This window comes from Halopseudomonas maritima (assembly GCF_021545785.1).
Classification (GTDB): domain Bacteria; phylum Pseudomonadota; class Gammaproteobacteria; order Pseudomonadales; family Pseudomonadaceae; genus Halopseudomonas; species Halopseudomonas maritima.
Window position 1 is genome coordinate 632208 of the sequence record NZ_CP079801.1, and the last position, 115343, is coordinate 747550.

The window sequence follows — 115343 nt, forward strand, 5'->3', positions numbered from 1 at the left end:
GCCGCCGCACGATCACGCTCCAGCAAGTGCAAGGCCATGCGCTGGGCCGTCTTGGGGCCGACGCCCGGCAGGCCGCGCAGAGCGTCGACCATTTGCCGGATAAGCGGACTGAAGGCCATGGATCAGAACGGCATCTTGAAGCCGTCGGGCAGGTTCATGCCCCCGGTGAAGCCGGCCATCTTTTCCTGGTTGGTCTGCTCAAGCTTGCGCACCGCATCGTTGATAGCGGCTGCGATCAGGTCTTCGAGCACTTCTTTGTCTTCCTGCATCAGGCTGTCGTCAATGCTGACACGACGCACATCGTGGCGGCCGGTCATCAGCACGGAGACCAGGCCCGCGCCAGACTGGCCGGTGATTTCCATGTTGGCCAGCTCTTCCTGCATCTTGGCCATCTTTTCCTGCATTTGCTGGGCCTGCTTCATCAGGCCTGCCATGCCACCTTTCATCATGACGCTATCCTCGTAGTTCAGTTGGCGGGTGCATCCAATGGACGGATGCTTCCTTCACAGATATGGGCAGCAAAGTCGCTTTGCAAGCGTTGCACCAGGGTATCGGTGGCAATGCTCTGCTCGGCAGCGCGCTGTCGGGCCGCCTTGCGCCGGGCGGCGGCTACGGCCGGCGTTTCCTGGGTGGGCGCAGCCACCTCAACCAGCAGTTGCACCGGTTGCTCCTGCACCGTGCTAATAGCCTGTTCCAGGCGCTTGCGGTGATTCTCGTTGTACAGCGCACTATGCCCCGGGTCCAGATGCAAGGTCCAATTGCCCTGCTCACGGCCGACCAGCTGACAATGCGCGGCAATGCTCTGGGTCAGACCGCTCAGCCCCAGGCGCTCGAACAGGGCCAGCCAGTCGGCGGCGAGTCCGGTGGCCGGCGGCAAATCACTGATGGCGTCCTGTGCTTCTTCCGCAGCGGCCTGCTGTTCGGTATCCGGCAGCTGCCAGTCATCCATATATTGGGCGACGTCCAGGTCGTCATCATCGCCCTCAGCCATCCCACTGTCATCCGGCGGCGGGCCGTCCATCCAGTCAGCGGGCGGCTCATCCTGCGGCGGTTTGACCGGCGTGGTCGAACTGATCGGGTGGCTGACCGGGTCAGGCTTGGCTTGTACCGCTTCGGGCGCGGGCTCCGGCTCGGGCATGGCTGGCTTAGCCTGAGCAACATCGGGCTCAGCAACGGCGGCTGGCGGCTCGGCGGCAGGGACAGCTTCCGGTGCAGGTGCAGGTGCAGGTGCAGGTGCAGGTGCAGGTGCAGGTGCAGGTGCAGGTGCAGGTGCAGGTGCAGGTGCAGGTGCAGGTGCAGGTGCAGCAGGATTAGATGCGGCAGAGGCAACAGGCGCAACAGCCGACGCTGTTGCTGCCTGGGCTGTCTCGGGTTCAGTCTTGGCCGGACTGGACCCCGCCGGCTTTTCCGGCACATCACCCGGCGGCACCACCTGGCCAGTCGGCCGCACATCCGCCAGCGTACCAGGCCGGAAGGCCAGCATCCGCAGCAGCGCCATCTCCAGGCCGCCACGCGGCTCCGGCGCCAGCGGCAAGTCACGACGCCCATGCAGTGCCAGTTGATAGAACAGCTGCACGTCCTCGGCGCTGACCTGTCCGGCCAGCGCCAGCACACGCTGCTGGTCACCCAGGCTGTTGTCGGTTGCCTCAGGCACTACCTGGGCCATGGCGACGCGCTGCAAGGTTGAAATCAGCTCGGCCAACACACCGGAAAAGTCGGCGCCCTGCTCTGCCAGCTCAGCCACCGCCGCCATCAGCGCACGTGCGTCACCAGCAATCAGCGCTTCCAGTACGGAAAACACCTGGCCATGGTCAATGGTGCCCAGCATGTTGCGCACTTCGGCCACCTGCAACTGGCCATTACCAAAGGCAATGGCCTGGTCAGTCAGGCTCAGCGCATCACGCATCGAGCCATCGGCGGCACGCCCCAGCAGCCACAGCGACTCCTGGTCAAAGCCGATCTGCTCCTCGCCAAGCACGTGCTGAAGGTGCTCAACCACCTTTTCCGGCGGCATGTTCTTCAGGGAAAACTGCAAGCAACGCGACAGGATAGTGACCGGCAACTTTTGCGGGTCCGTGGTGGCCAACAGGAACTTGACGTGCTCGGGCGGCTCTTCCAGCGTTTTCAGCAGTGCGTTGAAACTGTGGCTGGAGAGCATGTGCACTTCGTCGATCAGATAGACCTTGAAGCGCCCCCGCGTTGGCGCGTACTGCACGTTTTCCAGCAGTTCACGTGTGTCCTCTACCTTGGTGCGGCTGGCTGCGTCGACCTCAATCAGGTCAACAAAGCGGCCCTGATCAATCTCCAGACAAGATGAACACGTACCGCAGGGTTCCGAGCTGACACCGGCCTCGCAGTTAAGACATTTGGCGAGAATACGCGCAATAGTGGTCTTGCCGACACCGCGTGTACCAGTAAACAGATAGGCATGGTGCAGACGGTTGTTGTCGAGCGCGTTGATCAGCGCCTGCAACACATGGGTCTGGCCGACCATTTCACGGAACAGGCGCGGACGCCATTTGCGGGCAAGTACCTGATAACTCATTGGCTCTGTTCGTTTCCGTTCGGTCGAATGCAAGCGGCTAATGTACCCAAGCCGGCGCTACATTGCGAGCGACAACAGCGTCAGGCTGAGGTAACAGGAAAGGGAATCGGGGGAGATAAAATGGAGGCGGCCCCGCAGCCACACCCCGGCACACGATATGACCGCTGCGGCTGCTCCCTTCCGGGCCTGACCGGGTTCACGGCTGATCATTGCGAGGGGACCGACGGGGCCACCATAGCGACCCGAGCATGCTCGGGCCGCGCTATTGTAACGGCTTGCGGATAACTTACAACCCTCAGGTTTGAAAGCGCCCAACCTGTTGCTGCAGGCCAGAGGCCAGCCGTGCGAGCGCGTTGCTCGCATCACGGCTCTCCTGTGAAGACTGGGCAGCCTGGTTGGAGAGGTCGCGGATGCCGCTGATGTTGCGGGCGATATCTTCGGTCGTCTGGCTCTGCTCTTCACAGGCCGCGGCAATCTGCGCGGCCATATCGTTGATACGCATCACCGAGGCCGACGTCTCATTCAGTGACGACTCGGTCGCACCTGCCTTTTCAACGCTCTGCGCTGCCAGCTCGGCGCCGCGCTGCATGACGGCTACCGCCTGGCCGGTGCCCGACTGCAGCTTCTGGATCATCTGCTGAATATCGCGGGTCGAGTCCTGGGTGCGCGCTGCCAGGGCCCGGACTTCATCGGCCACCACCGCAAAGCCGCGGCCCTGCTCACCGGCCCGTGCCGCCTCAATGGCGGCGTTCAGCGCCAGCAGGTTGGTCTGCTCGGCGATGCCTTCGATCACACTGAGCACGCCACCGATCTTGTCGGTATCCTGCTCCAGATTGTTGATCACCCCGGCAGCCTCTTCGACGTCGGCGGCCAGACGGCGCAGGTCATTCATGGTGGCTGACACCACGTCCGAAGCTTCGTGCCCTTGGCGATCGGCCTCGCGGGCCGCGTCGGCGGTGCTGTGCGCATTGTCGGCGACTTCGTGAATGGCCGCGCTCATTTCGGTGGCAGCAGTACTGACCTGATCAACCGCCATGTACTGATCGTTGACCAGTTTTTCCTGGCCGGTCGAGATGGCGCTCATCTGCTCGGCCGCCGAGGCGACCTGCAAGGTTGAATCGGCCACCTGACGAATCAGCGTCTGCAGTTGTTCGAGAAAGGCATTGAAGGCCCGGCTCAGGGCGCCCAGCTCGTCGTTGGAATGCACGACTACGCGCTGGGTGAGATCGCCTTCACCATCGGCAATGTCACGGATGCGCTGCAACAGCTCGCGCAACGGGCTGGTAATCAGCCCCGGGAAAAACACAATCATCAGCAGACAGACAATGCCGCCCACTACCAGCACCGTCGCAACACGCGCGTGACTGGCGCTGACATCGGCCGCAGCCTCCCTCTCTTCGGCATCAGCCTGACGGTTGACCAGGCCGGTCATCTGATCAATCAGGTCGCGTGCGCGAGAGAACTCTTCATAGCCACGCCCGTAGCTGATATCGGAGGCCTGGGCGGCAGCGCCGCTGCGCGCGAGCCTGGCGTTCTCCATGACGGTCGCCTTCCAGGTAGCAAACGCCCGGGTGAACTCGGCGGCCAACGCCTTGCCCTCGACAGAGTCGGTAGCCTCGCTGTAGCGAGCAATGCGATCGTTGGCCTGCTGCAGATTGTCGCTCAGCTCGGCGTCCAGCCCGGCGCTGCGTACGCCAGCGATAATGGCCCGCTCTGCGCTCAACGCCTGATACAGATCACGATCAGCCTCAAGCACCAGACTGCTTTGGGGCAGCAGCTCGGCGGCTACTCGAGTCAACCTCGCCTCCACCGTCGCCAATGCCCAAAACGCGAACACTCCGGACAAGGCCAGCAACGCCGCAAGGATCAGCAGGGGGATGGTTAACTTCCAACGAAAACTCATATCTCGAATCAGGCTAAGCATAGTGGTTATCACTCTTGTCGCAGACGCAGGCAGAAAAAGGCCGCCAAAGGCCGGTTGTTCCCTGAAACAGGCTCGGTCAGCTTCCGCCACACCGACAGCAACCAGGTGCGTAGCCCTGCACCCTCCGGAAGCGCTAACATCCTCCTTGCGCCCTGTATTACCAGTGCGCAGCACCTGTACCGGTGCGCTTCCGTTGTGTTTCCTTACCTCGGTTATCGACCGAACCGGCAGCAGCATTAACCGTTTTCTGTCACTTTTCCGGCTGTTTTCGGGTTGACCACGAAATACCGTCACCGCGACATCAAAACAGCCAGGCAATCATCAGCGGGATGTACAGCAGCGCCACCAGAGTGCTCAGCAAGGCGGTACCAGCCACCTGCCTGGGATGGGTATCGAGCAAGGTCGCAATGACCACCGTGTTGGCGGCGATGGGGGTGATGGAGATCAGCAGTATGGCCTGATAGACGGCCTGCCCATACAGCTGGGTCACATGACTGTCGAACCAGCAGAATGCCAGCGCCATCAAAGGCCAGCTGACAAACTTGCCAAGCAGCGCCAGCCCGGTAAATCGCAGGTCCCCAGCCAGCCCCTGGAAACTGAGAATACTCATACCGATGATCATCATGCCGAACACACTGTAAGCACCACGCAGGTTATCAAACAGCGGAACAAAGGCATCGGGGATCGACAGGCCCGCGCTGTTGAGCAGCACGGCCAGAAAAAACGCGTACAACGACGGCAGGCGTGCGACCTTCAGCAGGCAGTCGCGAATACCGAAGCGTCCGCGGGCCGCCAGGTAAAAACCCACCGAGGTTTCAAACAGAGTAGTGCCCAGCATGCACACGATGTAGATCGACAGCCCCTGCTCGCCGAACAGCAGCAACGCCACCGGAATACCAAAATACCCCGTGTTGCCAGTACCCACGGCCAACGGAATCATATTGGCGCCAGCGTTGGGGAACCAGCGCCGCGCCACCAGCAGATGCAGCCAGCCAAGCAGGCTGCACAAGGCAAAGGTCAGAAACGGCAACGCAATGACTTCAGGCGACAGCGGCGCCCGCATAACGCCGGCAAAGACGACCGACGGCGTGACGATATACATCATGATGCCGGCTATGTGGCGACCACTGGCCTCTAGATAGCGACCAGCCAGCCACCCAAGGCCAACCGTCACATACAGCGGCAGCAGTTTGTACAGCAGGGCAAACGCGGCGAGCATCGAGGCCTCAGGCAGAAATGAGATAGACCCGTTCAACCAGTGACTGCATACCCTGGCTGGCGAAAACCGCGTGGTCAGCCAGTACGTCCTGCTCATCCAGCACGTCGATACGGCAGCCGTGATACAGCGCCCGTACCTCCGCATCCGGTACGCTGAAAGGCGGACCGGGGCGCTGCTCCTGAGGATAGTCCAGGGTCACCAGCAGCATTTTCCAGCCCTCCGGCAACAGGTTGCGCAACTGGGCGACATAACGCTCTCGCATGGCCGGTGGCAACGCGATCAGGGCCGCGCGATCATACACCGCCGCCACACCGGCAAGGTGCTCCGCCTGCAAGGCAAAGTAATCACCGCACAACAGCTCAAAGCCGGTACCCCGCGCTACGGCAAAGTCGCCCTCATGGCTCCACGCCAGCGCCAGCCCGTGTTCAGCATCAAAGGCCTCTAGGGCGCTGCGCGCCAGCTCAACACCCAGCACCGAGTGCCCCTGCGCACGCAGCCACAACAGGTCAAGCGACTTGCCGCACAGCGGCACCAACACAGACTCTGCGCCAGTCAGCGCCAGACGCGGCCACCACTGCTGCAACAGCGGATTGGTTGCCGCCTTGTGAAAGCCGATTTCTCCCAGTTGCCAGCGCTGCTGCCAGAATGCTGCGTCCATAATCACCTCACTGCTTACAATGCATTGACTATACAGTATTTTTTTTACTGCTCCGGGGCATAGACGATATAGTGCAAAGGTTCGGGTAACCCGCCGTCGAGTCACCTCCATGGACTATATCAACACCCTATTTCTGATCGGTGCCGTGCTGCTCTGTTTCAGCGTGCTGGCCAGCTCGCTGTCATCGCGGCTGGGCATTCCGCTGCTGTTGATCTTTCTGATCATCGGCATGCTTGCCGGGGTCGACGGTATTGGCCGCATCCAATTCGAAGACGCCAACACCGCGTTTGTCATCGGCAGCTTGGCGCTGGCCATAATTTTGCTCGATGGCGGCATGCGCACCCGGGTCGAGAATTTCCGCGTGGGTCTATGGCCAGCCATGTCGCTGGCCAGCGTCGGAGTGCTGATCAGCGCGGCGTTAACCGGTGCCCTTACTGCCTGGATTCTGGAGCTGCACTGGCTTCAGGGCCTGCTACTGGGCGCGATTGTCGGCTCAACTGACGCGGCGGCGGTGTTCTCTCTACTACAGGGCAAAGGGCTGAATCTCAAGCAACGCGTGGGTGCCACTCTGGAGATCGAATCGGGGTCAAACGACCCGATGGCCATTTTCCTGACCATCACCCTGGTCGAGATGCTCGCCAACGGGCAAACCAGCTTCAGCTGGTCTTTCGCCCTGCTGCTGATCGAGCAGTTCGGTATTGGCGCCCTGTGCGGTCTGGCCGGCGGCTTCGGACTGGTCTGGCTGGTCAATCGTGTCACCCTGCCAGCTGGCCTTTATCCCCTGCTGATTACCAGTGGCGCCATCATGGTCTTTGCCGCCACCAACAAGATCGGCGGCAGCGGCTTTCTGGCTATCTATCTGACCGGCCTGATATTGGGCAACAACCGTGTGCGCAACCTGCAGAATATCCTGCAGGTGCAGGACGGCATGGCCTGGCTCAGCCAGATTGGCATGTTCCTGATGCTCGGCCTGCTGGTGACGCCGAGCGAAATGGTCATCATCGCCCTGCCGGCCGTGCTGATCGCGCTGTTCCTGATTTTTGTCGCCCGCCCCATCGCGGTGCTCATCTGTCTGGCGCCCTTCGTTTTCTCCTGGCGCGAGCGGCTGTTTATCGCCTGGGTAGGCCTGCGTGGTGCGGTGCCAATCATTCTCGCCATCTTCCCGCTGCTGGCGGGCCTGGAACAGGCGCAGCTGCTGTTTAACCTGGCCTTCGTGGTGGTGCTGGTGTCACTGCTGTTGCAAGGCTCCTCGCTGCCACTCGCCGCGCGCCTGTGCAAGGTAGAGATTCCGCCCCAGCCAGAGCCGCTGCAACGAACCAGCCTGGACACCGCTATTGACGGCGACTTTGAACTACTGGTGTACCAGTTAGACAACGCCAACTGGTGTGTCGGCGTGGCCCTGCGCGACCTGAAAATGCCCCACGACACCCGCATTGCCGCGCTATTTCGCGGTGACCACCTGCTGCATCCGACCGGAAGTACCCAACTCGCCCTGGGCGATGTGCTCTGCGTGGTGGGCCGCCCGCGCGACCTGCCGGCCCTGTCCAAGCTGTTCAGCAAGGCGCAGCCGCCGCGGCGACTTGAGAGCCGCAGCTTCTTCGGGGACTTTATCCTTGAAGGCGAGGCGCAGCTTGGCGAAGTGGGCAAGTTCTACGGTATTGCCGTGCCCGAGGGCATGCGCGAGCTCACCCTGGCGGCCTTCTTCAGCCGACAGTTCGGCGGACATCCGGTGGTAGGCGACCAGATCGAATGGGAGGGCCACACCTGGGTAGTGGCGGCAATGGACAACGACTGGATCCTCAAGGTGGGCCTCAAACTCGGCAACGGCGGAGGGCCGGTCCTGGGGTTCTAGGAGACGCTTTGACGCAGGCACAAGCTCCCGCTTGACCTTCACATGATGTCAGGGTTCATGCTGCAATGAAGTCAACAGCACGGGAGCAGACCATGTCGGAGATAACACTGCAGCTCAGCGGTATGAATTGTGCCGGCTGCGTTAGCCGAGTCGAGCGCGCGCTTGAAAGCGTCGATGGCATCGAACGTGTCGCGGTCAACCTGGCCGCGCAAACCACCCGCGTGGATGTGCAGGACAACAACCAGCTCACGGCTGTTGAGCAGGCACTGCGTCAGGCAGGCTACCCCGCCGAGCTGCAGAGCCGCCAGCTGCAGCTGAGCAACCTCACCTGCGCCAGCTGCGTAGGCCGTGCCGAGGCGGCCTTGGGCAAGGTGCCGGGCGTACTCGAAGCCCAGGTCAACCTGGCCAGCCAGCAGGCCCGTGTGCGGATGCTAAAAGGCACAGATCAGGACGCACTGCTACGCGCGCTGCGCCAGGCCGGCTATCCCGGACAATGGCTGGATGACGACGCCCCTGCCGCCGACGCAGGCCCTGACCTGGCCAAACAACGGCAACATGTGATCATCGCCGCGCTGCTCAGCGCGCCCATGTTGCTTGCCATGCTCCCTGCCCTGCTGGGGGCCGGACACTGGATGCTGCCGGGCTGGCTGCAACTGATTCTGGCCAGCATTGTGCAGTTTGTGTTTGGGGCGACCTTTTACCGTGGCGCGTGGCATGCCCTGCGCAACCGCACAGCCAACATGGACCTGCTGGTGGTGCTGGGCACCAGCGCCGGCTGGGCGCTGAGCACCTGGAACCTGCTCACCCAGCCGCCGGGCACCGAGCTGCACCTGTACTACGAGGCCTCGGCGGTCATCGTCACCTTTATTCTGCTGGGTAAATACCTGGAAAACCGCGCCAAGGGGCAGACTCTGGAGGCCATCCGCGCCCTCACCGCCCTGCGCCCGGATACCGCCCGACTGCGTGACGCCGAGGGCGAACGGGAGGTGCCGCTCAGTCAGGTGCTGCCGGGTGATCAGTTGGTGGTACGCGCCGGCGAACGCATACCGGTCGACGCCGAGGTTGTTGAGGGCAGCAGCCATATCGATGAGTCCATGCTGACCGGCGAGAGCCTGCCGGTCAGCCGCAGCGCAGGCGAGGCCGTGCGCGCCGGCAGCCTGAATCAGGACGGTGTGTTGCTGATCAACACCACCGGCGTCGGCCAGGCTACCCTGCTGGCGCAGATAGTCCGCATGGTCGAAAACGCACAAAGCTCCAAGGCACCTATTCAGCGTCTGGTTGATCGCGTCGCGGCGGTGTTCGTGCCGGTGGTGATTGCCATCGCGCTGACAACCTGGGCGATCGGCAGCTTTTTCATTGGCCCGCAGGCGGCGCTGCTCAACGCCATCGCCGTGCTGGTGATTGCCTGCCCCTGTGCCCTTGGACTGGCCACGCCGACCGCCATCATGGTCGGCACCGGCGTGGCCGCACGCTACGGTATCCTGATTCGCGACGCCGAAGCCCTTGAACGCGCTCGCCTGGTCAACGCGGTGATCTTTGACAAGACCGGCACCCTGACCCGCGGCAAACCCGCACTGACCCACGTTGAGGCCCTGAACGGCCATAGCACCAAAGCAGTACTGCGCGTTGCCCTGGCCCTGCAGCAACAGGCCGAACACCCGCTGGCCCGTGCACTGTGCAACTACGCCGCCGAGCAAGGTATCGAGGCAGCCCCTGCGGACACCCTGCAGGTACTCGCCGGACGCGGCGCGCAGGGCGTGGTCGACGGCCAGAACGCCTGGCTGGGCAGCGCCCGCCTGCTGGAGGAGCAGCAGTTTGACCTGACGCCCTGGCAGCAACAGGCGGCCGAACTGCAGGCCGACGGGGCAAGCCTGTCCTGGCTGGCCCAGGGCAATCAGGTACTGGCGCTGCTGAGCTTTGCCGATAGTTTGAAAGACAACGCCCGCGCCACCATAGACCAGTTGCAAGAGCAACACATTGAGTCCTTGCTGATCAGCGGCGACAGCCAGCGCGCCGCCGAGCACATCGGCCGCCAGCTGGGGCTCGATCAGATCCGGGGCAGCGTGCTACCCGCCGACAAGGTCAGCGAGGTGCAGCGCCTGCAGCAACAGGGCAAGGTCGTCGCCATGATCGGCGACGGCATCAACGACGCCCCTGCGCTGAGCAGTGCCGATGTGGGCATGGCCATGTCCACCGGCACCGATATCGCCATGCACAGCGCCGGCATTACCCTGATGCGCGGCGACCCGGCCCTGGTGCCGATGGCACTGGCGCTGTCACGCCGTACCGGCGACAAGATTCGTCAGAACCTGTTTTGGGCGTTCGTGTACAACTGCCTGGGCATTCCGCTGGCCGCCTTTGGCCTGCTCAACCCGATGATCGCCGGCGCCATGATGGCGGCCAGCAGCGTCTGCGTGGTCAGCAATGCGCTGCTGCTCAAGCGTTGGCAACCGGAGAACAAATGAACATAAGCCAGGCCGCCACGGCCAGCGGCCTCAGCCCGCGCATGATTCGGCACTACGAGAAAATCGGCCTGCTGCCGGCACCGTCGCGCAGCGAGGGCGGTTATCGCCAGTACGGCGATAGGGAGCTGCACACACTGGGGTTTATCCAGCGTGCACGGCGGCTGGGTTTTAGCATGGAGCAGATCGCGCGTCTTTTGCAGCTATGGCAGGACCGTTCGCGCTCCAGCGCCGAGGTCAAAGCGTTGGCCGCTGAGCACCTGGAAGAGCTGGAGGCGCGTATCGCAGACCTGCAGGCCATGCACGCCAGTCTGGCGCAATTGGCCGATTGCTGTCAGGGTGATCACCGTCCAGACTGTCCGATTATCAACTCACTGGCCAGCCCCCGCTGAGACACCCCATGGATCTGAAATCCCTACGCCATTTCGTCGCCCTGGTCGAACACCAGGGCTTTGCCCGCGCTGGCGAGGCCATCGGCCTGAGCCAACCGGCGCTCAGTCGCAGCATTCAGACACTGGAGCAGCGTCTTGGCTGCGAGCTGATCAACCGGAGTGGCAAGGGAGTCGAGCTGACCCCCCAGGGGCGTCTGGTGCTGGAGCACGCGCAGCGGCTGCTGGCCGGTAGCACCGCCATGCGCAATGCGCTGCGACAGTTCAACGATCTGCAAGCCGGCGAGCTGCTGCTGGGCGCTGGCCCCTTTCCGGCAGCCGGCCTGCTGCCCCGCGTGCTGGGCCAATTCAACCGCCGCCATCCCGGCGTCAGGGTGCATATGGAGGTTCAGCACTGGGTGGCGCTGCGCCAGCAGTTGCTGGCCGAGCAACTGGAGCTGTTCGTCGCCGACATTCGCGAGCTGGAGCACGATCCGCAGCTGGAGGTCACGCCGTTGCAACAGCAGGCCAGTCAACTTTTCTGCCGCGCAGGGCATCCACTGGCCGGGCGCACTGACCTGACGCCGGAGCTGCTGGCAGAGTATCCATTGGCGAGCTTTCGCGTGCCCGACAGAATCTTGCAAGACTTGCGCCGCACTCTGCCCCGGCCGGAGCCCCTGATCAGCCTGGAGTGCGATAACCTGGATGTGCTCAAACGTCTGGTACAACATTGCGATGCACTCAGCATCGGCAGCCTGGATACCCTGAGCGATGAGCTGGCCGCTGGCAGCCTGGCGCTGCTCGACTGGCCAGCGCTGATGCCTGGCACCAGCTTTGGCCTGGTGACGCGGCGTCAGCGGCCGCTATCACCTGCCGCGACCGCGTTTATCGAGATGCTGCGCACCCAGGGCCAGGTGCCGGACCCGACCGTTACAACAGATTGAACAGACTCAGGCCGCTGACTTTGACAAAGCTCTGTTGCGACGCTTCCAGCACCACACTCTGCAGACTCAGGCGGCTAAGCGCCTCGGCATAGTCCAGATCCTGCAGCTCGGAGGTGACGGCGGTATTGATCAGCGACACTTCCTCGTTCTCGGTCAGGGTCGACTCGATCACGTTCATACGCGCGCCTATGGTGGTCTGCACGCTCAACACCTGATTCATCGCGTTGTCGAGATTGTCCAGGGTGATCGCAATCACATCACGGCGCTGCAACTTGTCCTCAGTGCTACTGCCGCCGGTTTCCAGCGTGCTGCGCAGCATCGAGACGGTCTCCAGAATGCTGCGCGTTTCGCGGTTGGTACTGCCGGGTGTGCTATTTCCGGTACTGATAGAAAAACTGTCGCCGGCGGCCAACTCGCCATCCAGCGTCACTGCAACGCCGGCATAGCGAATGGTGTAGCCACCGTCGTCGTTCTCTTCCAGCTGGCCGGTCACCGGGGGGGCCATAGGGTTACCCGCACTGTCGACAACTTCGTAGCTATCGCCAGTGGCGCCAATCACGATGCTGACACTGCCCTGCGGATAGAAGGTGTTGTCGTACGCGTTCTTGTCCTCAACAACACCCAGCGAAATGCGCCCGGTACCCGTGTTGGCCGGATCGGCTTCCGTGTTCACCCGATTGACGTTGGCGACACTGACGAACAAGTCCTTGCCGTTGTCATTGATCGCCACGTACTTGGAGCCGGCAATCTGGATTGAGCGCTGGCCCTCGTCGCCCTGATAGCTGTAGGTGCCATCCGGGTTTTTGACAAAAGGCTGCTGGCTGCTCTGGTAACCGCCAAACAAATACTCCCCACGGGCGTTCTGGCTGTTGAACAGGTTGTACAGTTCCTCTTCACGCTGCTCCAGTTCGGTCGCCAGCGCCTGACGGTCAGCGTCGCTCTTGGAGCCGTCACCCGCCTCGATGGCGATTTCGCGAACACGCTGCAAAACGTTGTTGACCGAATTGAGGATGGCCTCCTCCTGGGTAAGGCTGTTGTTGGCCGCCGTCATATTGGTGCTGTACTGCTCCAGGCGGTTGGCCTCCTGGCTCAGTTGCAGCAGACGCACGGTTGCCACCGGGTCATCCGCCGGCGTGAGAATGCGTTTACCCGAGCTGATCTGCTCCTGGGTGCGGGTGACATTGCCGTAGTTGTCCTGAATGCCGCGCACACCGCTGTTGAACTGCTGGATGGTTGAGATACGCATGGGACGCTACCCGTTATCTGACGCTGTTGATCAGCGTATCAAAAATGGTTCTGGCGACCTGAATCACCTGAGCCGACGCATTATAGTACTGCTCAAACTTGATCAGATTCGCGGCCTCTTCATCCAGACTCACCGCAGAGACCGAATCACGATTATTGGTTGCCTGGGTCAGCACTGCCGCGCTGGATTCGGAGTTGGTGCGCGCCTGAGCGGTATAAGTCGCCACGCGCTGTACCAAGTCGCCATAGCCATCGACAAAGGAGAAGCCTTCGGCACCGTTGGCCTGGCCCAGAACCTTCGCGGTCTGCAGCCCGGACATCACCAGCGCATTGCGGTTATCTGCTACCCCGGCGTTAAAGGCCAGGTTAAAACTGTCGCCATCCTTCGGCGTCCCCGTCATCGACATGCTGAAGGTATACCCGCCCACAGTCACTTCAACGCTGTTGGTCTGGCCCGGAGTGATGACCAGCGGTGACGGGTTGAGTGTGGCGGTGCCGCCTGTCACCTGCAGCTCGCCACTGGCCTCGTCATAGCTCAATTCGACAGGCAACAGCCCCTGCAGCGCGGCCGAGTCGATGGGCGATGGCCCGGCGGTCAGGCTCGGTTGACTCAGACTGCCGGTACCGCGGTTATCCAGGCTGGCCTCAACCGAGCCGGGCGCGGCAAACGCCAGTTCCTGTGGCTGCTGCATCACCACCGTCATCTCGGCGGCGGCATGACGGGTGGGCGTCAGCAGGAAGCGGTCACCGGCAGCGATACCGCCACCGCCCAACTCGATAGTAAAGCCGTCAAGCTCCGGTGGCGGCACACTGTTCAGGTCATAGGGGCCGCTGACGCTGTCATCGGAGGTGCGCCGCACCGTGAACTCGGTGGCACTGGTAAACACCACTTCGTAGTCCGAGGTGCTCAGCTGTGAGGTGTCGCTGATCAGCACATCGAGCTTGGCGTTGGGGTCACTATTGGTGGCGCGCGCAAGGCTACGGCCGTCCACCAGCTCAGCACTGTTGATGTCGTTGAACAGCGAGGCGCCCGCGTTGCCATTGAGGTCCAGCCCCTGGCCTTGCTGCTCGTTGAACTCACTGGCAATCGACAGTGCCAGGCGGCCAATAGCGTTAAGCGCTGGATCCAGCACATCATTACGGTACTTGATCAAACCGCCCAGCTCGCCACCACTGATCAGCCCGGTGACATCCTGCACCGCATTGCCCGCCTTGAGCACCACATCCACCCGCGACGGATCGCCAGCACCCGGCTGCACGGCCAGTGTCGATGCCTGGTTACCCACTACCAATGGCTGACCGGAGCCGATAAAGATGTTCAGCATGTTGTCGTCCTGCTGTACTACGGTCACGCCGATCAATTCACTCAGTTCGCGGACCGCCTCATCACGGGCGTCGAGCAGGTCATTGGGTTGCGCGCCATTGGCGGCAGCCACCGCGATGCTGTCGTTGTAGCTGGCGATCGAGCTGGCCAGACGACTGGCCTGATCGGCCAGCGTGCCCATCTGCTGGCCGATAAACTGATTCTGACTGCTCAGGCTGGTCTGCACCGTGTTGAAGCGTGCCGCCAGGCCCTCGGCCTCGGACAAAAAGAGCTGGCGTGCCGGCAGGTTGGCCGGGTCTTCAATTGCCGTCTGCAGGGCATCAAAATAGCTTTGCAGGCCAGGCGTGATACCGGTAGCGCTGCTGGACACCAAGGTGTTGAGCTGCTCCAGTTGAGACTTAAAGGCCTGCACCTCGGCGTTGGTGGAGGTCGCGGTACGCACCTGGTTGGTCAGAAACTGGTTATAAATGCGGTCTACATCCACCACCTTGGTGCCGTTACCCATATAACCAGCCCCAGTGAAACTGGGTACCTGCGCGGTCTGCACCGCCGTCTGCCGGGTGTAACCTGGGGTGTTGACGTTGGTGATGTTCTGGCCCGTGACCGACAGCTGGGTCTGGGCCGACTTCAGGCCGCTAAGGCCGATACCGAATAAATTTGCCATACTCAAGCCCTGCCGGCGTTGTCAGTAGAGGTGTCGGCGCTGGCTACCCGGCTGTCGCTGCTGCCGATCAGCTGGCGCGCAATCTGCGACACCTTGCGCGCATACTGCGGGTCGGTGGCGTAGCCGGCACGCTGCAACTCGCGGAAGAAGGTATCCGGGTTTTCGGTGCTGCTCAGCGCCTTGCTGTAGCGACCGTTGGTTTCCAGAAAGCTCACGTAATCTTCAAAACTCTGCTCCCAGGAGGCGTAACTGCGAAAGTCCGCTCGCTCGCGGGTGCTCACACCATTGCGGTACTCGGTGGTGGCCACGTTGGCGCTTTCGCCCTGCCAGCCACCATGGGCCTTGATACCGAACAAGTTGTAGCTGGAGCTACCATCAGACTGACGAATGACCGACTTGCCCCAGCCCGTTTCCAATGCCGCCTGAGCAACCAGGTAGTGCGGATCTACACCCAGGCGTGCGGCGGCTTTCTCAGCCATCGGCAGCATGGTTTCGACAAACTCCTCACTGCTGGCAAAGCGCGTACGCCCGGCCGCCTCACCGCTCAGTGCAGCAACACTGGCGCCAGCGCGGCGCATGGCCTCGATGCCGCGCAGCGGCTGCCACTCACTGCTGGCGCTGCTGGCGACGCTGTTATCAGCCCGCTCCAACCGCTCGGCCCAGGCGCTGTAATCCGAGGCAATCTGCAACCGACGCCGCGCCAGCAGCGCCGACTGATCCACCGCCGGCGTGGCGGCATTATCAGCACTGGCGCCGCTTTCTGCCTTCGGCGACAGCTGGCGCATCAAGGCATCACTCAAGCCCAGGCCGCGGCCTTCGGACAGGTGTACAGCCATCTGGCTGTCGTACATCTCCTGATAAAACTTGGTCTGCGGCGTGTTCAGCGGGTTGCCTTCAGCAAAGGCGGCATTGGCCTCACGCATGCTCTTGATCATCATATTGACGAACAGCGATTCGAACTGCTGTGCGACCTTGCGCACGTTCTCCGGGCTGTTGGCATCGCTGCCGACCTTGAGCTGGCTGACGCTGTTGATGTCGGTGTAGCTGACGCTGTTGCTGGTGTTCATGCTGGGCTCCCGGTCAGATAATGACCAGATCGGCATTCAAGGCGCCGGCCTGCTTGAGCGCTTCAAGAATGGCCATCAGGTCGCCCGGCGCGGCGCCAACCTGATTGACGGCGCGCACGATCTCATCGAGCGAAACGCCCGGATTGAACACGAACATGCGGCTATCGCCTTCCTCGATATTGATCTGCGAACTCGGTGAAATCACGGTCTGGCCACCGGACAGCACACCACCGGGCTGACTGACCTGCGGGTTCTCGCTGATAGTCACCGTCAGACCGCCGTGGGTCACGGCAGCCGGCTGCACGCGCACGTCCTGACCGATCACGATGGTGCCGGTGCGCGAATTGATGATGACCTTGGCCGCGGCACTGCCCTGCTCGACCGTCAGGTTTTCGACCATAGCCAGGTAGTCAACCCGCTGGTTGGGGTCGATCGGCGCACGTACGCGCACCGAGCCGCCGTCCAGCGCCTGGGCGACGCCTGGGCCAAAAGTCTCGTTGATGCGATCGACAATACGCTTGGCAGTGGTGAAGTCCGGACGATTGAGATTGAAGACCAGATGGTCCCCGGACGTGAAGGGACTGGATACCGCGCGCTCGACGGTAGCACCGTTGGGGATGCGCCCGGCGCTGGGAATATTGACCGTGATGCGCGAGCCATCGGCGCCCTCGGCACCAAAGCCGCCGACCACCAGGTTGCCCTGGGCAATGGCGTACACCTGGCCGTCGATCCCCTTGAGGGGGGTCATCAGCAGAGAGCCGCCACGCAGGCTCTTGGAGTTACCAATGGACGACACCGTGACGTCGATGGTCTGGCCAGGGCGCGAGAACGGCGGCAGGTCAGCGTGAATCGCCACGGCAGCCACGTTCTTCATCTGAATGCGCGTACCTTCCGGCACAGTAATCCCAAACTGGGTCAGCATGTTCTGGAAGGTCTGCACGGTGAACGGAGTTTGGCTGGTCTGGTCGCCAGAGCCATCCAGACCGACCACCAGGCCGTAACCGATCAACTGGTTGCTGCGCACCCCGGCGATGCTGGCGATGTCCTTGAGACGATCGGCCAGCGCCAGCGGACTGGCGAGCAGCAGACATAAGCAGATAATCAGGCTGCGCATGGCAATACTCCTGTCAGAACGGCCACATGGGGCTGAGGAAGAACTGACTCAGCCAGCCGGGCTGGTTGGCATCGGCAAAGGCACCCTTGCCGGAATAGGTGATACGCGCATCGGCCACACGGGTCGACAGCACGGTGTTGTCCGGGCCAATGTCCTCGGCGCGCACCAGACCGCTGATACGGATCAACTCGTCACCCTGATTAAGGGTGATCCACTTCTCGCCGCGAATCGCCAGAATGCCGTTGGGCAGCACCTCGGCGACGGTCACCGTGATAGAGCCCGACAGGCTGTTGCTCTGATTGGCGTCGGAGCTGCCTTCAAAGGCCCGCTGCCCCGACATGCTGACGCCCAGGTCCAGCCCCTTGAAACCCACGGCATTGCCGAGAATGGTGGGGTTGGCGATGGTGGTCGAACTGTCCTTGTCGATTTCGTTCTCGGCCTTCTTCTGCGCCGCTGTGCGCTCGGTCAGGGTGATGGTAATGATGTCACCGACCCGGTGTGCCTTGCGGTCGTTGTAGAGGCTCATCTCGAAGCCGGGCTGATAGATCGCGCCGTTGTTCAGCTCCTGCGGCAGCGGCGTGCGCGGCAACACCGGCGCGTAGGCCGGGTCATCGCGCATGGGCGGCGCCTGCATGCAGCCGATCAGGCTGACCGGCACCAGCAGCATCAATACCTTAGCCAAACGGATCATGATCAGCTCCCGTCAGAGATTCTGACTGATGTACTGCAGCATCTGATCTGCGGTGGAAATGACCTTGGAGTTCATCTCGTAGGCGCGCTGGGTAGTGATCATGTTGACCAGCTCCTCTACTACGTTGACGTTGGAATTCTCCAGGGTGTTCTGCAACACAGTGCCCAACCCGTTCTGACCAGGGTTACCGGTCTGCGGTGCGCCGCTGGACGCGGTCTCCAGGAACAGGTTGTTGCCAATGGCCTGCAGGCCAGCCGGATTAATGAAATCAGCGGTCTGAATGTTGCCAATCTGCTGCGCGGCCGGGTTGCCAAAGGTGGTGATGCTGACCGTGCCGTCCTCACCTACGGTGAAGGTCTGCACGTCATCCGGCAGCACGATACCCGGTTCCAGCGGAAAGCCGTTGGAGGTCACCACCTGTCCATCAGCATCCAGATGGAAGCTGCCATCACGGGTATAACCAATGCTGCCGTCGGGCATCAGAATTTGAAAGAAGCCACGCCCATTGACCGCCATATCGAGCGGTTGCTCGGTGGTCTGCAGCGTGCCCTCGGTAAAGATTTTCTGGGTGCCAACCACGCGCACACCGGTACCCAGCTGCAAACCGGAGGGCAACTGAGTGTCCTGAGTGCTTTGGCCACCGGGCTGGCGCTTGATCTGATAGAGCAGATCTTCAAACTCGGCGCGGTCGCGCTTGAAGCCAGTGGTCGAGACGTTGGCCAGGTTGTTGGAAATGGTCGACAACATGGTGTCCTGGGCGGACAGGCCGGTCTTGCTGACCCAAAGAGCTGAAAGCATCACCTTTCTCCTCGCGCGCCGACTAATTGACGCGCCGTAGCATTAACTCATCTGCAGAATGCGATCGGTTACCTGCGCATTCTCGTCGGCGGTACGCATCATCTTGATATGCAGTTCAAACTGGCGGGCCAGCGACAACATGGCGGTCATTTCTTCCACCGCATTGACGTTGCTGCCTTCCAGAAAACCGGTTGCTACTTGCACCGCACCGTCGGCCAGCTCTTCCCCGCCCTGGGTATGCATCAGGCCATCCTCGCCCTTTTCCAGCGCGGACTGCGGCGGATTGACCAGCTTGATGCGGTCCACCTCAGCCATCACCGCCGGGCCCTCGCCCAGCGCACGGATACTGATGGTGCCGTCGGAGCCGATCTCGATCTTCTCCGCTGGCGGAATAGCAATCGGCCCGCCGTTGCCCAGCACCGGCAAGCCGCCGCTGGTACGCAAGATGCCAAAGGCGTCAATATTCAGACTGCCAGCCCGGGTGTAGGCCTCGGTGCCGTCCGGTGCCTGCACCGCGATCCAGCCTTCACCCTGTACGGCCACGTCGAGCTCCCGACCGGTCTCGATCATGGTGCCAGCCGACAAATCAGTGCCTGGGCGCTCAGTCATGGCGTAGGCGCGGGTGGCGTAACCGTCACCGAACACCGGCATGGAACGCGCCTGTTCGAAATCACGACGAAAGCCAGTGGTGGTCAGGTTGGCCAGGTTGTTGGCGTGCGCGCGTTGCGCCATCGCGTTTTGACTGGCCCCCGTCATGGAAATGTACAAGGATTTGTCCATGCCCTGCTCCGCTTCGTTTGCGCGACAAGGATTTGCCGCTTTTGCTTACTCAGGGAGTATCAAGCAGAGATCATGCCAACCCTTAAAGATAAGATTTACCCCTTTAAATTCAATAGCTTAAAAAAACAAAAGCGGCAATACCGGCAAACGCCTTTGCCGGTATTGCCGCCTTGCTGGCGTTACCACCCAAGCGCTTAACGTAGGTTGATAATCGCCTGGGTCACTGCATCTTCGGTCTGGATGGTCTTGGCGTTAGCCTGGTAGTTACGCTGCGCCACAATCAGGTTGATCAACTGCTCGGAGATATCCACGTTGGACTCCTCCAGCGCACCGGACTGAATCCCCCCCAGCGTGCCGGTGGTCGGCGCGCCAATGACGGGCTCCCCCGAGGCAGAAGACTGCGCCCAGGCAGTATTGCCCAGCGGTGTCAGCCCCTGCTGATTGGCGAAAGTCGCCAATACCACCTGCCCTTGTACCCGTGTCTGACCGTTGGTGTAACGGGCCACCAGCATGCCGGCGTCGTCAATTTCCAGACCCGCCAGCTCGCCCGTGGTGAAGCCATCCTGACTCACTGCGGTAACAGCAAAGCTGGAGGCGTACTGCGATGAACCGGTGAGGTTGATCGTCAGGTTATTGACCGGCGAATCAGCGCCCGTGGGCTGACCCGTGCTGTCCAGCGGCACCCAGCCACTCAGCGTGTAAGGCTGGTTGGTGGTCAATTCGCCCACGCTGTTGAAGTCCACATCAAAGCGGGTGGTGGTGGTCGGATCAAAAGCCGGATCCGTTGCCTCCACACCGCTCTGTACGTCGCGACCATCGATCAGCACGTACATATCCCAGCTGTTGGCATCGTTCTTCACAAAGTACTTGGTCATGACATGGGAGTTGCCCAGGCTGTCATAAATGGTGACCGACGTAGAGCTGTTGTAGGTTGCCGAGTTGGTCGGATCGAAGGTCGTTGCCGCAGCCGCCTGACCTGCCGCCTCGGCAGCCGCAATCTCGGCCGCCGTCGGGTTGGCAGGGTCAGCCGCGGTCGCAATAGAGGCGGCATAGGCCGCGTCATATTGCTGCGTCCAGACCGCCGGACGAGTCTGCGTGGAATTCAGGTTCAGCGTGGACTCCACCGTCGAGGTGGCATTCGGATCTGCCGAGCGGGTATCCACCCGCAGATCGGTCTGCACGCCCTGGTTGATCTGCCCGGTCACCGCGTTGACCGCAAAGCCCTGCAGCCGCTCACCGGCGTTGTTGACGATATAGCCACTGCTGTCGGTACCGAAGTAGCCGGCACGGGTATAGCTGATCGCCCCGTTGTTGCTGGTAACGAAAAAGCCGTTACCGTTGATGGCCAGATCAAGGCTGTTCTCGGTAAAACTGATGTTGCCCTGATTGAACAGCTGCGCCGCGTTGGACAGGGCCACCCCGCTACCAGTGGCATTGCTGCCGGAGCCCAGCACCGACGCAGCGTACACATCGGCAAACTCGGCGCGCGAACTCTTGAAACCGACCGTGCCAGCGTTGGCAATGTTGTTACCGGTGATATTCAGATCGGAAGCTGCCGCCCGGATACCACTCAAGCCAATATTGAAAGCCATGGTTTATCTCCTCACCTACTGTATGTCGGACGACAGTTATTTGATTGCGTAGACATTGGACAGACTGATGCTGCCCAGGCCCGCCACGTTCAACAGCATTTCACCGCTGTTGCCGGCACCAATGGACACGCTGTCCACGTTGGCAGGCAACAAAGTGGCCATCTGGGTATTCTTGCCACCAATAGATGCCATAGCCTCGACCGTGTAGATGCCCGGTTCAGCCAGATTGCCGCTGCTATCAGTGCCATCCCAGGTGAAGTCGAGCATGCCGGCTTCCTGACTGCCCATATTGATGGTTTTGACCAGGCTGCCCGCCTCGTCGTAGATGTTGACGAACACGTTGCTGCTGCTCTGCTGCAGCGCCAGTTGCCCCTCAAGGCCGGCAGTGGTATCCACCACGGCCTGATCTGTCGGCACAATGACCGTGCGCCCAACCATGGACGAGGCCTGCAGCGCCTGCGACGACTGATAGCCACTGAGCAGCGCCTCCATCGAGGTGTTCAGGTTGCCGATGCCCTCGACCGTACTGAACTGCGCCAGCTGGGCGATAAACTCGCCGTTCTCCTGTGGCGAGAGCGGATCCTGATTGTTCATTTGCGCTACCAACAGCTCAAGAAACTGATCCTTACCCAGCTCGTCTCCGGTGGCAAAGCGGTCCGAGTCGATCTGGTACTGGTCCAGCGCACTGGCGCCGGTTGAAACACTGCTGATGCTCATGGTCTATCTCTCTCCGCTCACTGACCCAGCGTCAGAACGCGCTGCAGCATGGTTTTGGCCGTATTCATGACTTCCACGTTGGTCTGGTAAGACCGTGACGCAGCCATCATGTTGGCCATCTCCTCAACCACATTCACATTCGGGTAATACACATAGCCTTCTTCATTGGCCATCGGATGATCCGGCTCGTAACGCGGCTCCAAACTGGCATCGGACTCGACAATACCGAGTACCGAGACACCGTCACCGGCCTGCTGATCAGGGCTGAACAGCGAACCGCCCGCGGCCTGCTGGCTATTGAAAATCGTGGCAAACACCGGGTTACGTGCGCGATAGGTTTCATCCACGCTACTGGAAACGGTATCGGCATTGGCGATGTTGCTGGCCACGGTGTTCAGGCGCAGCGATTGCGCACTCATGCCAGATCCGGCGATATCGAATACCTTGTCGAGGGACATGCTTACTCTCCCTTGATGGCTGTCATCAGCCCTTTGAATTTGCTGTTGAGGAAGGTAAAGCTGGCCTGGAAGTCGATGGCATTCTGCGTGTAGGCGGCCTTCTCGACCTCCGAGTCCACGGTGTTGCCGTCTACCGCCGGCTGCAACGCATTGCGATAGCGCAACCCGGCCACCTGATCAATCAGACCGTCAATGGCGATATGCTGCTGATCGGTACGGGAGACCGCCAAAGCCGCGGACTCGGCATCTGCGCCCTGCTGGGCTGCCAGCACCGCGTTGAAGTCCAGATCCCGCGCCTTGTAGTTGGGGGTTTCGGCGTTGGCAATGTTGTTGGCCAGCACCTCGGCACGCTGCGAGCGGAAACGCAGAGCCTCCTCGTGCAGCCCCAACGCATTGTCAAAACTGATGCTCATCTCACCCTTCCTCATTCCGGCCATCTGACCAAAAGACGTCACTGGGCAAGACAAAGCAATCAGCGTGCCAAATAAATAATTACTTAATTTTCAAAAGGATACGCAACATAGCGTCAGAAAAGCGGCAAGCCATTACCGCTGAACGGCAAGGCTGCAGCGCCACCGGCAAGGTGGCGGCAAGCAAGAGACGGTAGCAAAAGCAAGGAGGGAGCGACGCGCTGACCCGGCCCAGCCACCCTGCGGGCCTGTCAGCTGGATTAGCGCTGCCTATAACTCAGCGCGCCTTGTACACAATGCCCGGGCTGCATTGCACCATCTGGTACAACTCAGGCAGGCCGTTGAGGGCTTCAGAGGCGCCCAGCATCAGGTAACCGCCGGGCTTCAGGGTGGCGTGAATACGACGCAGAATGTCTTTCTTCACCTCGGCCGAGAAATAGATAAGCACGTTGCGGCAGAACACGAAATCGAACTTGCCGAGCATCGCGTAACTGTCGAGTAAATTCATGGCGCGAAACTCAACCCGGTTGCAAATCGGCGTCTTGACCGTCCAGCGCCCAGGGCCATGCTGATCAAAGTAGCGATTCAAACGCTCGGGAGACAGGCCACGGGCCACCGATAGACTGTCGTACTCTGCGCTCTTGGCCGCATTCAGAATGCCACCAGACAAGTCGGTTGCGACGATCTGGGCACCAGCGCGTAACTGCCCCAGGTTAGCCCGCTCAAACTCGTCTATCGCCATGCTGAGCGAGTACGGCTCCTGTCCGGACGAGCAGGCAGCAGACCAGATACGCAACCGTTGGCCCGGAGACTGCTTGATGAACTCGGGGATCAGCCGCGTCTTGAGCACCTCAAAGGGATACACATCACGAAACCATAGGGTTTCGTTGGTCGTCATGGCGTCGATGACCGACTCCCGCAAGCCACCACGCGGCTGCGCCTGGATACGCTTGACCAGATCGCCGAGACTGCCGATCCCCTCCTGCTCCAGCAGGCGATTCAAGCGACTGGACACCAGATACTGCTTGTTGTCCCCCAGCACGATGCCGCAGGCTTTTTCCAAAAAGTCTCGGAACTGCTGAAAATCCTGATTCGCCAAAGTCACGACGTCTGCCTTGTATCAATTGAAATCAAGCACTCACCCCTCACCCACGCCGTCATCGCGCAGCAAATGCAGGCGAGCCATCACGCGCTGAGCCAGGTCGTCCGGCTTGAACTTGGCGAGAAAGTCATCGGCACCCACCTTCTTGACCATCGCCTGGTTGAATACCCCGGACAGCGAGGTATGCAGCATGATATGCAAGCGATTCAGACGCGGATCATTGCGCACTTCGGCGGTCAGGGTGTAACCATCCATTTCCGGCATCTCGATGTCCGAAATCATCATCAGCAACGTCTGACTGACATCCTCGCCTGCCTCGGCCCTCGCCTTGAGCCACTCCAACGCCTGCTTGCCGTCATTGAGTGCCACAATCTCGACGCCCACCTCCTGCAGACAACGCATCACCTGCTTGCGGGCAATGGCAGAGTCATCGACGATCAGCACCTTGCGCGCAACAGCTTCGGCCTGGGTGTCGGCATCTACCACGCCAGCCGAGACTTGCTCATTGGTGGGCACCACCTCTGCCAGCACCTTCTCGACATCGATGATTTCCACCATCTGATTATCAACCCGCGTCACCGCCGTAAGGTAGTGCTCGCGACCCGTGCCCTTTGGCGGCGGATGGATTTCAGACCAGTTCATATTGACGATGCGCTCGACCGAGCGCACCAGAAAACCCTGCACCTTGTAGTTGTACTCGGTGATGATCACGAAGGCGGTGTCGATATTGTCCAGCCCAGGACCGCCGGTCGCGCGATTGAGGTCGAGAATCGGCAGCGTGCCGCCACGGATGTGTGCCACGCCACGCACCACCGGATGCAGCTTGGGCATGGCGGTCAGGCGAGGGCACTGCAGCACCTCCTTGACCTTGAACACATTGATGCCATAGAGCTGATTGCCTGCCAGGCGAAACAACAGCAATTCGAGTCGGTTTTGCCCAACCAGCTGCGTCCGCTGATTGACTGAATCCATCACACCAGCCATCGGCTGCTCCTCGTCATCATAACGGCGATGCGGCATGTTTCCTGCAGGACCTGTCAATATGTGACAACAATCCGACAGAACAAGACCCCATCAGGAATGTAGGTAATTGTATGCGTTTTATCATCGGGTGCGCGGCGATGGCGATTTTTTTTTCCGCCAGACTGCACGCAAACCCGCTCATTGATCAGCTTATCGGCGCTACCACGGACTTTCTTGAGCAGGAAGTGCAGCAGCATATTGCCAGCAGCGGGCTGGAGGCGCGCCATGAGATCCGCCTCAGCCGGCTGGACCAGAGACTGCGCCTGCCGCTTTGCGCCGACGACGCCATCAGCGCCGAACTGGAGAGCCCTGCGACTCCGGTAGGCCGGGTGACAGTACGCATCAGCTGCAGTGCACCCTCACCCTGGCGGCTGTTCGTGCCTGCGCAAGTGAGCCTGTTTCAGCCCGTGGTGGTCAGCACCAGGCCGCTCAGCCGACGCGCAGTGGTCAGCGCCCAGGATGTGCGCCTGGCCGAACGCGACACTGGCCTGCTAGGCGACAATTACCTGCTGGACCCGGCGCAGGCCATCGGCATGCAACTCAAGCGCAATATCTCAGCCGACAGCGTGCTCAGCTACACCCAGCTTGAACGCAACCGGATCGTGCAGCGCGGCGACAAGGTGGTGATCAGCTCCGGCAACAGCAACGTCTCGGTCAAGATGCCGGGCGAAGCCATGGAGGACGGCACCCAGGGCCAGCAGATTCGCGTGCGCAACACGCGCTCGGGGCGGGTCATACGCGCACGGGTCACAGGCCCGGGGCAGGTAGAGGCAGGCATGTGACGCAGCGGCAAAAGCGATATACTCGATCCGGGCAAAAATGTGACCGGCGTCACGCAAATTTTCCCTAAAGTTTTCTGGCGCGCTGCCGTTACAGCGGTTAGAGAAGATTTAACAGCTTGAGGAATTCATCATGGTCATCGACTTCAACTCGCCTAACGGAGCCAATGGCGTCGGCCGTAACAGCCAAGCCAACAGTGCCGCCGCCAAGCGCGAAGCCGGCGCCGTAAACGATCAAAACGCCCAAACCGCAGCGCAACCGGCAGAACAGGATGACGCCCCCTCTTCAGTCAACCTGAGCGCCCAGGCGCAGCAGCTGCAGGCCATTGAAGAAAAGCTGCGCGAGCTGCCGGAAGTCGACAGCGAGCGCGTCAGCCAACTCCGCCAGGCCATCGCCGATGGCAGCTACAAGCCGGACAGCAGCCGTATCGCCGACAAGTTGCTGAACCTGGAAGGCTGACAAGCAGTAGTCACAATACCCTCCCTGCCTGTACTCTTGGCTGCAGCTTTCAATTAACTACGCGCAGCCAGGAGGCAGTCCATGCACCCCTTGCAACAGCACTTTCAGCAAGCAGAACAAGACTGCCAAGCCTACCTGGCCCTGCTCGACCAGGAGCGCGACGCGCTGACCAGTCAGGATGTCGGCCAGCTGGAGCAGTTACTTGAACAAAAACGCCCCTATACCGACAAGCTGATCACTCACGACCAGCAGCTCAAACACTATTGTCAGCAGAATAACCTGCAACTGGGCCAACTGGCGGAGCACATCAGCCTCCAGCAAGACGCTGAGCTGCAGGCGCATTATCAGGCGTTTCTGCAAGCACTGACCCGCTGCCAGCAAGCCAACGACCGCAATGCCCGCCTGGTACACCACAGCCAGCACGCCACTCGCTCATTGCTGGATTTGCTCCGCAATCAGGGCGAACCGGGTAGCGGCATCTATGACCAGCTTGGCAATCGCAGCCGCACAGGTCAAACCCGAGATCTGAGCAAAGCCTGAGCGCGGGATGCCATTTAGCCACTACGCTGTGTATAGTCATCAATTTCCTACTGAAACCGAGTAGCAGAAGTGCCCAACCTATTCTCACAAGAAGCAGGCCCACAGCCGCCCCGCGAAATCCGCGCCCAAGTGGAAATCATGGCACTGCTCAAGACCTTAATGCAGCACCGCGACCCCTTGACCGTCACGTTCACTGATCGCAGCCAGAAATTCCAAAGCTTCATCGTCAAGCTCGACACCGATCAGGGCGAGCTATGGATCGACGAACTCATCCCCCGAGAAGGCGACAAGTACGCCAGCCAAGGCGAGCCGTTCCGCATCGACGTCTGGCATGAGGGCATACACATGCGCTGGGACTGCCCCGGCGCGACCCAGGTTGAGCTGGACGACGCCCCGGCATACTCGGCTGGCGTGCCGGATGAACTTTTCTACCATCAGAAACGCGGCGCCTTCCGCGCCAGCGTACGCCGCACAGCAGATATCGCCGTAGAACTGGCTCATCCTGAGCGCAAGCGTCGCTTCACCGCCTATTTGATGGATCTGTCAGCTACCGGCTGCAAGATTCGGCTGGAGGGCGACATGAGCCGCTCACTTAGCCCTGGCGAGCTATACACCCCTGCCACGCTCCACCTACCGGACGCCGGGCGTGTTGAGGTGAGCATGGAGGTGCGCCATGTCGAGTACCGTGAAGAGGCCAATGAAACCCACGCTGGCATGATGTTCAAGCAGCCCACTCCCCTGGCTCAGCGCAGCATCGATCGTTTCGTCAACTTTCTGCAACGCGAAGCTCGCCGCCTGGAAAAAGAAGACCTGTTCTAGCGCTGCCCTCAATCTCGCACCTCACGCAGAGCGCTCGGCCTGCCGCGCTCCCTGCGACGGCGATGATACTCCAAAGGCCCCTTCAGGCCGGGCGATGGTCATCCTGATCGGCGTCTTCTTCTGCCTCAGCGACAGTCTCTTCCTGCATTTGCTCGGCAACCGCCTGCTCATCCACCCGCGGATCAAAGGCAGCCGCCAGCGGCGAACTGGCCAGGTTACCGGCTGCGGGCATGTACTGCAGCGGGGCCGCCTCAACCAGGTTCTCACCGGTTACCGCATCGGCCCGCACACGTACAACAAGAATGGCACTACAGGCAGCCATGAAGATGTACAACATCTGCGGCCCCCACAGCTTCATCATCGCAGAGCTCAGCAGCGGCCCGATACTCGCCCCCAGGCCGAAGGTCACCAGCAACATGGCAGACAGCGGCACCCGGTCATCCGGCTCCACGTGGTCATTGGCCAGCGCAACCGCCATCGGATAAAGGGTGAAGACCATCAGCCCGAACAGCGCCGTCAACACGATCAGCGCTCCACTCGGGATGAAACCAATCGCCATCAACACCGACACGGCAGTCAGCACCATCGCGTTTAGCTGAATCAGATGACTGCGGTCCACACGATCCGACAGCCAGCCGGCCGGCCACTGGGCCGCCAGACCCGCACAAATGGTGACCGCCATATACATACCAATCTCGGAGTTGTTCAGCCCGACCGCACCAGCAAATACTGGTGCCATGCCGTAAAAAGCGCCCAGCATCAAACCGGCCACCGCGATAGTGGTCAATGCCTGAGGAATACGCTGTACGAACAACTTCACCTTGAGCGGCGCCGGATGTAGCGGCGCAGGGTGAATCTGGCGAGTGGTTGCCACCGGCACCAGACAAAGCGAAAAGCACATTGCCACATACAGCAGATGATCGACCGCCAGGTCGGGCTTGAGCGCAAAGACCACTTGCCCCAGCACCAACCCAAGGAAGGTCACCACCATGTAACTGGCGAACACCATACCGCGTTGATGCGACTCAGCCTGCTCATTCAGCCAGCTTTCCAGCACCATGTACTGACACATCATCGCCATGCCGACCAGCACACGCAGCGCCAGCCATATTTGCACCGACTCTGTCAGCGCATGTCCCAGCACCGACGCCGTCACCAGACCGGCGCTGGCCACAAAGGCGCGGATATGACCGACCCGGGCGATCAGTCGGTGCCCAATTGACGCGCCCGCCACCAGGCCACCGTAATACCCGGTCATCAGCACACCAATCCACAGCTCACTGACCCCCTCAGCCGCCAAACGCAAGCCGAGATAGGTACTCAACAAACCGCTGCCAAGCAGCATCAACAGCGTGGCGAAATACAGGGAAGAAAAGGCAGCAAGTGCGCGAGACATCCAAACTCCATAGCGATTGCAATACAAATGTTGCCGAAAGGCACTGCGCCATCAATCCGGCGCCCGGGCCGGAGAGACACAAAAGCGGATCAGTGCCTGCCAATAGTAGCCGAAACTGCATGAAACAAAGCCTACAAATAGCAGATTCAGCCGCTCTGCAGCTGTGGACCGGTGAGAACGCGCCCTGTTCCGCAAAGACCATTGCATCCCGGCCAGAATTAAACGCATCTACAGACACAAAGCTTGAAAAATAAACCCAGCAGACGCAACATAAGATAAACCCTCAACATAACAGGCACCGCCATGACCACCGCACCTGCAGCCGTAAAGAAAGACATGGCCCTGGTCGGCTTGCGTACCGCGCTGACTATTCTGGGTAAATGGCAAACCAGCACTGAACAGGCCGGCAACATCCTGCGCATTTCGCGCAGCACCATCAGCCGCGCCCGCACAGACAAGGCCGTATCGCTGGACGAAGACCAGCTCAAACGCGTATCACTGGTTCTCAACATCCACAGCGCGCTGCGCATGCTGTTTGATAATCCGGCCAACGTCTACGGCTTCATGCGAATGGAAAACCATAACGAATTCTTCAATGGCAGAAGCCCGCTGGATGTCGTGCAAGGCGGTGACATGATCGCTCTTTACGAAACCTTCCGCCGCATCGACAGCCTGCGCGGGGCCCAATGGTAAACGCTGCGGGCTCGCTGCAGATCCTAACGGGCTACCGCCTGATCAACAGCAAATATCCGCCCACCTCGCTATTCGATGATGTCGCTGACGCCGACGACTTCGACGCACTGTTTCTGCTACAGGAACTGACCAACCCGCGCCTGCAAAATGAACTGGGCAACCTGCAACTGATCAACACCACCGACATCCCCTTCGGCATCACCGGCTGCAACATGGCGACCGCACCTTTCACCCACGTTAACCCGGCTGGCTCCCGATTCAGCAGCGGCGACTACGGCGTGCTCTATGTCGCGGATACCATCGAAACCGCCGTGCTTGAGGTCAGGCACCACCAGCAGCTGTACTGGCACAAGGTACCGGCACTCGAATACGAGCGCATGCTATTCCGCGGTCTGCGTTGCACCTTCGTAGACGAAAATTTGTTTGATTTGACCGACCGCCCAATAAACGACCCGGTTTACGCACCAGCAGACTACAGCGCCAGCCAAGCCCTCGGCGCCAAGATCCGCAAGGACGGCGCCAACGGCGTGAAGTACTGGTCAGTCCGCAACCAGGCCCAGCACGCGCTCTGCTGGGGCCTGTTTACCCCGAAAATCGTACAAAGCTGCATCCAGACCGCCGCCTATGAAATGATCTGGTCTGACGGCATCACCAGTGTGGGAAAGTTGTCGGTGTTTTGAAAGGGCATACATAAACGCGACCTGACGCTGCGACAAGAGCGCTCACCAAACGCTGAAAACACAAAAGGCTTGCCGATTAAAAACCGTGCAAGCCTTTATTTTTACTGGCGCGCGAGCCCGGATTCGAACCGGGGACCTACCGCTTAGGAGGCGGTTGCTCTATCCAGCTGAGCTACAAGCGCGTATCCCTGTGACGAGCCGTCTGCTGGCTGTCAGACGCTGCGCATCTTAACCAAAGCAGGGTACCATTTCCACCGATGCAAGGACCGGGAATGGCGATAGCAAAAGGCCATTCGTCGTAAACCCGTCACATTTTACAGACATTTTATTGTCGCACTCTGGCGCTCCCAAAAAAAACAAGGTCTACTAGTGGCACCATATAAGCAAAACTTGTCTAACCTTAAGACAAGAAGCGCCGGCCGACGGGTTCCCAACCGCACTGAGGCAACTGGCCAGCATCGATTTTTTCAGCCAAGCGATTATTATTGCCCCATGAAAACAGCGACCCAACACTACACCAGCCGCACTGCCGACAAGTTCGTCGTTCGCCTGCCCCAAGGCATGCGTGACCGCATAGCCGATGTAGCCAAACAACACCACCGCAGCATGAATTCGGAGATCATCGCCCGGCTGGAACACAGCCTGCTTGATTTACCGACGCTGCCGGAAACTAGCCAGCCGTCGCGCAAGATGCTCAACGAGCAGGATATCGACGGCCTCAGCAGCCCCGAGCGCGAGCTGTTGCTGCGCTTCCGGGAAATGAGCCGCCGCCAGCAAAATGCCCTGCTGGCCCTGCTAGCCAACGAACAGCAGTAAGGCCGTCTGGCAGCCGAGCCGCTAGCGCAAGCAATGCCCCTGCCTTCGCGGCACAAAAAAACCCGCTCAATTGAGCGGGTTTTTTATTGCCTGCCAATCTCAGCCAACAAAGTTCAGCAGGATACCTGCTGCCACTGCCGAGCCGATAACACCAGCCAGGTTCGGGCCCATGGCGTGCATCAACAGGAAGTTCTGCGGGTTAGCCTCAAGACCGACACGGTTGGATACGCGTGCCGCCATCGGTACCGCCGACACACCAGCCGAGCCAATCAAGGGGTTGATCGGGTTCTTGCTTAGCAAATTGAGCAACTTGGCCATCAGGACACCAGCCGCAGTACCGGCGCAGAACGCCAGCATACCCAGCACCAGGATACCCAGGGTCTTGAGCTGCAGGAAGGAGTCAGCAGACAGCTTGGAGCCGACCGCCAGGCCCAGACCAATGGTGACAATGTTGATCAGCGCATTGCGGGTGGTGTCCGCCAGGCGCTCAACCACACCGCACTCACGCATCAGGTTGCCGAAGCAAAGCATACCTACCAGAGGCGCCGCATCAGGCAGCAGCAAGGCAACCAGCATGAGCAGCAACAGCGGGAAGATGATCTTCTCGGCCTTGCTGACCACACGCAGCTGAGTCATGACGATGCCACGCTCTTTCTGGTTGGTCAGTGCGCGCATGATCGGCGGCTGCAGCAGCGGCACCAGCGCCATGTAGGAGTAGGCCGCTACGGCAATCGGGCCCAGCAGATCTGGCGCCAGCTTAGAGGTCACAAAGATGGAGGTCGGACCGTCAGCACCACCAATAATGGCAATGGAGGCCGCTTCCTTCATGGTGAACTCAAAGCCCGGGATGCCGGCCGAGGTCAGCGCCAGCGCACCCAGCAGCGTGCCGAAAATACCAAACTGGGCCGCAGCGCCCAGCAGCAGCGTACGCGGGTTGGCCAACATGGGACCGAAATCGGTCATCGCGCCCACGCCCATGAAGATCAGCAGCGGGAACACGCTGGTCGGCAGACCCACTTCATAGATCAGATGCAGAATGCCCGCACCTTCTGCCATGTTTGCCACCGGCAGGTTGGCCAGCACACCGCCAAAGCCGATAGGAATCAGCAGCAGCGGCTCAAAGCCCTTGCGGATGGCCAGGTAGATCAGACCAAAGCACACCAGGATCATCACGGCCTGACCTGCGGTCATGTGATAGATGCCCGTGGTGTGCCATAGCTGGAGGAGCTTATCCATTACTCTCCCCCTTAACCGATGGTCAGCAGAGTGTCGCCGACCGCTACCGCGTCGCCAACCTTGACACCAACCGACACCACAGTGCCTGCACGTACGGCGCGCACTTCGGTTTCCATCTTCATGGCCTCGAGGATCATCACCACATCACCCTCTTCCACCTCATCGCCGGCGCTGACCAGCACCTTGAAGATGTTGCCCGACAGCGGCGCGCCCTGAGCCTCGCCCTCACCTACCGGCGCTGCAGCAGCAGCCGGTGCGGCGGCGCTGTCGCCAATTGGCTTGATACCGGCGATGTCGCCACCTTCGGTCACCTGAACGACATACTCCTTGCCATTAACAGCAACGGTGTAGGCCTGCGGCGCTTCTGACTTACCCGATGCAGCCGGTACCTCGTTACCTGTCGGCACGGGTTCGAAGGCGTCAGGGTTGCCACGGTTTTCCAGGAACTTGAGACCAATCTGCGGGAACAGCGCGTAAGTCAGAACGTCGTCAATCTCATTCTCGGCCAGCTTGATGCCCTTTTCGCTGGCCAGGCCCTTGAGCTCGGCAGTCAGCTTGTCCATCTCGGCTTCCAGCAGGTCAGCCGGACGGCAGGTGATGGCATCTGCACCATCGAGTACACGGGCTTGCAGGTCACTGTTGAACGGGGCCGGCGCAGCGCCGTACTCGCCCTTCAGAACGCCTGCGGTTTCCTTGGTGATCGACTTGTAACGCTCGCCGGTCAGTACGTTGATGACAGCCTGAGTACCGACGATCTGCGAGGTGGGGGTAACCAGCGGAATAAAGCCCAGATCCTCGCGCACACGCGGAATTTCGGCCAGTACGTCGTCGAACTTGTCGCTGGCGCCCTGCTCTTTCAGCTGATTTTCCATATTGGTCAGCATGCCACCGGGCACCTGAGCGACCAGAATGCGCGAATCGACACCACGCAGGTTGCCTTCAAACTTGGCGTATTTCTTCCGCACTTCACGGAAGTAGGCAGCCACTTCTTCCAACAGCTCCAGGTTCAGGCCAGTGTCGCGCAGGGAATTCTGGAAGATGGCAACGACCGATTCGGTCGGCGAGTGACCGTAGGTCATGGACATGGAGGAAATAGCAGTATCAACGTTGTCGATACCCGCTTCGGCCGCCTTGAGGATAGCGGCAGTGGACAGGCCAGCGGTCGCATGGCACTGCATGTGAACCGGAATGCTCAGCGTAGACTTCAGCTGACTGACCAGATCGAACGCAACGTAGGGGTTCAGAATGCCGGCCATATCCTTGATGGCGATGGAGTCGGCCCCCATGTCTTCAATCTGCTTGGCCAGATCCACCCACATCTGCAGGGTGTGCACTGGGCTGGTAGTGTAGGAAATGGTGCCTTGGGCGTGCTTGCCCTGCGCCTTGACGGCCTTCAGAGCGGTTTCCAGGTTGCGCGGGTCGTTCATCGCGTCAAACACGCGGAATACGTCCACACCGTTGACCGCAGCACGCTCGACGAACTTCTCAACCACGTCGTCGGCGTAATGGCGGTAACCCAGCAGGTTCTGGCCACGCAGCAGCATCTGCTGACGGGTGTTGGGCATGGCCTTTTTCAGAGCGCGAATACGCTCCCACGGATCTTCCCCAAGGTAACGAATGCAGGCATCAAAGGTCGCGCCGCCCCAGGATTCAACAGACCAGAAGCCAACCTGATCCAGCTTGCCAGCGATCGGCAGCATGTCGTCCAGACGCATGCGCGTCGCCAGGATGGATTGGTGAGCATCACGCAGGATGACATCGGTAATGCCCAGAGGCTGTTTGTTGTCGGTCATAGTGTCATGGCCTTTGTTTGATTTTTGATGGTGAAAACCGCGAAACGGAATCAGGAACGCTGACGCGCACGGTGCTGTTTAATGGCAGCGCCAATGGCGGCAACGACATCGGGGTCCACACTGGCAGAAGCAGCGCTGGGCTTTTTGCGCACGGGCTTGGGTGCCGGCTGCGCCTCGGGAAAATACCGTGACAGGATGACAGACATCAGGCTGGTACAGCAGACCAGCAAAACCAGGAAGGAGAACACCGCCCCCATCCCTAGGAGCATCAGCTCGACCCCCTCAAGAACCAGATTGCTCGATTCCATTTTCTCTCCCCGCAGCTCTGGGCATGGTTGTATCCATGCAGCTTTATTAGTAGTTGACGCTCAGTGGGGGGTTCACACAGTGCCCGTATGCGGACGGACCTCCCACACGAAAAAACGGCCTAATGTATCCTGATGTGACATTTTAGGCAATCAAGGCGACACCCAACCGCTGAGCAAAAGGGCGTATCAAAGCAGGAATAGCGTCGCGAGCCCAAGGAAGATAAAAAAGCCGCCACTGTCTGTAATAGCGGTGATCAGTACGCTGGCACCCAGGGCCGGGTCGCCACCCAGCCGCAGACGGATCAAGGGTATGAATACCCCCATACAGGCCGCTAGCAGCATATTGAGCGTCATGGCCGACAGCAACACGATAGCCAGCGGGATGCTGTCATACAGCAGGTAGGCGATGGCCGCCAACACCAGCCCCCAAAACAGACCATTGATGAGCGCCACGCCCACCTCTTTGCGTAGCAGGCGTTTGCCATGAGCCACCTGGACCTGCCCCGTCGCAATACCGCGCACAATCATGGTGATGGTCTGGTTACCGGAGTTGCCACCAATGCCGGCGACGATAGGCATCAGCGCTGCCAGGGCGACCAACTGCTCGATGGCTGTTTCAAACAGACCAATGACCCGCGAGGCTACCAGCGCGGTGCACAGATTGACCGCCAACCAGGCCCAACGGTTACGCACCGACTTCCATACCGAGGCAAAGATGTCCTCTTCCTCGCGCAGACCGGCGGCGTTAAGCACCTCCGCCTCGCTCTCCTCGCGAATGTAGTCAACCATCGCATCAATCGTCAGGCGGCCGCACAAACGACCAAGATTGTCGACCACCGGCGCCGACACCAAATCGTAGCGCTCAAAGGCCTGGGCGGCGTCGCCGGCGTCATCGGCCGGATCGAACACCACAGGGTCATCCGCCATGACGTCGCCAACCAGCGCGTCCGGCGCACTGACCAACAGCTTCTTGACTGACAATACGCCTTTCAGCAGGCCACCGGTGTCCACCACAAAGAGCTTGTCGGTATGGTCCGGCAGGGCATCAAAGCGTCGCAGGTAGCGACTGACCACTTCCATGCTGACGTCATCACGGATGGTCAGCATGTCAAAATCCATCAAGGCGCCAACTTGGTCATCGTCGTAGGACAGCGCGGATTTCAGCCGATCACGCTGCTGCGCATCCAGGCTATCCATCAGCTCGCGCACCACGTCACGCGGCAGGTCGGGCGCCAGATCCGCCAACTCATCGGCATCCAGCGTATTGGCAGCCGCGATGATCTCGTGGCTATCCATGTCGGCGATCAGGGTTTCACGGACCGCATCCGACACTTCCAGCAGAATCTCGCCGTCACGCTCGGTCTTGACCAACTGCCAGACCGCCAAGCGCTCTTCCAGCGGCAAGGACTCCAGGACGTAGGCAACGTCAGCCGGATGCAGCTCATCAAGCTTGCGCTGCAGCTCGACCAGATTTTGCTGGTGCACCAGGTGCTCCACCAATGCCTGATGCTGCCCTTCCTGCTTGTGCACCAGATCTTCCACCAGACGGTGTCGACCCAGCAGCTCCTGCACCTGCTCCAGGCGATCCTGCAGGCTTTCTGGCGACTTTCTGTTGAGTTCCGACATGGCGACACTTCCCGACCGCCCAAGGTGGGCTTTGACCAATCGACACCCGCCAGCGCGGGCAGACCACAGCGACATGCCAATCAGCCTATCAGGCTTTATCCGGCAACTCAGCCGCACTTTCGTGAAGACGAAAAAAAACCCACTGAGTTCAGTGGGTTCTTTATATGGCGCACTCGGGAGGATTCGAACCTCCGACCGCTCGGTTCGTAGCCGAGTACTCTATCCAGCTGAGCTACGAGTGCGTTGTGGGGGCGAATTATACGCACTTTTTTAGCCTTGTCATCAGGCTTTGTATCGTAAAGACGAAAAAAAACCCACTGAAATCAGTGGGTTCTTTATATGGCGCACTCGGGAGGATTCGAACCTCCGACCGCTCGGTTCGTAGCCGAGTACTCTATCCAGCTGAGCTACGAGTGCGTGTGGGGGCGAATTATAGGCTTTTTTACCGCCTCGTCAAATGTTTTTTCTTTTAAATTCAAAAGCTAACATCTAACAAAACCTACAACTCTAAAAATGGCGGAGAGGGCGGGATTCGAACCCGCGATACCCTTTTGAGGTATACTCCCTTAGCAGGGGAGCGCCTTCGGCCTCTCGGCCACCTCTCCGAACACGCGGGGAATATTACCCGCGCGATTTTATTATTGCAACGAAAAACTCAATAAAATTAGCTATTTGGTTCTTCGTCTTTCTCTTTCTGGATGCGCTGGTAGATTTCTTCGCGGTGAACCGCGACTTCTTTCGGCGCGTTCACACCGATACGCACCTGGTTACCTTTGACGCCCAGGACAGTCACGGTTACTTCATCACCTACCATCAGGGTTTCACCAACCCGTCGAGTGAGTATCAGCATTCCATTTCTCCTTGCTAATGATCAGGACACAGCTCTGCAAAAAACCGGCTAATAGCCTGACGCGACCCTAGTCGACGCAGGCGGACACGGCAGCCAGAAACCGCGCCCTTGTAACTGACCAGCCGAGGCTGGTCAGCCGGGACCGACAACGCCGTTAAGCGTCCTCGGCAGCCGGAGCATCCAGCCCGAAGGCGGTATGCAGCGCACGCACTGCCAGCTCCAGATACTTCTCATCGATGACCACCGACACCTTGATTTCAGAGGTGGAGATCATCTGAATATTGATACCTTCATCGGCCAGCGCCTCGAACATGCTGCTGGCCACGCCCGCATGCGAGCGCATGCCTACACCTACGATAGACACCTTGGCGATTTTGTCATCAGCCGCCACTTCACGTGCGCCAATATCGCTGGCTATCTGCTTGAGAATAGACTCTGCCTTGCGAAATTCGTTGCGATGCACGGTAAAGGTGAAGTCGGTCGTATTATCCATCGACACGTTCTGTACGATCATGTCGACTTCGATGTTTGCAGCACTGACCGGCCCCAGAATCTTGAAGGCCACACCGGGGGTGTCCGGCACGCCACGGATAGTCAGTTTGGCTTCATCACGGTTGAACGCGATACCGGAGATGACGGGTTGTTCCATTGATACGTTGTCCTCGAGGGTAATAAGGGTGCCCGGGCCTTCTTTGAAGCTGTGCAGCACGCGCAGCGGTACGGCATATTTGCCAGCAAACTCCACCGAACGAATCTGCAGCACCTTGGAACCCAGGCTGGCCATCTCCAGCATCTCTTCAAAGGTGATGCGGTCGAGCCGGCGAGCCCGCTCAACCACGCGCGGGTCGGTGGTATAGACGCCATCGACATCAGTATAAATCTGGCACTCGTCAGCTTTCAGCGCCGCGGCCAACGCTACGCCGGTGGTGTCTGAACCACCACGACCAAGCGTTGTAATAGCGCCATTCTCGTCGGCGCCCTGGAACCCCGCGACAATGACAACCCGACCAGCTGCCAGCTCGCCGCGCATGCGCTCGTCATCAATCTGTTGAATGCGCGCCTTGCCGTGAGCACTGTCGGTCAGAATACGCACCTGCGGCCCCGTCATGGAGACAGCCTCTACGCCAATTGCCTTCAGCGCCATAGCCAGCAGACCGATGGTGACCTGCTCGCCAGTGGAGACAATCACATCCATCTCACGCGGGTCGGGGTCGGCCTGAATCTGTTTGGCCAGATCAATCAGTCGGTTGGTTTCCCCGCTCATGGCGGAGACCACCACGACCAGGTCATCACCCCGCTCCCTGAAGCCCTTGATTTTCTCGGCGACTTGCTGGATTCGTTCCACGCTGCCAACCGAGGTACCACCAAACTTCTGGACAATAAGCGCCATTTTGCTACGTCAATCCTCACCCAGCGGTCGGCCTTCCGACCCGTCTAAAAGCACTCGTTCGAGCGCCTCCCCTACTGCTGCGCAACCCACTCGGTCGCTGCGCTCAACGCCTGGTCCAGCGCCGCGACATCGGTGCCGCCGCCCTGTGCCATATCGGGACGCCCGCCGCCCTTGCCGCCAACGGCCTGGGCGGTGGTGCGAATCCAGTCACCAGCCTTGAGCGGCCCGGCCAGGTCCTTGGTGACACCAGCCACCAGCACCACTTTACCTTCGTGCTCGCCACCCAGCAGGATAGCGGCTGATCCCAATTTGTTCTTCAGCTGGTCAACCAGCGCCATCAAACCCTTGCCGTCCTGACCATCAACACGCTGCACCAGTACCGTACGCCCACCCAGCTGCTGCGCAGCCGCGGCCAGGTCAGAGCCGGCAGCACTCGCGGCCTTGGCCTTGAGCTGTTCGACTTCTTTTTCCAGCTGGCGACTACGCTCAACCAGCGCGGTCAGCTTGTCCAGCACGGTGTCGCGACTGCCTTTGACTACCTGCGCCGCGTCACGCAGACGCTCTTCTGTCTCGGCCACCCAGGCCAGCGCACCCGCGCCGGTGACCGCCTCAATACGACGTACACCCGAGGCGATGCCGCTCTCGGCGGTAATTTTGAACAGGCCAATGTCGCCGGTACGCGATACATGGGTACCGCCACACAATTCAACGGAGAAGCCGTCACCCATGGTCAGTACGCGCACTTCATCGCCGTACTTCTCACCAAACAGGGCCATGGCGCCCTTGGCCTTGGCTGTCTCGATGTCGGTAAGCTCAACGCCAACAGCGGAGTTTTGGCGCACCTGCTCGTTGACCATATCTTCCAGCAGACGCAGCTGCTCGGGCTTGATGGCCTCGTAATGACTGAAGTCAAAGCGTAGACGCTGGCTGTCAACCAGTGAGCCTTTCTGCTGCACGTGATCGCCCAGCACCTCGCGCAAGGCGGCGTGTAACAGGTGCGTGGCAGAGTGGTTCAGCGCGGTAGCCTGACGCACCCCGGCATCGACCTCAGCCTGCACCTGCTCACCCACACGCAGGCTGCCCTGCTGAACAGCAACGTGGTGCAGATGCGCGTTGCCGGCCTTGGTGGTGTCGGACACCTCAGCCTGTACGCCATCAGCACGCAGGAAACCGGTATCACCAGCCTGACCACCGGATTCGGCATAAAACGCCGTCTGATCCAGCACAGCCACGCCCTTCTCGCCTTCGTTCAACGCCTGGACCGGCTCACCATCGCGGAACAGCGCAACAACGCTGCCCTGCCCTTCGGTGCCATCGTAGCCCTGGAAGCGGGTCTCGATGTCGACCTTGACCAGCGCGTTGTAATCCAGACCAAACTGACTGGCAGAACGGGCGCGCTCGCGCTGGGCTTCCATCGCCGCCTCAAAGCCGGCCTCATCAATGGTCAGCTCACGCTCACGGGCAATGTCACCGGTCAGATCCACCGGGAAGCCATAGGTGTCATAGAGCTTGAACACAACATCGCCGGGAATCTCACTACCCTTCAGCTCGGCCAGATCCTGCTCCAGAATGCGCAGGCCCTGATCCAGCGTCTTGGCAAACTGCTCTTCCTCGGTCTTCAGCACGCGCTCGATATGCGCCTGCTGGGTTTTCAGCTCGGGGAAGGCGTCGCCCATCTCGGCCGCCAGCGCTGCGACGATCTTGTGGAAGAACACGCCCTTGGCGCCCAGCTTGTTGCCGTGACGGCAAGCGCGGCGAATGATGCGGCGCAGCACGTAGCCCCGACCTTCATTGGACGGCAGCACACCGTCAGCAATCAGGAAGCTGCAGGAACGAATGTGGTCAGCGACCACTTTCAGCGACGCTGCATTGTCCTGCGCGCAGCCGATGGCTTCGGCGGCAGCGGACAGCAGGTTCTGGAACAGGTCGATCTCGTAGTTGGCATGCACGTGCTGCATAACCGCGCTGATGCGCTCCAGCCCCATGCCGGTGTCGACACTCGGCGCCGGCAGCGGGTGCATTTCACCGTCAGCGGTGCGGTTGAACTGCATGAAGACGTTGTTCCAGATTTCGATATAGCGGTCACCGTCCTCTTCGGGCGAGCCCGGCGGGCCACCCCAGATATCGGCGCCGTGGTCGAAGAAAATCTCGGTACAAGGACCACACGGGCCGGTGTCCCCCATGGCCCAGAAGTTGTCAGACGCGTATGGCGCGCCCTTGTTGTCGCCGATACGCACCATGCGCTCAGCCGGTACACCCACTTCCTTGATCCAGATGTCGTAGGCCTCGTCATCGCTGGCGTAGACGGTGACCCAGAGTTTCTCCTGCGGCAGGTTCAACCACTTGTCCGAGGTCAGAAACTCCCACGCGTAATGAATGGCATCGCGTTTGAAGTAATCACCAAAGCTGAAGTTGCCCAGCATCTCGAAGAAGGTGTGATGGCGCGCCGTGTACCCGACGTTCTCCAGATCATTGTGCTTGCCGCCGGCGCGCACGCACTTCTGGCTGCTGGTGGCGCGGGTATAAGCGCGCTTTTCCAGGCCCAGGAAGCAGTCCTTGAACTGGTTCATGCCGGCGTTGGTGAACAGCAATGTCGGGTCGTTGGCCGGAATCAGCGAGCTGGAGGCAACGCGGGTGTGCCCCTTTTCTTCAAAGAAACGGAGGAAAGATTCACGGATGTCTGCGCTTTTCATAATTCCCTTACCAGAGACGGGTCGGCCAGCTGAACGTCGGGAGCATGTCGCGGTCTGCGCCGCGTGGAGAGGCTGCTCCAGATGGAGCATCCAGACTGGCAAAGAGCCGCATTATATAAGCATCAGAGCGGCAGATGCATTAGGGTCTGTTAACGTTTCGTTCGCCCGCCTGCCGGAGGCCATTTTTCGGCCAGGCAAGGCGAAGGGAGTGCAGTGTGGTTATTCCACACAAGCGACCGACAACGAAGCATGGCCGAAAAATGGCCCCGGCCCTCTGGGTTGCGCCTGTAAAGCCGCCACTCAGCGTCGCTCGTCGTTTATTTGGAATAACCACAAAAACGTCTGGAACGTCTTTGCGCGCCAGCCCCGAAGGGGTGAAGCACAGGGATGTGCTGAACAAACTACTCTCCTCGCTCCTTGATTGGCGGCTTTGCAGGCGCAACAGGCGGGCGAACGAAACGTTAACAGACCCTACCTCCACGGTTGATATTCACTATGCCTTCTATAGATTCCGACCACTGAAGAGTCCGCGAGGTTCACTGCGCCATCGCCAGGGCTGGCAAGACCAACGCGTCCGACCAGCAGAGCAAACCGACCGAGCAAGCCCGGCGACCCTCAGGCGTTCAGCGCGACCGCCCTAACCAGAGTGCCAGCGCGCAGCTTGAGGCGCTCTGCGGACTCGGCACCCACCACCAGGGTGCCGGCAGCCACGCGCGCCGGGGCGGCAATCATGCGGCAGTTATCACGCCCGCGATTGGAAATGAGATAAGGCTCGGCTTCATCGCCCGGCGTACCGATGGCCAGCAGCAGGGTGCGGCTGTCGCGGATAGCGCGAATCTGTCCACGCTGGGCCTCCAGGGTGGCGCCGCCGTCAAAGATGTCGATGTAGCCCTGATAGCGCATGCCCTCTTCTTCAAGCACCAGGCGGCCCGCTTCAGAGTCCGGGTGCACCTGCCCGATGGCATCACGCGCTGCCTGGCTGAGAAAGCAGGCGTACAGCGGAAACTTGGGCATCATCTCGGCAATAAACGCCTTGTTACCCAAGCCTGTCAGGTAGTCAGCGTAGGCAAAGTCCATGCGGAAGAAATGCTGCCCCAGGCTGTCCCAGAAAGGTGAGCGATCATTCTCGCCAGCGCGGCCGCGCATCTCCACAACCACCCGCTCGGAGAAGTCCTGCGGCGCGTCTGCCATAAACATGAACCGCGCCTTCGATAGCAGTCGCGGCGAGTCGCCCGAGCGAAATTCAGGTGCGAGGAAGTAGGAACACAACGCCGTAGCGCCGGTTAGGTCATTGACCAGAAACAACGTCGGATGCTGCCGGTACACGCCCAGCTCATCACTGGCCGCCACAGTCAGCCCCATCCGGTAGCTGTACCAGGGCTCGCGCAAGCCGGCTGCTCCCAGCATCCCACTGGAGCCGACAATACGACCGTCCATTGCCTCCAGCACCAGCAGGTAGTCGGCGTCCGCCTGGGGCACCTGCCCGGCGAAGCTCTGTTCGATCAGTTGCAAGCGCTCACGCAGACGCTCCTCGCTGGCCGGCAGTGTGGTCAGCCCGGCACCGGCACTTTGCGCCAGCGCCAGCAACGCTTCAAGATCCCCCAGATTGGCGGCCCGTACCAGCATCTCAGTCTCCCCTAATCAGGCGCAGGCTATCACCCTCGGCGACACGCAAGGCCTGGGCGGTGGCCACATCCAGCTGCAGCGGCTGCCCCGGCTGCCAGTCGAAGCGCAAGGCACAGGCACGAAAATCACACACCTTGGTGTTGGCGACCAGCCACAGGCTGTCGCCGGCCTGCGGCTGACCTACCACCACCTGCGCCAGCTGACTGTGGCGCACACTGGTCAGCATGGCGGTACGTGCATTGACCACTGGCCCGCCGTCAAAGATATCGACGTAGTTGTCGGTCTCAAACCCTTCATCCATCAGGATGTCGAACACATCCTGCACACTGGGATTGACCTGCCCGACCACTTCCTGAGCTTCGTCAGACAACATGGGCACGTAGATCGGATAACCCGGCATCAGCTCAGCCAGAAAGCCGCGCCCGCGCTCGCTGCCGATGCGCTCGGCCTCGGCGTAGCTGACAGCGAAGAAGTGACGACCAACCGCATCCCAGAAGGGCGCATTACCCTGGTCGTCACTGATACCGACCACCTCCACCGAGGTGGACTCGGCAAAGCGCTGGGGGTGACTGGCCATAAACAGCAGACGACCGCGGGCATTGAGCTGCAGCAGTTCAGGGCAGTGATAACCCTCACTCAGGTGATAACCCACCAGCAAACTATGACCGGTCAGGTCGTGGCAGAGCGAGAGCACATGGATACGGTTGTGCAGCCCCAGCTCACGCGAGGCATGCACAAACATTTCGTTGCGAAAGGTATAGAACGGAGAGCGAAAACCGGAGGCGGCGATAATTCCGCTACAGCCAACCAGCGTGCCTGTAGCGGTGTCTTCCAGAACAAAAAAATAACGCTCCTCACCACTGAAGGTCACTTCCTCAGCCATGGAGGCTTCCGATGCCGCCAGGATGTCGGCCAGCCGCTCACGACTGGCCGGCAGCGCGGTAACCCCAACCGGGCTCGCCGCCGCCAGGCGCTCAATCTGTGGCAGGTCCGCCGTCCTGCCCAAACGCAGCATCAGCATCCAGTTCTCTCCCAGGGCCTAGGCGGCCAGTCGCTGCAACGCAGCGCGCAGGCGCGCCAGGCCTTCGGCCATATCGGCTTCATCAATGATCAGGCTCGGCGCCAAACGCACCACATCCGGCCCCGCCTGCAGCACCAGAACACCCTCTTCCTGCGCGAGCATCTGCACGTCTTTGGCCTTACCGCGCCAGGCGTCACTCATCACCGCCCCCAGCAACAGGCCGCTGCCGCGTACGCCGGAGAAGACGCCAAACTCCGCGCCCATGGCTTCCAGCTCAGCACGCAAGCGCTCATGCCGTTGCTGCACGCCGTCCAGCACGGCCGGCGTATTGACGATATCCAGCACCCGCTCGGCAACCGCGCAGGCCAGCGGGTTACCGCCGTAGGTGCTGCCGTGGGTGCCCACGGCAAAATGCTCGGCAATCGCCGTGGTCGTCAGCATCGCGGAAACCGGGAAGCCGCCACCCAGGCTCTTGGCGCTGGTCAGGATGTCGGGCACCACACCGCTATGCATATAAGCAAACAGCTTGCCAGTGCGCCCCATACCACTTTGCACCTCATCAAACACCAGCAGAGCCTGATGCTTGTCGCAGAGTGCGCGCACGGCCTGCAGGTAGTCGTTGCTGGCCGGAATCACCCCGCCCTCCCCCTGCACCGGCTCCAGTACCACCGCGCAGGTTGCATCGGACATGGCCGCTTCCAGCGCGGCCAGGTCCTGATAGGGCACATGGCTGATGCCGCCCATGGCTGGGCCGAAACCCTCGGAATACTTGGGCTGACCGCCGACACTGACGGTAAACAGCGAGCGACCGTGGAAGCTGTTGGTGCACGCGATAATCTGGTGCTTGGCCGCACCACCGGTGTTATGCCCCCAGCGACGCGCCAGTTTAAAGGCGGCCTCGTTGGCCTCGGCACCGGAGTTAGCGAAAAACACCCGCTCGGCGAAGGTGGCCTGCACCAGCTTGTCGGCCAAGCGCAGCGCCGGCTCGTTAGTCATGATATTGGAGACGTGCCACAGCTTGCCGGCCTGCTCGGTCAGCGCCTCAACCAGCGCCGGGTGCGCATGCCCCAGCGCATTCACCGCGATGCCGCCGGCCAGGTCAACGTATTCTCGGCCTTTCTGATCCCACAGACGCGAGCCCGCGCCGCGAACCGGAACCATATTCACCGGTGCGTAGTTGGGGACCATTACCCGATCAAAATCGGACCGACCGACCATTGCTGACACTGTCATCTCCTTACTTTCAATAGGCACACCAACACGATGTGCGTTCATGGCTGTCCGCGCTGGCGAACAACCCCAATTCAGGTACTGCTCTCAGCCACCTGCTGCGCCCGCCGCTGATTGCGGTCTTCACGCGGCGTGACGCCAAAACAATTGCGATAGGCACTGGAAAAGTGCGGACCGGATGAAAAACCGCAGGACAGGCCTATCTGAATAATCGACTTACTGGTCTGCAGTAGCATCTGGCGCGCCCGATTGAGTCGTAACTCCAGGTAATACTGCGACGGCACGCTGTTGAGGTACTGCTTGAAAATGCGCTCCAGCTGCCGCCGTGACACGCAGACATGCCGAGCAATTTCATCCGTGGTCAGCGGCTCCTCAATATTGGACTCCATCAGGATGACCGCCTGGGTCAACTTGGGATGGCTACTGCCAAGGCGGTTACGCAGCGGCATGCGCTGACGCTCACTGCCATCGCGGGTGCGCTCGATTACCAGGTCTTCGGCCACCAGCGCCGCCAGGTCCTGCCCTTGCTCCTGCGCCAACACGCTGAGTAGCAAGTCAGTACTGGCCAGACCGCCACTGCTGCTGGCCAGGTTGGCGCTCTGTACAAATAGCTGAGTGACGGCTTCCACGTCCGGGAAGCGCTCGCGAAACTCGTCGAGCATGCGCCAGTGCACGGCACAACGCGCACCGTCGAGTACACCGCAGGCCGCCAGCACCGCGACGCCCGCCTCCAGGCCACCGACCAGCACGCCAGCTGCCACCCACTCGGCAAGCTGCGGTGCCAGCCAATCAGGCAACGAGTCAACCGCATGCAGATGCTCGGCCACCAACCAGAGCTGATTAAACCCGGCAGCGCAGCCCTGCAGCGGCGCTGGCTGTAATAGCAGGCCATCCGCCGCGCGCACCGACTGCTCTTCGAGCGTGCAGCATTCGATCTGGTAAAGGGGCTCCTCGGCCATGCGATTGGCCGACAGTAGGACTGACAGGGCCGGCATCAGGCTGCCGGGGTGGGCACCGGGCAGCAGCACAAAAACGACTCGCCGCAGCTCAGTCGCCATCTCTGTCCGCCCCGCAATGGTGATTGCCCACGCGCCTGTTCCTATCCGAGTCAGCAAAACCGCATTGTGCCATAAGGCAGGCAGCCTAGCACCGGAGAAAAGGCCGCTTTATGCAACAAAAAAGGGCGTCTCCCGCTGCGGGAGACGCCCTTCTATACACAGCCGCAAATGCGGCCGCGCGGATCAGCCGCGATAGGCTTCGAACAGGCCGGTTGCGCCCATGCCACCGCCAACACACATGGTGACGATGCCATAACGCTTGCCGCGACGCTGCAGCTCACGCACCAGGTGACCCACCTGACGAGAACCGGTCATGCCGAACGGGTGGCCGATGGAGATGGAGCCGCCGTTGACGTTGTACTTCTCGTTGTCGATCTTCAGGAAGTCACGAGCGTACAGGCACTGGGAAGCAAAGGCTTCGTTCAGCTCCCACAGGTCGATGTCGTCGACGGTCAGGCCACGGGACTTCAGCAGCTTCGGCACGGAGTAAACCGGACCAATGCCCATTTCATCAGGCTCGCAACCAGCAACAGTGAAGCCACGGAAGTAGGCCAGCGGCTTCAGGCCCAGCTCCAGCGCCTTGTCCAGGCTCATGACCAGGGTCATGGACGCGCCATCAGACAGCTGAGAGGCGTTACCGGCAGTCACGGAACCGTCTTCGGCAAACACCGGCTTCAGGCTGTTCAGGCCTTCGATGGTAGTGTCAGGGCGGTTGCAGTCATCGCCTGCAACAACGCCATCAACGATGGTGATTTCGCCAGTGGCCTTGTCCTGCACCTGATACTTGACGTTCATCGGTACGATTTCGTCGTCGAACAGGCCTTCGGCCTGAGCACGGGCAGTACGCTGCTGGCTCTGCAGTGCGTAGTTGTCCTGCTGCTCACGAGTAACGTTGTAGCGGCGCGCGACGATCTCGGCAGTCTGGCCCATCGGGTAGTAGATGCCCGGGAAGTCTTTTTCCAGGATCGGGTTGACGAAGTTGTCAGTGTTGCGGCTCTTGGCAGTCATGGTGATGGATTCAACACCACCGGCAACGATAGCGTCGGAGCAGCCGGAAGCAACCTGGTTGGCAGCGATCGCGATGGCCTGCAGACCGGAGGAGCAGTAACGGTTCAGGGTCATACCGGCTACGTCGATGCCCATTTTGGACAGCACGGCAACGTTACGACCGATGTTGTGACCCTGTGCGCCTTCGTTGGAGCCGGCACCGACGATGCAGTCGTCGATCATCTTGGGGTCAATGCCAGTGCGCTCAATCAGCGCGTTGACACAGTGGGCCGCCATGTCATCCGGACGGGTCATGTTGAACTTGCCGCGGAAGGACTTGGCCAGACCGGTGCGGACGCTGTCGACGATTACGACTTCACGCATTGCGATAACCTCATTGCTTGCCTAGGGGTTCAGACGGGCAACCCGTCATTAAAGGAAGCGCCGATCAATTCCACAAGCCCTCTGCACGCTTGAGCGCTCGCCCTACGGGGCGCTCAGGCTGGGCCGCACTCTGCGTTGTGATTTCTCGACAGGTCTAGACATGCCTTCGAAATCACGCCTTGATTGCAGCCCCGCCGAATGCGGCCCAGCCTGAACGCCAGAGGGCATGTGGAATTAATCAGTGCTTCCTTAAGGGTCGCCAAGCATACTGCCCCAAGGCCACAACAGGAAACACAATAGACACAACTGATAAAACGCCATAGTCGGCCGACAGACGGCTGCCGACGGACCGTCCTTCAGTTGACGGGCACGCGCTTGGCCGCCAGACGGAACATTTCGTCGTAGATAACCTGCGGATCAGCGCGTTTTTGCTCCAGCGCCAGCCGCCCGCGCTCATGCGGCAGAATCATGAACTGATCCGCCTCGCTCTCGCGATAGGTGATATCCGCCACATCGGCAGCGCTGATGGGGGAGTTCTCCAGCAATTTGGCCATATCGTCGCGTGCCTGAGTATCCGGCCCGTGGTACGAGGCCAGCAGGTTGGTCTGGAAAAATGACGGACACAGCACGCTGACCTTGATACCCAGTGGATGCAGCTCTGCCAAGAGACTCTCCGAGAGCGCCACCACACCGGCCTTGGCCACGTTGTAATTACTCATGCCCGGCGTCTGGATGTGGGCAGCCATGGATGCCACGTTGATGATGCGACCACTGCCCTGACGCATAAACAGCGGCATGAAGGCCTTGCAGCCCTTGACCACGCCCATCAGATTGATACATATCTGCGAATCCCAATCTTCCAGCGACAGGTCCCAGAACAGACCGCCAGAGGCGATGCCCGCGTTGTTGATCAGCACATCAACCCCGTTCAAACGCTCATCACAGCTCTGAGCCAGGGCCGCCAACTGGCTGAAGTCGCGTACATCACAGCGCTGGGTGAAGGCCCACCCGCCGGCGGCGGTTGCCATGCGGCGCGTTTCTTCCAGCCCCTGATCGTTGATATCTGCCAGCGCCAGCCTTGCGCCCTCGCGCGCATAGCGCAGCGCCAGCTCACGACCTAGGCCGCTACCAGCACCGGTAATCACCACCCGCTGTCCTGTTGCTTGCATGCTATCCCCTTACCTGTTGTTCTTGTTGTGGCACAGGCGATGACCTGTTCTGGGCAGTCTAGCGAGCCGTCGCACTGGCACCAGCGCTAAACGAGGATAATAAAATTTGTGAATGCGCGACCCTATTTGGCAGCGCTGTCGGTGTCCGACAGGTAGTTCTGTTGATAACGCGCTCGGCCCATAGCGCGAATCTGTCCTTCGATCAACGCTTCAAAGGGCGCCAGCAACGCATGCTTGTCAAAGCCCTCGTGCAATATCGAGAGCGCTTCGGCGCCCGCCTCGATGGTGGACAACGCGCCCGGCTGCGGCACCTTGCGCAGACGATAGCGACTAACCAGGCCAGCCGGCAGGCGCACCTGCGGCAGCGATTGCAAAATGGGATTGAGATAAACCAGCTTACGCGCCTTGCGCCAGGTGCCATCAAGCAGCACCAGCCGCCTGGGACGCAGGTCTGCAGGCTCCGGCGCTAAGACCTGCGCCTGCTCGCCAGGAAACAGCAACTCGTTACGCCAGCGTGGGTCCTGCAGCCGACGCAACCAGGCCGGGTGCTGCTGCAACGACTCGGTTACCAGCAAGTGGGCATTGACCAGCCCCGGCACCAACAGCCGAGCCGTATTGAGCGCATGGGAGGCTTCATCAGGGTGCTGGATCACCAGCAGTTGGGTTGCCGGCCACAAACGAGGAATCAATGAACACAGACACTGAGCCTGTGGCCGAGCGCACACCCGGCAGCGAACGCGGCCGGCTGAAGAGTTGACAGACATAATGGATAACCAACAGCGGTGGTCACCCATTATGCCGCTTGCAGCGCGCGCAGGTCAGGCCCCAAGCCTGACACGCATACCAGACTTGCCCTTACTTGGTCTTTTTCTTGTGCGCGTCGCGCCAGATGAACAGGCCCACACCGCCCAAAAAGGCCACCATCAAACCCACTGTAAGCACACCGGCAATAACGGCTTCATCAACGTACATAACCCACCTCCTGCATTGGCAATGACTGCAGGTTATGCCTAGCGGGCCGGAAGGTTATTGACGAGGATCAATAGAGCGGGGCTACCGCTTCTTTTTGTTGCCGCGGCTCTTTTTGCCGGTCTTGCTGCCGGCGGGCAGCGGCAACGCACGGGCGAATGCATCGCGCATGGCTTCAAGCCGGGCATCGTGAATATCGTGAATGCGTTGACGACGGGCTTCACCCAAATCGATCACATCACCACTGCGATTTTCGTCGGTCATGACTCCACTCATCGGTTCAGGGAGGCACCGACTATCGGCGCCCAGGCCCAGACTATCAAACTTCAATATCGACCAGCAGCCCCTTGTCCGGCAGGTCCAGCCCCTCGCCATCCTGCCCCTGCGCCTGTTGTGGGGGAGGCTCCCGCCGGGTGCCTGCCTTGCGCTTGCCACGCCTACGGTCCGGCCAGCGCCCACGATCGCTGTGGCGCCGTTCCACCTGAGGGGTTGCCGTATCCCGCAGCGGCTCACTGGCCGCCGAGGGCTTCACCTCGCGACTGGTTTTAACCGCATCATTCTGGGCACCAGCTGGCGGTAATCCGGGTATCAGCATGATCCACCCCCTAAGTGGCTTCCGTAAAAAACGACCGACTACACTGTTGTATCGACTGCCAAATCCTTGGCTTTAAGCATACGAAAGTGACGCAACACACAAATTGGATATTTTTTAACCAACCTAACTGTCCCATCAGCGTCGACCAAAGGCAAGTCGCCGGTTCCGGGATGGCAGGTGATCGGGTACGATATGCGCCCTTTTTCGGCACCATCAGGAGAGTGGCATGACGGTTTTTATCCCGGGACAGCGCTGGGTCAGTGACAGCGAAGCAGAACTGGGGCTGGGCACCGTCCTGTCACAGGATGACCGCGTGGTGATTGTGCTGTATCCGGCCAGCGGTGAAACCCGCCACTACGCCCTGCGCAACGCCCCACTGACTCGCGTGCGCTTCAGCCCGGGCGACGCCATCAGCCACCATGAGGGCTGGCAACTGGTGGTCAGCGACGTCAGCGAGGCCGACGGCCTGCTGGTTTACCAAGGGCTACGTGAAGATGGCGAGAGCGCCAGCTTCCCGGAAACCATGTTGGACAACTTCATTCAGTTTCGTCTTGCCAGTGACCGCCTGTTTGCCAGCCAGATTGACCCGCTGCCCTGGTTCAGCCTGCGTTTTGAAAGTCTGCGCCACTATTGCCGTATCCAGCGCTCGCCGCTGCTGGGTCTGGCCGGGGTACGTACCCAGCCAATCGGCCACCAGCTGCACATTGCCCGCGACGTAGCCGATCGCATGGCGCCCCGCGTGCTGCTGGCCGACGAGGTTGGCCTGGGCAAGACCATTGAAGCCGGCCTGATCCTGCATCGCCAGTTGCAGACCGGCCGCGTGCGTCGGGTATTGATCGTGGTGCCGGAAAACCTGCAGCACCAATGGCTGGTCGAAATGCGCCGCCGCTTCAACCTGCAGTTCGCTCTGTTCAATGCCGACCGCTGCGACGGCGCCGACAGCAATCCCTTTGAAGAAGAGCAGCTGGCGCTGGTAGCGCTGGAGTTTCTGCTGGAAAACCCCAGCGCGCAGGACCACCTGCTGCAGGCCGACTGGGACCTGCTGGTGGTAGACGAAGCCCACCACTTGGTCTGGCATGAGGACAACCCCAGCCCCGAGTACGCGCTGGTCGACACCCTGGCCCGCCAGACCCCGGCCGTGCTGCTGCTCACCGCCACACCGGAGCAGCTGGGCCAGGCCAGCCACTTCGCGCGCCTGCGGCTGCTCGACCCAGACCGCTTCCACAGCCTGGAGGACTTTGTCCAGGAAGCTGAACGCTATCAGCCAGTGGCCGAGGCGGTGCAGCACCTGCTGGAACAGGATCAGCTCAGCAGCGAAGACCGCAGCGCCATCGCCGGCTGGCTCGGCGATAGCGCCACCGCGCTGTTCGCCACACTGGATAAGGGCGGCGATGACGCCCCGGCCGCGCGCGACAGCCTGGTGCGTCAGCTGCTCGACCGGCACGGCACCGGCCGCGTGCTCTACCGCAACACCCGTGCCGCGATTGCCGGCTTTCCCGAGCGCGACCTGCACGCCTACCCACTGCCCTGCCCCGCGCAATACCACGACCTTGAGGGTCAGGTGGCGCTCTATCCCGAGCAACCACTGCAAGCCGACTTTGATGGTCAGGGACAGCCCTGGTGGCAAGCCGATCCGCGCGTCGAGTGGCTGATCGACACCCTCAAGCTGCTCAAGCGCAACAAGGTGCTGGTGATCTGCGCCCACGCAGAGACTGCTCTGGACCTGGAGGACGCCCTGCGCATCCGCAGTGGCATCCCCGCGACCGTGTTCCACGAGGGCATGAGCATCGTTGAGCGCGATCGCGCAGCGGCCTTCTTCGCCGATGAAGAATTTGGCGCCCAGGTGCTGATCTGCTCCGAAATCGGCAGCGAGGGCCGCAACTTCCAGTTCGCCCACCATCTGGTGATGTTTGACCTGCCTACCCACCCGGATTTGCTGGAGCAGCGCATCGGCCGACTGGACCGTATCGGTCAGCAGCACCGTATCCAGCTGCACATCCCGTATCTGGAGGGCACCGCCCAGGCGCACCTGTTCCAGTGGTACGACCAGGCGCTGAACGCCTTCCGCGCGACCTGCCCCACCGGCAACGCGCTGCAGCACAGTTATGGTCGCGAGCTGCTGCAACACCTGGACCACCCCGCTCAGGACGGCTGGGACACGCTCATTGAGCGCGCCCGCAACGAGCGCCAAGCCCTGGAGCAGGAGCTGCACAACGGCCGCGACCGCCTGCTGGAGCTGCACTCGCGCGGCCTGGCCGACGCCGAGCAAATGATTGACGCCATCGCCAAACAGGACAGTGACTTCCAGCTGCCCATTTATATGGAGCGCCTGTTCGATGTCTTCGGGGTAGACAGCGAAGACCACTCCGACAACGCGCTGATTCTGCGCCCCGGTGAGCGCATGCTTGATGCCGGCTTCCCGCTGGGGAACGACGAGGGTGTCACCGTCACCTACGACCGCGACACCGCCCTGTCACGCGAAGACATGCAGTTTCTGACCTGGGAGCACCCCATGCTGCAAGGCGGTATGGACCTGGTGCTGTCCGGCAGCATGGGCAACAGCGCTGTTGGCCTGCTGAAAAACAAGGCCCTGAAGCCCGGCACCATGCTGCTTGAATGCATCTATGTCTGCGAAGCCGTTGCCCCGCGGGCCCTGCAGCTGCAGCGCGTGCTGCCGCCCACGCCAATTCGCTGCCTGTTGGACATCAACGGCAACAACCTGGCGGGCAAAGTCAGCTTTGACACCCTGGACGGGCAGATCGAATCGCTGCCGCGACAGCTGGCGGTGAAAGTCGCCAAGACCCAGCGCGAGCAGGTCGAGGGCCTGCTGAACAAGGCCGAAAAGGCGGCTGACGCGCAGCACCGCCAATTGGTCGACGACGCTCGCGCCCAGTTGCGCACCGAGCTGGAGGAAGAAATTGATCGACTCAAGGCGCTGCAGCAGGTCAACCCGCTGGTACGCGACGATGAGATCAAGGCACTGCAATTGCGGCTGGGCGAAGGCGACCTGGTGCTGCAGCAGGCCAAGCTGCGCCTGGACGCTATTCGAGTGTTGGTGGCAGGCTGAGGAAGCGCTGCAACTGATCACGCTTGGCCAACGCATCACGGCGGCCAAGCGCGATCAGCTCGCGGGTGTAATCGGCTTCAAACAGCAGGTAGCTGACCACGCTGCCGCCTGATGCCCGGGTTACACCACTGCCCCGCAGGAATGCGCGCAAGCTGCGCGGCAGCAGCTTGCGATGACGCGCAGCAATGATGTCCAGCGGCTCACTGGGTGAAATGATCTCCACGTCCACCTTCCGCAAGCCCTTACCGTTCATCCGCGCCCCCACCGGCAGATAGTCGGCAAGCTTGTTCATGCGCTCGAGCAGCTCGATATCCGCTTCCAGATTATCGACAAAGGTGCTGCTGAGCAGATGTCCGCCAATCTGCGCCAAGGTCGGCGGCAAGGCGGTGCGCAAACGCGGGCCACGCCGACCACCGGCCGGCTGATTAGCCAGGTTATCTGACACTCCGATTACCAACACCCGGTTGGCGCCGAGGTGCAATGCCGGGCTGATGGGCGCCTGCTGGCGTACCGCGCCATCCCCAAACCATTCTCGATTGAGCTGCACCGGCGGAAAGACCAGAGGAATCGCCGAGGAGGCCATCAGGTGCTCCAGCCCCAGCCGGGTCTGCACGCCAACGCGGCGATGCCGAGACCAGGGCTGAATACGCTCGCGCCCCTGATAAAAGCTGACCGACTCCGCCGACTGATAACCAAAGGCGTTGACCGACACCGCCCGCAACAGACCTGCCTGCAACGCCTCATCAACCTGCCCGAAATGCAGGGTGCGTTGCAGCAGACGGCGCAATGGCGCGTTGTCGAGCAGCGCCGTCGGCTGCTTGCTCGGCGCTCCCAGCAAATTGGCCCTGACCCAGCGCCAGGCCTGCGCCGAGACACCTGGCCAGTCACTGCGATAAACCTGATCACAGGAAAACGCCGACCAGACCTGCTGCAAACGCGCCACCCCGGCGCCAAAGTTGTGCGCATTGGTCGCCAGTGCCAGCGCGTTGATCGCCCCCGCCGAGGTACCACAGATCACCGGAAAGGGGTTGCTGGCGCCGTCCGGCAGCAACTCCGCCAGCACCGACAGTACGCCCACCTGATAGGCTGCACGCGCGCCACCACCTGACAGGATCAGCCCGGTACAGGCGCCACTGGTCTGCTCCAGCATCAGCTGCGCCGCGCCCTGCGCTTGCGCCGACGGCGCTTGGCGTAGGGCCTGGGCTCACCCTCCGGGCGGGTCTTGAAGCGTCTGTGCACCCACATGTACTGATCCGGCTGTGCGCTGATTGCCTGCTCGACCCACTGATTGATGCGCTGCGCATCGGCCGTTTCGTTTTCGCCCGGAAAACCCTCAAGCGCGGGGTGCACTGTCAGGCGATAGCCGCTGCCATCGGCCAGGCGGGTTTGGGTAAAGGGCACCACCTGCGCCTTGCCCAGCCGCGCAAAGGTACTGGTCGCGGTGACCGTCGCCGCCGTCACACCGAACAACGGAACAAAGACACTGGCCTTGCGACCATAGTCCTGGTCCGGCGCGTACCAGATCGCCCGGCCCGAACGCAGCGAGCGCAGCATGCTGCGTACGTCTTCGCGCTCGACCGCCTTGGCATCCAGGTTATGCCGCTCACGACCACGGCGCTGGACAAAATCAAAGGCCGCATTGCGGTGCTCGCGATACATACCGTCAATGGTCACCGCCTGACTCAGCAGCGCTGCGCCAATCTCCAGGGTGGTGAAGTGCAGCGACATCAGAACCACGCCCTGGCCCTGGGCCGCCGCGTCGTTCAGATGTTCCAGCCCTTCGATATGGGCCAGGCGCGCCAGCCGCTGTCGCGGCCACCACCAGGCCATGGCCATCTCGAACAGCGCAATACCATTTGACGCGAAATTCTCTCGCAGCAGGCGCTCACGGGCGATCTCGGACATTTCGGGAAAACACAGCGCCAGGTTGATTCGCGCCACTTCACGGCGGTCACTCATCAGATGAAACATGCCCGAGCCGAGCAGGCGACCCAACCCCAGCAGCCAACGATAAGGTAGCTGCACCACCAGCCAGAGCAGACCCAGCCCCAACCAGAGCAGCCAGTAGCGCGGATGCAGCAATGCGGTGGAAAAACCAGGACGATCCATCAGCCAGCCCATTCAGCGAAAACCCACATTCTAACCAAGGCGCACGCAGCTTGCGATCTGTGGGGTCAATCTATATAAGGAAGCGCTGATTCTTTGTGAACTGGATGGACCATGACTGCTGATACTACCCTCGACCTGCTCGACAACGACCCGGTATTTCACCTCAAGGGCGGCATGCTGACGATGACGCTGGTCGAGCTGATTCGCCTGGCGCCGGAGCAGTTCGCCAGACAACTGGCCGAGAAGGTAGAACAAGCGCCCAATTTCTTCGTCGATACCCCGGTGGTAATTGCGCTGGACAAACTGAGCGAGCCGCTGAGCGATATGACCCTGCGGCACCTGCTCAGCATCTGCCGAGACCACGGCCTGCAGCCGGTCGCCCTGCGCGGCGGAGAGGATTTTCGCGCGCTGGCGGGCAACGCCGACATGGTACTGCTGCCACCAGGCCGGCAGCGTGAAAAGCCGATTGACGTAGCCGCAGAGCCTGCGCCCAAGCCGGCTGCCAAGCCCGCACCGGCGCCTGCTCCCAGCCCCGCCGCCCCTGCACCTGTCTCAGCTGGCGCCGGCAAGATCATCACCGAGCCGGTGCGCGGCGGCCAGCAGATCTACGCGCGCGGCGGAGATCTGATTGTGATGGCGCCGGTCAGCGCCGGCGCCGAGCTACTGGCCGACGGCCACATCCACGTCTACGGCCCGCTGCGCGGCCGCGCACTGGCCGGCGTGCAAGGCAACCAGCAGGCACGCATCTTCTGCCAGAGCCTGGAAGCCGAGCTGGTTTCCATCGCCGGCCAGTACAAGGTTGCCGAGGATCTGCGCAAGCAACAGTGGAAAGCGCCCGTACAGATCAGTCTGGAGGGTGACAGCTTGAAGATAACCGGGCTTTAACAGATACTGTCCTCCCATTCGGGGCGCCCGATTTCTCTGGTCTGTGACCGAGTTCCGCAGCCTTGCATCCACGTCGGGAACCATCACCGCCCGACGTAATCCACTATCAGACATTTTTTTTCGACAGGAAGGTCATTTTGGCAAAGATCATCGTTGTCACATCAGGCAAGGGCGGGGTGGGCAAAACAACCACCAGTGCCGCCATCGGTACCGGGCTGGCCCTGCGCGGTTTCAAAACCGTCATCGTCGACTTTGACGTCGGCCTGCGTAACCTCGACCTGATCATGGGCTGCGAACGCCGTGTGGTTTACGACTTCGTCAATCTGATCAACGGCGATTCCAACATGAATCAGACGCTGATCAAGGACAAGCGTTCGGAGAACCTGTTCATCCTGCCGGCCTCCCAGACCCGCGACAAGGACGCCCTCACCCCGGAAGGCGTTGAGCGCGTACTGGAAGAACTGAAAGAAAACTTCGATTACATCGTCTGCGACTCCCCTGCCGGCATCGAGAAAGGCGCCCACCTGGCCATGTACTTTGCCGATGAGGCCGTCGTAGTGACCAACCCGGAAGTCTCATCGGTGCGTGACTCAGACCGGATTCTGGGCCTGCTTTCCAGCAAGTCGCGTCGCGCCGAAAATGGCGAGAAAATTAAAGAGCACCTGCTGCTGACCCGCTACAACCCCGAACGTGTCGAGAACGGCGAAATGCTGTCGGTAGCCGATGTCGAAGACATCCTGTCTATTCCGCTGCTGGGCGTCATTCCCGAATCGCAAGCGGTTCTCAAGGCCTCCAACCAGGGCGTGCCGGTCATCATGGACGACAAGAGCGACGCCGGTCAGGCCTACAGCGACGCCGTAGAGCGTTTGCTTGGCAAGGACGTTGCGCACCGCTTCCTCGAAGCACAGAAGAAGGGCCTGTTGCAGCGCCTGTTCGGAGGGCGTTAAGTGAGCATTTTCGATTATTTCCGCGACCGCAAGAAATCGACGCCCGCGTCGATTGCCAAGGAGCGTCTGCAGATCATCGTGGCCCACCAGCGTGGGCAGCGCAATCAGCCCGACTACCTGCCGCAACTGCAGCAGGAAATCATCGATGTCATCAGCAAGTACGTTTCCATCGACCGCGAGCAGGTGCATGTCGCTCTCGACAACCAGGATGATTGCTCGGTCCTCGAACTGAACATCACCCTGCCGGAACGCCCCTGACCAGCCGGCGCCACCCACCCGGGTGGCGCCCTCCGGAAGACCCATGCCACTGACCCATATCGGCATCGTGCATCAGGACCCCAGCTTCCTGATCGTCGACAAGCCGACGCTGCTGCTGTCCGTCCCAGGCCGTGCCGAGGACAACAAGGACTGTCTGATCACCCGCCTGCAGGAAAACGGCTACCCCGAAGCGCGTATCGTGCACCGCCTGGACTGGGAAACCTCCGGCCTGCTGGTGATTGCCCGCAACCCGGACGCCCACCGCGAGCTGTCACGCCAGTTCCATGATCGCGAGACCGAGAAGGCTTATATCGCCCTGTGCTGGGGCCAGCCAGCGGGCGACGCGGGCCACATTGACCTGCCGCTGCGCTATGATCCTCCCAACAAGCCACGGCATATCGTCGATCACGCGCTTGGCAAGCATGCGCAGACCTTCTGGCGCGTACTGGAGCGCCATCCGCAGCACTGCCGCGTCGAGCTGACGCCGATCACCGGCCGCTCGCACCAGCTGCGCGTGCACATGCTCGCCATCGGCCACCCGCTGCTTGGCGACCGCCTCTACGCTCAAGGCGCCGCGCTGGACGCTTGCCCGCGTCTGGCGCTGCACGCCGCGCGACTGGTCATCAGCCACCCGGAGACGGGCGAGCGCATGGCATTTGAGAGCCCCTGTCCGTTCTGAGCAGGCGCCCGTCACCCCGTTGCAGGAGAGTTACATGCAGGACCCAACGCTTCAGGATCTGGCCGATTTCATTGCCGCCTCCCCCACCCCTTTCCATGCCACCGCCACCCTGCGCACGCGCCTGCTGACTGCCGGCTTTAAGGCGCTGGATGAGCGCAGCGACTGGCACCTGCAGGCTGGCGGGCGTTATCTGGTGACCCGCAACGACTCCTCGCTGATCGCCTTTCAGCTGGGCAGCGACGGCGCACTGAGCAGCAAAGGCCTGCGCCTGATTGGCGCCCACACCGACAGCCCCTGCCTGCGCGTGAAGCCGCAGCCGGAGAAGGACCAGCAAGGGCTCTGGCAACTGGGCGTCGAGATCTACGGCGGCGCCCTGCTCGCGCCCTGGTTTGATCGCGACCTGTCCCTGGCCGGCCGCGTCACCTTCCGCAACGCTGACGGCGCGCTGGACAGCCGGCTGATCGACTTCCAGCGCCCTGTCGCGGTGGTGCCCAACCTGGCAATCCACCTGAACCGGGGCGTCAATGATGGTCTGGCCATCAACCCGCAAACCGACATGCCACCCATCCTCGCCCACAGCCTGGATGGCGGGCGCGACCTGCGCGCCCTGCTAGCCAGCCAACTGGTAAGCGAGCACCCCGACTGCAAGGACGCGCAGGTGCTGGATTACGAGTTGAGCTTCTATGACACCCAGCGTCCAGCCCAACTGGGGCTCGATGGCGACTTTTTCAGCGCGGCGCGTCTGGACAATTTACTGTCCTGCCACGCAGGTCTGAGCGCCCTGCTCAATAGCGACGGCGAGCAACCCTGCCTGCTGGTGTGTACCGACCACGAAGAGATTGGCTCCAGCTCCTGCTGTGGCGCCGACGGCCCCTTCCTGGAAGACGTGCTGCGTCGACTGATCAGCGACGACGCCGAGCGTATTCAGGCGATCCAGCGCTCGCTGCTGGTGTCGGCGGACAACGCCCACGCGGTGCATCCGAACTTCGCCATGAAGCACGACGAAAACCACGGCCCTCAGCTGAACGCCGGCCCGGTAATCAAGATCAACAACAACCAGCGCTACGCCACCAACAGCGAAACCGCCGCCTTCTTCCGCGACCTGTGCGCGCGCACCGAGGTACCAGTGCAAACCTTTGTGGTGCGCAGCGACATGGGCTGTGGCAGCACCATTGGCCCGATCACCGCCAGCCGCCTGGGCGTACGCACCGTGGATATCGGCGCGCCGACCTTCGCCATGCACTCGATCCGCGAGTTGGCTGGCAGCCGTGATCCGGGGTATTTGATCAGCGTGCTGACAGCGTTCTGCAACAGCGCACAGCTGATCTAAGCCCCCTTCGCGGGCTAAGCCAACTCCCGCGCAACACCACAAAAAAGCCCCATGCGTCAGCAACGCATGGGGCTTGATGTGCAGCGCTGGACGAACAATCAGTCTTCGCGCAGCAGAATCACCTTACCCACCACCTGATCACGCGCCAACTCTTCGAAGGCCGCCTCGGCGTCGGCAAAGGCGAAGGTTTTTGCCACCATCGGCTTAAGCTCACCATTGGCAAACAGCGGAATCAGACGCTGCTCCATATCGGCCAGCAGGGTCGCCTTGAAGTCAGCATCGCGGGTACGCAGGGTCGAGCCCAGCAGACTGATGCGCTTGGCCAGCACTTTGGCCAGATCCACCGTTGCCTCGCGGCCGCCCATAAGCCCGATCAGCACCCAGCGCGCATCTACAGCCAGCAGGTCCAGATGATCGGCCGCATAGGTTGCCCCTACCGGGTCCAGCGCTATATTGAAGGGCCCGAAATCCTTCAGTGCAGCAATGCCAGCCTGGCGCAGCACACCACCTTCAGCGCCCAGCTCCACACAGGCATCGAGCTTGTCCTGGCTGCCAACACTGACCCAGCAGGGGTTGCCTTGGGCCTTGCACAGCTGGATCGCGGCAGTGCCCACACCACTGGCGCCAGCGTGGATCACAACTTTTTCACCCGGGCGCGCATTACCCAATACGAAGATATTCAACCAGGCAGTGCTGAACACCTCAGGGATGGCAGCGGCCTCCGCCCAGTTCAGGCTATCGGGTACCGGTAACAGGTGACGCTGGTCAACCACCACCTCTTCAGCCATGCCACCACCGGCCAGCAGTGCACACACACGGTCGCCCAGCTGCCAGCGCGAACCTTCGCTGACCTCAATAACCTCGCCAGCGCACTCCAGACCCAGCACACCGGTAACACCTGGCGGTGGCGGATACATGCCGGCCTTCTGCAACAGATCGGCACGGTTCAGGCCAGCAGCCTGCACACGAATACGGACCTCGCCGGACTTCAGCTCTACAGCACTCTGGGGCTGCCACGTCAGCGCCCCGCCCTCGGCTTGCAATCCTCTCACGCTACCTCCATAGTTCTTATCAATGGTAACCAGCGGGAACTCGCTGTCCCGCGTACACTCCTAAAAGCATACTCTCTCCGGACGCGATACCCCAGATGAAAGGTTTCCCCCTCTTGCGCCGTACCTGCCTCATCGCCCTGCTGACTGTCAGCAGCAGCGTGCTGGCACTAGAACAGGTCCCCACGCTGGATCTTGACCAGCTTCAGCCCAGCCGCGACCAGGTTGTCGCAAGCCAGAACACCGTCGAGCTGCTGCGTCGTCACCATTACAACCGCACCCGACTCGACGATGACCTGTCGGCGCAGATGTATGACACCTACCTCAAACATCTGGACCCCCAGCGCAGCCTGTTTACCCAGCAGGACATTGACGTCTTTGCCGGCAACCGCCTGCGCATGGACGACCTGCTGCTCAAGGGTGACCTGAGCGTCGGTTTTGCCATGCACAAACGCCAACTGCAACGCCTGCAGGAGCGTCTGGTGTATAGCCTGGACCTGATCGAGAACAAGCTCGACGGCTTCGACTTCAACACCGACCAAGACATTCTGGTTGACCGCGAAGAGGCGCCTTGGGTCGCCGATGAAGACGCACTGCAGCAGCTATGGCGCGCCCAAATCAAAGATGAAGTGCTGCGCCTGAAACTCGCAGGCAAGAGCCTGGACGATATCCGCGAGTTGCTCGGCAAGCGCTATCGCGGTCAGCAGATACGCGTCAACCAGACCCGCTCAGAAGATGTATTCCAAAATTACATCAACGCCCTGGCGCAGGTCTACGACCCGCACACCCAGTACCTGTCGCCGGAAAATGCCGAAAACTTCGATATCAACATGAGCCTGTCGCTGGAAGGTATCGGCGCGGTGCTGCAGAGCGATAACGAATACACCAAGATCGTGCGCCTGGTACCGGCCGGCCCCGCCAAGCGCAGCCAGCAGCTGGCAACCAGCGATCGCATCATTGGCGTTGGTCAGGCCGATGAAGACATGGTCGACGTAGTCGGCTGGCGCCTGGACGAAGTCGTCAAACTGATACGCGGCCCCAAGGGTTCTGCAGTGCGCCTTGAGGTGATTCCGGCCAGCAACCCGCCCGGGGATTTGACCAGCAAGGTGGTAAACCTGACCCGTGAAGCCATCAAACTGGAAGATCAGGCCGCCAAGTCCTCAGTCATCGAACTGCAGGACAACGGTCGCGATTATCGTATCGGCGTGATTGACGTACCCGGCTTTTATATCGATTTCAAAGCCTATCGCAAAGGCGACCCGGACTACCGCAGCACCACCCGCGACGTGCGCCGTCTGCTGGGCGAGCTGGGTGAGCAGAACGTAGACGGCGTGGTACTTGATCTGCGCGACAACGGCGGCGGCTCCCTGCAGGAAGCAACCGAGCTGACCGGCCTGTTTATCGACCGCGGCCCAACGGTGCTGGTGCGCGACAGCCAAGGCCAGGTGCAGCAGCTCGACGATCCGGAAGCCGGCGTTGCCTATACCGGCCCGATGGCCGTACTGGTCAACCGGCTGTCAGCCTCCGCCTCGGAGATTTTCGCCGGCGCCATGCAGGACTATGGCCGCGCTCTGGTGATTGGCGAATCAACCTTTGGCAAGGGCACCGTGCAGTCCATCCAACCGCTCAATCACGGCGAGCTGAAACTAACCCTGGCCAAGTTCTACCGCGTCTCCGGTCAGAGCACCCAACACCGTGGCGTGGTGCCCGATATCAGCTATCCGTCGCTGCTGGACAGCGAGGAGATCGGCGAAAGCGCCCTGCCCCATGCCATGCCCTGGGACACCATCGCGCCGGCGCGCTATAAAACCAGCAGCCACCTGCAGCCATTTGTTGCACAACTGCAGCGTCAACATGAAGCGCGCGCCGCCCAGGACCCTGACTTCATCTACACCCTGGCGCGCATCGGCCTGGATGATGAGATCAAGGCACGCCTGACTATTCCGCTGAATGAAGGCAAGCGCAAACAACAGCAGGAAGATTATGAGCAGCGCCTGCTCGATCTGGAAAACCAGCGCCTGACCGCCCGTGGCGAAGAGCCCCTGACCAGTCTGGAGGAAGCAGACCCGTTGCTGGCCGAGGTGCCCACAGAAGAGGAAGACAAGGACCCGAAAGACGATGCCTTCCTACTGGAAACCAGCCTCATCCTGCTTGACCTTCTGCAGCTGGAGCAGCAGGTCGCTACAGCCAACTGACAATCGCGCCCGCCACCCCGGCGGGCGCTGTCATATCCCTGTCACAAAACGCTAGCACACTGCCACGATCAGGACTCATGGAAGCGTGCCCGCCAGTTGAATTCCGGGCGGCCAGGTACGGCCAAACCACATATGCCTGGATAGCCTATGACCCTTTCCGAACAGCGCCAGTCCCTGATTACCATCTTGAACAGGGGGGCGGTCAACAGCCTTTTTCAGCCCATTGTCTCGACACTGGAAGAACGCATCGTAGGGTTCGAAGCGCTCAGTCGGGGCCCGTCCAACAGTCCGCTGCACTCCCCCCTGACATTATTTGCCGCCGCCCGCCACCACGGCATTCTCACCGAGCTGGAAATGCTCTGCCGCGAGCGCGCCATCAGCCGGTTCCGCAGCCTTGGTCTGCCGGGCAAGCTGTTTCTCAACGTCTCTCCAGAGAGCCTGCTGGAGCAGCAGCACTACCGCGGTCAGACCCTGGCGCTGCTGGAGGCTAACGGCCTATCCCCTGATCAGATTGTTATCGAGCTGACCGAGCAGGCGCCGATTGAAGACCTGTCTCTACTGCAATCAGCGCTACTCCATTACCGCGACATGGGGTTCTCCATCGCCCTCGACGACTTGGGCGCAGGCTACTCGAGCCTGCGGCTGTGGTCTGAACTGCAGCCGGAATACGTCAAGATTGATCGCCACTTTGTCGATGGTATTCACCGCGACCCGGTCAAGCGCGAATTCGTCAGCTCCATCCTGCAAATGGCCAAGGCCTCGCGCGCGCAAGTGATTGCCGAAGGCATCGAGCTGCGAGAGGAGCTGGCGGTGCTGCAGGAAATCGGCATCGACTGGGTGCAGGGCTACCTGCTCGGGCGCCCGGATAGCCACCCGGCATTGAACGACACCAAGCTCGCCGAACTGCTTGGCCAACATCAAAGCGGGGGCAATGATGATGCCCCCATTCACAGCTTGCTGCTGCCGGTCGGCGGCATCCCGGAGCACACCAAAGTACAGCACGTGCTCGACTGCTTCCAGCAACAGCCGTCACTGAACACCCTGGCTATTGTCGATGAGCACCAGCGGCCGATTGGTGCGGTACAGCGTCACGCCCTCAGCCAGACGATGCTCAAACCCTTTGCCCAGGAAATCTACAGCCGCAAACCAATCAACCAGTTGATGGATCCCGATTGCCTGGTGGTAGACATCCGCCAGAGCCTGCAGCGGGTCAGCCGACTGCTTACCAGCCGCGCCAGGCAGCGCCTGGAAGACGACTTTATTATTGTCGATCAGGGCGTCTACAAGGGGCTGGGGCGCGGTATCGACGTGCTGCGCCAGATCACCGAGCTGAAGCTGCAGCAGGCGCGGCACGCCAACCCACTGACCCTGCTGCCCGGCAACATCCCCATTCAGCAGTGCCTGCAGCGCTTGCTGGAACAGGCCGTTGACGCACGCCTGTGCTATATCGACCTGGACAACTTCAAGCCCTTCAACGACCTCTATGGTTACGGCAAAGGCGATGAAGTTCTGCTTGGCCTGGCACAACTGCTACGCGAACTGTGCGATCCGCGCTGTGACTTCGTTGGCCATATCGGTGGCGACGACTTCATGCTGGTGATGCGCAGCAGTGACTGGAGCACTCGCCTGCAGCAGCTCGATCAGCGTTTTGCTCAGTTGTGTCGCAGTCTTTATAGACCAGAGCATATCCAGGCCAACGGGTTTACCGCCCCCGACCGCGAGGGCAAATGGCGCCACCATGACCTGCTGAATCTATCCATCGGCGTCATTCCCCTGCTGGGCCACCAGGCCGATCGCTTTGACCCGTCACGGCTGGCAGAGCTCGCCTCGCGAGCCAAGCATGACGCCAAAAAACAACGTGGCTTCAGCGTGGTCGTGCAACACCTGACCCTGACCCCTTTTGACAATAGCGAGACGCCGATCAACCTCTGCAGCTAAGATCAGCGAATGATCTATGCTCTGGGGAACACGAATCGGTAACACCCAGCCGCCAGCAACCGAGTAGCGCTGGCCGGCACCCAGCGGTATTGATACGTGCTTGCCAACCATCTGTGGGGACGTCGTGAGAGTCATTCTGTACTGTCTGCTGGTACTGCTGGGCTGCAGTTCAACCCTGCACGCTACCCCCCTGCTGTGGGGCTACTCGCCCTCAGACCCGCCGCCGTACGTTGCGCTGTCCGGGGTTGACCTGCAACCAAGCCTGACCCGTGAACTGGGCGAGTTGGTCGGCGAATACCTGAATCGCCCGGTAACCTTCATCGCCCTGCCAAACAACCGCATCGACGAGGCACTGGACAGCGGTCGCATTCACCTGATCTGCAATACGCAACCCGAATGGCACAGCAAGCCAACTCAACTCTACTGGTCAGAGGTTTTATACGACGACGCAGACGTTGTCGCCACCGCTGCAGGCAAGCCGGCGCCGGATAGTCTGAGCAGCCTGCAGGGTGCGCTGGTAGGAACTACATTCGGGTATCACTACAGCAGCGCCCTGACCGCAGCCTTCGCGCAGGGCGCGCTGACGCGCCACGACGTGAGGGATATCCAGACACGCCTGAAGATGCTGGAGCGCGGTCGCCTTGACGCCAGCATTGACCTGCGCCGTGCGCTGCGCCACCACCTGCGCATCACACCAGCCGCCATCACCGTAAGCGACTGGGAGCTGGAGCGCTTCTACCTGCGCTGCGCTGCGCCCAAGCGCAGGCCGGGCAGCGAACAGCTCATCAACGCTATCGACCAGCTGCTCAGCAACGGCCAGATCCAGCAATTACTGCAGCGATACGAGTAGCGACGGGTTACCCACAGGATCTGTGGATAACTCTGTGAAGAAAACTAGGAAAACCGTCTCAAACGCCCGTTTATATGCGCCTGCAGACAATCCGCGCATATTTTGACCAATGAAAAATATGCATGTTTTTCAGTCAGTTACGACCTAGGCGAGAAATCAGAAAAGGAAGGGAAAGTAAATAGCAGGTGTTACCGAAAAATGTGCATAACAGTAACACTGAAACGCCCGACGGCCTTGCCTCGGGCGTTTCGACGTGTTACCGAATCACTCTTGGCGCGGCTTGATGGAGACCAACTCCATGTCAAAGACCAGGATCGAGTTCGGCGGAATAACCGGGCTCGGGCTGCGCGGACCGTAGGCCAGTTCAGCCGGGACAGTCACCGTCCACTTGTCGCCAACGTGCATCAGTTGCAGCACTTCGACCCAGCCCGGAATAACGCCAGCTACCGGCAGCTCAGCCGGCTCGCCACGCTCCAGAGAGCTATCGAACACAGTGCCATCGATCAAGCGCCCTTCGTAGTGGACGACCACAACATCGTCCGCCTGCGGCTGAGCAGCGTCCTCATCGCCCGAGGCAACAACCTCGTACTGCAGACCAGACTCGGTGCTGGTCACACCGTCTTTAGCAGCGTGTTCTTCAAGGTACTTCTTGTTGGCATCCAGCGCTTCGTTGGCAAGTGCCTCAGCGCGCTCCTGTGCGCGCTGCTGCAGCGCGTTGAAAGCACTGGTCAGCTCTTCATCGCCCACCCGCTGCTCTTGCTTGCCAAGCGCATCCTGCAGGCCCAATGCCAACGCCTGCGGATCGATATCTTCCAGACCATCCTGCAACAGGCTCTGACCCATGTTAAGGCCAATACCGTAGGAGGCTTGCTGGATGGGGGTAGTGAGTTCCGGTTGTTTTTCCTTGTCACAACCGGCCAGAACCAGGACACCGACTGCAACGCTGACTGCCAGCAAATTACGCTTCATGCTTACCTCAATAGACAGACCCGACACGGGCGAAAGTAAGCAGGCAGCTTATCAGGGCTTGCAGATGCAGGCTACCGGGACGACAACGAATGTGACCCTGTACCGCAGGCAAAAACAGAAAGGGGAATCAGATACTACAGGAGGGGGGAAATGGCGCAGCGGACGGGACTCGAACCCGCGACCCCCGGCGTGACAGGCCGGTATTCTAACCAACTGAACTACCGCTGCGCTATTCTTCGAGTGGTGGGTGATGACGGGATCGAACCGCCGACCCTCTGCTTGTAAGGCAGATGCTCTCCCAGCTGAGCTAATCACCCGTTTGCTCTCGAAGTGGTGCGCATTCTAGGGAGCTTTTTCGAATCTGGCAACACCTTTTTCAAAAAAAAATTCAGGTTATTTCAATATCTTATTCCACCCCCCGGAAACACTGGCTGCCAACCGATGGCTGAGGCACTATTGGGCGCTTTCCCCGGGAAGCACAATCGAACCGACCCGCCCAGCGATGGCAGAGTAGGTTCCTTCGTTCGTTGCTTCCCAAGACCTTAGCAACAGAAAGGACAGCACCATGTGGTTTCGTAACCTGCTCATCTATCGCTTCAGCCAACCCGTCCCCTTCAGCGAATCCGAGCTGGTCGACGCGCTCGAACAGAAAGCCGCCCGCCCCTGCGCCAGTCAGGAGACCCACACCCTTGGCTGGACCACGCCCTGGGGCCGTCACTCGGAAAACCGTGTAGAGGTCAGCAACGGCTACTGGCTGATCGCAATGCGCAAGGAAGAGCGCATCCTGCCCGGCAGCGTGGTGAAGGAAGCGCTGGCCGAGAAGGTTGAGGAAATCGAGAACCGCGACGCCCGCAAGGTCTACAAGAAAGAGCGCGACACACTCAAGGACGACATCATCATGTCGCTGCTGCCTCGCGCCTTCACCCGCACCCAGACCACCTTTGCCTGCATCTGCCCGGCCGAAGGCTGGATCGCGGTCGACAGCTCCAGCCACAAACGCGCCGAAGACCTGCTGAGCCTGCTGCGCGAATGCACCGGCTCGCTGCCCGTGCGCCCCCTGAACGTAAAAATCGCGCCGGCTGCCTGCATGACCCAATGGGTGAAAGAAAACCAGGCTCCCGAGCAACTGCAGATCGGTGACGATTGCGAACTACGTGACACCAGTGAAGACGGCGGCGTGGTGCGCTGCAAGCGTCAGGATCTGGCCAGCGACGAGATCCAGCTGCACCTGAGCGCCGGCAAGCAGGTCAGTCAGCTGATGCTGCAATGGCAAGAGAAGCTCAGCTTCAGCCTGGACGACAAACTGACCCTCAAGCGCGTGAAGTTCGAAGACTTGCTGCGCGACGAAGCGGAAGAAAATGGCGGTGACGATATGCTCAGCCAGCTGGACGCCAGCTTCACCATCATGTCCAACACCCTCAGTGAGCTGATCCCCTCTCTGACCAATGCGCTGGGCGGTGAAGACATTCCTCAGGGCGTGTAAATCGCCATTGTGCCTGAGAGACTCCCCCCTCTCAGGCAACCAGCAAACCTCGGCCGCGTTGCCGGCAAGATCGTCAAAGCGTTGCCACACATGGGCTCCAGCAAGCTATCCACAATATCTGTTGATAAGGTTGTGGATAGCCTGACCAAAAGCGCTCACACACCAGTACCGACGGGGCACAAGCTCAGAATGGTTAAAATTTAACCTATTTTTTTCCCTTTAAAATCAATAGGTTATTTGCAAGACAGGAATATCAATCACTTAGCGCGCAATGTAACAGCCAGATGACAAGACGCCCCATGCTTGTGCACAAAACCAGGGATGTCGGCGCCGATAAGGGGCACAATTGATCCACAAATCCACCATAAAACCCTTGACGCGGGCCGGCGCTTTCACTCCTGATCGAGCAGCCAGGCAATAGCGTTAGTCGCAGCGGTGCTGCGCGGGTAGCTATCTTGCAGGTAGCGCATACGGCGCTTTGCCCGGTCCAATTGCCCGCGCTCGGCGTCCAGCAATGCCAGGTCGTACTCGGCCTGAGCCAGGCCCTCCAAAATAGATTGCATGCGTGTTGCCACTTCGCTGCGGTACTGCGACTGCGGGTACTGCCGCACAAACTCCACCATCCGCGCATGCGCGATTCGTCCCTGCTGCAAGCGCGCCTGGCTGTCGCCGCCGGCCAGTTCAAAACGCGCATAGGGGACCAGCGCCGCAAGGTAGGCTGCATAGTCCTGGTCAGCCCGCCCGACAAAACGGCTCTGATAATCAGCCAGCAACTCTTCACTCAACGCCAGCTGTGCGTTGGTCAGGCACTGATAGGCTGCTTCCAGGTGCAGCGGCGGCTGTTGCGCAGCGATCACCTCAGCGTTCAACTCCGCAGTACATTGACCCATACCCAGGCGCGCACGCAGATCAGCCAGTGCCGACTCGCTCTGCGGACTTACCTGCGAGGCTGCACACCCCCCTAAGGCCATTGCCAACACCAGAGCACCGGCAGACCGCACTACAGACCCCATTCTCAATTCCTCATTCATTGCAGGTTTGCTCGCCAGTGTATCCAGCCATCGGCGTCCGGTCGCCCCAGCAGACGCAGTCCATCGGCCAGCGCCGCTTCCGCAGCGGCGCGCGCCTGCAAGCGGGTATCCAGCTTCAGCGGAGCCGCTGGTTGCCAGCGAGCGCTGCCCTGCAGGCCCAGCGGGCCGCCGTTATCGGACAGCGCCATCAACAACCAGCCATCCTGTTGACTCAAGGTGGCGCCCAGGTCACCCAACGCCAACGGATTAGGCAAGCCACCACCAGCATTCTGCCAGCCGATGCGCCCCTCGGCTCGGGTGACTTCACGAAAGTCGCGCAGCTCCAGCTCGCTGATATCGAGCAGCCAGTCACCTTGCAGAACAAAGGGCGCCTTGTTCACCTGTGCCATGCTGGCCGCATCAAGGTAACCGTTGACCTGCTGCAGCGTGATGCTGCCCAGCCCGGCGCGCACCAGCGCCCGCACTTGCCCCTTGCGCGGCCGCCAGCTGAGGTCCAGTACAACCTCACCCTGCACAAGCCCCGTCGGCTGCCAATCCCAACTGAGCGCACCTTGGTCGATGCCGGCCACCTGCATGCGTGCCACCTCACCCTGCCACAGGGTGCCACGCAGCCCGGTCAGCTCCACCCGGGTGGGCAGGTGCCCCTGCAGAGACTGCCAGACCAGTGTGGCCGGCAGATTGGCCAGCAGCGTCAGCAGCAACACCAGGGTCGCCAGCAACCACAGTTTTTTGCCGCGCAGCCAGCCGCTCATTGACTACGCTCCAGCAGAATACGCGCCGCGACCTGACCAGGAGCTTCGCCCACGTCGATGGACAGCTGCGTTACCTGCAGGCCCTGACGTGACTCCAGATCGGCCAGCCAGCTCATCAACGGGTCGAAGCCGACCTGATCGAAACTCAGGCGTGCGCCCGCGCCTTCCGGTTGCACCCGGCTCAACGCCTGACGCAGTCCGGCAGCATTAGCCGACACCTCGATCAGCGTCAGCACCGAGCCCTGCGCCGGCACGCCGGCACTCGCGGGTGCCAGGCGCGCACGACGACGCACATCGTCAGCCACCTGATCCATCCACACCGCCTCTGCCGACAACCGCGCCACCTCGGCGCGCAGGGCGCTACGCCCCTGCACCAGCGGCTCCCAAATGGCGATCCAGAAAACAATCAGCGCCAATACGGCGCCACCTACCATGAGAATAAGCCGCTCTCTGGCGGCCAGCCCTGCCCACCAGGCCTTCATGATTCACCCCTTGCTATACGTATCCGTGCACTGACACCACCATTCTCCGAGTCCGCACCCTCAAGCTGCTCGGTAATACCGGCACTGGCAGCCAGAGCCGCGCGAAGCTTTTCCAGCTCGGCAAAGCTGGCGACCTTCAACTCCACATCCAGCGCCTCGACACTGCCGCGTAGCTGGCGGATCTCTACCCCGCTTTGTCCCTGCAAGCTGGTGAAGAAGGCGTGCAGCAACATGCCGGCGCCCGCCTGAACCTGCGTGCTACTGCCCTGCAGCTGCTGTTGAAACTGTACTAACGGGTCCTGCAGGCGTGCCCCCGGCAGTGCGCGGGAGAAGGTGGTTTCTATCTGGCTGCGCAGGGCATCGCGCTCGGCCTCCAGCGCGGCACGCTCTGCGCCCAGCCAGCCGACCGTCAGCAGTACTACCACACTGGCGGCCACCAGCACCGGGCGCAACTTGCGCCAGGGTGGCGCCGCCATGCTGACCGCGTAGGGTCCAGTCAGCAGGTTGAGTGGCGCGGCTGTCGCCAACTGGCCCTGCAAGCTGCCTGAGGCTTCAGCCGATGCCGGCGATGACAGGCGGGTATCGGCCGGAATGCTGGCCTGCAAGGACGCAAGCTCGGATGCCGGCCCACTCAACTGCCGCTGCTCCGGCGCCAGCGCCTGCAAACGGTTGTTTAGCCAGAACGGCAACAATGCTGGCTCCAGCAGCACCGGCTCGGCGTCGGCCGCGCTTACCAGCCAGCCTGAACAGTCCGGCCAGTCAAGCGCCTGCAAGCGCAATCCTTGCTCCGGCGCCTGATCGGCGTACAAGGCGGCAAGTGGCAGCAGCGCCTCAAGCCGCAAACCGCTCGTGGCAAAGCGCCCGCTCCAATATGCCAGCAGCCGATGCTCCACGACCGCCGCACTGATCTGGCCGTCCGCGCGCTTGGGCCCCATGACGATATGCAGATCGTCCAACTCCTGACTCAGGCGTTCCTCCAGGGCGTAGGGCAACGCGGCGCGGATGGCAGCAGTACGCTGCCCCGGCAGACTTACCCGATGCAGACCAACGCCATCGGCCAGCAGAGCGCGCACCCGTTCACCCGCGTAACGCTGGTGCAGTCCTTCCAGGCGATCCTGCCCCCGCTCCAATACCTGCCCCTCTCGACCCAGGCGCCACCAGTGCAGCGGCTGGTCCTGCTCGGAGGCAGCAGTCGCTGCGGTCAAAAGCACTATCAACATGCATGCATTCCTGTTGTTGTCACGGCTCGCAGGCCGTCTGTTCGCGCAGCACTACCTTGCCATTGGGCGCATCCAGCAGTGTGCACTGATAAAACTGTCGTTCGCCAAAGCTGGCCACCACCTGCAGCCGCATAAACCAGGGCGCGTCACCGCCGACGCCCTGGTTGGCAAATATCTCCTGCATCAGCTCGCGGCTGCGCTCCAGATCGATCGGGCTCTGGTCCGACGGATAGGCCGTCACATAGGGGGCCAACGCCTGCCAGGCTTCACTGTTCATACCACTGACGGCATTCAGTTCTGATGCCACCAGCATGGTGCGGTTGGCTGACAGGCGCGGCGGCGAGTCGAGCTGATAGATCGCGTCGTCGGTTTCCGGGTTCATCCAGTCGCTGACCGCCAGCGCCAGCTGACTGCCCGGCGGCATGGCCACGCCGCTGTCGCGCGCGACGCGGTCGACCAATTGGGCAAACAACGCCTGCTGCTGTTCGTCGCCGCCAGCCAATGCGTTAAGGTTGAAGCGGCAGCGCATGTCATCCAGCGTCGCCTGCAGCTGCACCTGATCGACCTCGAAGGGCAGCACCGGTGACAGACAGGTATCCCATATCAGGTCGTCCGGGCCGTCGGCCTGCTCCAGAATTTGCAGCACCATCTTCTCGGCGCCCAAGGCAATCTGCTGTGACAGGTCGCGCTCGAACACCGCGCTGCTGCGACGGATGTCAGCCTGCCCCCGCATGGCCATACCAACCGCGGCCGTTACCGCCAATGCAACGATCAGCAGCGCGGTAATCAGGGCCACACCCTGCTGCTTGCGACTGTTCATTGGCCCACCGCTATCAGGCGCCGAACTGCCCCCAGACGCGGCAGCTCAAGAACCACCTCAACCGCCAGCGGCAGCTGAGTAGACTCCGGATCCAGATCGGCTGGGGGCCAACTATCAACCCGCTCAAGGCCACTGGCGCCGCGCACTATAAAGTGAAAGGCGCTATCCACGCCCAGTCGCTCATCTTCGCCCACCAGCTCGGCAAAGGGTTGCAAGCGGCGACTGTCGGCATCGGCGATGTCCACACCGGGCCATAGCTCACGTTCCAGACCGCGCTCGGTAAGGCGCCAGGCAGTGCGACGTAGCCGCGCATCGCCACCGGCGCCGGCACGCACAATTTCCAACAGCGGATACTCGTCGCTGCCGGGCTGCAGGCGCAGCGGTGGTAGTCGATCACCAAACTCGTCGCGCACGCGAATGTCCACCAACTGCGACAGGTCGCGCTCCAGCACGCTCAGGCTAACCTGCAAGTCGCCCAATACCTGGGCATGCTCACGACTGATCTCATTGACCTGCAATACCGAGCGCAACCCCTGGTAGGCGACCACGCTCATGATCGCGAACACCGCCATGGCAACCAGCAGTTCAAGCAGGGTAAAGCCCCGTTGGCGCATCATGGCAGTACGAACCCGCTGACCACTGCGCGCTGCTCGGTCTCGCCGCCTGGCAGCAGCCAGACGCGAATGTCGATGCGCTTGACCGCCGGTAGCGGAAACGGTGCTTTGGCGGTGTAGTCGCTGATCCTGGCCTGATAGCCAAACCGATAGGGCCCCATGGGGGTTTCGCCCTTCAGCTCGCCGTCGCTCGCCGGCCGCATGCCCGACTGATATTCGGCCAGCAGGTTACTGCCGGCCCAGTGCGCCAGGGTGCGCTCCTGCAGGTAGGCGCTGTTACGGGCATGGTCGCTGCCGGCCTTGACCAGCGCCGCCAGCGCGACGGCCAGGATGGTCAGCGCCACTAGCACTTCCAGCAGGGTAAAACCAGACTGGCTACGGGCGTTCACTGAGCACCTCGATCTGACCGTTCAGCTCGGTGCGAATATAGCGTTTGAGGTTGCCCTTGCGCTCAGTCAGGATGATTAGGCCCGGGGTCATCTCACCGGTATTGCCCAGACGCAGCTGCGGCGTCCAGGCAGTGCTGCCAGACAGCCGGCCGGCCTGCTCGTCCGCCTCAAAGTCCAGCTCGATCAGCCCTTCGGGCAGCAGGTAGGGCCCGAGCTGCGGATCCTGCACCGGCTGCCATTCACGCGTCGCATCATCCAGCAGCACCAGGTCCAGCAGACTGTAACCATCGCGGCGCAAGCCCAGCGCCCGCTCGTTGCCGCCACTGATCAGCAGCTCATCACGCGCCAGCTTGAGTACAGCGGCCAGGCGATCACTCTCCTTACGCAATTCCCGCTCCGCGCCATTACCCAGCGACAGCGTCGCCAGTCCGGCGATGACACCGATCAGCACCAGCACCACCAGGACTTCAATCAGGGTAAAGCCGGCGCTGGCTGAGCGCGCCGGCTGGCGGGCGGAAGAGCTCGACATCAGCGCTGGCCGTTCTGATCCAGATTCCAGTTGCCGATGTCAGCGTTGTTGTCGCTGCCGCCACTGCGCCCGTCCGCGCCAAAGCTGTAAAGGTCGAACAGGCGGCCATCGCGGCCAGGGGTCTGATACTGGTAGTCGTTACCCCACGGGTCCTGCTGCAACCGATCCAGATAACCACCCTGACGCCAGTTGCGCGGCGCATCCTGACCAGTGGGCTGCTGCACCAGCGCACGCAGACCCTGCTCGGTAGTGGGGTAACCAAAGTTGTCGAGACGGTACAGGTTGAGTGCGCTTTCAATCGCGCGAATGTCGCTTTGTACCTTGGTTGTGCGCGCCTGATCAGGGCGGTCCATAACCCGCGGCACGACCACCGCGGCGAGAATACCGAGGATAACGACCACTACCATCACCTCGATCAGGGTAAAGCCGCGTTGCGCCGCGCGGCCGAGAGCTTGTCGTTTGGACATCGTCAGTTCACCAGTTGGTTGAGTTCAAAGATCGGCAGCAGAATGGCCAGTACAATCACCAGCACCACCGCGCCCATGGTCAGAATCAGTAAAGGCTCGAATACCCCCATCACCATGGCGATGCGCGCTTCCAGCTCGCGCTCCTGGGTTTCGGCGGCGCGCTCCAGCATGCTGTCCAGCGTGCCGCTGCTTTCGCCGCTTTTGATCAGACTGAGGGTCATCGCCGGAAAATAGCCGCTGCGCTCCAGCGCCAACCCTACCCCGGCGCCTTCACGCACGCGCTGAGCGGCAGCGGACACCGCCTCGCGCATGGGCAGATTGGAGATCACGCTGGCGCTCATATTCAGAGCATCCAGCAATGGCACCCCGCTACCCGCCAGAATGTTCAGGGTGCGGGCAAAACGCGCGGTGTTGAGGCCACGGGTCAGGCGGCCAATCAGTGGCAGGCGCAGCAGAAAGTCGTGCCAGCGACGCTGGTAGGCCGGCTTCTTCAGCAGCAGGCGCGCGCCGTAAATTAGCCCCGCCAGCACCAACAGTATGAGAACGCCCCAATCACGCAAGGTGTCGCTGACGGCAATCAGCGAGCGGGTCAACAGCGGCAGCTCCTGATTCATGCCATCAAATACCTTGACCACCTCCGGCACGACGTAGGTCAGCAGCGCCACAGTCACCAGCAGCGCTACACAGGTCAGAATCGCCGGATAGAACATCGCCAGCTGAATCTTCTGACGCATGGCGTTCTGCGCCTCGACGTTATCGGCCAGGCGCTCCAATACCAGGTCCAGACGGCCGGCCTGTTCGCCGGCTGCGATGGTGGTGCGGTAGATCACCGGGAAGACCGAGGGGAACTCACCCAGCGCATGGGCCAGCGGCAAGCCTTCCATCACGCGGGTGCGCACCGCGGTCAGCGCGGAGCGTACGCGAGGGGATTCGCTCTGCCTGGCGACCGTAGCCAACACTTCTTCGATTGGCAGACCGGCGCGCGCGAGAGTCGCCATTTGCCGGGTCGCCAGCGCCAGCTCCAGCGGTTTGATGCGCTGCTGAAATACCGGCATGCGCAGCAACGCCTGGCGCTCGGCCACCTGGCTGACCGACATCGGCGTGAGCCCCTGCTCACGCAGGCGGCTGCGCACCTGACGCGGAGAGTCGCCCTCCTCTACCCCCTTGCGGGTGCGGCCAGTGCCGTCCAGTGCAGTGTATTCAAAGGCAGGCACCCTCAGTCCTCCCGCGTCACGCGCAGCACTTCTTCCAGCGTGGTGTCACCCGCCAATACGCGGCGCAGACCATCCTGACGAATGCCCATCTGCGCCAGCCGGGCGTGGCGCACCATCGCCTGCTCGCTGGCACCGTCATGAATCAGGCCGCGCAGGGTGTCGTCAATCTCAACCAGCTCATAGATACCGGTCCGTCCGCGATAGCCGGTGCCATTACAGGCACTGCAGCCAGTCGCGCGATACAGGGTTGGCGGCTGCTCTGCCGCCACGCCCATCAGGCGGCATTCACTGGCGCTGGCCTGATGCGGTTGGCGGCAATCCGGGCACAGGGTGCGCACCAGCCGCTGAGCCAGTACACCGTTCAAGGTTGAGGACAGCAGGAAGGGTTCGATGCCCATGTCACGCAGACGGGTAATGGCACCGACGGCGGTGTTGGTGTGCAGGGTGGAGAACACCAGGTGGCCGGTCAGGCTGGCCTGAATGGCGATCTGCACGGTATCCACGTCACGGATCTCACCGACCATCACCACGTCCGGGTCCTGACGCAGAATCGCACGCAGGCCGCGGGCAAAGGTCATGTCGACCTTGTTGTTGATCTGCGTCTGACCGATACCGTCGAGGTAGTACTCGATCGGGTCTTCCACGGTAAGAATGTTACGACTGCGATCATTCAGGCGCATCAAGGCCGAGTACAAGGTCGTCGTTTTACCGGAGCCAGTCGGGCCGGTGACCAGCACAATGCCGTGCGGCCGGCTGATCACCCGCTCCATGGCGTCGTAGTGCTCAGTACACATGCCCAGTTGGCGCAGTTCCAGACGGCCAGCCTGCTTGTCGAGCAAACGCAGCACCACCCGTTCGCCATGCCCGGACGGCAAGGTCGAGACCCGCACATCCACTGCGCGGCCCACCAGGCGCAGGCCGATACGGCCGTCCTGCGGCAGGCGTTTTTCGGCGATATCCAGCTTGGCCATGACCTTGATCCGCGAGACGATCACCGGCGCCAGCGCGCGCGGCGGCTCCAGTACCTCACGCAGCACACCGTCGACCCGCAGGCGAATCGACAGGCGGTTTTCGAAGGGTTCGATATGGATATCCGAGGCGTTTTCCTTGACTGCCTCGGACAGCAGCGCGTTGATCAGGCGGATGATCGGCGCTTCGTCCTGGGATTCCAGCAAATCTTCCGGCTCAGCCAGCGACTGGGCCACCGAGAGCAAATCGGCATCATCGCTCAGCCCTTCAACAAACTGCATGGCGTCATTGGCTGAGCGCTCGTAGCGATCACGCAGGCGCGCAGCAAAGCTGTCATCGTCCAGCACCACCGGCAGCAGCGGATGCCCTAAACGGCGACGCAGTTCCAGCAACCCCTGCGGGTCGCAGTCGGCGCGTACAAAAACTTCCATCTGGCCGTCTTCCCGCAGGCTGCCGGTCAACACACCGACACGACGTGCGAAACGGTAACCGGTATCGGTTGGCGCGCTGACAGCGGCCTCCGGGGCGCTGATGTCCGACTCGCTCATAACTAGCCTCCGCTCGACGGCGGCGCGCTGATGGTGGTGGGCGGCGTGCCCTGCATGGCGTTCTCAAAGGGCGGCGGCAGGGTCAGCAGGTAGTTCCAGTCCGGCAGCACCGGCACGCCATCGCCCACGTCCAGGCGCCCACGGCGGTTCTGTTCCGCCAACTGGCGGTCACGAATATAGCTGTACTTGCTGTGCGTCAGGCTCTGCGCCACCGCCGAGTCGCGCACAATCACCGGGCGCAGGAAGATCATCAGGTTGCGCTTTTGCAGAGAGGCGGTGTCATAGCGGAACAAGCGCCCCAGCCCCGGAATATCGCCCAGCCCCGGCACCTTGTCGGCGGTTTCGACCATCTGGTCGTCGATCAGCCCGCCCAGCACGATCATCTGGTTGTCATCGACCATCACGTGGGTGGTCAGGCTGCGCTTGTTGGTGATGATGTCAGCCGCACCGCTGGTGCCCGGCGCAATCTGCGAGACTTCCTGGGCGATCTCCAGACGTACGGCGTTACCTTCGTTGATCTGTGGCCGAATCTTCAGCTTGATACCCACATCTTCACGCTGAATGGTGTCGAAGGCCTGACCGGAGTCCTCCACCGAGCGGCCGACAATAAAGGGCACGTTCTGGCCCACTACGATTTCGGCCTCTTCGTTGTCCAGCGTCAGCAGACTGGGCGTGGACAGAATGTTGCTGGCGGTATCGCCCTGCAGTGCATTGACCAACAAGGCGATCTGGGTACTGCCGATGCTACCGATGCCGCCCAGGGTAACGCCGCTGCCGAGCGAAGGAGGCGAGCTGATGTCGCCTTCCAGAAAGCTGTTCACGCCGGCCGCCAGATCAACGATACCGTTGCCATTGCGATTGAAATTGATGACACCGACACCGGCATCTTCGCTACCAATACCCCACTGCACGCCCAGTTCCTTGGCACGGTCGTAGGAGACCTCCGCAATGACCGCCTCGACCAGCACCTGAGCACGGCGAATATCCAGCTGACGGATAATGGAAGACAGCTCGCGCGACAGCTCGGCCGGCCCGTAGATCACCACCGCGTTGGTGCTTTCATGGGCCTCGATACGCACCCGGTTCTGCTCTGCTACGTTAGTGCCGGCGCTGCTGGAGGAGACGCCGCCGCTACTACTTACAGAGCTGCCACCGTTATTGCGCTCCCGCCCCTCAGCGATACCACGCAACACCTCGGCGACCTCCTCGGCCTTGGCGTAACGCAGGTAATGCACCTGGGTGTTACCCTGATTACCGGACACATCCAGCTGGCGCACGACAGTGCGCAAGCCAGCGCGCGCCTCCGGGTCGCCACGCAGGATCACCGAGTTGGTGCGCTCATCGGCAATCAACTTGGGGCCGCGGGCAAACTCTTCGGCGGGCAGGTTGGCATCCAGCCCCTGCACAATGCGCACGACATCCAACGCAGAGGCGTGCTGCAACGGCAATACCTCGAAATCTTCCATCGACTCACGATCAATCCGCGAGATCAGCGACTTGATACGACGCACATTCGCCGCGGTATCGGCGATCACCAGCGAATTGGACTGGGCCGCCGCGGCCAGATGCCCACCCTTGGGCACCAGCGGCCGCAGGATACGTACCAGTTGCCCGGCATCCATATTGTTTACCGTCAGCACCTCGGTGATGTACTCATCGCCAGGGGTATCGTCACCCAGGGTGGCCACCTCGTTTTCCTTCGCCTGCACCTCAGGCACGATGCGCACCAACCCGTCGCTGCCGCGCACGGCGGCAAAGCCCTGGGACTTGAGCACACTGAGGAAAATGTCGTACAGCTCATCTCGGCGGATCGGCTGACCGGATACCACATTCACCTCGCCGCGTACGCGCGGATCAACAATAAAGTTGATGCCGGTTTCCTGGCTGACGATTTCGATCAGACCATTGATATCCGCATCTCGCAGATTGAGGACCAGGTCCTCCCCGTCTGCTGTAGCCCCGGCGGTCTGCGCCGCCAGCGGGCCACTAAGCGCCCCCAACCCCAATGCCAGCGCCAACGCCAGCCGCTGCTTCCGAAACTGCATCGACATCTGTATCAATCCATCGTAATCGTTATGTTCATCGGCTCACCGTCACGCTCCAGCGAGAGCGACACCGAGCTGGCATCGGTCAACTCGCGCAGAATGTCGCGGTAGTCTTCGATCTGGGATACTGGCGTGCCATCCACGTCGGTGATCACATCCCCACTCTTCAGGCCCGCCGCCTCGAACTCGCGCACATTGCGCGACGGCGAGACCTCCAGACCGTACAGCACGCCATCCACCATTACCGGGTTGGCACTGATGACTTCCATGAAACGCTGCGGATCGTTCAGCCAGGCCTCGCGATCAATGCGTGCCAGCCCGCCGTCCGGCGCCAGAGTCTGGGTATTGTCAGTCGTCGGCAAACCGGCCGAACGCGACGGGCGTCGACCGGCGCCAGCGCTTTCATTACGTTTGAGGCGCAGGGTTTCGAGTTGGCCGTCTCGCATCAACATCACGCGATCAGACAACACCTGCTCCAGACGCACCTGCCCGGGCAGACTGGCGCCCACGCGGTAGAGCTTTTCCGGTTGACCCTGGGTAACCAGAATGGCGGCGCTGCGCGCAGGGTCGGGATCGGCGAGCACGCCTTTGAGTGTCCAGCTCAGTTTGGTATCGGGGGCGTTGAGATCCAGCCGCTGCTGATTGGCGCGGCCAAGCGGCGATAGCAGCGCCAGCTCGCGAAACCCGGGATAAGTGGGGGTGTCCTCACCGGCACTCACTGCCAGAGACAGGGAACTGGCGGGTGGCAGAACGCTTTGCGGCACCACTAGAGCCCAGAGCAGGTGAGCCAGAATCCAGGCAGCAAGCAATACCAACAGGGCGGTGACGGCCGTAACGGCAGATTCCAGTGAGGGGCGGGCAACCGGGCGCATGCATTCTCCGAGGCAAAGAAAACTGACCACGTTGGGCGGCGTCAGTAAATGAAAAGATACTGACCTTTCTTTGCAAAATTATTGTTATAAGCCTGCAACAGGCTGCTCGTCTGCGCTCGATTGTCACGAATTTGCAATCCAGCAGCAACCCCCTGAACAGGTTATTCCAGAGGCTTCGTCTTGCAGCTGCGACGCTATCGAGTATCGCCTTGCACCCGCATCACCCAAATGGGCTATCTCGCCGACAGAGCAAACCCGGCACCACCCGTTTGGGTTACCCCGAAGTTACAGCGATAAAAAGGGGTTATAACCGACCATCCACACCTGCCAGGGTGTCTCAATCGGAGACAGTAAATACTTGCCTGGCCGAGCCCTTGCCGCTTAACTGGTCAGTGCAAGGCCTTTCAAAAAACAACTTGCAACGGAGAATAATAACAATGAATGCACTTCACCGGCCCGCACTGCTGGCTGTGCTCATTAGCAGTATCAGCCTCAGCGGCTGTCTGGGCAGCAGCAATGACGACGATGATGATGAGGTCAAGCGCCCGCAGCAGACGCGCATCGACCAAAACGTCTTTACCATCGACGAGTCCACCCTGCCCTTTGACGCACTGGCGGCCGCCGCGCCTTACAACACAACCAGCCGCTGGAGCGGCGTATTGAACGGCGCCGGCTATCGTATCGAGGTGCCGGAGAACTGGAACGGCTACCTGGTGATGTGGGCGCACGGCTACCGCGGTACCGGCAACGCGCTGACCGTCGACAACCCGCCGATGCGTCAGTATCTGATCGACAACGGCTACGCCTGGGCATCATCCAGCTACAGCACCAACTACTACGATGTGCGCGCAGGCGTGGAGGATACCAACGCCCTGGCCCTGGCCTTCACCGAAATCGCGGCTGACAATGGCCGTACTTTGGCGGCGCCTACCAAGTACTACATTACCGGTGCCTCCATGGGTGGCCATGTGACCGCTGCGGCGGTAGAGCGTGAAACCATCGACACCGCCAACAACGTGGTCGAATATGCCGCGGCAGCACCATTCTGTGGTGTGGTCGGCGACACCGAGCTGTTCAATTACTTTGGCGGCTACAACCTGTCGCTGTTTGCCCTGGCCGGCGAGCCCGCCGACAGCTTCCCGATTGCTCCGGCCGATGCTGCCGCCAAGGTAGCCGCTGCGCGCGCAGCCCTGTGGGTAGATTACGGCACCAACCCCAATGCCAACGGGCTGACCGCAGAAGGCCTGGGGCTGTACCAGACACTGAAGAACCTTAGCGGTGGCGAGCGGCCGATTTACCCGCTGGCCTTCGGTGGGTTTCAGGACCTGTTGCAAAGCTTTGCCGGCTCGGACGGCACGGTCGATGGCATCTTTCTGGAAAGCGTGATCAACACCGAGGGTCTGACCTACCGCTTCCAGACGGAGCTAGGCCAGCCGCTGACCACTGACGAGATCAACTTCAACGCTGCCATCCTCAAGGCTGACGCCGATGTCGACAGCGTCAACGCGCTGCGTAGCGACGGCTTGCGCTGGGTGCCCAAGGTCAACGGCGAGTTTGACGTGCCGGTACTCACCGCGCACACCATCGGCGACCTGTTTGTTCCGGTACTGATGGAGCAGGTGTATCGCCAGCGGGCTGAAGATCAGGGCAGTGCGGACAACCTGGTGCAGCGTGCAATGCGCGCCCCCGGCCACTGTGACTTTACCCTGACTGAATGGACGCAAACGCTGGCCGATCTGCTGACCTGGGAGCAAACCGGGGTCAAGCCCGGCGGGGATGACTGGCTGACGCCGGCCACCGTAGCCGACCCTGAGTTTGGCTGTACCTATACCAACAACGCGGGCGAGATACCCGGCAACGTGCCACGCTCGGCGATGCCGGCCTGTACGCCGCCCTAATCGCAGAGCACGGCCGCAAGCAGGGTCAAGGCGCAAAAAAGTGCCTCAGCCCTGCTTGCGCTCCTCATCCACCGCATCCACAGCCAGTCGCCGTACAAACTGTTTGACGTTGGTTTTGCCGCGCAGCTCGCGCACGTTGTCGGCCAGCTCCTTGACCTCGTCCTGCGGCAAGGACGCATTCAGCTCCTGCTGTACCTCATTCCACATGCCGCGCACCTTGCCGACTGCCCGGCCCGCGCTGCGTACCAGCGTGGGCAGACGCTCCGGCCCCAGCACCAGCAAGGCAACCACCGCCACCAGCAGCCATTCCGTCATGCCATTGCCGAACATGCTGCACCTCGCCTTCAGGCCTGACGGCTGGTCGATTCTGCGCGCACAGTCGTCTGCTCTGCAGCATCCAGAGCCAGTGCATCACGGGTCTCTTCGGTGTCCCGCACAGCCTTGCGGAAACCGCTGAGCGCGCCGCCCAGATCGCTGCCCACATTACGCAGACGCTTGGTGCCAAACAGCAACATCACGATGACCAGCACAATCAACAACGAGCCAATGCTAATTCCACCAATACCCATATAAACCTCCAATAAAAAGGCGGGCCAGCGCGGCGCGCTGACCCGTCAAACACACCAGATCAACCGTTATCAGCTACCGACTACGCCACCGTCGTTCTTCCATACGACCACAGTGGACGAGCGCGGCGGGCGTGTGGAGGGGGTGTTGTCCGGCCAGCTGCTGGAGTAACTACCGGCAGCGAACTGGGCACCGGAGGTACCTTCACCCGGATGCTGAACGTTGATGAACAGGGTTTTCTGGTCCGGCGTCATGGTGATACCGGTGATTTCCTGATCGATCGGGCCAACCAAGAAGCGCTTCATATCGCCCGTGGTCGGATCGGCTACCAGCATGGCGCAGTTGCCGAAGGGGTCGTCCCAGCCGCTATCCATTTGAATCCAGACACGGCTGTCCGGGTCAATCCACAGGCCGTCCGGCGAGCTGAGGATGTTCTCGGCAGTCAGGTCGTTGCCGTTCGGATCGGAGCCCTTGTTGTTCTCCACACCACTCTCGCCAGCGTCACCAGCAAACAGGAAGATGTCCCAGGTAAAGGTGGTCGCAGCCTGCTCGCCGTCTTCTTTCCAACAGATGATGTGGCCGTGGTTGTTGGCCGCACGCGGGTTGGCTTCGTTGAGGTTGCTATCGTCGCGACGCGTATTGTTGGTCAGGGTGAAGTAGACGTCACCGTTGGCCGGATCAACTGCGCCCCACTCCGGACGGTCCATCGGCGTGGCGCCCATGAAGTCAGCGGCCAGACGGGTGTTGACCAGCACGTCAGCCTGGCTGGTGAAGCCGTTGGCGTCGGTCAGACCGTTCTCGCCGTACACCAGCGGCATCCACTCGCCGGTGCCGTCGTCATTGAACTTGGCAACGTACAGAATGCCTTCGTCCAGCATGCTGCCGTTGGCGGTGGCGGCGTTGTAGTTGCTCGCGGTGACAAACTTGTAGATGTACTCGAAGCGCGAGTCATCGCCGGAGTAGCAGACCACCGGCTTGCCTTCTTCAGCCGGGGCAAACACCACGCCTTCGTGGCCAAAGCGGCCCATGGAGGTGCGTTTTTTCGGATTGCTGCTCGGGTCGAACGGGTCGATCTCGACCATCCAGCCGAAGCAGACCGGCTCATTGCGGTAATCACCGGTGGCGTCGGCAGCCTTGATGCTGGCGTCAAAGCGGATGTACTCGTCAGCACCGTTGTCGGCCAGTTCCCAGGCCCAACGACCGGTACCGCTCGGCACCCCATAGCGGGAATGCTCACGCGGGTTATCACCCTTGTTGGTGAAGTAGCCAGCCCAGTTTTCCTCGGCAGCCATGTAAGTGCCCCACGGGGTATACCCGTTACCGCAGTTGTTCAGCGTGCCGCGAGTCATGGTGCCGTTGGGGCTGTACAGCGTCTTGACGAAATCGGTGCCGCGAACCGGGCCGTGGATCTCCATCGGCGTCAGCGCGGTGATGCGGCGGTTCATGCCGTCAGGCTGCACGCTCCACTCATTGTTGGCACCCTTGACGATACGTACCACGGAAACACCGTGGGCATTCATTTCCTTGCGCACTTCGTCAGCCGGACGCAGACCGCCAACCAGCGGCGGCGTGGCACCGCTGGACAGCGAGACACCCTGGGCGGACGCGTGCATCAGGCGCGGTTCAACGTACTCGTGGTTGAGTACCAGCAGGCCGTCTTCGGAACTGTCGTTGATCGGGTAGAAGTGCATGCCGTCGTGGTGTGAGCCGACCTGCTCAGCCTGGTCATCACCGGTATTGTTGACCGAGAACGACGGGAAGCTGCCCAGAATCGGCGTGCCCCAGGGAATGATCACCTGATAGCTGTAGCCTTCGGGCACCACAATTTCATCAGCGGTGCTAGTAGCAACAGCGGAGAAGCCTAGCAGATCGCCAGCCGGCACCTCGCCAGCGTCGTCATCGTCAGAATCGCTGTTGCAACCGGCCAGTCCCAGGCCGAAGAAACCCAGCGCGGCAGCGCCGGCACTGCCCTTGAGCACCTGACGACGAGCCAGGCGGGCCTCCAGCACGCTGGAGAACAGCGGGTTCATCTCGCGGGTGCTCAATGGCTCATCCCCAGCCCCGTTGTCGACATACACCAGCTGATCACGTTGTTCGATGGACATCGATTACTTCCTCTCAGGTTTTTTGGTTTGTTTGAAAACCCGAACAGGATGGAGAGTAAAAATGACAGGACGAGCCGAAAACCATGAAGCTTTTATGGTGGTTGGCAGACACTAGGGTCTGTTGACGTTTCGCTCACCCTCCTGTTGCAGCCTGTAAAGCCGCCAATCAAGGAGCGAGGAGCGTAGTTTGGTCACTCCAAATAAACGACGAGCGACGCGGAGTGGCGGCTTTACAGGCGCAACCCGCAGGGCCGGAGCCATTTTTCGGCCATGCTGCGTTGTCGGTCGCTTATGTGGAATGACCACACTGCGCTCCCTCCGCCTTGCCTGGCCGAAAAATGGCCTCCGGCAGGCGGGTGAACGAAACGTCAACAGACCCTAAGGTGACAGCCAGATGACAGGCGCCGAGGCCCGCGCCAGAGCCTGGCATCCAGGCCGGCAGGTTGTCAGCGGCGGAGCGAAAGCAGGGTATCGAGCGAGGCGCGCAGCTTGCCGGCCTTGATTGGCTTGTTGAGTACCGCAACGCCCAGGGCACGCGCGCCCTGACGGCAGTCTTCGGTGCGATCAGCCGTAATCATCAGCGCAGGCAGATCCTCACCAAACTGCGCACGCAATGCCGCCAGTGCTTCCAGCCCGGTCCGGCCGCCGTCCAGATGATAATCAACCAGCGCCAGATCCGGCGCTCGGCCCTGCAGGCAACTCAGCGCCTGCTCAAGATCGGCGGCCGTCAGCACATCGGCGCCCCACTGCTGCAATAAGCCCTGCATGCTTTGCAGCACCATCTGCTCGTTGTCGATCACCAACAGGCGACGACCTTGCAACGGCACGGCCAGATGCGTTCCCAGGCTACTGCGCAGCTGACTGACCAATGGGCGCCGAACCAATGGCACACGCACGCTGAATACCGAACCGCGCCCCAGCCGCGAGCGCACCTGCACCTCAACCTTGAGCAGGCGCGAGATGCGCTCGACAATCGCCAGCCCCAGACCCACGCCGCGGCGCTGTCCGGGCCGGTCGACATCGAGCTGGTTGAACTCCTGGAATATGCGGCGGAAATGCGCCCGATCAATGCCGCGTCCGGTATCCCAAACCTCTATCCACAGATCGCTGCCCCGCCGTCGGCAGCCCACCAGCACACCGCCACTCTGGGTGTAGCGAATGGCGTTGCTGATAAAGTTGCGCAGGATACGGCTGAGTAGGCGAAAGTCCGTATGCACGGCGTGCGCGCAGGTGCGGCCACGCAAGCTGATGCCAGCCGCTTCGGCCACACTGCCGAACTCGCTGAGTAGCGGCTGCAGCAATTCATCCACACTGCAATCGCTGTATTCGGGCTGCAGGTTGGGCTGGTCCAGGCGCGCGATGTCCAGCAGGTCGCTGAGCATATCCTCCGCGCTTTCCAGCGCCGTGTGGGAACGCTCCACCAGCAGCCGCGCGCTCTCAGGCAAGGCAATATCGCCCAGCGTCGCCATCAGCAAACGCGCCGCGTTCAGCGGCTGCAAGAGGTCGTGACTGGCCGCGGCGAGATAGCGGTTCTTGCTGCGGTTGGCCTGTTCGGCGGCATCACGTGCCTTGCGTAACTCACTCTGAGTGCGCTCGTGCTCGATGATCTCGTAGCGCAAACTCTCGTTCAGCCCTTCCAGCTCATGGGTGCGCTGTTGCACGCGCTGCTCCAGCTCATCGTTGAGTTGTTGCATAGCCAGCTGCGCCTGCTTGCGCTCAGTCACGTCGGCAACAAAGGCTTCAATCACGTGGTCATTGGCATCGGGGCGCAGCAGAATATTCATGCGCGCGTCCATCAGCGTGCCATCGGCGCGCAGCAACCGGGTCTCGTACCCCGTCAGCTCGCCTCTGCGCAGCAACTGCTGACGAATACGTTGAAACTCAGACTCGCCACCCATAAAGAACTGCCCGCCCAACGAGCTGCGCGCTGCCACCAGCTCGGCGGCCGAGCGGTAGCCCAGCATGCGCGCCAACGACCGGTTGGCCGTGTGCAAGCCGTCAGCCAGGCTGGCCTGAAAGATCCCGTGAACTGCATTCTCGAACAGCCACTTGTAGCGGTTACGTTCTGCTTCCAGCTCCTCCAGCCGAGCCAACAGCTCCGGGTAGTAGCTCTTGCGCGATGACTGCGACCCCAGCCCGAGCAGCCCGGTGAGTACATCCCGGCGCGGGTCAGAGGGCCTCGGCATAGACGACCTCGACGTCCTTCACGCTGGACTCGCGCGGGTTGGTCAGAATGCACGGATCATCCATTGCGTGCAGCGACAGGGTGCGCAAGTCACTGGTGCTTACCCCATGCATACGCAGGCTCTGATGAAAACCCATGGCCTGTTTCAAGTCGATCAGGTGCTGGATCAGACGCGCGCGAATCTGCGGCGTCGTCAGCCCGCGGGTATCAATATCCAGCGTATTGGCGATCACCTTGAAACGCTCTGGCGCGGCGTCAAAGTTAAAGGCCACCACGTGTTCAACCAGAATGGCGTTGCACAAACCGTGCGGCAGATCGAGAAAGCCACCGAGGCTGTGCGACATGGCGTGCACGGCGCCAAGAATGGCGTTGGAGAAGGCCAGGCCCGCCTGCAGGCTGCCCAGCATGATCTGCTCACGCACGGCCAGGTCCTGCGGATTGCGCATCATATTGACCAGATTGGCGTTGAGCAGGCGCATGGCTTCCAGCGCATGGGCATCGGTCATCGGTCCGCTGCCGGTCGACACAAAAGCCTCAATGGCATGCACCATGGCGTCAATCCCGGTGCAGGCCGACAGAAAGGTATCCATGGTGGAGGTGGTTTCCGGGTCGATCAGCGACACATCCGGCACCACCGCCTTGCTGATAATGGAAAACTTCACCTTCTCCTGCTGATCGGAAATGATCACAAACTGCGATACGTCGGCCGAGGTGCCTGCGGTGGTCGGGATACAGATCAGCGGGGGGATAGGCGCACGAATGGTATCCACGCCTTCAAATTCCAGAATGTGCCGATCATGGGCCACCGCAATGCCAATGGCCTTGGCGCAATCGATAGGGCTGCCGCCGCCAATAGCCACAATGACGTTGCAGCCGGCAGCACGATACACCTCGGCGCCGTGCATCACCTCTTCGGTACGCGGGTTGGCCGATACCTGGGTAAAGAGCACGTAGTCGATATCCTGCGACTGCAGGCTCTGCTCCACATCCACTACCCAACCAGCGGCCTGCACACCCGGGTCCGACACCAGCAGCACCTTGCGGGCGCCGAAGGTGGAGGCGTAATTGGCAACAGTCTTGCGCGATCCGGCGCCAAAAATGATCTCTGGCGTCACAAACTTGCGCAACTGGCTGACATCGTAGGACATGCTTTGGCATCCGCGTTGTTGTTGTAGTGCTGTGGACTCAACAGGGCGTGGTAGAGCGGCACAGGCGGTCCCGGCAGACTACCCCAAAGTGGCTCGCTTTATAAGCCGCCCAAGTGCGAACTAAGACTGAAGTAGCAACGGCTCAGCCCCTAAGTTGCATGGCCGCCCTACCCCGCTGCTCGCCAGCATGGAGGCACAACAACAAGGATGAGTCGCCATGTCTGTGCGCTGCCAACCGGCCCTGCATCTGCTGCTGGCCTGCCTGTTTTGTCTGCTCAGTTCTGCTCTGCAAGCCCAGGGCCAGAATACGACTGACTGGCAGACGGCGGTACAGCAGCTGTTCCCCAGTGCCACCCGCCTGGTCGAGAAAGAGGGCTCGCCGCCGGTCTATCAAGCCTTTCAGCTCGATCAGCTACTTGGCTACGCCTTTGAGTCCACCGACTACTCGAGCCTGCAGGGCTTTTCCGGCAAGCCCATTCGGCTGCTGATCGGCATGACGCCGGAAGGAAAGCTGACCGGAGTAAAGGTACAGGAACACCATGAACCCGTGTTTCTCCATGGTCTGGGCGAGCAGTCGTTGTTCAACTTCACCGATCAGTACGCCGGCCGCAATATCGCCACCCCCATTGTGGTTGGCAGCATTCATGGCGGCAGCGTCGACGGCTCAGCTGTTGGTTACATCGATGGCGTCAGCAAGGCGACCGTTTCTGTAGTGATCCTTAACGAGACGGTCTTGCAGTCAGCCATGACCGTCGCGCGAGCGTTGCTCCCCGATTTTGCCCAAGGCCCGCAAGCCATCGCTCGCCCCGAGCTGTTCGAGCCCCTCGACTGGCAGCAACTGCTCCAGCGCGGGCTGCTACAACACTGGGTACTAGAGGCAGCAGCAGTAGAAACCGCTCTGGGCAACAGCCTGAGGCTGTATCCGGGCTTTGCGGCGGATGCCGACCTGCCCTTCAGCGAGCTGTACTTTGCCTACCTGAACACACCCACAACCGGGCGCAACCTGCTCGGCGCGCAAGCCTTCGAACAGCTGCAGGACCAACTGCTGCCTGGCGAACAGGCCTTGCTAGTGCTCTCACGCGGGCAGTATCCCCATGTGCCGGAGGACTTCATTCCGGCCACCGCGCCCAGCCGCATCAACCTGCTGCAACACGGCAAAGCGATCGAACTGCACGACATGGACTTCAACAACGGGATGCTCCAGACGCTGTTGACCCTGCCCGCGGGTGACTGGCAGGCCAACATCTTCCGCATCAAAACCCACGCTGCCTTCAACCCGGTTGACCCTGCCGCTCTGCAACTCAACGTTACCCTGCGCCGCAACCCGCTCAGCGAACAGCACAGCCACTTTGAGCAGGCGCTGACGCTGCAGCCGGACCTGTTCCAGGTGCAGGCCGTTGACGCCGCCCCGGCGCCTGCGCCGATATGGCTGCAGATGTGGCAGCAACGGCTCTGGCAGATTGGCGTACTGCTGGTCTCGCTGACGCTGGTTAGCGTGCTGTTTGTCCGCCAGCAGCGCATCAGCCGGCACGTTCATCGCTTCCATCAACTGCGTGCCGGGTTTCTGCTGTTCACGTTGCTGTTCATCGGTTTCTACGCCCAAGGACAGTTGTCGGTGGTGAATATTTTCACCCTGCTGCTCGCACTCTGGCACGGCTTCGACATCACGGTCTTTTTGATGGATCCGGTGATCTTTATTCTCTGGAGCTTCACCTTTATCAGCCTGTTTCTCTGGGGCCGCGGCCTGTTCTGCGGCTGGCTCTGCCCCTTTGGCGCCCTGCAGGAAATGGTCGGCTGGGTGGCAAAAAAGCTGCACCTGCGCCAATGGAAAATCAGCGAGCGCTGGCATCGTCGTCTGCAGTGGCTCAAGTATGTGATTCTGCTCGGCCTGATTCCGACTGCCTTCTACTCGTTGACACTGGCCGAGCGCTTGGCCGAGGTTGAGCCGTTCAAAACCTCGATCACCCTGGGCTTTGTACGCTCCTGGCCGTTCGTGCTGTACGCCCTGTTGCTGCTGGGCGTTGGCCTGTTTGTGCACAAGTTTTACTGCCGCTACGTCTGCCCGCTCGGAGCGGGGCTGGCAATCCTCGGCAGGCTGCGGCTGTTCTCCTGGCTGACGCGCATCAAAGCCTGCGGCGCGCCCTGCCAGCACTGCCACAACAAATGCGAGATCGGCGCCATCAAGCGCAGCGGCGCCATCGATTACGACGAGTGCATCCAGTGTCTGGAATGCATCGTGATACTGAACAACGAGGATCAGTGCGTAGACGCCATCCGCGCGCGCAAGCAGGCGGCGCGGGCCAAGCGTGCCGACCATGTCATCGTCAGCGATTGGGCACCCCAGCGCTAAACCAGCACCATAACAACAAAGGACGTCACCGTGAAAAATCTGGATTTAGGTCATATCCAATGGAGCCAACTACCCGGCTTCGACAACTTCGACTACTGCGTACTGAGTGTCGACCGCCCCAACAAGCTGGTCGATGTGCTGTTCCACTTCCACGAGAACGACCCAATCGTGCTGCACCGCCACTGCGCGGTAAACCACACCTTCGTGATCAGTGGCGAGCACCGCCTGTTCCACGCCAACGGTGAGCTCAAGGACGTTCGCCCCACCGGCAGCTACACCATCAGCCAGCCCGACACCACGCCGCACCGCGAATGCGGCGGCGAAGGTGGCACCTTGGTACTGTTCAGCATTCGCGGCACCGAGGGCGTCATGTACGAGATTCTGGATGATCAAGAGAACCTGATTGCCGTGTTCGACATGGATACCTTTGCGGCATTGCAGGCAGCAAACGCGCAGTAACACATTGGCCGAGCGCAGCAGAGCGCCGCGCTTGAGCCCTCCCCCGTGGCTGCTAGAATGCTGGCTTTTCAGCGGAGAGAGTCGGCATGCCCGCCAAGCAAGCACAGGTCAGTACCCCCCACGCCAGCCGTTACATCACCCGGCTGTGCAAGCACTTTGCCCACAAGGTGGAGTCCACCTGGGACGAGCAGCAGGGTGTGACCGACTTTCCGTTCGGCCGTTGCGTGATGCAGGCCGATGGCGCACAACTGGCGCTGCACTGCACTGCCGATGACGAGACTCAGCTTGAACGTGTGTGCTGGGTGGTAACCGACCACCTGGAGCGCTTCTCGGTGGCGGTGGAGCAAGGCGAGGCCTTGAGTGTGGAGTGGCAGGCGGCCTGAACCGCCTGCATTGTCAGGCTTAGGGCTTGTTAGCCTTGATCAGATTTTCGACGTCATCAATCACTTGCATGGCGGCCAACGGACCACCCACCGAGGTCCACAGCGAGCCGTCTACCGCTGCCATCTGACCCGCCTTGACCGCGCCCAGCTGCTGGAACGCCGGGGTATCACGCGCCTGACTCAGTGCCTCGGCGGCCTCACCGGTACCCGCCAGGGTGCCCACTACCAGCCAGTCTGCATCCAGCAAGTCCAGCGACTCCAGACTCAGTGCCTGCGAATGGGTGAAACCAGGCTGGCGTTGCTGCTCTGGCCGCACAAGGCCCAGGTCCTTGATGACGTGGCTGGCGAAGGAGTCTTCCAGCATGTACACCGGTCCCTTGGGGTTCCAGCGCACAATGCTCATGCTCTGCCCCTGCTCGGCAGCCAGCGCTTCGCGCGCCTGCTGAGCGCGGGTCTGGTAACTGGCGGTAAAGGCCTCTACAGCCTCCGGCTCGCCCAGCACGTTGGCGATCAGCTGCAGGCTGTCCTGCCAAGGCTCACCCGGCTTGGCCGTGACCACGGTCGGCGCAATGGCACGATACAGCTCCAGCGTCTCGGGACGGTCGGTGGCGGTAAGAATCAGATCAGGCTGCAGTTCGAGCAGCAGCTCGGTGTTGACGTTGCCCAGGTCACCGATGATATCGATCTGTGGCGACCGCTCGGCCAGATAACCCGGCACACCGCTCTGGCCGCGCCCGTTGACAGTGCCAACCGGTGTTTTGCCGATGGCCAGCATGGCGTCCAGATCCAGCTCACTCAGCGCCACAACGCGCTGCGGCCGGTCAGGCACTTCGACCGTTTCACCATAGGCATCAGTCACGCTGCGGGCCTGAGCCGGCAGTGCACAAAGCAGCAGGGCCGCTGCGGCAGCAAAACCCTTGAGTAGTTCAGACATGGGGCAACTCCTTGGGGTGGATAAAGGGGGCAGAGGCCGTCGTCAGGCGACGCGGCACTATCACCGGGGCGCCGTCACCCGGGGCGGCGAGAATATCAACGGGGGTGTTGTAGAGACGCTCTATCAGCTCCTTGCTGATCACTTCGCGGGCCTCGCCAAAGGCCTGCACGCGGCCTTCGGCCATGGCAATCAGCTGATCGCAATAACGCGCAGCGCAGGCCAGGTCGTGCATCACAATCAGCACCGTGCGGCCGTTGGCCGACATCGCATGGATGGCTTCCATCACCTCCGTCTGATGACCGATGTCCAGCGCACTGGTTGGCTCATCGAGCAGCACCATGCCAGTGTTCTGCGCCATGATCATCGCCAGCCAGACGCGCTGAACCTGGCCACCGGACAAGTCACTGACGCTGCGCTGACGCAGCTCTTGCAACTGCAGAGTGGCGATCGCCTCCTCCACCAGTCGACGGTCTTCAATGCTCCATTGGCGCAGCCAGCCTTGATGCGGATGACGTCCATACTGCACCAGCTGCTCGACGCTAATGCCGGCGGGCACCAGCGGGCGCTGCGGTAGATAGGCCAGCTGACGCGCCAGCTCGCGCGTGGAAAAACTGGCCAACGGCTGGCCCGCCAGCACTATCTCGCCGCTAGCAGCGGTGTGCTGCCCGGCCAGCAGCTTGAGCAGCGTCGACTTGCCGCAACCGTTGGGGCCAACCACCCCCACCAGACTGCCTGGCTGCAACGCGAAGGACACGTCCTGCACCGTCGGCGCGTGCTGGGCCTTGGGCCGATAGGAAAAAGTCAGATCCTGCACCTGCAACAACGACATCAGTCAGCCCTCTTGCGATTCTGCAACAGCAGCAACAACAGCAATACGCCACCCAGCACACGAGTCATCAGCCCCGCGGGCATTTCAACCGGATCGGCCAGTACACGCACCAGGGTGTCAGCCAGCAGTAACAGCAGCGCGCCCAGAGCAGCCGACAACCAGACCGGCACCGGGCCGGAGCGCAACAGCCAGGACGCGAGAATTGGCGCCGCCATGCCAACAAAGATCACCGGCCCGCCAATCGCAGCGCCCAGGCCGGCGATCAGGATAGCCAGCGCCAGCAGTGACAATTGCACCGCAAGCACCGGCACACCCAGGCCCTGAGCGGTGTCGCTGCCCAAACGCAACACCGACAGCGCTCGCAGCAACAGCGCCACCGGGGGCAGCAGCACCAGCAAGCAGAACACAACCGGCACCACCACGCGGTAACCCTGCCCGGCAAAATGCCCCATGCTCCACATATAAAGCGCACTCAGGTGCGCAATGGGCTGCGATGACATGGCAAATTCGGACAAGGCATCGAACAGCTCAGTCAACGCGATACCCACGACAATAAACAGATAGCCCTGCTCCCCCGGTCGACGGCACAGGGTGAACAGGCAAGCAGCGGCCAACACGGCCCCGAGCGGTGCGGCCCACCAGGGCCAGCTGCCCAGCGTCAGATACAGGGAGAAGAACACAATCGCCAGGGTGGCCCCCTCGTTGACCCCGATCATGTCGGGCGTGGCCAGGCGGTTTTGTACCAGCGTCTGCACCAGGCAGCCGGACAGCCCCAAGGCAGCCCCCGCCACCATCACCGCCAACACCCGTGGCAGGCGGATATCAAACAGCATCAGTTGTTGTAGCCGGTTACCCTGCCCCAGCAACGTCTGCAGCGCCTGCCAGGCGTCCATGCTGCCAGCGCCCAGCGACAGCGCCAGCAGGGCCGTCGCCAACAGCGCCAGCAGCACCAGCCCCAGCAACAGGGTGGCGCGCCGGTTCAGCAGCAGCGACCAGCCGCCCAGCCTGAGGCACCAGTATCCGCTTGGCAGCTGTGTCGACTTATCGCTCATCGCCGCTCCTCATCGCCCGGCCAGCAGCGAACGGAAACCGCCGCGCAGCACAACCAGAATCAACACCGGCGCGCCGATAGCGGCCAGCAAGGTCCCCACCGGCAGCTCGTAGGGCTGAATCAGCCAGCGCGCCAGAATATCCGCACCAATCAGCAGCAGCGCCCCCGACAATGCTGAAAACAGCAGCTGCCGCGGCAAGACAACCGGCTCGATAGCACGCCCACAATACGCTGCCAGAAAGCCGATGAAACCGATGGGGCCAGCCACCGCCACCGCGCAGGCAGTAAGAATCGACGCGGCGGTCAGCACCCCGGCGCGCACCCAACTGGTCGATACCCCCAGCGCCCGCGCCTGCTGGTCTCCCATGCTCATCAGCTGCAAGCGGTGACTGAGCGCGATAGCGCCCAGCAGCGCCAGCGCGGCACCAGGCAGCAGGGTCGCCAGCGAATCCATCTGCACACCTGCCAGCGAGCCAAGATTCCAGAAGCGAAACTGATCCAGCGCAACCCGGTCAGCCAGCAGCAGATAGTTGGCCAACCCGCCAAACACCGCCGTCAGCGCCACACCAGCCAGCACCAGACGCAGGGGGCTGGCCACGCCCATCATGGATGCCAGCGCCAGCACAACCAGGTTGCCCAGCACCGCGCCAATACCGGCCCAGAGCAGATAGCCGCCGGTCGACTCAACGGCGAAAAAGCTGATCCCGATCACCAGTGCAAACACCGCGCCCTCGTTTACCCCCAACAGGCCCGGCTCGGCCAGCGGGTTACGCGTCGCCCCCTGCAACAGACTGGCCGCTACCGCCAACGCAGCGCCAATCAGCAGTGAGGCCAGGGTGCGTGGCAAGCGCAGCGTGTCGACGATCATCGCCAGCTTGTCGTCAGCCAGCCGCGCCGGGTCGCCCAGCAAATAGCCCACCACCTCGTGCAGGCCGTAGGTGCCGGCACCGGTGCCCAGCGAAGTGAGCACCAGCAGCACCAGTAACAGCAGAGACACGGCCAGCACTGTCCATTGACGTCGACTCATCCTTTGGGCACCTCGCCGCCCACCGGCTGGCGTAGCCCCAGCACAATCATGATGGTGCCGAATAGCGCGACCGCCACACCCAGCAGTGACACCAGCGCAAGGCAGGAGTAACCCTGCAAAGCGCCGTCATCGGTCGATGAAAGAAAATAACCGCCGGCCACACTGGCCGCGCCCGAGGCCAAACCGGCCAGCGTGTTCTGCCAGCTCATAAAGCCGGCGCGCTGCTCGGGTTCCGGAATGCCGGCGGTGATGGTCTGCGCAGCGCTGAAGCGCGCTGAGCTGGCGGCCATGAACAAAGGAAAGATGAACAGCAAGGGCAGTAGCATGGGCCCCCAGACAAAACCGATCAGCGTAGCGAATATCAACAGCAGGTTGCTGCCAATGACCGCAACCAGGGTATGCCCCCGGTCAATCAGCCGACCGCTCAGCTGCATGGCGGCCATGCTGGCCAGCCCGCCCAGCATGAACAACAGCGGAATCATCTCCCGGGCCACCCCCAGGTTAAAGCGAAAATAACTGGCAAAGTGCGGAATCAGCAGACTGTGCGCACCGGCCTGCACAGCCACCACCAGCATCGCCCACAACCACAGCGGATCGGCACGAAACTGCAGGCGTCCGCGTCGGCTGGCGCGGTGCTCGTCCAGCAGGGGGAACAGCAGCGCCACCAGCAGCGTCAGCAGCAACCCCGCGATACCGATCACCAGAAACGCCCAGCGCCAGGACAGCCACTGTGACAAACCCAGCGCCAGCGGCACCACGGCAATCCCGGCCAACGAGAACCCCATGGCGACGTAGGCCAACTGACGACCGCGCTGGACAGCCGGCGTCATATCGACAATGGCCGCCATCAGGGTCGCCGCCATCGGGCCGGCAAACACACCAGAGAGGGCAAAAAGACACATGAGTTGGGTGCTGTTCTGCACCACTGCACAGGCGGCCAGCACAGCGAAGCGCAAGGCAGCCAGGCCCACCAGCAAGGGCCGCCTGGCAAAACGGTCCAACCAGGGGGCAGCGACCCAGCTGGCCAGCGCCGCTGCCAGACCAGCCAGGCCGGCAATGTAACCGGCGTACTGAGGCGGCATATCGAGCGGCGCCGCCAGGTCGGCCGCCAGTGGCATCACCATCATGGTGCTGCCAATCGACAGCATGTTGATCAACATGGCCAGATTCAGTGTCACGCGTCCCTTGCCGGTGAGGGGTAAAGCAGACATGAACAGGCTCCGAACCAAGAAAGCGCTGGATACTAACCAAAGCACCCGGCAACTTTCAATAAATGAGAATCGCTAACGACGCGCGCTGGCGCGCGGGTCCAGACCGGCAACAACGAGACGGGCAAGCAACCACCGCATCGTCAGCTGCCTCCCTCGCACAGTTCGCCCGGCGTCACGCCAAACTGGCGCCGAAAAGCGGTAATAAAGTTCGAGGTATGGTTGTAACCCGCCATAAACGCCGCCTCGCTGACCGTGATCTCTTCCTGACGCAGGGCATCGCGTACCTTTTCTAGCCGCCTGCCGCGCACGTACTCAAACACCGTCAACCCGGTATCACGACGAAAGTGCCGCTGTAGCGCACTGGCACTCATGGCGGTGGCCCGAGCCACCTCCTCGACACTCAAGGGCTGATCCAGATTGGCCTCCAGCCAGGCGATTGCGCGCTCGGTTGGGTCCAGCGGTCTGGGGGCGGTAGCCGGTGCGCACTCGTCCAGGGGCAAGGCGCCGACAAAGCTGATAAAGCGCCAGAGTATCTGGTGGGACAAACTTTCCACCCGCAGACTACGGCGCAGACAGTCCGGCTCGTGGCGCAATTCCAGCAACTCCTGACACAGCGCCAGCACGTCCTCATCCGGCTGCCAGGTTAGCGTCGCCAGATGCCGGCCCAGCAGGTGCTGCTCCAGCCGCCGACGCAACGGGTCGTTATCTTCACCGCGCCGCAGCCAGTCCGGGTCGAACATGATCTGAACCTTGCTAAGGCCACGCTCCCCCCGGCGGATATGCCGACGAAATACCGTCAAACGCCGCAGGTTGACTGCTATAGCCTGCGCCGTGCAGTTGCGCGACTGTCGCTGCGGATTGACCTTGAGCACATGCTCGCAGCCATCATAGGCAAAGTGCACCTCGCCGCTCAGCACGATGGTGAGGATGACCCTGGGTTTGATCGGCGCAGTGGTAACGGCGTCGGCCAACTCCCGGGTGCAGCCCGCCTCTACCCGCAGCGGACCAAAGCGCTCGGACAGAAAACTGCCTTCAACCAGCACCTGACGCCGGGCGTCGTTACGGGCAACAATCTGGCCACGTCGCTCTCCGCCCACCATCTCGGCGAACAGCACGCTGCGCTCGCTGCACCGGGTATTGCTGTCACCGACCGCCGCTTTGCTCATGCCTACCCCCACTTTGCCCGTTGCGCATAATCATCTTCCGGTCACGCATAACCAGCCCCCTTATGACAGCGCTCACGAAGTCATACCATAAATGCGAATCTATATCATTATTCAAACGATATTCTGCCACACAAGTACAGGAAACATTGCATGTCCGCCGATCAAACCCGCCGTGGTACGCGCATCCCGCATTACCTCTCTCCGCTCAGTCTTGCCGTCGCCGTGGCGTTCAGCCCCGCTCTGACCGCCGCCGAAGAAGACAACAGCGATGAACTGGCACTGCCCACCATGCAGGTCTGGGGGACCGAAGTATCCAGCTCTTCCGAATTCCTCGCCGATCAGGACATCTCGGTCAAGCAGGCCGATCACCTGTCCGACCTGCTGCGCGACCTACCCGGGGTAGACGTGGGCGGCACTCACTCAGTCAATCAGCGCATCAATATTCGCGGCCTGAATGAAACCGACCTGGACATCCGCCTGGACGGTGCCAGCCAGTACGCCAGCATGTTCCACCATATCGGCAACCTGACCCTGAACCCAGACATCATCCAGATGGCCGACGTGCAAGTGGGTAACAACTCGGTACGGAGTGCCGCGGTTGGCGGTGCGGTCTACTTCGAGACCAAGAACGCCAAGGACCTGCTGCGCGCCGGTGAAGACGTCGGCTTGCGTGTATACGGCGGCTACGGCTCCAATGACTACCGCCAGGGCTCTGCCACGGTGTACGGTCGCCTGAGCGACAAGGTCGACGCCATGCTTTATGGCTTCCAGATCGACCGCGACAATTTCGATGACGGCGACGGCAACCAGACCATCGGCAGCGACGGCAAGGTCAGCAACATGCTGTTGAAGTTTGGCGTGGAGCCGAGCTTCGGCCACCGCTTTGAACTCAGTCACGATCACTACCGCGACAAGGGTGATTACAGCCCGCGTCCGGACATGTCCGGCAGTGCCAACAACAGCCTGACGGCCGAGCTGGTCATGCCGACCGAGTACACCCGCGATACCACCACGCTGCGCTACCAGTACGACGCCGGCGACAACACCACCGCCAACGCCACCCTTTACCGCAACGCCATGGAGCTCAATCGTGATGAGTCCGGCGCCGGTCGCTGGCCTGCCAACCGTCAGAGCGACAACACCGCCGAAGCGGAAAACCTGGGTGCAACCCTGGAGCTGACCAGCCTGGCCGAACTGGCTGGCCTGCAGCACGAAATCACCTACGGCGCACTGTACAACCGTCACGAAAGCCGCGCGCAATATGGCAGTGATCCCTGGGTAGACGAAAACACCGTCAGCACCGCTGGCTATATCGAAGACCGCATTCAGCTGACCGACCGCCTGACGGTCACCCCGGGCGTGCGCTACGACCACTTCAAGCGCAACGCCGAGACCGGCAGCGATACCTTCAGCGACGTGACCTGGGCGCTGGCCACCGACTTTGCCGTGACCGACAACCTGACCCTGTTCGCCAGCGCCCGCGAGCTGTACAAGCCGCCGCAGCTGCTGGAAACCTTCATCTACTACCAGAGCACCACCACTCTGGCCGATGACATCAAGGAACAGACCGGCCTGAACAAGGAAGTGGGTGCCCGCTTCCAGCAGCAGTTTGGCGCACATCGCGTGAGCGCCAACCTGACCCTGTTCCAGACTGACCTGGATGACTACTTCGTCAACACCTTCAGCGCCGCGCAGGACGGTTACATTATCAGCAACAGCGGCGATGTTGAGATCGAAGGCTTCGAGGCCAGCGTCGGCTACGGCATTGATGAGTTCAACTCGCGCCTGAGCTACGCCAAGTCCGACGCCGACAACGTCACCACCAATGGCCCGGCACTGAATGCGATGAGCCGCAGCATGGACGTGGGTGACAGCGTTGCGCTAAGCCTCAGCTACTACTTCCCGGCCGTGGGCGTGGAGACCGGCTGGAACTCGCAGTGGGTCATGAGCGAGGACAACGTCGTCGCCGGACAGGAGGACAAGGCAGCCTACGACGTGCATAGCCTGTATGCCCAATGGGTACCGGCACAGATGAACAGCCTGACCCTGACCTTTGGCGTGGACAACCTGTTCGACGAGCAGTACTACTCGCACGCCTCCACCGTGGGCTCGGTGGTACGTGGCGGTAACACCATCGAACTGACCGACTTTGAACCCGGCCGCAATATCAAGGTCTCGGCTGCCTACCAGTTCTAGGAAGCAAGCTGAACGGCAGGGTGCAATGCCCTGCCCAAGGGCTACGCCACCTGCGCAGCCTATTCCCGCGGCGCCGCCGGATCGAGCAGGTCCTGCTCGGATCTGGCGCGCTGATCGGCCTCGATCTGCGGGCCGAGATCAGCCGTTGCCCGCGTATCCACCGCACCCTGCGCCATAGCGGACGCGCTTTTCGTTGGTTGCACCGCCTGATGGACCTGCCCCGGCTCGATCATCTGTACCCGGTAGATTGGCTCCGGCAAATCCATCCCGGCCGCCTCCAACACGCCTTTCACCTGACGAATAGCCTCACTCTTGAGCAAGCCAAAATCATGACTGCGCTGGTCTACCCAGCCCTGAAAGCGCACCTGCACACTGGAGTCGGCCAGCGCCACAATATAGGCGCGCGGCGGCGGCTCGCTGAGCACCCCCTCCAGCGCGGCGATACAGTCGGTGCCTAACTGCTGCGCCTGAATCAGGTCTTCACTGACACCAATGCCCACATCGAACTGAAAGCGCCGGCTCGGGTTGCGGGTGTAATTCAGCGTCACACTGCGAAACACCAGCGCGTTGGGCAGGCGCAGGTGATTGCCATCCAGGGTCATCAGAATGGTGGCGCGCGAGGTCAGGGCCACCACAATGCCCTCGTTGCCATCAATCACCACATGATCGCGCGGCGCGAAGGGTTGACGCAGACTCATCAGCAAACCGGCCAGATAATTCTCCAGGGTGTCCTTGAAGGCAAAACCCAGCGCCACCCCCAGCACCCCCGCAGTGCCCAGCACGGCGCCAACCAGAGCGGTGGCGTTCATGATTTCCAGCGCCACCAGCACCGCCAGCAGCGAGACCGCCCAACGCACCGAGGTGCGCGTCAGCTCGCGCATGAACGGATTGCGCCGTGCCACCCGCTCCAGCAGCGCACGCCGTGACAGCCAGCCACCCAGCGCCCAGCCCAGCCAAATCACCAGCAGCGCCAACAGCAGCATGGGCAGCGCCGCAAGCAGGGAGTACAGCTCATCCATCAAACGCTGGCTGACAGCATCAATATCAAAGTGCAGGGTTTCGCTCAGTTCCATATTGCCTCCATGGTTACCCTTTCTTTGTAACGCAGACGCCGGAAAAGTGCAGAAACCTTTTGCAGCACCTTGCCTGACATCGAAAGCGTACAATGGCGGTCCGACTGACTACCTGTGTTGCCTGATGACCCTCCTGATAGCCTTTGCTGTCCTCTCCATTTTTGTCTCCTTCCTCTGCTCCGTACTGGAAGCCGCCCTGCTGTCGATGACGCCCAGTTTTATTGCCCAGCAAAAGGCGGATAAGCCCAAACTCTACGATCGCCTGCGTCACCTGAAGGAAAACGTCGACCAACCCTTGGCGGCAATCCTGACCCTCAACACCGTAGCCCACACGGTGGGCGCAACAGGTGTGGGCGCGCAGGTCACGCTGGTGTTTGGCGACGGCTATCTGGGTATCGCCTCGGCCATCATGACCCTGCTGATTCTGGTGCTCTCCGAGATTCTGCCCAAGACCCTTGGCGCCCGGTACTGGCCACGCCTGGCCCCGGCGCTGCCAGCGCTGCTGGGTGGCATGATTACCCTGCTCAAGCCCTTCATCTTGCTGTCTGACCTGGTTACCCGCAGCCTCGGCGGCAAGGCACCGGAGCACGACGTACGCGAGGAGATCAAGGCTCTGGCGCTGCTGGGTCGCGAGCTGGAGAAACTGGACGAAGACGAGCAGCAGATGATCAGCAATGTGCTGGAGCTGCACAACATCCGTCTGCGCGACATCATGACGCCGCGCACCGTGTGTGAAAGCCTGGCACCAGAGCTGAGCATCAGCGAAGCGCTGGTTCGCGTGCAGGACAGCCAGTTCTCGCGCTACCCGGTGATCAACGAAGACGAAGCCCCGCTGGGCGTGGTGTTTCGCGTTGACATTCTGGCCGCCGAAGATCGCAGCGCGCCGATCAGCTCAGTGATGAAACCGGTCAAGGTGGCGCAGGATTCGCTCAACGTCGAAACCCTGATGAGCCAACTGCTGGCAGAGCAGCAGCACATGAGCCTGGTCTACGACGAGTTCGGTAGCTGGGGCGGCCTGGTGACCATGGAAGACATTCTGGAAACCCTGATCGGCAAACCGATTCTCGACGAGACCGACGATATCCCCAATATGCGCCGCCTCGCGCGCCGGCTGTGGGAACACCGCCTGAAGTCGACCCGCTAGCAGCAAAACAAAACCCCGGCAGCGCCGCTCATGGCACTGTCGGGGTTGGCCATATGGCCAAAGGGCTGCCATGCAACCCCACCAGCTGAACGAACCACAGCCCGCATATGACTCAAAGGTCATATGCAAAACCAAATAGCCATAGCGCACTCAATTAACACCGCAAAGTCGGGTTGAATCTTCATTCCCTTCAATAAGGTTGCGGCTTACAGGGCCGCTGCGCTCCACCTCCAGACACCAAAGCCCGGACAACAGCAAACCAGCCTGCTTGCAGACAGTGAGACAAAACTATTTGAGGCGAGGGTGACGAGGTGCCCTATGAATGAACACTCACAAAAATGATTAGCCTTGGCCAATAGCCAAAACGCCTCGGGCGCCATTGCGGCGCCCGAGGGTCAGAGTCAAAACACTGCTGCGTCTGATCAGGTCAGGTCGTAGCGGTCGGCATTCATCACCTTGTTCCAGGCTGCGACGAAGTCCTTGACGAACTTCTCGCCGGCATCATCCTGGGCGTAGGCTTCAGCCAGGGCGCGCAGTTGCGAGTTGGAGCCAAACACCAGGTCAACCCGGGTGCCGGTCCACTTCACTGCCCCGCTCTTGCTGCAGCGGCCTTCATAGACATCCGCATCTGCCGCTGTTGGCTTCCAGACCGTATCCATGTCGAGCAGGTTGACGAAGAAGTCGTTGCTCAGAGTGCCCGGGCGGCTGGTGAAGACACCATGCTGGCTGTTGCCGTAGTTAGCGCCCAGCATCCGCATACCACCCACCAGCACGGTCATCTGCGGTGCGCTCAGACCTAGCAGCTGGGCCTTGTCGACCAGCATTTCCTCGTCCGCCACGCTGAACTTGCTGCGACGGTAGTTGCGGAAGCCATCGGCCTCAGGCTTGAGCCATTCGAACGAATCCACTTCGGTCATTTCGTCGCTGGCGTCAGTACGACCCGGCGCAAAGGGCACCTGTACGCTGTGACCGCCATCCTGCGCCGCCTTTTCGATGGCCGCAGCGCCGCCCAATACGATCAGGTCAGCCAGCGAAACCCGCTTGCCGCCAGTCTGCGCCGAGTTGAAGTCAGCCTGAATGCCTTCCAGCACCTTGAGCACGCGGGCCAGCTGCTGCGGCTGATTGGCCTCCCAGTCCTTCTGCGGTGCCAGGCGGATGCGTGCACCGTTGGCACCACCGCGCTTGTCAGAATCGCGGTAAGTCGAGGCTGCAGACCAGGCGGTGTAAACCAGCTCGGCCACACTCAGACCCGAAGCCAGCAGGGTCGCCTTGAGCACCGTCACGTCCTGTTCGTCGATCAATGCGTGATCTACCGCCGGCACCGGGTCCTGCCAGATCAGATCTTCAGCCGGCACTTCCGGTCCGAGGTAGCGTACCTTCGGCCCCATGTCACGGTGGGTCAGCTTGAACCAGGCGCGGGCAAAGGCGTCGGCGAACTCCTCCGGGTTCTTGTGGAAATGCTCGGAAATCTTGCGGTAAGCCGGATCTTCGCGCATGGCCATGTCGGCGGTCGACATCATGATGCCCACGCGCTTGCTCGGGTCTTCGGCATCTGGCGCATGGTCCTTCTCGGCCAGATTCTTCGGCGCCCACTGGTGTGCACCGGCCGGGCTCTTGGTCAGCTCCCACTCGTAGCCAAACAGCACATCAAAATAGCTCATGTCCCATTGGGTCGGCGTGGGCGTCCACGCGCCTTCCAGACCACTGGTGATGGTGTCGCGGCCCTTACCACTGCCGTGGGTGCTCAACCAGCCAAAGCCCATGGCCTCCAATGCGCCCCCTTCTGGTTCAACACCGACCAGCGCGGCATCGCCGGCGCCGTGTGTCTTGCCGAAGGTATGGCCGCCGGCCGTCAGCGCTACTGTCTCGTAATCATCCATCGCCATGCGGGCGAAGGTGTCGCGGATATCGCGGGCCGACAACAGCGGGTCAGGGTTGCCATCCGGCCCTTCCGGGTTGACGTAGATCAGACCCATCTGCACCGCAGCCAACGGGTTTTCCAGGTCGCGCTCACCGGAGTAGCGGCTGTTGGGCTTGTCGCTGGTTGCCAACCATTCGTCTTCGGCACCCCAGTAGATGTCTTCTTCCGGCGCCCAGATGTCAGGGCGGCCACCGGCATAACCGAAGGTCTTGAAGCCCATGGATTCCAGCGCCACGTTACCGGCCAGAATGTACAGGTCAGCCCAGGACAGCTTGTTGCCGTACTTCTGTTTGATCGGCCACAACAGGCGACGCGCCTTGTCCAGGTTGCCGTTGTCAGGCCAGCTGTTGAGCGGCGCGAAGCGCTGGTTGCCGGTCGAAGCGCCACCACGGCCATCAGCCACGCGGTAGGTGCCGGCCGAGTGCCAGGCCATGCGGATCATCAAGGGGCCGTAGTGACCGTAATCGGCAGGCCACCAGTCCTTGGAATCAGTCATCAGGGCAGTCAGGTCGCGCTTGACCGCCGCCAGATCGAGCTTTTTGAATTCGGCAGCGTAATCAAAATCAGCGCCCATCGGGTCGGACACCGGGTTGTGTTGGTGCAGAATGCTCAGATTCAGCTGGTTCGGCCACCACTCCTTATTAGTGGTACCGCGACCGGTCAGCTTGGTGTTGGAACCATGCATTACCGGGCATCCGCCAGTCTTGTTGTTGCTCATGTCTATCTCCGCTCTCAGGTAGGGTCATACGGATAGCGCAGTCAACAGCCTGCTCTGCCAGGCGCTGTTGGCTACCACCTGTGAGTAAGTTAAGCACGTGATGCGATTGATGCCATTAACTTAATTCAAAGCACTCAATAGCATTTGACTATCAATTACAAATCACGGCTTAGAGCGCTCAATGGCCACCGGCAGGCGGAAAAATGGCGGAAGGACATGGGAGTCGAACCCACCAGACGCGCGTTGCGCATCTCACCGGAGTTGAAGTCCGGGCGCCCCACCGGGGACGATGTCCATCCATTGCAGCGGCGGGCTCAGCCCGCCACCAGAAAACGCTGTTCGCGCACAAAACGGGTCACGCCCGCCCGATCCAGATACTCCAGCACCTGAATGGTCAGGTTGCGGCCGATGCCCGAGGCATCGCGATACTCGGCGGCGTTAAAACTGCCGGACGGCGAGTCTGCCACCAACTGCCGTGCGACCGCTACCAAGCCTTCCACCTGTGATGGCAGGTAATAACGGTTGGCTGCTACGGCCACCAATTCACCCGCCCGCTGCATGCGTTGCAAGAAGGCTTTAAGCACATCAAGTTCAATACCCAGCGCGCTGGCCAGCTCGCCGACAATCGGCGGTCGCAGCCCGCCCGGTGCCAGCTCGGCAGCCACCCGCGCCAGCAGCTCGGCATCCCCCGCCTGCAGCTGCGGCCGGTGGCCTGGCAAATACAGCGCCCAGGCGGTGCGTTGCAGCCGGCCCTCGGCCTGCCAGCGTTGCAACAACTGGCGCGCCACCGGCAACGGCAATTGCAGACAGCCAACCAGGCCAAGCTGCCCCTCCCCCGGCCCGAGCAATTCGGGATGCTGCTGATGCCAGTCGGCCAGACGCTCGGCCAACCGCTGCCAGCGCGCTTCGCCGGCCTCAGCGGTCAGCGCGACCCGCTGGCCCGCGGCCGCCAGCACGATCAGGTTTTCCCGCGGCAGCAGCTGTTCCAGCTGATCTGCAGACAGGTTCAACCTGAGCGCCAGTTCAGGCAGCGACACTGCGCCCTGCTGCAGTGCTGCGCTCAGTACCTCACTCGCTGTGCTGGCCGCCGCCCAGCCTGCCAGCAGCGCCAGACGCTGCGGATTATTGCGGCCACGGCGCATACCCTGCGGGTCCAGCACCCGGCCGCCACCCAGGGTGGTGTTGGCCGCCGGATCGCGAATAATAAAGCGGTCACCGAACACAGCTGACACCGGCTGCTCCAGCATCAGCTGGGCCAGCCCCGCGACCTCATCGAGCAGCACCAACCGCGCCGGATAAATCGCCGTACCCAGATGCAGTTGCAGCACGCCACGATGCCAGCGGCTATCCGGCAATTGGGTAAGAGAAACGTCCAGCCGATCACTCAGCGGCAGTACCTGCTCAGTCAGCCAATCGCCGCGCTGGGGCTGCTCGGTAGAAACCGCGCCGCTCAGGTTCAGCGCGCAGCGTTGCCCGGCGCGCACGTCAGTGATCTCGCGGGACGCCCGCTGCAGGCTGCGCACCCGCACCTGCTGCCCATGTAACCAGAGCGTCTGGCCCACCTGCAGGCGCCCGCTGACCAGCGTGCCAGTCACCACGCAACCCGCTCCGGCGATGCTGAAGCGCCGGTCGATCATCAAGCGCGCCGGGCTGTCGCTGGGCCGCGCCTGCTGCCGCTCGACCTGCGCCAGCAAGGCCTGACGCAAGGCGTCGATACCCTGCCCGCTGGTGCTCGACACCCGCCATACATCTGCAGTGGGCCAACCCGCCTCGGCGGCCAGCGCCTGTACCTGCTCGACAACACGCTCGCGCTGCGCGTCATCCACCAGATCACAGCGACTGATCACCAGCTCCAGCTCGCGTACCCCCAGCAATTGCAGAATCGCCAGATGCTCACGGGTCTGTGGCATCACGCCGTCATCGGCGGCTACCACCAGCAGCGCCATGTCGATACCCGCAACCCCAGCCAGCATGGTGCCGATAAACCGCTCGTGGCCAGGCACATCGATAAAGCCCAGCGGCTCGCCAGCCTCGCTCGGCAGCCAGGCAAACCCCAGTTCGATGGTCAGCCCACGGCGCTTTTCTTCGGCCAGCCGGTCGGTGTCTACCCCGGTCAGGGCGCGAATCAGTGAGGTCTTGCCGTGATCGACATGCCCCGCTGTGGCGACGATCACCCGGCCGCCCCCAAGGCAGTGCGCAGCGCTGCCGGGTCTTCCAGGCAGCGGCAATCGAGCAGCAGGCTGTCGTCGGCAATGCGGCCGATCACCGGTTGCGGCAGCTGACGCAGGCGCTCGGCCAGTTGACGCAGCGCGCGGCTGCGCTCACGCCGATTGCCACTGGTGCTGCACATACGCAAGGCGGCGCTGGGCAGCACGTCGAGCGGCAACGAGCCGGAGCCAATCTGGCTGCTGACCGCACAAACATCCACCGTAAAGCCGTCACCCGCCCACTGCTGCAAATCAGACAACACAGCGTCGCAGGTCTGGCGTATCGACTCTTCGCTGCGGGTCAGCAGGCGCAGGGTCGGCACCCGCTGCACCAGGGTGTCCGGATCGGCATACAGGCGCAGCACCGCTTCCAGTGCTGCGAGGGTAAGCTTGTCGCAGCGCAGGGCGCGCTTGAGCGGGCTCTTGCGAATGCGCGCAATCAGGTCGGCACGTCCGGCGATGATGCCGGCTTGCGGGCCGCCCAGCAGTTTGTCGCCACTAAAGGTCACCACGTCGACGCCTTCGGCCAGCACCTGGGCGACCACTGGTTCGGCCGGCAGCCCCAGCGCCTGCAGATCGATCAGCGAGCCGCTGCCCAGATCCACCGCCAGCGGCACCTGATGCTCACGGGCAATCGCCGCCAGCTGCGCCTCGCTGAGCGCGGTACTGAAGCCTTCGATGCGGTAGTTGCTGGTGTGCGCCTTGAGCAGCAGCGCGGTGCGCGGGCCAACGGCTTCGCTGTAATCACGCGGATGGGTACGGTTGGTAGCGCCAACCTCGCGCAGCTTGCAGCCGGCGCGGGCCATGATGTCTGGCAGACGGAAGGAGCCACCGATTTCGATCAGTTCACCGCGCGACACCACCACCTCGCGGCGGTTCGCCAGTGCATTGAGCACCAGCAGCACGGCAGCGGCGTTGTTGTTGACCACGGTCGCGGCCTCAGCGCCGGTCAGGCGGCAGATCCACTGCTCGACGTGATCGTCACGGTCGCCACGTTGGCCGCTGGCGAGATCGAACTCCAGATTGCTCGCCCCGAGGGCGACCGCGTTCATCGCCGCCACCGCTTCCGGCGGCAAGGGCGCGCGGCCCAGATTGGTATGCAGCACGGTTCCGGTCAGGTTCAGCACCGGGCGCATGGAGGGTGCCAGCGTCGCCAGCAGGTGCTGACGCAGCCAGTGCACCAGCGCCTCGTCGTCGCTGATCTCGCCGTCGCGCCACTGCTGCAGGGCGGCACGCACACCATCAACCACCAGTGCACGGCCGTGATCGGCGATCAGTTGCTGCACCAGCGGCCAGGCCAGAACCCGGTCAACCGCTGGTGGTCGGTTGTGGGTGGCCGTCATGCGGCCACCTGCGGCTCAGTCTGCGTCGCCGCTTTGCAGCAGGCGCAGAATCTCTGCCAGCGCGCCATCGGCAAGCGCGCGCATTTCATCGTCGGTGCGGTCCTGAATCGGATGCGGAACAAAGACCATGGCCGGATCAAAACCAAGGGCTTTGGACTGCAACGCCGCGGCCTGAACAAATTCACTGGAGGCAACCCCTACTCCCGGGATCTGACGAGACTCCAGGTCTGCGATGTCATGCATACAGCACGACGTGCAAGACCCTCAGTCGGCCAGACCTTCCACCAGCAGATCCACCTCGGCGGCCATCTGCTGCTTGAGTTCGGTCGGGGCAATGCGGGTGAAGGTCGGCTTGTTATAGCGCTTCACCGCAATACCCATGGCTGCCAGTTGTTCCTCGATGCGATCGAGAAAGACATTGCCGCGTGGCTTGGAGATGTCGAGCAGGCCGACCACTTTACCTTCAAGGCTGACGGGACGGGCCAGACGCGCGCGTTGGGCCGGCGCGCGTTCCGCGGTCGGATCGAGCACAATGCTGTGGTTCATGACGTTACCTCACGTGTTACCGGAGACGAGCCAACCGGGCCGGAAGCGGCCCAGCCAGCGATGATGGCGGAAAACAGGCCGGCGGTGCCGCCAGCCCGGACGATCAGCAGCCCGCCCGGACGGAACTTGGGCACCTGCTGATCCTTGAAACGTTCAGGGATACCTTCGGCGATACCGCCGGCACCGGCTACCAGCTCGGCCCCGGGGCCAGCAGCAGCTTTTCGAGTTCTTCGCGCAGCCGCTGCTTCGACCAGCCGGCCTCGATGAACACTCGGGCGTGCTCGGGCGAGACTACCAGCACCGCGTCACCGGCCATAGCCAGCTTGGCGTGATCGACAGTGCGCAGCGACAGGGCAAAGGAGCGCGCCAAGGATTCCGGGTCGCGGGACTTCTGATCAACGATGCCCTGCACCCCTTCACCGGGGAACAGCGTCACCGCCGAGCGCCCGGCCTCGATGCCGCGCTCCTGCGCCAGCGGCAGCCAGTCGGCGTCTTCGGCCTCGGCGAAACAGAAACTGTACTTGCCCGGATTGCCCAGGGTTGCGCGATCGATCTCGCCCGGTCGACCACCGCCGACGTTGCGAATAATCAGTTGCAACGCCCGGCCAATGGTGGCGTTGGCGCGGTTGCCCTGCCCCAGTGCGTTGACGCCGGAATTCATGCCGATAGCGCGGGCGGCGGGGCCGTTGACCACAATCATCGGGCTGCCAAACATGGTGGTGCAGATCAGCCCGTGCAGGCCAAATTCATCGGTCAGTGCCGCTTCCAGCGCGGCCAGCAGCACCGGCATGTATTCCGGCTTGCAGCCGGCCAGCACCGCGTTGATCGCCACTTTTTCAACCGTCACGGGGACCAGATCCGGCGGCATCAACCCCACCACCTCGTCGGGCTGGCGGCTGGTACCCTTGAGCATGCGCAACACACGCACCGGGGTCGGCGGCACCACCGGCAGGCCGTCGCTCCAGCCACGCTCGAAGCAGGCTTCCATCGGGTCTTCGGCGCTGCCCATGTCGATCTCGCGGGACTGCAGGCGAATATCACCAAAGGCCAGTTCCAGTTCTTCGGCAATCCCCGGCTCCAGCGTCTTCGAGCCGCAACCCGGACGCATCACCGGCAGCGCCTCACCCAGCTCGGGCAGGCCGGTCATCTGTCGCCAGTCGTCCTTGTGCCAGCCGTAGGTGCGCTCGACCTCTTGGCCGTTCTCAACGCGAATCAGCGTGGGTACAAACTCGATGCCCAAGTGGAAAGAGTGTTCCAGACTCTGGTCGTACAGAGCAGAGGGCAGCTCGGCGGCGTACTCAGCCGAGTCTTGGGAGTAGACCGTCAGTGGGCCGGCCTGGGCGATCTCGGCCAGCAGCGGTTCGACCAGTCGGCAGGTCGGACAATCAGCCTTGGCAACAACAATCAGGCCGTCGGGGAGTGCGGGTTTCATGGGCAGCCCTTGTGGGGTCTTGTGTCTCAATGAACAGACAGAATAGGCAGCCCAAAGCCCGCTGCCAACCCGCCCGGCCCCGTCATCGGCCTGCTGATTGACTTGCCATCAGCGCAGCCGCAGTCTGCTACCAGCGGGCGTAATGATCCTCTACCAGTCCCCAGGCATCAGCGATCTGCAGCGTCTCGCCGGGCAACCGCAGCACCCCGCTGTATTGCCCAAAATGCTGCTTGAAATTGGACGCCAGCAGCAACGCGTTGCGCTTTTCCTGACGGCAGCCGACCGGCGCAAACTGCAGATCAATCTGACCATCAGCCGAGCGTAACTGCCAGGGTGCGAGTGGCGCGCTGCGATCAAACTGAAAGTCGACCATATCAACCTTGATCAGCTGTTCATCCAGCCACAGCCCGTTCTCGGTAAAGCCGGTTTCATTTACTCCCGCCGCCAGGTTGAAGCCCAGCCGGCGGCCGTCGGGCAAGCGGCAAGACAGGCTGCCCCAGTTCCAGAATGTCTCACGGCGCATGAAGCCCGCTGTCCAGTCTACCGCTGCCAGCGCGCCAATCTGGCGCAGATCAAACCGCTGCCCGCGCCAGCTCACGCTGCCACTGCACACACGCGCCGCCGTCTTGCGGGTGAACACCCAGCCTGCATAGCCGGCACGGGCGCACACAGACAGTGGCTGCTGGCTAGGTGCCTCGTCTATGCGCGCATCGATCCGCGTACCATCGGCCAGCGCCACCTGAAGCCGGCGCACACCCGGCTCAGCCGCCGCGTCGATAGTGATCTGGTTTCCGCCCTTCTCAAAGCGTGCCAGGCCAGTGTCAGGACGCGGCTCTATACGCGTATTGCGTGCCAACGGTTGCATAAAGCTGAACTCGTCAAAGCGCTGGGTACGCGGGTCATACAGATACACAAAGGCATTGCTGAGAAACTTCAAATCCACAATCGCTACACCAACCACCAGCTCCGCGCTGAGCAGGCTGATGAACTGAAACTGGTTGGCGCCAAAGCGCTTAGCCAACTGCGAACGCGGCTTGTCCATCACGGAGCGCAGATCAAAATCGAGGTAGTTGATCTCCTCTACCCCATCGGGGAAGAGACCATAACTGGGCTGGCCTGCGGCGTTGATCAGGCGGGGTAAGGCTGGCATTGGGGTGCTCTCTTGTTATGGGCCAAACCGCATTCGATAACGCACCTGCAACAAGGCAAATGCGTCTATCAACCCTAATCGCACTAGCGGAAAAATACCAACGCGAGCGCCGCGTATCACGCAGATGCTCAGGTGGAGGCCTACACACTCCACTGGCCTGCCGTCCCATCAAAAGCAGCGCGCAAAATGACCAAACAACCCTGCGCCTGCCTCCTCGCCAGCCAATGCAACGACACCTTGGATGTGAGCGCACCAGCAACCTGATAGACCGCAGCCGGCAGCAACCACGCAGAACAGCGGCGCTCAGCCTGCCAGCGCCCTGAGCAACTGGGTGCGCTCCCACACACTGAGCAACTCTAGCGGGTCAGTGCCCGGGCTGTCCCAGGCCTGCTGCTCGGCAACGCGGCCGTCGTCCAGCTCGCAGCGCAAACAGTGGTGCAGTCGGCCGGCGTCCTTGAACAGGGCAATGCGGTGCTGATCGATACGCACCCAGACGCTGCCCGTGTCCACATCACGCCAGTGCGGGCCAACGTCAGGACGCAGCGTCTTTTGCTGCAGCGCCACATCGCGGAACAGCTGATACACCTCGCGGGCGCCCACTGCCGTCATGGCGCGGCCGTCAGCGCCTGCCAGGCCCGTTCACCACGCTTGGCGCCGGCCGCAGCCCACATGCGCTGTACGGTCTGATCTCGCACCCAGCGCTGCCCTGCCTCATCATTCGGCTGCTCTGCCCATTCGGCAGTGGCCTGGGTCATCAGCGCACGTACCCATTCCGTGGCACCAGCCAGCAGCAGCTGCCCACGGTTGGCGCTGCCCACCTCAGGCGCGATACGCTCCAGCAAGGTGATGGCGGCCAGCATCTGGCGCAGCAGCGCCTGCGGCCAGTCACGGGCACGCCCCTCGCGCAGCAGATAGCCCATTAGCGCGGCGCTGACGTACAGTTCCTCCAGCGCGCCGAAAGGTCTGGCGTACTCGCTCCAGCCGTCACCCGCCAGCATGGCTGAGGCATCCAGCTGCACATTTTGCAATTGCATACGCGCCGCCGGCAGCTCGGGCATAAAGGCCGCCGGATTGCGCGGGCTCATTGTTACCCCCTCTGCCGTAGCCGGCAGGCGCACCACACTCAGCGTGCCGTCCGGCCCGCTGGCCCGGCAGACCACAAAGTAGGCTTCACAGTGCTCCGGCAGCGGCACCCAGCCCTTGTTACCGTTCAGACGAATGCCGCCTGCGTCGTCAGCCTGCCAAAGGGTCTGCAAATCGCGCGGGCTGCGAATGCCCTCCTCGCTCAGGCTGAAACCGTGCAGCCCGCCGCCGCTGATCTGCGGAAACATTGCCCGCAGTGCGGCTTCATATCCGGCACTGAACGCCCAGGCGGCGCGGTCCGCCTGAAAGCCGCCCATCACCGCCAGTGCAAACGGCGACAACTCATCCAGCGGCAACTGCCGCCAACTGGTCAGCCAGTCATCGGGACTCTCCATCGCAGGCGCATCGACCGACGCCGTCAGGCACCACTGCACAGGGGAAAACGCGCTCACAGACCTCTCCTCTTGTTCGCTTTATTGGCAACCCGGCGAGACTAGCACGGAGCCGACATGGCGCGCGCCACCAGCCAAGCGGCATCCTCGCGCACGACCAGCCCCAACACGCCCAAAGAAATAAGCATGCCGCTCTGTTATGGGGTTGGCTGCGCTGCCGTGCTGCAAGCCCTGCGCCCTGCGTATCCGGCTGAAACTGCAGAGCAAAGCCCGAAGCAGAGACAGATTAAAGCCCTATTCTCGGCCTGACTGGCAGATTGAGGCCATAAACCGCCTGGCACAGCTCTCGGCCATATCAACTCGGCATGGATAGCATCAACTTGTTGTATTGGCGGGGGTTTCCGAGCCGCGATTAGCATAGCCCGACAATAAAACCAGCTCAGGTGACCCCCCGTGAATCTCGGAAAGATACTGACCCGCAGCGCCCGTTACTGGCCAAACCTTGAAGCCGCTGTCGACTCGCGCCTGCGTCTGACGTTTGCCGAACTGGAACGTCGCACCAACCGTCTGGCCTCAGGCCTGGTCAATCTGGACCTGCCCGAAGGCGCCCACATCGCTATCCTGGCGCCCAACCGGGTCGAACTGATCGAGGCCGAAGTCGCACTGTACAAGGCCGCAATGGTCAAGGTGCCGATCAATGCGCGCCTGTCGATCGATGAAATCATCCGCGTGCTGGAAGACTCCCACAGCGTCGGCGTTATCACCATTCCCGCCTTTGCCAAGGCCATTCAAGCCCGCCGCGCCGAAGTGCCGCGCCTGCAGTGGATCATCTGCATGGGTGACGAAGGTGGCGACATCAGCTACGACGACGTGCTTGCCAAGGGCAGCGAAACCTTTGAATCCCGCGACCCCGCCGACGACAAGCTCGCCGTGCTGCACTACACCTCCGGCAGCTCCGGTGTGCTCAAGGCCGCCATGCTCAGCTACGGCAACCGCAAGGCGCTGATCCGCAAGAGCCTTGCCAGCCCGACGCGCCGCGCCGAGCCGGGTGACCGCATGGCCCATGTTGGACCAATCACCCACGCCAGTGGTATGCAGATCATGCCGCTGCTCAAGGCCGGTGTATGCAATTACCTGGTCGAGCAGTACGACGACCGCCGCCTGCTGGAAACCATTCAGAAAGAGCGCATCACCCGCCTGTTTATGGTGCCGGCGATGATCAACCGCTTGGTCAACCTGCCGGGCGTGGAAGACTACGACCTCAGCAGCCTGAACCTGATCATCTACGGCGCCGCGCCCATGGCGCCAGCGCTGGTCAAACGCGCAATGGACGTCTTCGGCCCGATCCTCGCTCAGGGCTACGGCGCCGGTGAGACCTGCTCGCTGGTGACCATTCTGACCGAAGCCGATCACCTCGACAGCACCGACAACTACCGCCGCCTGGCCTCCTGCGGGCGCTGCTACTTCGAGACCGACCTGCGGGTCGTGAATGACCAGTTCGAAGACGTCAAACCCGGTGAGATCGGCGAGATCGTCACCAAGGGTGAAGACATCATGCAGGGCTACTGGAATGCCCCGGAACTGACCGCCGAGGTCATGCGCGACGGCTACTACCTGACCGGCGATCTGGCCACCGTCGATGAGCTTGGTTACATCTTCATCGTCGACCGCAAGAAGGAAATGATCATCTCCGGCGGCTTCAACGTCTACCCCACCGAGGTCGAGCAGGTGCTCTACGCCATGCCGGAGATCTTTGAGGCCGCGGTCGTCGGTGTGCCGGACGATCAGTGGGGCGAAGCGGTCAAGGCGGTAGTCGTGCTCAAGCCCGGCAAGCAGCTCGACGCCGAAGCCATCATGGCCTACTGCGGCGAGCATCTGGCCGGCTTCAAGAAGCCGCGCAGCGTCGACTTTGTCGATGAGCTGCCGAAAAACCCCAACGGTAAGGTCGTGCGCCGACTGGTGCGGGACAGCTACTGGAAAAACGCAGACCGCAAGATCTGAGCCCACGGAGACCCCACCATGTTCCAACCAAGTGAAAAGGCCCAGGCCATCATCGCCGACATCAACGCCTTTGTCCGTGACGAGATCAAGCCACTGGAGAAAAGTGAAAACCTGCAGTGGGGCGGCAGCTACCCGCGTGAACTGCTGCAGCGCGTCTGGCGCATGTCCTGCGAAAGGGGCTTCTACAACATCATGCTGCCGGAGGCCCTCGGCGGCGCCGGCCTCAGCGTGGCCGACGTCTGCGCGGTCAAGGAAGCCACGGTGCTCAGCGGCAGCATGCTGGCCCCGCACATCCTCGGCGAACTGAGCGGTCCGCCGCGTATCGGCCACCTGTTCAAGGTCGCGACCGACCACCAGGTCCAGGCCATCCTGCAGCCGATCTGCCGCGCCGAAAAGGCCATCTGCTTCGCCCTGACCGAAGCCGAAGCCGGCTCCGACGCTACCGCGCTCAGCACCACAGCGGTACGCGACGGCGACCACTATGTGCTCAACGGCAGCAAGCGTTATATCTCCGGCGCGTCCTACGCCGACTACGCGGTACTGATGGCCGTGACCAATCCAAAGGCCGGCCCGGCCGGCATCTCCGCGTTCTTCGTTGATCTGAAAGCCGAAGGCGCCAGTGTGCGTGATGACTACGGCGTGATGTCCGGCAAGGGCGCGCACGGCGACATCACCCTGGAGAATGTCCGCGTGCCGGTGGAAAACCTGATCGGCGAGGAAGGCAAAGGCTTCAAGCTGGCGATGGGCCGTATCACCGTCAACCGCCTGCTGCACTGCCCGACCATGCTCGGCATGGCCGGTCTGGCGCTACAGCTGTCGGTCCGCCACGCGCAGACCCGCAGCCAGTTCGGCAAGCCGATTGCCGCGTTCCAGGCGGTCAATCACATGATCGCCGACATGGCGACCGAGCTGGCCGCGGCACGGGCGCTGATGTACGCCACGGCCGCGCAGTATGACGCCGGTGACAACATCGCCGTGCAGTCGCCCATGAGCAAGCTGTTCTGCTCGGAAACCGCCTTCCGCATCATCGACCGTGCG

At 61.6% G+C, this 115343-nt stretch carries 104 protein-coding genes, 7 tRNA genes and 1 other RNA gene (2 of these 112 cut by a window edge); 29 read left to right on the plus strand and 83 right to left on the minus strand.

Annotation, left to right across the window (positions count from 1 at the left end; genetic code table 11):
* From recR to HV822_RS02890, 7 genes are all read right to left on the minus strand, one after another.
* Nucleotides 1–119, minus strand: partial view of a recombination mediator RecR gene (recR, locus tag HV822_RS02860; protein WP_238872164.1) — the 5' end (the start) only. It extends 481 nt beyond the left edge of the window; only the first 119 of its 600 coding nucleotides appear in the window; the start codon lies at nucleotides 117–119; its stop codon lies off the left edge, out of view.
* 3 nt (nucleotides 120–122) lie between these two features.
* Nucleotides 123–449, minus strand: coding sequence for a YbaB/EbfC family nucleoid-associated protein (locus HV822_RS02865; protein ID WP_083726622.1), 327 nt, complete (start codon nucleotides 447–449; stop codon nucleotides 123–125).
* Between the two features lie 17 nt (nucleotides 450–466).
* Entirely contained in the window at nucleotides 467–2545 is a 2079-nt protein-coding gene (gene dnaX, locus HV822_RS02870; RefSeq protein ID WP_238872165.1) for a DNA polymerase III subunit gamma/tau, read from the minus strand.
* Between the two features lie 129 nt (nucleotides 2546–2674).
* Nucleotides 2675–2771, minus strand: an RNA gene (gene ffs, locus HV822_RS02875) — signal recognition particle sRNA small type.
* A gap of 69 nt (nucleotides 2772–2840) precedes the next feature.
* The gene (locus HV822_RS02880; protein WP_238872167.1) at nucleotides 2841–4448 is read right to left on the minus strand and encodes a methyl-accepting chemotaxis protein; all 1608 of its coding nucleotides are present in this window, start codon (nucleotides 4446–4448) and stop codon (nucleotides 2841–2843) included.
* Nucleotides 4449–4770: 322 nt separating this feature from the next.
* Entirely contained in the window at nucleotides 4771–5688 is a 918-nt protein-coding gene (locus HV822_RS02885; protein ID WP_238872169.1) for an AEC family transporter, read from the minus strand.
* Nucleotides 5689–5695: 7 nt separating this feature from the next.
* Nucleotides 5696–6346: a thiopurine S-methyltransferase gene (locus tag HV822_RS02890; RefSeq protein ID WP_238872171.1), complete on the minus strand. Its 651-nt coding sequence runs from the start codon at nucleotides 6344–6346 to the stop codon at nucleotides 5696–5698.
* Between the two features lie 109 nt (nucleotides 6347–6455).
* Here HV822_RS02890 and HV822_RS02895 point away from each other — a divergent pair, with 109 nt between their 5' ends.
* The 4 genes from HV822_RS02895 (at nucleotide 6456) to HV822_RS02910 (ending at nucleotide 11972) form a co-directional block, all read left to right on the plus strand.
* Nucleotides 6456–8198 carry a potassium/proton antiporter gene (locus tag HV822_RS02895; RefSeq protein ID WP_238872173.1) on the plus strand — a complete coding sequence of 581 codons (1743 nt, stop codon included), beginning with the start codon at nucleotides 6456–6458 and terminating at the stop codon, nucleotides 8196–8198.
* 92 nt (nucleotides 8199–8290) lie between these two features.
* Nucleotides 8291–10663 (plus strand): heavy metal translocating P-type ATPase, encoded by a 2373-nt coding sequence (locus tag HV822_RS02900; protein ID WP_238872175.1) that lies wholly within the window; start codon nucleotides 8291–8293, stop codon nucleotides 10661–10663.
* Nucleotides 10660–11052 (plus strand): Cu(I)-responsive transcriptional regulator, encoded by a 393-nt coding sequence (cueR, locus tag HV822_RS02905; protein ID WP_238872177.1) that lies wholly within the window; start codon nucleotides 10660–10662, stop codon nucleotides 11050–11052. The genes HV822_RS02900 and cueR overlap by 4 nt, the downstream gene beginning before the upstream one ends.
* Before the next feature lie 8 nt (nucleotides 11053–11060).
* Nucleotides 11061–11972 (plus strand): LysR family transcriptional regulator, encoded by a 912-nt coding sequence (locus HV822_RS02910; RefSeq protein ID WP_238872179.1) that lies wholly within the window; start codon nucleotides 11061–11063, stop codon nucleotides 11970–11972.
* Here HV822_RS02910 and flgL read toward each other — a convergent pair.
* The 13 genes from flgL to HV822_RS02975 form a co-directional block, all read right to left on the minus strand.
* Nucleotides 11959–13218: a flagellar hook-associated protein FlgL gene (gene flgL, locus HV822_RS02915; protein WP_238872180.1), complete on the minus strand. Its 1260-nt coding sequence runs from the start codon at nucleotides 13216–13218 to the stop codon at nucleotides 11959–11961. The genes HV822_RS02910 and flgL overlap by 14 nt on opposite strands.
* A 13-nt stretch (nucleotides 13219–13231) precedes the next feature.
* Nucleotides 13232–15205 carry a flagellar hook-associated protein FlgK gene (gene flgK / locus HV822_RS02920; RefSeq protein ID WP_238872182.1) on the minus strand — a complete coding sequence of 658 codons (1974 nt, stop codon included), beginning with the start codon at nucleotides 15203–15205 and terminating at the stop codon, nucleotides 13232–13234.
* A 2-nt stretch (nucleotides 15206–15207) separates the two neighbouring features.
* Nucleotides 15208–16272: a flagellar assembly peptidoglycan hydrolase FlgJ gene (gene flgJ / locus HV822_RS02925; RefSeq protein WP_238872184.1), complete on the minus strand. Its 1065-nt coding sequence runs from the start codon at nucleotides 16270–16272 to the stop codon at nucleotides 15208–15210.
* A 13-nt stretch (nucleotides 16273–16285) separates the two neighbouring features.
* Nucleotides 16286–17386, minus strand: coding sequence for a flagellar basal body P-ring protein FlgI (locus HV822_RS02930; RefSeq protein WP_238872186.1), 1101 nt, complete (start codon nucleotides 17384–17386; stop codon nucleotides 16286–16288).
* Between the two features lie 13 nt (nucleotides 17387–17399).
* Entirely contained in the window at nucleotides 17400–18077 is a 678-nt protein-coding gene (gene flgH, locus HV822_RS02935) for a flagellar basal body L-ring protein FlgH (RefSeq protein ID WP_238872188.1), read from the minus strand.
* Nucleotides 18078–18089: 12 nt separating this feature from the next.
* A complete protein-coding gene (gene flgG, locus HV822_RS02940) occupies nucleotides 18090–18875 on the minus strand; it encodes a flagellar basal-body rod protein FlgG (RefSeq protein ID WP_238872189.1) in 786 nt (261 codons plus the stop codon).
* 42 nt (nucleotides 18876–18917) lie between these two features.
* A complete protein-coding gene (gene flgF, locus HV822_RS02945; RefSeq protein ID WP_238872191.1) occupies nucleotides 18918–19655 on the minus strand; it encodes a flagellar basal-body rod protein FlgF in 738 nt (245 codons plus the stop codon).
* Nucleotides 19656–19849: 194 nt separating this feature from the next.
* Complete coding sequence (locus HV822_RS02950) at nucleotides 19850–21247, minus strand: flagellar hook protein FlgE (protein WP_238872192.1); 1398 nt, start codon at nucleotides 21245–21247, stop codon at nucleotides 19850–19852.
* A gap of 36 nt (nucleotides 21248–21283) precedes the next feature.
* Complete coding sequence (gene flgD / locus HV822_RS02955; protein ID WP_238872194.1) at nucleotides 21284–21964, minus strand: flagellar hook assembly protein FlgD; 681 nt, start codon at nucleotides 21962–21964, stop codon at nucleotides 21284–21286.
* A 17-nt stretch (nucleotides 21965–21981) separates the two neighbouring features.
* Entirely contained in the window at nucleotides 21982–22422 is a 441-nt protein-coding gene (gene flgC / locus HV822_RS02960; protein ID WP_238872195.1) for a flagellar basal body rod protein FlgC, read from the minus strand.
* 2 nt (nucleotides 22423–22424) lie between these two features.
* On the minus strand, nucleotides 22425–22835 hold the full coding sequence (flgB, locus tag HV822_RS02965) for a flagellar basal body rod protein FlgB (protein WP_238872197.1): 411 nt from the start codon (nucleotides 22833–22835) through the stop codon (nucleotides 22425–22427).
* Nucleotides 22836–23109: 274 nt separating this feature from the next.
* Nucleotides 23110–23937 (minus strand): CheR family methyltransferase, encoded by an 828-nt coding sequence (locus tag HV822_RS02970; protein ID WP_238872198.1) that lies wholly within the window; start codon nucleotides 23935–23937, stop codon nucleotides 23110–23112.
* Between the two features lie 33 nt (nucleotides 23938–23970).
* Entirely contained in the window at nucleotides 23971–24918 is a 948-nt protein-coding gene (locus tag HV822_RS02975) for a chemotaxis protein CheV (protein WP_238873522.1), read from the minus strand.
* Nucleotides 24919–25028: 110 nt separating this feature from the next.
* Here HV822_RS02975 and flgA point away from each other — a divergent pair, with 110 nt between their 5' ends.
* From flgA to HV822_RS02995, 4 genes are all read left to right on the plus strand, one after another.
* Entirely contained in the window at nucleotides 25029–25739 is a 711-nt protein-coding gene (gene flgA / locus HV822_RS02980) for a flagellar basal body P-ring formation chaperone FlgA (protein WP_238872200.1), read from the plus strand.
* A 130-nt stretch (nucleotides 25740–25869) separates the two neighbouring features.
* Nucleotides 25870–26196 (plus strand): flagellar biosynthesis anti-sigma factor FlgM, encoded by a 327-nt coding sequence (gene flgM, locus HV822_RS02985; RefSeq protein ID WP_238872202.1) that lies wholly within the window; start codon nucleotides 25870–25872, stop codon nucleotides 26194–26196.
* An 81-nt stretch (nucleotides 26197–26277) separates the two neighbouring features.
* The gene (locus tag HV822_RS02990; RefSeq protein WP_238872204.1) at nucleotides 26278–26736 is read left to right on the plus strand and encodes a flagella synthesis protein FlgN; all 459 of its coding nucleotides are present in this window, start codon (nucleotides 26278–26280) and stop codon (nucleotides 26734–26736) included.
* Nucleotides 26737–26874: 138 nt separating this feature from the next.
* Nucleotides 26875–27555 carry a flagellar brake protein gene (locus tag HV822_RS02995; protein WP_238872206.1) on the plus strand — a complete coding sequence of 227 codons (681 nt, stop codon included), beginning with the start codon at nucleotides 26875–26877 and terminating at the stop codon, nucleotides 27553–27555.
* An 82-nt stretch (nucleotides 27556–27637) separates the two neighbouring features.
* Here the strand turns inward: HV822_RS02995 and HV822_RS03000 are convergent, their stop codons facing one another.
* Nucleotides 27638–28951: an MFS transporter gene (locus HV822_RS03000; protein WP_238872208.1), complete on the minus strand. Its 1314-nt coding sequence runs from the start codon at nucleotides 28949–28951 to the stop codon at nucleotides 27638–27640.
* Nucleotides 28952–29254: 303 nt separating this feature from the next.
* On the opposite strand from HV822_RS03000, the gene HV822_RS03005 reads away from it, so the two are divergent.
* A complete protein-coding gene (locus HV822_RS03005; RefSeq protein ID WP_238872209.1) occupies nucleotides 29255–29644 on the plus strand; it encodes an antitoxin Xre-like helix-turn-helix domain-containing protein in 390 nt (129 codons plus the stop codon).
* Entirely contained in the window at nucleotides 29638–30324 is a 687-nt protein-coding gene (locus HV822_RS03010; protein ID WP_238872211.1) for an RES family NAD+ phosphorylase, read from the plus strand. The genes HV822_RS03005 and HV822_RS03010 overlap by 7 nt, the downstream gene beginning before the upstream one ends.
* A 105-nt stretch (nucleotides 30325–30429) precedes the next feature.
* Here HV822_RS03010 and HV822_RS03015 read toward each other — a convergent pair.
* A tRNA-Arg gene (locus HV822_RS03015) sits at nucleotides 30430–30506 on the minus strand.
* 310 nt (nucleotides 30507–30816) lie between these two features.
* Here HV822_RS03015 and HV822_RS03020 point away from each other — a divergent pair.
* Nucleotides 30817–31140 carry an Arc family DNA-binding protein gene (locus HV822_RS03020; protein WP_238872213.1) on the plus strand — a complete coding sequence of 108 codons (324 nt, stop codon included), beginning with the start codon at nucleotides 30817–30819 and terminating at the stop codon, nucleotides 31138–31140.
* A 99-nt stretch (nucleotides 31141–31239) separates the two neighbouring features.
* Here HV822_RS03020 and HV822_RS03025 read toward each other — a convergent pair whose 3' ends face one another.
* The 20 genes from HV822_RS03025 to HV822_RS03115 form a co-directional block, all read right to left on the minus strand.
* Nucleotides 31240–32376 carry a sodium ion-translocating decarboxylase subunit beta gene (locus HV822_RS03025; RefSeq protein ID WP_238872215.1) on the minus strand — a complete coding sequence of 379 codons (1137 nt, stop codon included), beginning with the start codon at nucleotides 32374–32376 and terminating at the stop codon, nucleotides 31240–31242.
* Between the two features lie 11 nt (nucleotides 32377–32387).
* The gene (gene oadA, locus HV822_RS03030) at nucleotides 32388–34169 is read right to left on the minus strand and encodes a sodium-extruding oxaloacetate decarboxylase subunit alpha (RefSeq protein ID WP_238872217.1); all 1782 of its coding nucleotides are present in this window, start codon (nucleotides 34167–34169) and stop codon (nucleotides 32388–32390) included.
* Nucleotides 34170–34219: 50 nt separating this feature from the next.
* Nucleotides 34220–34477, minus strand: a complete 258-nt coding sequence (locus HV822_RS03035; RefSeq protein WP_238872218.1) for an OadG family protein — start codon at nucleotides 34475–34477, stop codon at nucleotides 34220–34222.
* Between the two features lie 186 nt (nucleotides 34478–34663).
* Nucleotides 34664–36103, minus strand: a complete 1440-nt coding sequence (gene mgtE / locus HV822_RS03040; protein WP_238872220.1) for a magnesium transporter — start codon at nucleotides 36101–36103, stop codon at nucleotides 34664–34666.
* 165 nt (nucleotides 36104–36268) lie between these two features.
* Nucleotides 36269–36345: transfer RNA gene (locus HV822_RS03045), tRNA-Arg, on the minus strand.
* 98 nt (nucleotides 36346–36443) lie between these two features.
* Nucleotides 36444–36520, minus strand: a tRNA-Arg gene (locus HV822_RS03050).
* A gap of 97 nt (nucleotides 36521–36617) precedes the next feature.
* A tRNA-Ser gene (locus tag HV822_RS03055) sits at nucleotides 36618–36708 on the minus strand.
* A 59-nt stretch (nucleotides 36709–36767) separates the two neighbouring features.
* A complete protein-coding gene (gene csrA / locus HV822_RS03060) occupies nucleotides 36768–36953 on the minus strand; it encodes a carbon storage regulator CsrA (protein ID WP_022963267.1) in 186 nt (61 codons plus the stop codon).
* A 154-nt stretch (nucleotides 36954–37107) separates the two neighbouring features.
* The gene (locus HV822_RS03065; protein ID WP_238872222.1) at nucleotides 37108–38343 is read right to left on the minus strand and encodes an aspartate kinase; all 1236 of its coding nucleotides are present in this window, start codon (nucleotides 38341–38343) and stop codon (nucleotides 37108–37110) included.
* Nucleotides 38344–38414: 71 nt separating this feature from the next.
* Nucleotides 38415–41036: an alanine--tRNA ligase gene (gene alaS, locus HV822_RS03070; RefSeq protein WP_238872223.1), complete on the minus strand. Its 2622-nt coding sequence runs from the start codon at nucleotides 41034–41036 to the stop codon at nucleotides 38415–38417.
* Nucleotides 41037–41651: 615 nt separating this feature from the next.
* A complete protein-coding gene (astA, locus tag HV822_RS03075) occupies nucleotides 41652–42662 on the minus strand; it encodes an arginine N-succinyltransferase (RefSeq protein WP_238872225.1) in 1011 nt (336 codons plus the stop codon).
* Between the two features lies 1 nt (nucleotide 42663).
* Nucleotides 42664–43683 (minus strand): arginine N-succinyltransferase, encoded by a 1020-nt coding sequence (locus HV822_RS03080; RefSeq protein ID WP_238872227.1) that lies wholly within the window; start codon nucleotides 43681–43683, stop codon nucleotides 42664–42666.
* An 18-nt stretch (nucleotides 43684–43701) separates the two neighbouring features.
* On the minus strand, nucleotides 43702–44901 hold the full coding sequence (locus tag HV822_RS03085; protein ID WP_396265137.1) for an aspartate aminotransferase family protein: 1200 nt from the start codon (nucleotides 44899–44901) through the stop codon (nucleotides 43702–43704).
* A gap of 86 nt (nucleotides 44902–44987) precedes the next feature.
* A complete protein-coding gene (locus tag HV822_RS03090; RefSeq protein ID WP_238872228.1) occupies nucleotides 44988–45971 on the minus strand; it encodes a GlxA family transcriptional regulator in 984 nt (327 codons plus the stop codon).
* Between the two features lie 183 nt (nucleotides 45972–46154).
* On the minus strand, nucleotides 46155–47342 hold the full coding sequence (locus HV822_RS03095; RefSeq protein WP_238872230.1) for a thiolase family protein: 1188 nt from the start codon (nucleotides 47340–47342) through the stop codon (nucleotides 46155–46157).
* A gap of 356 nt (nucleotides 47343–47698) precedes the next feature.
* Complete coding sequence (locus HV822_RS03100; protein WP_238872231.1) at nucleotides 47699–48511, minus strand: SDR family oxidoreductase; 813 nt, start codon at nucleotides 48509–48511, stop codon at nucleotides 47699–47701.
* Nucleotides 48512–48633: 122 nt separating this feature from the next.
* The gene (locus tag HV822_RS03105; RefSeq protein ID WP_238872233.1) at nucleotides 48634–49275 is read right to left on the minus strand and encodes a tRNA-uridine aminocarboxypropyltransferase; all 642 of its coding nucleotides are present in this window, start codon (nucleotides 49273–49275) and stop codon (nucleotides 48634–48636) included.
* Between the two features lie 91 nt (nucleotides 49276–49366).
* Nucleotides 49367–49483 (minus strand): cytochrome c oxidase subunit CcoM, encoded by a 117-nt coding sequence (gene ccoM, locus HV822_RS18180; RefSeq protein ID WP_318035914.1) that lies wholly within the window; start codon nucleotides 49481–49483, stop codon nucleotides 49367–49369.
* 81 nt (nucleotides 49484–49564) lie between these two features.
* Nucleotides 49565–49744 (minus strand): hypothetical protein, encoded by a 180-nt coding sequence (locus tag HV822_RS03110; protein ID WP_238872235.1) that lies wholly within the window; start codon nucleotides 49742–49744, stop codon nucleotides 49565–49567.
* 55 nt (nucleotides 49745–49799) lie between these two features.
* Nucleotides 49800–50075, minus strand: coding sequence for a hypothetical protein (locus tag HV822_RS03115; protein ID WP_238872236.1), 276 nt, complete (start codon nucleotides 50073–50075; stop codon nucleotides 49800–49802).
* 226 nt (nucleotides 50076–50301) lie between these two features.
* On the opposite strand from HV822_RS03115, the gene rapA reads away from it, so the two are divergent.
* Nucleotides 50302–53142, plus strand: coding sequence for an RNA polymerase-associated protein RapA (rapA, locus tag HV822_RS03120; RefSeq protein ID WP_238872238.1), 2841 nt, complete (start codon nucleotides 50302–50304; stop codon nucleotides 53140–53142).
* On the opposite strand, the gene HV822_RS03125 is transcribed toward rapA, so the two are convergent.
* A complete protein-coding gene (locus tag HV822_RS03125; RefSeq protein ID WP_238872240.1) occupies nucleotides 53117–54292 on the minus strand; it encodes a patatin-like phospholipase family protein in 1176 nt (391 codons plus the stop codon). The two genes, rapA and HV822_RS03125, sit on opposite strands and share 26 nt — an antisense overlap.
* Nucleotides 54292–55251: a lipid A biosynthesis lauroyl acyltransferase gene (locus HV822_RS03130; RefSeq protein WP_238872242.1), complete on the minus strand. Its 960-nt coding sequence runs from the start codon at nucleotides 55249–55251 to the stop codon at nucleotides 54292–54294. Before HV822_RS03130 ends, HV822_RS03125 begins: the two co-directional genes overlap by 1 nt.
* 111 nt (nucleotides 55252–55362) lie before the next feature.
* Here HV822_RS03130 and minC point away from each other — a divergent pair, with 111 nt between their 5' ends.
* From minC to HV822_RS03155, 5 genes are all read left to right on the plus strand, one after another.
* Nucleotides 55363–56136, plus strand: coding sequence for a septum site-determining protein MinC (minC, locus tag HV822_RS03135; RefSeq protein ID WP_238872244.1), 774 nt, complete (start codon nucleotides 55363–55365; stop codon nucleotides 56134–56136).
* A gap of 137 nt (nucleotides 56137–56273) precedes the next feature.
* Nucleotides 56274–57083: a septum site-determining protein MinD gene (gene minD / locus HV822_RS03140; protein WP_083724773.1), complete on the plus strand. Its 810-nt coding sequence runs from the start codon at nucleotides 56274–56276 to the stop codon at nucleotides 57081–57083.
* Entirely contained in the window at nucleotides 57084–57341 is a 258-nt protein-coding gene (gene minE, locus HV822_RS03145; protein ID WP_238872246.1) for a cell division topological specificity factor MinE, read from the plus strand. It abuts the gene before it with no gap.
* A gap of 43 nt (nucleotides 57342–57384) precedes the next feature.
* Entirely contained in the window at nucleotides 57385–58020 is a 636-nt protein-coding gene (locus HV822_RS03150) for an RluA family pseudouridine synthase (RefSeq protein ID WP_238872247.1), read from the plus strand.
* A gap of 34 nt (nucleotides 58021–58054) precedes the next feature.
* Nucleotides 58055–59350: a M18 family aminopeptidase gene (locus HV822_RS03155; protein ID WP_238872249.1), complete on the plus strand. Its 1296-nt coding sequence runs from the start codon at nucleotides 58055–58057 to the stop codon at nucleotides 59348–59350.
* Between the two features lie 98 nt (nucleotides 59351–59448).
* On the opposite strand, the gene HV822_RS03160 is transcribed toward HV822_RS03155, so the two are convergent.
* Nucleotides 59449–60402 (minus strand): NAD(P)H-quinone oxidoreductase, encoded by a 954-nt coding sequence (locus HV822_RS03160; RefSeq protein WP_396264997.1) that lies wholly within the window; start codon nucleotides 60400–60402, stop codon nucleotides 59449–59451.
* Between the two features lie 95 nt (nucleotides 60403–60497).
* Here HV822_RS03160 and HV822_RS03165 point away from each other — a divergent pair, with 95 nt between their 5' ends.
* The 3 genes from HV822_RS03165 to HV822_RS03175 all read left to right on the plus strand — a co-directional run bounded on the left by HV822_RS03165 (nucleotide 60498) and on the right by HV822_RS03175 (nucleotide 65382).
* Nucleotides 60498–62594, plus strand: a complete 2097-nt coding sequence (locus HV822_RS03165) for a carboxy terminal-processing peptidase (protein WP_238872250.1) — start codon at nucleotides 60498–60500, stop codon at nucleotides 62592–62594.
* Nucleotides 62595–62741: 147 nt separating this feature from the next.
* Nucleotides 62742–64532, plus strand: a complete 1791-nt coding sequence (locus HV822_RS03170) for a bifunctional diguanylate cyclase/phosphodiesterase (RefSeq protein WP_238872251.1) — start codon at nucleotides 62742–62744, stop codon at nucleotides 64530–64532.
* A 124-nt stretch (nucleotides 64533–64656) separates the two neighbouring features.
* Nucleotides 64657–65382: a substrate-binding periplasmic protein gene (locus tag HV822_RS03175; protein ID WP_238872253.1), complete on the plus strand. Its 726-nt coding sequence runs from the start codon at nucleotides 64657–64659 to the stop codon at nucleotides 65380–65382.
* A gap of 264 nt (nucleotides 65383–65646) precedes the next feature.
* On the opposite strand, the gene HV822_RS03180 is transcribed toward HV822_RS03175, so the two are convergent.
* From HV822_RS03180 to HV822_RS03190, 3 genes are all read right to left on the minus strand, one after another.
* Nucleotides 65647–66351, minus strand: a complete 705-nt coding sequence (locus HV822_RS03180) for an FKBP-type peptidyl-prolyl cis-trans isomerase (RefSeq protein WP_238872255.1) — start codon at nucleotides 66349–66351, stop codon at nucleotides 65647–65649.
* Between the two features lie 151 nt (nucleotides 66352–66502).
* Nucleotides 66503–66579 (minus strand) — tRNA-Asp (locus HV822_RS03185).
* 13 nt (nucleotides 66580–66592) lie between these two features.
* Nucleotides 66593–66668: transfer RNA gene (locus tag HV822_RS03190), tRNA-Val, on the minus strand.
* Nucleotides 66669–66916: 248 nt separating this feature from the next.
* Between HV822_RS03190 and rdgC the strand changes: the two genes are divergently transcribed.
* A complete protein-coding gene (rdgC, locus tag HV822_RS03195; RefSeq protein ID WP_238872256.1) occupies nucleotides 66917–67834 on the plus strand; it encodes a recombination-associated protein RdgC in 918 nt (305 codons plus the stop codon).
* A 392-nt stretch (nucleotides 67835–68226) separates the two neighbouring features.
* Here the strand turns inward: rdgC and bamD are convergent, their stop codons facing one another.
* Genes bamD through gspC form a run of 13 tightly spaced genes read right to left on the minus strand, consistent with a single transcriptional unit; the run spans nucleotide 68227 to nucleotide 79786 of the window.
* Nucleotides 68227–68847 carry an outer membrane protein assembly factor BamD gene (gene bamD, locus HV822_RS03200; RefSeq protein ID WP_238872257.1) on the minus strand — a complete coding sequence of 207 codons (621 nt, stop codon included), beginning with the start codon at nucleotides 68845–68847 and terminating at the stop codon, nucleotides 68227–68229.
* Nucleotides 68848–68861: 14 nt separating this feature from the next.
* Entirely contained in the window at nucleotides 68862–69617 is a 756-nt protein-coding gene (locus HV822_RS03205; protein WP_238872259.1) for a type II secretion system protein N, read from the minus strand.
* Nucleotides 69614–70099, minus strand: coding sequence for a type II secretion system protein GspM (gene gspM / locus HV822_RS03210; RefSeq protein ID WP_238872261.1), 486 nt, complete (start codon nucleotides 70097–70099; stop codon nucleotides 69614–69616). The genes HV822_RS03205 and gspM overlap by 4 nt, the downstream gene beginning before the upstream one ends.
* A complete protein-coding gene (gspL, locus tag HV822_RS03215; protein ID WP_238872262.1) occupies nucleotides 70096–71319 on the minus strand; it encodes a type II secretion system protein GspL in 1224 nt (407 codons plus the stop codon). Before gspL ends, gspM begins: the two co-directional genes overlap by 4 nt.
* 19 nt (nucleotides 71320–71338) lie before the next feature.
* A complete protein-coding gene (locus HV822_RS03220; protein ID WP_238872264.1) occupies nucleotides 71339–72139 on the minus strand; it encodes a type II secretion system minor pseudopilin in 801 nt (266 codons plus the stop codon).
* A complete protein-coding gene (gene gspJ / locus HV822_RS03225) occupies nucleotides 72136–72756 on the minus strand; it encodes a type II secretion system minor pseudopilin GspJ (RefSeq protein WP_238872265.1) in 621 nt (206 codons plus the stop codon). Before gspJ ends, HV822_RS03220 begins: the two co-directional genes overlap by 4 nt.
* Nucleotides 72753–73142 carry a type II secretion system minor pseudopilin GspI gene (gene gspI / locus HV822_RS03230; protein ID WP_238872267.1) on the minus strand — a complete coding sequence of 130 codons (390 nt, stop codon included), beginning with the start codon at nucleotides 73140–73142 and terminating at the stop codon, nucleotides 72753–72755. Before gspI ends, gspJ begins: the two co-directional genes overlap by 4 nt.
* Nucleotides 73129–73671 (minus strand): prepilin-type N-terminal cleavage/methylation domain-containing protein, encoded by a 543-nt coding sequence (locus HV822_RS03235; protein WP_238872269.1) that lies wholly within the window; start codon nucleotides 73669–73671, stop codon nucleotides 73129–73131. The genes gspI and HV822_RS03235 overlap by 14 nt, the downstream gene beginning before the upstream one ends.
* The gene (gene gspG, locus HV822_RS03240; protein WP_238872271.1) at nucleotides 73671–74138 is read right to left on the minus strand and encodes a type II secretion system major pseudopilin GspG; all 468 of its coding nucleotides are present in this window, start codon (nucleotides 74136–74138) and stop codon (nucleotides 73671–73673) included. Before gspG ends, HV822_RS03235 begins: the two co-directional genes overlap by 1 nt.
* 2 nt (nucleotides 74139–74140) lie before the next feature.
* Nucleotides 74141–75352 (minus strand): type II secretion system inner membrane protein GspF, encoded by a 1212-nt coding sequence (gspF, locus tag HV822_RS03245; protein ID WP_238872273.1) that lies wholly within the window; start codon nucleotides 75350–75352, stop codon nucleotides 74141–74143.
* A gap of 2 nt (nucleotides 75353–75354) precedes the next feature.
* On the minus strand, nucleotides 75355–76869 hold the full coding sequence (gspE, locus tag HV822_RS03250) for a type II secretion system ATPase GspE (protein WP_238872275.1): 1515 nt from the start codon (nucleotides 76867–76869) through the stop codon (nucleotides 75355–75357).
* Between the two features lie 2 nt (nucleotides 76870–76871).
* Nucleotides 76872–78920: a type II secretion system secretin GspD gene (gene gspD, locus HV822_RS03255; protein ID WP_238872277.1), complete on the minus strand. Its 2049-nt coding sequence runs from the start codon at nucleotides 78918–78920 to the stop codon at nucleotides 76872–76874.
* Nucleotides 78921–78925: 5 nt separating this feature from the next.
* Entirely contained in the window at nucleotides 78926–79786 is an 861-nt protein-coding gene (gene gspC / locus HV822_RS03260; protein WP_238872278.1) for a type II secretion system protein GspC, read from the minus strand.
* Between the two features lie 437 nt (nucleotides 79787–80223).
* Here gspC and HV822_RS03265 point away from each other — a divergent pair, with 437 nt between their 5' ends.
* Complete coding sequence (locus tag HV822_RS03265; protein ID WP_238872280.1) at nucleotides 80224–81684, plus strand: alpha/beta hydrolase; 1461 nt, start codon at nucleotides 80224–80226, stop codon at nucleotides 81682–81684.
* Between the two features lie 45 nt (nucleotides 81685–81729).
* On the opposite strand, the gene tatB is transcribed toward HV822_RS03265, so the two are convergent.
* From tatB to ercA, 5 genes are all read right to left on the minus strand, one after another.
* The gene (gene tatB, locus HV822_RS03270) at nucleotides 81730–81999 is read right to left on the minus strand and encodes a Sec-independent protein translocase protein TatB (protein WP_238872282.1); all 270 of its coding nucleotides are present in this window, start codon (nucleotides 81997–81999) and stop codon (nucleotides 81730–81732) included.
* A gap of 29 nt (nucleotides 82000–82028) precedes the next feature.
* A complete protein-coding gene (locus HV822_RS03275) occupies nucleotides 82029–82253 on the minus strand; it encodes a Sec-independent protein translocase subunit TatA (protein WP_238872284.1) in 225 nt (74 codons plus the stop codon).
* Nucleotides 82254–82322: 69 nt separating this feature from the next.
* On the minus strand, nucleotides 82323–84356 hold the full coding sequence (locus tag HV822_RS03280) for a PhoX family protein (RefSeq protein WP_238872286.1): 2034 nt from the start codon (nucleotides 84354–84356) through the stop codon (nucleotides 82323–82325).
* 446 nt (nucleotides 84357–84802) lie between these two features.
* On the minus strand, nucleotides 84803–86542 hold the full coding sequence (locus HV822_RS03285; RefSeq protein ID WP_238872288.1) for a hybrid sensor histidine kinase/response regulator: 1740 nt from the start codon (nucleotides 86540–86542) through the stop codon (nucleotides 84803–84805).
* Nucleotides 86526–87689: an alcohol dehydrogenase-like regulatory protein ErcA gene (gene ercA / locus HV822_RS03290; protein WP_238872290.1), complete on the minus strand. Its 1164-nt coding sequence runs from the start codon at nucleotides 87687–87689 to the stop codon at nucleotides 86526–86528. The genes HV822_RS03285 and ercA overlap by 17 nt, the downstream gene beginning before the upstream one ends.
* A 217-nt stretch (nucleotides 87690–87906) precedes the next feature.
* Here ercA and HV822_RS03295 point away from each other — a divergent pair, with 217 nt between their 5' ends.
* The 3 genes from HV822_RS03295 to HV822_RS03305 all read left to right on the plus strand — a co-directional run bounded on the left by HV822_RS03295 (nucleotide 87907) and on the right by HV822_RS03305 (nucleotide 90881).
* Nucleotides 87907–90039, plus strand: coding sequence for a 4Fe-4S binding protein (locus tag HV822_RS03295; protein ID WP_238872292.1), 2133 nt, complete (start codon nucleotides 87907–87909; stop codon nucleotides 90037–90039).
* Between the two features lie 30 nt (nucleotides 90040–90069).
* The gene (locus HV822_RS03300; protein ID WP_238872294.1) at nucleotides 90070–90498 is read left to right on the plus strand and encodes a hypothetical protein; all 429 of its coding nucleotides are present in this window, start codon (nucleotides 90070–90072) and stop codon (nucleotides 90496–90498) included.
* Nucleotides 90499–90584: 86 nt separating this feature from the next.
* Nucleotides 90585–90881, plus strand: coding sequence for a DUF2218 domain-containing protein (locus HV822_RS03305; protein WP_238872295.1), 297 nt, complete (start codon nucleotides 90585–90587; stop codon nucleotides 90879–90881).
* Nucleotides 90882–90900: 19 nt separating this feature from the next.
* Here the strand turns inward: HV822_RS03305 and HV822_RS03310 are convergent, their stop codons facing one another.
* The 6 genes from HV822_RS03310 to HV822_RS03335 form a co-directional block, all read right to left on the minus strand.
* Nucleotides 90901–91815 (minus strand): ABC transporter substrate-binding protein, encoded by a 915-nt coding sequence (locus HV822_RS03310; protein WP_238872297.1) that lies wholly within the window; start codon nucleotides 91813–91815, stop codon nucleotides 90901–90903.
* Nucleotides 91808–92644, minus strand: a complete 837-nt coding sequence (locus tag HV822_RS03315; RefSeq protein ID WP_238872298.1) for an ABC transporter ATP-binding protein — start codon at nucleotides 92642–92644, stop codon at nucleotides 91808–91810. The genes HV822_RS03310 and HV822_RS03315 overlap by 8 nt, the downstream gene beginning before the upstream one ends.
* Nucleotides 92644–93696 carry an iron ABC transporter permease gene (locus HV822_RS03320; RefSeq protein ID WP_238872300.1) on the minus strand — a complete coding sequence of 351 codons (1053 nt, stop codon included), beginning with the start codon at nucleotides 93694–93696 and terminating at the stop codon, nucleotides 92644–92646. Before HV822_RS03320 ends, HV822_RS03315 begins: the two co-directional genes overlap by 1 nt.
* Nucleotides 93697–93705: 9 nt before the next feature.
* Nucleotides 93706–94722 (minus strand): FecCD family ABC transporter permease, encoded by a 1017-nt coding sequence (locus tag HV822_RS03325; RefSeq protein WP_238872301.1) that lies wholly within the window; start codon nucleotides 94720–94722, stop codon nucleotides 93706–93708.
* Nucleotides 94719–95933, minus strand: a complete 1215-nt coding sequence (locus HV822_RS03330) for an MFS transporter (protein WP_238872303.1) — start codon at nucleotides 95931–95933, stop codon at nucleotides 94719–94721. The genes HV822_RS03325 and HV822_RS03330 overlap by 4 nt, the downstream gene beginning before the upstream one ends.
* 140 nt (nucleotides 95934–96073) lie before the next feature.
* Nucleotides 96074–97099 (minus strand): helix-turn-helix transcriptional regulator, encoded by a 1026-nt coding sequence (locus HV822_RS03335; RefSeq protein WP_238872305.1) that lies wholly within the window; start codon nucleotides 97097–97099, stop codon nucleotides 96074–96076.
* Between the two features lie 150 nt (nucleotides 97100–97249).
* Between HV822_RS03335 and HV822_RS03340 the strand changes: the two genes are divergently transcribed.
* Nucleotides 97250–99295 (plus strand): TonB-dependent siderophore receptor, encoded by a 2046-nt coding sequence (locus HV822_RS03340; RefSeq protein ID WP_238872307.1) that lies wholly within the window; start codon nucleotides 97250–97252, stop codon nucleotides 99293–99295.
* Nucleotides 99296–99354: 59 nt separating this feature from the next.
* On the opposite strand, the gene HV822_RS03345 is transcribed toward HV822_RS03340, so the two are convergent.
* Nucleotides 99355–100368 carry a mechanosensitive ion channel family protein gene (locus HV822_RS03345; protein ID WP_238872309.1) on the minus strand — a complete coding sequence of 338 codons (1014 nt, stop codon included), beginning with the start codon at nucleotides 100366–100368 and terminating at the stop codon, nucleotides 99355–99357.
* Between the two features lie 124 nt (nucleotides 100369–100492).
* Between HV822_RS03345 and HV822_RS03350 the strand changes: the two genes are divergently transcribed.
* Nucleotides 100493–101512, plus strand: a complete 1020-nt coding sequence (locus tag HV822_RS03350; RefSeq protein ID WP_238872311.1) for a CNNM domain-containing protein — start codon at nucleotides 100493–100495, stop codon at nucleotides 101510–101512.
* Nucleotides 101513–101934: 422 nt separating this feature from the next.
* On the opposite strand, the gene katG is transcribed toward HV822_RS03350, so the two are convergent.
* The 10 genes from katG to HV822_RS03405 form a co-directional block, all read right to left on the minus strand.
* Nucleotides 101935–104151 carry a catalase/peroxidase HPI gene (gene katG / locus HV822_RS03355; protein WP_396264999.1) on the minus strand — a complete coding sequence of 739 codons (2217 nt, stop codon included), beginning with the start codon at nucleotides 104149–104151 and terminating at the stop codon, nucleotides 101935–101937.
* A gap of 204 nt (nucleotides 104152–104355) precedes the next feature.
* A tRNA-Sec gene (locus tag HV822_RS03360) sits at nucleotides 104356–104450 on the minus strand.
* 15 nt (nucleotides 104451–104465) lie between these two features.
* Complete coding sequence (gene selB / locus HV822_RS03365; protein WP_238872313.1) at nucleotides 104466–106325, minus strand: selenocysteine-specific translation elongation factor; 1860 nt, start codon at nucleotides 106323–106325, stop codon at nucleotides 104466–104468.
* Nucleotides 106322–107701, minus strand: a complete 1380-nt coding sequence (selA, locus tag HV822_RS03370) for an L-seryl-tRNA(Sec) selenium transferase (RefSeq protein ID WP_238872314.1) — start codon at nucleotides 107699–107701, stop codon at nucleotides 106322–106324. The genes selB and selA overlap by 4 nt, the downstream gene beginning before the upstream one ends.
* Nucleotides 107702–107716: 15 nt before the next feature.
* Nucleotides 107717–108247, minus strand: a complete 531-nt coding sequence (locus tag HV822_RS18135) for a UGSC family (seleno)protein (RefSeq protein ID WP_275419400.1) — start codon at nucleotides 108245–108247, stop codon at nucleotides 107717–107719.
* On the minus strand, nucleotides 108244–108381 hold the full coding sequence (locus HV822_RS03385; RefSeq protein WP_238872318.1) for a hypothetical protein: 138 nt from the start codon (nucleotides 108379–108381) through the stop codon (nucleotides 108244–108246). Before HV822_RS03385 ends, HV822_RS18135 begins: the two co-directional genes overlap by 4 nt.
* A 53-nt stretch (nucleotides 108382–108434) precedes the next feature.
* Nucleotides 108435–109679 carry a thioredoxin family protein gene (locus tag HV822_RS03390; RefSeq protein ID WP_238872319.1) on the minus strand — a complete coding sequence of 415 codons (1245 nt, stop codon included), beginning with the start codon at nucleotides 109677–109679 and terminating at the stop codon, nucleotides 108435–108437.
* Nucleotides 109680–109806: 127 nt separating this feature from the next.
* Nucleotides 109807–110829 carry a DUF2804 domain-containing protein gene (locus tag HV822_RS03395; protein ID WP_238872321.1) on the minus strand — a complete coding sequence of 341 codons (1023 nt, stop codon included), beginning with the start codon at nucleotides 110827–110829 and terminating at the stop codon, nucleotides 109807–109809.
* A 303-nt stretch (nucleotides 110830–111132) separates the two neighbouring features.
* Nucleotides 111133–111438: a DUF7693 family protein gene (locus HV822_RS03400; protein ID WP_238872323.1), complete on the minus strand. Its 306-nt coding sequence runs from the start codon at nucleotides 111436–111438 to the stop codon at nucleotides 111133–111135.
* On the minus strand, nucleotides 111435–112364 hold the full coding sequence (locus HV822_RS03405) for an acyl-CoA dehydrogenase family protein (RefSeq protein WP_238872324.1): 930 nt from the start codon (nucleotides 112362–112364) through the stop codon (nucleotides 111435–111437). Before HV822_RS03405 ends, HV822_RS03400 begins: the two co-directional genes overlap by 4 nt.
* A gap of 393 nt (nucleotides 112365–112757) precedes the next feature.
* Between HV822_RS03405 and HV822_RS03410 the strand changes: the two genes are divergently transcribed.
* On the plus strand, nucleotides 112758–114305 hold the full coding sequence (locus HV822_RS03410; RefSeq protein WP_238872326.1) for a class I adenylate-forming enzyme family protein: 1548 nt from the start codon (nucleotides 112758–112760) through the stop codon (nucleotides 114303–114305).
* An 18-nt stretch (nucleotides 114306–114323) separates the two neighbouring features.
* On the plus strand, nucleotides 114324–115343 hold the 5' portion of the coding sequence (locus HV822_RS03415) for an acyl-CoA dehydrogenase family protein (RefSeq protein WP_238872328.1). It continues 144 nt past the right edge of the window; 1020 of the gene's 1164 nt are visible here — the first part of the coding sequence; it begins with the start codon at nucleotides 114324–114326; its stop codon lies off the right edge, out of view.

Bases quoted from the DNA above. Each gene is read 5' to 3' on its own strand.
- HV822_RS02865 (WP_083726622.1), bottom strand. From the start codon at position 449: ATGATGAAAGGTGGCATGGCAGGCCTGATGAAGCAGGCCCAGCAAATG.
- dnaX (WP_238872165.1), bottom strand. From the start codon at position 2,545: ATGAGTTATCAGGTACTTGCCCGCAAATGGCGTCCGCGCCTGTTCCGT.
- HV822_RS02880 (WP_238872167.1), bottom strand. From the start codon at position 4,448: ATGAGTTTTCGTTGGAAGTTAACCATCCCCCTGCTGATCCTTGCGGCG.
- HV822_RS02885 (WP_238872169.1), bottom strand. From the start codon at position 5,688: ATGCTCGCCGCGTTTGCCCTGCTGTACAAACTGCTGCCGCTGTATGTG.
- HV822_RS02890 (WP_238872171.1), bottom strand. From the start codon at position 6,346: ATGGACGCAGCATTCTGGCAGCAGCGCTGGCAACTGGGAGAAATCGGC.
- HV822_RS02895 (WP_238872173.1), top strand. From the start codon at position 6,456: ATGGACTATATCAACACCCTATTTCTGATCGGTGCCGTGCTGCTCTGT.
- HV822_RS02900 (WP_238872175.1), top strand. From the start codon at position 8,291: ATGTCGGAGATAACACTGCAGCTCAGCGGTATGAATTGTGCCGGCTGC.
- cueR (WP_238872177.1), top strand. From the start codon at position 10,660: ATGAACATAAGCCAGGCCGCCACGGCCAGCGGCCTCAGCCCGCGCATG.
- HV822_RS02910 (WP_238872179.1), top strand. From the start codon at position 11,061: ATGGATCTGAAATCCCTACGCCATTTCGTCGCCCTGGTCGAACACCAG.
- flgL (WP_238872180.1), bottom strand. From the start codon at position 13,218: ATGCGTATCTCAACCATCCAGCAGTTCAACAGCGGTGTGCGCGGCATT.
- flgK (WP_238872182.1), bottom strand. From the start codon at position 15,205: ATGGCAAATTTATTCGGTATCGGCCTTAGCGGCCTGAAGTCGGCCCAG.
- flgJ (WP_238872184.1), bottom strand. From the start codon at position 16,272: ATGAACACCAGCAACAGCGTCAGCTACACCGACATCAACAGCGTCAGC.
- HV822_RS02930 (WP_238872186.1), bottom strand. From the start codon at position 17,386: ATGCGCAGCCTGATTATCTGCTTATGTCTGCTGCTCGCCAGTCCGCTG.
- flgH (WP_238872188.1), bottom strand. From the start codon at position 18,077: ATGATCCGTTTGGCTAAGGTATTGATGCTGCTGGTGCCGGTCAGCCTG.
- flgG (WP_238872189.1), bottom strand. From the start codon at position 18,875: ATGCTTTCAGCTCTTTGGGTCAGCAAGACCGGCCTGTCCGCCCAGGAC.
- flgF (WP_238872191.1), bottom strand. From the start codon at position 19,655: ATGGACAAATCCTTGTACATTTCCATGACGGGGGCCAGTCAAAACGCG.
- HV822_RS02950 (WP_238872192.1), bottom strand. From the start codon at position 21,247: ATGGCTTTCAATATTGGCTTGAGTGGTATCCGGGCGGCAGCTTCCGAT.
- flgD (WP_238872194.1), bottom strand. From the start codon at position 21,964: ATGAGCATCAGCAGTGTTTCAACCGGCGCCAGTGCGCTGGACCAGTAC.
- flgC (WP_238872195.1), bottom strand. From the start codon at position 22,422: ATGTCCCTCGACAAGGTATTCGATATCGCCGGATCTGGCATGAGTGCG.
- flgB (WP_238872197.1), bottom strand. From the start codon at position 22,835: ATGAGCATCAGTTTTGACAATGCGTTGGGGCTGCACGAGGAGGCTCTG.
- HV822_RS02975 (WP_238873522.1), bottom strand. From the start codon at position 24,918: ATGGCTGGTGTGATGGATTCAGTCAATCAGCGGACGCAGCTGGTTGGG.
- flgA (WP_238872200.1), top strand. From the start codon at position 25,029: ATGCGTTTTATCATCGGGTGCGCGGCGATGGCGATTTTTTTTTCCGCC.
- flgM (WP_238872202.1), top strand. From the start codon at position 25,870: ATGGTCATCGACTTCAACTCGCCTAACGGAGCCAATGGCGTCGGCCGT.
- HV822_RS02990 (WP_238872204.1), top strand. From the start codon at position 26,278: ATGCACCCCTTGCAACAGCACTTTCAGCAAGCAGAACAAGACTGCCAA.
- HV822_RS02995 (WP_238872206.1), top strand. From the start codon at position 26,875: ATGGCACTGCTCAAGACCTTAATGCAGCACCGCGACCCCTTGACCGTC.
- HV822_RS03000 (WP_238872208.1), bottom strand. From the start codon at position 28,951: ATGTCTCGCGCACTTGCTGCCTTTTCTTCCCTGTATTTCGCCACGCTG.
- HV822_RS03005 (WP_238872209.1), top strand. From the start codon at position 29,255: ATGACCACCGCACCTGCAGCCGTAAAGAAAGACATGGCCCTGGTCGGC.
- HV822_RS03010 (WP_238872211.1), top strand. From the start codon at position 29,638: ATGGTAAACGCTGCGGGCTCGCTGCAGATCCTAACGGGCTACCGCCTG.
- HV822_RS03020 (WP_238872213.1), top strand. From the start codon at position 30,817: ATGAAAACAGCGACCCAACACTACACCAGCCGCACTGCCGACAAGTTC.
- HV822_RS03025 (WP_238872215.1), bottom strand. From the start codon at position 32,376: ATGGATAAGCTCCTCCAGCTATGGCACACCACGGGCATCTATCACATG.
- oadA (WP_238872217.1), bottom strand. From the start codon at position 34,169: ATGACCGACAACAAACAGCCTCTGGGCATTACCGATGTCATCCTGCGT.
- HV822_RS03035 (WP_238872218.1), bottom strand. From the start codon at position 34,477: ATGGAATCGAGCAATCTGGTTCTTGAGGGGGTCGAGCTGATGCTCCTA.
- mgtE (WP_238872220.1), bottom strand. From the start codon at position 36,103: ATGTCGGAACTCAACAGAAAGTCGCCAGAAAGCCTGCAGGATCGCCTG.
- csrA (WP_022963267.1), bottom strand. From the start codon at position 36,953: ATGCTGATACTCACTCGACGGGTTGGTGAAACCCTGATGGTAGGTGAT.
- HV822_RS03065 (WP_238872222.1), bottom strand. From the start codon at position 38,343: ATGGCGCTTATTGTCCAGAAGTTTGGTGGTACCTCGGTTGGCAGCGTG.
- alaS (WP_238872223.1), bottom strand. From the start codon at position 41,036: ATGAAAAGCGCAGACATCCGTGAATCTTTCCTCCGTTTCTTTGAAGAA.
- astA (WP_238872225.1), bottom strand. From the start codon at position 42,662: ATGCTGGTACGGGCCGCCAATCTGGGGGATCTTGAAGCGTTGCTGGCG.
- HV822_RS03080 (WP_238872227.1), bottom strand. From the start codon at position 43,683: ATGCTGATGCTGCGTTTGGGCAGGACGGCGGACCTGCCACAGATTGAG.
- HV822_RS03085 (WP_396265137.1), bottom strand. From the start codon at position 44,901: ATGGTCGGTCGGTCCGATTTTGATCGGGTAATGGTCCCCAACTACGCA.
- HV822_RS03090 (WP_238872228.1), bottom strand. From the start codon at position 45,971: ATGGCGACTGAGCTGCGGCGAGTCGTTTTTGTGCTGCTGCCCGGTGCC.
- HV822_RS03095 (WP_238872230.1), bottom strand. From the start codon at position 47,342: ATGCGTGAAGTCGTAATCGTCGACAGCGTCCGCACCGGTCTGGCCAAG.
- HV822_RS03100 (WP_238872231.1), bottom strand. From the start codon at position 48,511: ATGCAAGCAACAGGACAGCGGGTGGTGATTACCGGTGCTGGTAGCGGC.
- HV822_RS03105 (WP_238872233.1), bottom strand. From the start codon at position 49,275: ATGTCTGTCAACTCTTCAGCCGGCCGCGTTCGCTGCCGGGTGTGCGCT.
- ccoM (WP_318035914.1), bottom strand. From the start codon at position 49,483: ATGTACGTTGATGAAGCCGTTATTGCCGGTGTGCTTACAGTGGGTTTG.
- HV822_RS03110 (WP_238872235.1), bottom strand. From the start codon at position 49,744: ATGACCGACGAAAATCGCAGTGGTGATGTGATCGATTTGGGTGAAGCC.
- HV822_RS03115 (WP_238872236.1), bottom strand. From the start codon at position 50,075: ATGCTGATACCCGGATTACCGCCAGCTGGTGCCCAGAATGATGCGGTT.
- rapA (WP_238872238.1), top strand. From the start codon at position 50,302: ATGACGGTTTTTATCCCGGGACAGCGCTGGGTCAGTGACAGCGAAGCA.
- HV822_RS03125 (WP_238872240.1), bottom strand. From the start codon at position 54,292: ATGCTGGAGCAGACCAGTGGCGCCTGTACCGGGCTGATCCTGTCAGGT.
- HV822_RS03130 (WP_238872242.1), bottom strand. From the start codon at position 55,251: ATGGATCGTCCTGGTTTTTCCACCGCATTGCTGCATCCGCGCTACTGG.
- minC (WP_238872244.1), top strand. From the start codon at position 55,363: ATGACTGCTGATACTACCCTCGACCTGCTCGACAACGACCCGGTATTT.
- HV822_RS03150 (WP_238872247.1), top strand. From the start codon at position 57,385: ATGCCACTGACCCATATCGGCATCGTGCATCAGGACCCCAGCTTCCTG.
- HV822_RS03155 (WP_238872249.1), top strand. From the start codon at position 58,055: ATGCAGGACCCAACGCTTCAGGATCTGGCCGATTTCATTGCCGCCTCC.
- HV822_RS03165 (WP_238872250.1), top strand. From the start codon at position 60,498: ATGAAAGGTTTCCCCCTCTTGCGCCGTACCTGCCTCATCGCCCTGCTG.
- HV822_RS03170 (WP_238872251.1), top strand. From the start codon at position 62,742: ATGACCCTTTCCGAACAGCGCCAGTCCCTGATTACCATCTTGAACAGG.
- HV822_RS03180 (WP_238872255.1), bottom strand. From the start codon at position 66,351: ATGAAGCGTAATTTGCTGGCAGTCAGCGTTGCAGTCGGTGTCCTGGTT.
- rdgC (WP_238872256.1), top strand. From the start codon at position 66,917: ATGTGGTTTCGTAACCTGCTCATCTATCGCTTCAGCCAACCCGTCCCC.
- bamD (WP_238872257.1), bottom strand. From the start codon at position 68,847: ATGGGGTCTGTAGTGCGGTCTGCCGGTGCTCTGGTGTTGGCAATGGCC.
- HV822_RS03205 (WP_238872259.1), bottom strand. From the start codon at position 69,617: ATGAGCGGCTGGCTGCGCGGCAAAAAACTGTGGTTGCTGGCGACCCTG.
- gspM (WP_238872261.1), bottom strand. From the start codon at position 70,099: ATGAAGGCCTGGTGGGCAGGGCTGGCCGCCAGAGAGCGGCTTATTCTC.
- gspL (WP_238872262.1), bottom strand. From the start codon at position 71,319: ATGTTGATAGTGCTTTTGACCGCAGCGACTGCTGCCTCCGAGCAGGAC.
- HV822_RS03220 (WP_238872264.1), bottom strand. From the start codon at position 72,139: ATGAACAGTCGCAAGCAGCAGGGTGTGGCCCTGATTACCGCGCTGCTG.
- gspJ (WP_238872265.1), bottom strand. From the start codon at position 72,756: ATGATGCGCCAACGGGGCTTTACCCTGCTTGAACTGCTGGTTGCCATG.
- HV822_RS03235 (WP_238872269.1), bottom strand. From the start codon at position 73,671: ATGTCGAGCTCTTCCGCCCGCCAGCCGGCGCGCTCAGCCAGCGCCGGC.
- gspG (WP_238872271.1), bottom strand. From the start codon at position 74,138: ATGTCCAAACGACAAGCTCTCGGCCGCGCGGCGCAACGCGGCTTTACC.
- gspE (WP_238872275.1), bottom strand. From the start codon at position 76,869: ATGAGCGAGTCGGACATCAGCGCCCCGGAGGCCGCTGTCAGCGCGCCA.
- gspD (WP_238872277.1), bottom strand. From the start codon at position 78,920: ATGTCGATGCAGTTTCGGAAGCAGCGGCTGGCGTTGGCGCTGGCATTG.
- gspC (WP_238872278.1), bottom strand. From the start codon at position 79,786: ATGCGCCCGGTTGCCCGCCCCTCACTGGAATCTGCCGTTACGGCCGTC.
- HV822_RS03265 (WP_238872280.1), top strand. From the start codon at position 80,224: ATGAATGCACTTCACCGGCCCGCACTGCTGGCTGTGCTCATTAGCAGT.
- tatB (WP_238872282.1), bottom strand. From the start codon at position 81,999: ATGACGGAATGGCTGCTGGTGGCGGTGGTTGCCTTGCTGGTGCTGGGG.
- HV822_RS03275 (WP_238872284.1), bottom strand. From the start codon at position 82,253: ATGGGTATTGGTGGAATTAGCATTGGCTCGTTGTTGATTGTGCTGGTC.
- HV822_RS03280 (WP_238872286.1), bottom strand. From the start codon at position 84,356: ATGTCCATCGAACAACGTGATCAGCTGGTGTATGTCGACAACGGGGCT.
- HV822_RS03285 (WP_238872288.1), bottom strand. From the start codon at position 86,542: ATGCCGAGGCCCTCTGACCCGCGCCGGGATGTACTCACCGGGCTGCTC.
- ercA (WP_238872290.1), bottom strand. From the start codon at position 87,689: ATGTCCTACGATGTCAGCCAGTTGCGCAAGTTTGTGACGCCAGAGATC.
- HV822_RS03295 (WP_238872292.1), top strand. From the start codon at position 87,907: ATGTCTGTGCGCTGCCAACCGGCCCTGCATCTGCTGCTGGCCTGCCTG.
- HV822_RS03305 (WP_238872295.1), top strand. From the start codon at position 90,585: ATGCCCGCCAAGCAAGCACAGGTCAGTACCCCCCACGCCAGCCGTTAC.
- HV822_RS03310 (WP_238872297.1), bottom strand. From the start codon at position 91,815: ATGTCTGAACTACTCAAGGGTTTTGCTGCCGCAGCGGCCCTGCTGCTT.
- HV822_RS03315 (WP_238872298.1), bottom strand. From the start codon at position 92,644: ATGTCGTTGTTGCAGGTGCAGGATCTGACTTTTTCCTATCGGCCCAAG.
- HV822_RS03320 (WP_238872300.1), bottom strand. From the start codon at position 93,696: ATGAGCGATAAGTCGACACAGCTGCCAAGCGGATACTGGTGCCTCAGG.
- HV822_RS03325 (WP_238872301.1), bottom strand. From the start codon at position 94,722: ATGAGTCGACGTCAATGGACAGTGCTGGCCGTGTCTCTGCTGTTACTG.
- HV822_RS03330 (WP_238872303.1), bottom strand. From the start codon at position 95,933: ATGTCTGCTTTACCCCTCACCGGCAAGGGACGCGTGACACTGAATCTG.
- HV822_RS03335 (WP_238872305.1), bottom strand. From the start codon at position 97,099: ATGAGCAAAGCGGCGGTCGGTGACAGCAATACCCGGTGCAGCGAGCGC.
- HV822_RS03340 (WP_238872307.1), top strand. From the start codon at position 97,250: ATGTCCGCCGATCAAACCCGCCGTGGTACGCGCATCCCGCATTACCTC.
- HV822_RS03345 (WP_238872309.1), bottom strand. From the start codon at position 100,368: ATGGAACTGAGCGAAACCCTGCACTTTGATATTGATGCTGTCAGCCAG.
- HV822_RS03350 (WP_238872311.1), top strand. From the start codon at position 100,493: ATGACCCTCCTGATAGCCTTTGCTGTCCTCTCCATTTTTGTCTCCTTC.
- katG (WP_396264999.1), bottom strand. From the start codon at position 104,151: ATGAGCAACAACAAGACTGGCGGATGCCCGGTAATGCATGGTTCCAAC.
- selA (WP_238872314.1), bottom strand. From the start codon at position 107,701: ATGACGGCCACCCACAACCGACCACCAGCGGTTGACCGGGTTCTGGCC.
- HV822_RS03390 (WP_238872319.1), bottom strand. From the start codon at position 109,679: ATGAAACCCGCACTCCCCGACGGCCTGATTGTTGTTGCCAAGGCTGAT.
- HV822_RS03395 (WP_238872321.1), bottom strand. From the start codon at position 110,829: ATGCCAGCCTTACCCCGCCTGATCAACGCCGCAGGCCAGCCCAGTTAT.
- HV822_RS03400 (WP_238872323.1), bottom strand. From the start codon at position 111,438: ATGACGGCAGTGGGCGCCCGCGAGGTGTATCAGCTGTTCCGCGATGTG.